We start from the raw sequence: 110,443 nt of genomic DNA on the forward strand, positions 1-110,443 counted from the left end.
ACGTAATCAACATGTTGTCGACAACGCCCTCTGATTCGTTGAAGAAGGTCCATTCCGGATGGAACAAGCCTTGGAAGATGCGCTTGACGATCGGCATCGAGTTCAGGGCTTTTTGCCAATCGAAGGACATTCCCGTCGTGGACCAGAGAACTAAGCCGATAACGATGATCCAAGAGATCGTGCTGCTGATCTTTTGGCCGGTGGTCTTTTTCGGTGCGGAAAAAGTCTTCTGTGCTTGGCTCATAGCAGTTTCTCCCGAATTGCCGCACTGATCGAGTCGATGATGATCACAATGATCAGCGTGAACAGAATAATAGAGGTGACGTGCGTGTAGTTGAACAGGTCAAGGTTGGTCTTCAGCACCATCCCGATCCCGCCTGCACCGACGAGACCCAAAATAGCAGAGGCGCGAACACAGACCTCAAATGTGTAAAGTACGTACGCAACAAACGCCGGCAGTGCTTGCGGAACGACGGCGAACCCGATGAACTGCATTTTGTTCGCACCGACGGCGGTCATCGATTCCAGCGGACCCGGGTCGATGGTTTCGACCGACTCGTAGGTCATCTTGGTGATGATCCCGAACGAGAAGAACACCAGAGCGCCGACACCCGCCAGCGGCCCCAAACCTGCGATGGCAACGAAGATCGAAGCCAGCAAAAGGTCCGGAATCGTACGGACGAAGTTCAGAATGACGCGGGTAATACCGGTCACCCAACGGTTGACGAAGACGTTGCGAGCTGCGAGCAGAGTGAACGGAATCGCAAGGACTGCCCCGAGGAAGGTCCCGAGAATTGCCATTTTAAGCGTTTCCATCATCGGCTTCATGATCGACTTGAAGTAGACGAAGTCCGGCGGCCAGAGCTGGGACAGCATGTCGCCGATGTTCGGCAAGCCGGTCCACAGATCGACGAAGTTCACTTTGATCCCGATGTAACTGAATACATAAAGCACGGCAAGGATCAGGAAAATGAACGTGTACTTGAGCTTGGACGGTGGTTTGATCGCTTTGGACTGGTTCATGCTTAGGCCTCCACGGTGCCGAGCAGCTCGTCCTTTTGAATCTTACGGCCGTAGATTTCGGCAAACACGTCGTCGGTCGCGTCTTCCACCGGACCGTCGAATACGACTTTGCCGGCGCGCAGGCCGATGATGCGGGTGCCGTACTTGCGAGCCAGGTCGAGGAAGTGAAGGTTGACGATGGTGGTGATGCCGAGTTCTTGGTTGATGCGCTTGAGGTCATCCATGACTTGGACGGTGGTCAGCGGGTCAAGAGAGGCGACCGGTTCGTCGGCGAGGATGATCTTCGCTTCTTGCGCCAGAGCGCGGGCGATGGAGACGCGTTGCTGTTGACCACCGGACAGTTGGTCGGCACGAACGTACGCCTTGTCCGGAATGTTGACGCGGCGCAGCGCGTCGTGCGCGAGTTCGATGTCGCGTTTCGGCCACAAGCCGAGGAGCGTGCGCATCGTGCCGTGGTAGCCGACGCGGCCGGACAGGACGTTGCGCAGAACGGTCACGCGCTTGACGAGGTTAAAGTTTTGGAAAATCATACCGATGTCACGGCGGATGCGACGAAGATCGGCACCCTTTGCCTTGGTGATCGATTTCCCGTCGATCAAGATCTCACCCTCAGAGATCTCGTGGAGTCGGTTCATCGCACGCAACAGCGTGGATTTCCCCGCACCAGAAAGGCCGACGATGATGACAAATTCCCCCGGATGAATAGTCAGATTGATATTATCCAGGCCGACGGTGCCATTGGGATACACCTTTTTCACTTTGTTGAATTGAATCATCATTCTCCCAACTTTCGTTTCGGTCTAGTTGAACATGTCGTTTTAGGATACAGACTAGTGTACCCAAAGCAAGGACAGCAAGTACCATTGTACTCAAAACACTACCTGATTGGAAGAGTTATGACGTAAAATTTTGACTAAACGTGTCGAGTGCTGGTCTCAATCTACATTTGCGTTATAATAGGTCTCACAGAAAGGATGGTACTACCTATGGATCTTTCCAAAGTCAGCCTGATCATCTACGACCTGGATGGTACGCTGTATGAAGACACGCATCACTTTGATTATTATGCAAAAGAACTCCGGAAGCGTCTGCCCGCAGAGGCGCAAGAGGCTTTCCAAACCGACTACGAAACGGCGCGCCGAGATGAACATCCCTTGCGCATCGGACGTACATACGACGCCAACCGCGATCTGATCCTCGTGCAGATCAAGGGCGACGTGAGCGAAGTCTATCGTTGGGACGGGACTCCCCTTTCCGAATCGGAAGTGCGCGAACTCTACCCGGACAAAGTCGAAGTCAACCTCGTGGACATGTTCTCCGTGGGCGACCTCTGGTGGATTCCGGGTTGCATCTCCCGCCATTACGGGTTGACGGATGCACAAACGACGGAAGCATTCTTGGCGACCCGCGAGTTTATGATGGGGCCGGACTTCCACATGAACAACATCGAAGGGTTGCGAGACGCGCTTGCACAATCCCGCGCCAACGGCGTCAAGCAAGTGCTCGTCACCAACTCGCCGCAGCCGGACTCGGAGAAAATTCTCGACAAGATCGGGCTCTTGGAGTCGTTTGACGAGAAAGTCTTCATGGCTCGCAAGCCGTCCGGCACCAAAGCTGTGTTCGAACGAATCAAAAACCAGTTCGACGTCCCGTACGAGAACATCCTCTCGGTGGGGGACAACTGGGTGAACGAAATTCTCCCGGCGATGGAGCTCGGTTCCCAAACCGTCTACATCGACCCGCACGACATCGGCGTCAACCTCGAAAGCACCAAACGCGTGCAGTCGATGACCGACGTCCTCCCCTTCATCGCAGGTGCAGGGAAGTAAGACCACGCACGAAAAAAGACTCGGGCCACAACGGCTCCGAGTCTTTTTTTGCAGAAGTCAGGGACGTGTTGGCTCCTCTGCAAAAAAAGACTTGGCACCCGAGCGGGGCCAAGTCTTTTTTTATTTCAGGCGGAACTTGCTGACGTCTTCGCGGAGGTCTTCCGCCAGTTCGGCGAGTTGGTTGGAATTCTCGGCGATGACTTGCATGGTTTGCAGAGATTCTTCGGAGGCGTTCGACGCAGCGTTGACGCTTGCGACCATCTCGGACGTCATCTCGCGAACATGGCGTACCGCCGCCACACCGGCCGCTGTGCTCGTCGCCTGCTGCCCCGCTTCGTCCCGCATATCCCGAATCTGCTCTTCCACACTGCCCACATGCTCCAGAATTTCGGCGAACGCCTGCGACGTCGCTTGCACGGCAACCACTCCGACTTCCAAGCGCTCGCGCAGATCGCCGGTCGTCTCGCAGACATCGACCACGCTGCTTTCAATCCGGCTCACCAGCGACTCGATTTCTTCGGTCGCCACCCGCGATTGATCGGAGAGCTTCCCGACTTCCTGTGCAACGATGGCAAACCCTCGTCCATGCTCCCCGGCCCGAGCTGCTTCAATCGACGCATTCAACGCCAGCATCCCGGTTTGCTTGGCAATCGCTTTGATGCGATCCACAATTTCATGAATGCTCTCGGCAACCGCTTGCAACGCCAAGACGCGCTGCTCGTTTGTGACAGAACTTTGCTTCACATCCTGCATCGTGGAGATCGAACGCGAGACTTGCGATTGTCCAATCCCTGCGGACTCCCGCATGAGTTCAACCGAATCGACAGCCATCTCCGAATGATGCGCAATATTCTGAGCGAGACCCTCCAGCGCATGCAACTGCTCGCCCGCTTGCTCCATCTGCTCAAACGTGCGGTCAACCATCGACGTGACATCAGAGGACGACGCCGCAATCAGGTGCAGCGTGCTCTTGGCTTCCTCGGTCGAAGCGGCAAACTCCCGACTGCGTTCACTCAAAGCGTTCGATTCTTCATGCAACACGGAAACGAGATGCTTCAAACCATCCGTCATCGCCAGGAACGAGCGCACGATGTCCCCCATCTCATCCCGAGACGAGGTGGCACTGAGTTTTTTCATCTCGGCGTTCTCCGTCAAGTCACCGCCGGCCACGCGAGCCATCTCGGTGCTCAACCGCGCCAACGGTCTCGACAAGCGGTTGTACAGGGCAAATGCGACGGCGCTGCCCAGCAGCAACACGACAATTCCGCCAAGTCCGGCCCGTTGCAACAAGTCATGGCGAATCAACGCCCCCGTTTGCGAAACGGTCTCCGTGCCGAGGAATCCGATCTTGCTTCCAAACACATCGGTCAGCGGCCCGAGCGTGATCGTTTCCTGCCCTTCGTCTACCACGTTGGAGAGCACCAACGGCTCTGTGCGGTTCTGAACCTGCTGGTAGAGTTCGGCAGATTTTTCAGCATCGAATCCACCGTAGGTGGACAAAGTGTTCTGACCATTGTACATGACAATTTGCGTATTGTTGACCGATTTCACATTGGCGAGAAATGCCGGGTCGACTTTTTCCAAGAGGAACAGCAGACCGTTCGGCTCTTCCTCGCCTTTCTCGTCGGTGATCTTGGAGAACCCGACGAGCATGAGACCTTGGTCTGTCTGGATGAGGCCCGTGCGACCCATTTCTTGTTGGAGCGACGAAGTCGCTTTTTTCAAAATGTCGTCGAACTCAATCGGTTCGACAACACGTTGTTGTGTGACATTTCCTTGCAGGTCGGTGACGTAGATGCCCACGATCGACTTGTTGGTGTCCATCAAGTTGAGGACATTGTCCTCGACCCACGTGGAGTCCCCGTCTGTCATCGCTTGGTGCAGGTCGCCCCAATAGGCGTTGGTCTTGACGTAACTCGACCAATTCTCTCCGATATAACTCAGCATCTCATGCGCCCCTTGCAGGTCGCCGGTGCCTCTCTCTTGTTCCATCTTGGCGTAGCTGTTTTCAATCCCCGAGTAGATCCACGTACCCAACGCAATCATCGGGACTAGCAAGAGCAAGAAAATGATCAGGATGATCTTCGTGGTGATTGACCCTTTCATGTTGCGACCCTCTCCCCTTTACCCCTGAAGAAACTGCCTCTATTCTAACATCTTTTCACGAATTAAATAAGCTACACCGTCTTCGTCGTTCGTTTTGGTTATCCAGTCAGCCCGTTCCTTTAAGGACGGATGTGCATTGCCCATCGCAACGCCAAGTCCGGCGAACTCGATCATCTCCCAATCGTTGGTGTTGTCCCCGACGGCGACGATCTGCTCAGGCGCGATGTTGAAAACTTCGGCGATATGCTGGATGCCGGACGCTTTGGTCGTGCCGTAATGGAAGCATTCGAGCAGCGAGAAGCCCGGCCAGTCGTGGTCGGAGATGACCATGTTGAAGTTCTGCGGGAGTTTTTTCAGATCGTCGTAGAGCGGCAGAATTTTCTCGGTCTTGTCGATCAGCAAGACTTTGATCGGCTGCAAGTGGGCTACGTCCTTCAAACTCTCCACTTGCTGCACCACTTCCGGGATGTGCGTGTGGATGAAAATGTACGCTTCCGCAAATCCGGGGTCTTGGTCGTAATACGTATCGACCCCTTCAAACGTGTGGACAAAAACGCTCGACCAGAGACCATGCGCTGCGATCACGTCGAGAATCGCATCGGTGGTCTCTACATCCAACGTTTGGTGCAACAAGGTCTTCTGCTCCAACGGATCGACGACGACCGCTCCGTTGCCGAGGATGACGGGCACCGAGATGCCGATTTGCTTCACGATGTCGACGACCCCGCGCAGTTGGCGGCCGGTGGCAAGCGTCACGATGATACCCTGGTCGTACGCTTCACGAATCGCTTCAATCGTCGCTTGGCTGAGTTCCATCTTGGAGTTCAGCAAAGTGCCGTCAATGTCCGAAATGAGCATCTTGTATGTCATGTGTGAACCTTCTTTCTACCTATTTATATACGCTAAATTTTTAACGCTTCCAACCACCCGCGAATCGGCTTGTAGGAACCTTCGCCGCGCAGGACTTCTTTGGGGCAGAAGATGCGGTGTTGGGTGAGCGGTTTGAGCGAGCGGACGAGAGCCGAGGCGTCGGCGATGTCCATTTTGTCCCCGTCGTCATCGACCAACGTGATGCCTTGGCGGTACATGTGGTACCCGGCTCCGGTGGCGTGTCCGAATGCGATGTAGTATTCAGGATTGAGACCTTGCGCGCGGAACATGTCGCGAACCGTTTGTTTTTCGACTTCTTTGAGTTCGCGGGTGAGAATTGAGCCGTACAGACGGCGGTTGATGAAGCGGTCGGCGAGGTCGCGCAGAATCGCATCGTCCGATTCGGTCCAGCGGTGGAACGTGTACATCATCACGCTCTCATCCAGACGCAAGTATTCTTCGACGGTGAGATCGTCCATGTTGTCTTTGCCAAGGAAAGGTTGCAGCTCTTCGGGGAGGAACAACTGTTGGCCGCGCTCGTGAAGTTTTTTGGCGCGCAGGAACGCGTGTTTGAGCAAAACGTCGGAGCTCAGGGTGACCGGGTGCAGGTAGACTTGCGAATACATGAAGTAGCGGGCGAGGATGTATTGCTCGACAGTTTGTTGACCGGACATTTTCACGAGGATGTCGTTGCCTTCGGGACGCATGACGCGAATCAGGCGTTCGAGTTCGAATCTCCCGTACGTGACGCCCGTGTTGACGGCGTCGCGAAGCAGGTAGTCCATGCGGTCCACGTCGAGTTGGGAGGAGATGAGTTTGACGACGAGGGGGTACTTGTCTTTTTTGGCGATGACGTCGGCGACGTCCTGCGGGAATTGATCGTCGACACGGCGGAGGATTTTGTTGACTTCCGGTTCTTCCAGCAAGATGCGTTGGGAGAATTCTTCGTGGTGGAATTTAAACACGGTCTCAATCGTATGGGAAAACGGCCCGTGGCCGATGTCATGCAAGAGTGCGGCGCAGAGGGCGAGCAAACGGGTGCGTTCGTCGCCCGGCCAGCCGAATTTGCGTTCAAAGTGCGACAGGACTTTGCGCATCGTTTCATAGACGCCAAGACTATGTGTGAAACGGGTGTGTTCCGCGCCGTGATACGTCAAATACGCGGTGCCAAGTTGGCGCACGCGACGAAGGCGCTGGAACGCGCGGGTGTTGATGAGATCCCAAATCAATTTATCGAACACGTAGATGTAATCGTGTACAGGGTCTTTGAAGACTTTTTCTTTGTCCACCCATTCGGTCATGGGAGTTCCTCCTTACTTTGCTGTCTACTTGTGAGGATATCACAAATTCGCTGTCTGCAAGCGAAGGAATGGTTTTTTTGTGCAAACTTCTCTATAATGGTGGGTGAATGGTACACATTTTGGATGTAAGGGGTTCGACGAGACCTATGAATAGACATGACCGTTTGCTGTATCTGTTTGATCGGCTCCCGGTGGAGAAGCAACATGATTTGATGAATTTGATGGAGACGTGGAACGCCATGCCTGCGCTTTCGGTAACGGACCCGAGCGGAGAGTTGAACCCGGCGTTGGAGGATTCCATCGGTCGCGAGTGGTACTGCCTGAACGCGCTCAAGAAAGTCGTCTCCACCCACTTCCCGCCGCGCCTCGAACTGGCGTACGTAGCGTTCCACCCCTACCTCGACTCGGTCTCCACCGCCAAAGCCCGCCGTGCAGCCGAGCAGATGTACACGCTGGAAGCCGCGTATGAGCTGAAGCGAATCTACGAGAACGACCCGGAATCGGACGTGTTCACCGAAGAAGTGACCGAGCAGTTGCACCGCATGCTCCACGACTGCGAAGTTCAAGAACAGCAGAGCAAGAAGTAAGCGAAAAAGCCCCGTGGCCGGGAACGGCACGGGGCTTTTTTTGCATGCATGTGTTTGCTTAGAGGCTCATCTTGAGGATGGCTTTGGCGTCTTCGCGGTCGAGGGTTTGGAAGCCGCCGAAGGGGCCGGCGTGCATGCATTTGTCGGCCATGAGGTCGAGGTTGGTGTCGTCGATGTCGTAGTCGGCGAGACGGGACGGAGCATCGATCGACGTCCAGAAGTCGCGCAGGCGGTCGATGCCTTCCAGGGCGACGTCACGGTCGGACTTGCCGGTCGGGTCTACGTGGAACACGCGAACGGCGAGTTGCACGAAGCGCGAGATGCCGACGCCTTTTTCGACGGCGTATTTCATTTTGTTCGGGAACAGGATCGCCAAGCCGCCGCCGTGCGGGATGTCATACACCGCAGAAACCGCATGCTCGATGTTGTGCGTCGCCCAGTCGCCTTGCATGCCCATGTAGGTCATGCCGTTGAGCGCCATCGTACCGCTGTAGAGAATCGTTTCGCGGTGTTCGTAGCTTTCCAGATTCTCCAGCAGTTTCGGTGCGGTTTCGATGACGGTGCGCAGGATCGATTCCAAGAAACGCTCTTGCAACGGCGTGTTGGTGCTGTGCGAGAAGTAGCTCTCGAACACGTGCGACATCATATCGACCATGCCGTAGATGGTGTGTTCACGCGGCACCGTGAAGGTGTTCACCGGATCGAGGATCGAGAATTTCGGGTAGGTCGCTTCCGAGCCCCAGCCGAGTTTCTCTTTGGTTTCCCAGTTGGTGATGACGGAGCCTGCGTTCATTTCGGAGCCGGTCGCCGCCAGCGTCAGGACGGTGCCAAACGGCAGGGCGTCGGTTGCTTCGACTTTGTGCGAGATGAAATCCCATGCGTCGCCGTCATACTTCGCACCGGCCGCAATCGCCTTCGTGCAGTCGATGACAGAGCCGCCGCCGACTGCGAGCAGGAAGTCGATGTTCTCGTTCTTGCAGATGTCAACGCCCTTGTGTACGGTCGACAGGCGCGGGTTCGGTTCCACGCCCGGCAGTTCGAAGACATTGACGTCGAGTTGTTTAAGCTGGTTCATGACGTTGTCGTAGAGCCCGCTTTTCTTCACGGAGCCGCCGCCGTAGACGACGAGGATGTTTTTGCCGTACTTCGGCAGTTCGGTTTGCAGCGCTTGCACTTGGTCGCGACCAAAGATCAGGCGTGTCGGGTTGTAAAATGTGAAGTTTTCCATATGTAGGTGCCTCCTGGGTTACGCGAGATTTTTGACGTCTTCCAAGACTTTGTCGACGTGTCCGGCGACTTTGACCTTGGGGTAGACTTGGGCGATGTTGCCGTCCTTGTCGATCAGGAACGTGGTGCGCTCGACACCCATGTACTTTTTGCCGTACATGTTCTTCTCTTTCCAGACGCCGTACGCTTCGAGAGCAGTATGCTCTTCATCGGCGAGGAGGATGAAAGGAAGTTCATACTTCGAGATGAACTTTTCGTGTTTCTTGACCGGGTCCGGAGAGACGCCGAGGATGACGGTGTTCAAGTCGCCAAACGCTGCGTGCAGGTCGCGGAAGCCGCAAGCCTGTGTCGTACATCCGGGAGTATCGTCCTTCGGATAAAAGTAGAGCACGACATTCTTGCCGCGCAGGTCGCTCAACGTCAAGTTCTCACCGGTGCTGGCCGGAAGCGTAAAGTCCGGCGCTTGCGTGCCGACGGTAATTTCTGCCATGGGTAAATCCCTCCAACATACGAGTTTGTCTCGATACTAGCATAGGAAGTTTTTGCATTCTGTAAACTCGCTTACGGTGTTAGCGATGCCGATACCACTCTCCCGCAAATTCTGGTATGATTTACCTACCAATTCCATCAAAAAAGGAGGTTCCCATGCTAGCCTTTGTCACGAAGCATTTCCTCTCCATCGTCAACCTCGCGCTGTGGTTGGCGTTTGGCTGGTTGATCTGGATCAGCGGCAAGTGGGTGCTGCCGTTCGTCGTGCCTTTGCTGTTCGGGATCTTGATCGCCGTTTTGATCGAGCCCGTCGTGAAACTGCTTTGCCGGTTGAAACTGCCCCGGTCGCTTGCGACTTTGACAACGCTGGTCGTATTCTTCGGCGGGAGTTTCACATTGGTCACCCTGCTCATCGCCAAACTGGTGATCGAGTTGGCTTCCTTCGGGAGACAAGTTCCCGAAATGTCCACCGGGCTCGTCGCTCGTGTGCAAGACTTCGTCCACGGAGCTGTGGACTTCTACGGTACGCTCTCTCCCGAGATGTCCGCCAAAGTGCAGGACACGATGAACGACATCGCCACAGCCCTGACCAAATTCGGCACCGGCCTGCTCAACTCGATGAAAGACACCGTGCTCTCCGTCCCGTCCACCGTCACCATTTTCGTCCTCTCACTCTTGATCGCGTTCTTCATCTCCAAAGACTTCCGCCTCTGGCAAGTCCGCTTCCTCCGCTTGCTGCACCCGGAAATTCGCAAGCGCGGCGACGTCGTGCTCGATGATCTCGGCAAAGCGACGTTCGGCTATCTGCGCGCTCAGTTGATTCTCATCTTCATCACATATGTACAAGCCCTCGCCGGCCTGCTGATCTTGCGCGTCGAGTATGCGTTCACCCTGTCTTTGCTCGCGGCGTTCCTCGACATCCTGCCGTTGCTCGGCACGGGCTCGCTGTTCGTCCCTTGGGCGCTGTACATGCTGGCAACCGGCAACACGAAACTTGGCATCGGGCTGTTGATCGTCTACGGGTTGATCGTCGCCGTCCGCCAAGTGCTGGAACCTAAAGTTCTCGCCGAATCGATCGGCCTCGATCCGCTGGTCACACTGGTCGTCATGTACGCCGCTTACCAAGCGATCGGATTCGTCGGCGTCATCCTCGCCCCGTTCCTGATCATCATGTTTACCTCGCTGTTAAAGGTTCGCGCTTTTGATTTCCTTATTGATCATGACGCGGGTATGGAATAATTTCCAACTTTTCGTTATACTGTCAATATGAGTGATCCTTAACCCAATCAAAAGCGAGGGATTTAGCAGTGTTCAAAAAACTCCTTAACAAAATCGGCATCGGCTCTGCGTCTGTCAATCTGGTTCTGGAATCTGACCGCGCACGAGTCGGCGAAGAACTCCGCGGCACGATCATGATCAAAGGCGGCAACGGCGAAACCAAAGTGGACGCCGTCAACGTCAACCTGATCATGAACGTCAAACACGGCGATGACGAGCAAACCCACGAAATCGCCAAGATCAACATCGTCCAAGGTCTGGTCGTCCGCGAAGGCGATGATCTGCAATTCCCGCTCCGATACACCCTGCCTTCCCTCCCGCAGTCCTCTCCTTACGTGAAATTTTCCGTGCACACGGAACTCGACATCCCGGGTGCTGTGGATAAGCATGACTTCGATGATTTCTACGTGCTGCCGGCAGAACCGGTCGGCCTGATCCAAGAAGCCATCCATCATCTCGGCTTTGCTCCCAAGGAAGATTCCGGCGAGATGGAAGGCCATTTCCAAAAATTTGAATACAAGCCGGTCGGCGGTGCCTTCCACGGTCGTCTGTCCGAACTTGAAGTGATCTTCCTGCTCGAAGAAGAAGGCGTGCGTCTGTACGTGGAACTCGACCACAAGGCCGGCGGCTTCGGCAAGGAAATCGAAACCACCCCGACCGTGTTCATCGGCTACGGCCACTTGACCTCCGTCGAGAACGCAACGGCGGTGTTGGTCGACTTCCTGGAGCAAGAAATTCACAGCGCAGGTCACGGCGCACATGGCCACGCGACGCATGCGTCCCACGGGCATCATGAATCTCACGTCCACTCGCACGAATCCCACGACTCCGAACTCGGCTCCGCGATCGTCGGTGGCTTGGTCGGCGGTCTGGTCGCAGCTGCCGTCGATGAAATTGTAGAAGAAATCGTAGAAGATGCGATCGAAGACGCACTCGGCCTCGACGACTTCCAAGACAGCATCGACGAATCGGTCGCCAACCTCGAAGCGATCTCCGCCGAAATGGACGCATCGGTTGCCAACCTCGAAGCTGCCATCGAAGACTACGACGACGCAGTCGAAGATCTCGAAGAAGCGGTCGAAGAATTCGAAGAAGAGTACGAAGACGAAGAAAACTAAGCCAAGACAAAAAAAGAGACCGGCCCCCGTGGCTCGGTCTCTTTTTTTGGAAATGAGGATATAGATAGAAGAGGGAGAAAGGAGTTGACCATGTTCCCCTACACCCGCATCTTCTGGTTCCTCATCCTCGCCGTTGCGGCGTACTTCATCTTGCCACACAGCGTGCCGATCCTGCTCGCGCTCATCACGGCCATCGTGTTGGAACCGCTCGTCCGCATGATCCAAAAAGGCCTGCGCTTCAAACGCATCTGGGCCGTGACGATCACGTTCACGGGGTTTCTCTTGATCGTCTTGAGTTTGCTCTACTTCTTGACCACGCGGATGGTGGTGGAAATCATCGACCTCTCGCAAACGCTGCCGGAGTATTTCGCCAAGATTGCAGGGCCGATCCAGAGCTGGATCACCACTCTGCAAGGCTATTACGAGCAACTCCCGGCTGCCACCGCCGCCAAACTTCAACAAGCAGCTTCCGGAGGTCTCGATTCGCTCAACGGTCTGACCACCACGGTGCTCTCCGGGATCGTCACCCTCGTTCGATCCTTGCCGAACTTGCTGATCGTCTCCACCGTCTACGTGATCTCGCTGTTTCTGTTCCTGCTCGACTTGCCCGGTCTCGTGCGCGGTTTCCTCGGGCTGTTTGAAGACAGCACCCAAGTCAAAGTGCGGATGATCTTGAACAACCTCAACCGTGCCATCATCGGCTTTTTGCAAGCGCAGGTCTTGATCTCGTTCCTCACCTACGACCTCGTGTTGGTCGGGTTGTGGATTCTCGGCGTCAAGTACGCGCTCGCCGTCTCGCTGATCATCGTGATCGTCGATTTTCTGCCGGTGCTGGGAACGGGCGCTGTGATCGTGCCGTGGGCGACGTACGCCTTTCTGTCGGACAACCGGTCGCTCGGCTTTGGTTTGCTGATTCTCTACGTGCTGATCATCATCTTCCGCCGCATCGTCGAGCCGAAGATTCTCGGCAATTCACTCGGCATCTCGGCGCTCGCCACCTTGATCTCGATGTATCTCGGGTTCATGGTGCTGGGTTTCATGGGGTTGATCGTCGGGCCGGCGCTCGTCATCCTCTACCAAGCCTTCCGAGAAGCTGGATTCTTCCGATTCCGCATCCGCTTGTAAATGCCTTCCTACTTGTGGTACTTTTGGACAAGGGAAGGAGCGAATGTCGATGAAAAAAGCCGCACTGGCGCTGCTGCTTACCTTCTTGTTCGCAGGTTGCACGTCTGACAAACAGGATACCGCCCAGCAGAATACGCCCAAACAACCAGATCAACAACAAACCCAACCGTCCACCCAAGAGCCCGCCGCCACGACGCCGGACTCGCAGACGCACGACGATGTTCGTGCCGCCTACGGTCTGTCCAGCGATTACATGGAATTGCCCGCAACGGCCATTCCGAGCCTCGGTCTCGGTCAAGTCGAGAAACTTGCGCTCGACCAGAAGCAAGGACTGGCTCTCGCAAAGGCCGTCACCACGGGGATTTCCAACTCCGGTTGGCAAACGCAAGACTCCACGCCCGGCATCTTCATCTCCACAGACGGCAGTGCATTTGCCATCGGGATGAAGAAAAAAGACGGCAGCTTCAGCCTGGAACGCTTCGAATTGCAAGCGGACGGCACGTACAAAAGCACGGGCAAGGAAACCAAACCAGCCAAGTAAGAATTTTCATAAAAAGGTTCTCGTCCTCCCAAGGGAAACGAGAGCCTTTTTTGCTATAATAGAAGTTGAAGATTGAGTACGTATTTCTTCGAGAAAGTAGAGGACTGCTTATGAATTTGGAAGCAGAGCGTTTTGCTGAGCATCTGTTGACAGCCGACCTTGAACTCGCTTGGACCGAGTTGGAGCGGTATACGAGAGCGGGCCAGAACTCCCTGTTTCTCTATCACCGCTTGCTGACTCCTGCACTGTACCACATCGGACGGCTGTGGGAACGCGATGCGATCTCGGTCGCAGATGAACACCTCGCCACCGGCGTGTGTGAAGTCTTGCTCTCCCGTTTCGAGTCAAGTCTGGCCGCCAAGCCAGTCGTTTACAAGGGCGCCTCCAAACGTGTGCTGCTGTTCGGAATGGAACAGGAACGTCACATCCTGGGGTTGCGCATGGTCGCCTCTCAGTTTCGCGAAGCCGGATGGCAAGTTCGCTTCCTTGGAGCAGACCTGCCGTTGGAATACGCGGTCAACGCGGCGTCGCGCTGGAAGCCCGACGCGATTGGCATCACCCTGTCGATCACTCGAAACTTGCCCTCGCTGGAATTGTACGTGAATACGCTGGAAGCGCTGGATCACTCCCCGACCGTTTTGGTCGGTGGACGACTGGTTTCTCTCTGCGATTTGACACCCTATGTGTCCGAACAGACCGTTCTCGTGAACGACCTGCTTCACTTGGCACAGTGGTTGTATGGAGGCGTGCAACGTGCCACATCCTGAGCGCGAACCGCTTCCGATGCCGTCGTTTGAAGTCGATGGCGAACTGAACATCTTGTACGCGTCCCAAGCAGCTCTCTCGTTGTTCGAACCCGCTTCTAACTTTCTGGAGATCGTTGATCATGACAGCCGTACCAAAGCCCGACGTCTGCTTCATCCGACGTCGCACTTGTCGCATCTGGAGTTGAACTTGGTGGACACGAGCGGCCACCTGCTTTTGTTTGATGTCAGCCAACATTGGCGGATGGAAAGCGGACACGCGCAGATCACCTGTTGGTCCAAGGATGACGAACTGCTGCAAGTCGTCGAGCAGTTACGCCGCCTGCAAGAACAGGTTCAATACGGGGGGACGCTCATAGAAGCGCCTCCCTCCCCCAAACCGACGGTGCGAGAAGACTCCCTGCGCACGGCGAGGATGCACGTTCGCACGATGCGCGACCTGCTGCACATCCTCCGCCCCACGCTTGTCGATGCGGGCAAGACCGCGTATGTCACGTTGCTGGAAGCCGAGTTGGATCAATTAGAAGATCTCTTTCGATAAAAAAGACCCGATCCGTTTGCGGATCGGGTCTCTTTTTTTGCTTACGGAAGGGTTGGCAAGATGATGTCGATCGTCGTGCCGACGCCCACAATGCTGGAAATCTGGAAACGACCGCCGTGGTCTTCGATGATCTTCTTGCTGACCATGATCCCGAGCCCGGTGCCTTTGTCCTTGGTGGTGTAGAACGGTTCCCCGATGCGACGCAGTTGTTCTTCGGGGATCCCGATGCCTTGGTCTTGGATGCGGATGAGAACATGGTTTTGATCGTGCCGGCGGACGGTGAACGTGATTTCGCCGCCGGACGGCATGGCTTCCATCGCGTTTTTGAGCATGTTGATCAAGACTTGCTTGATTTGGTTCTCCACACATTCGACAAATGGTAGCGGGTTCGCCAATTCGGAATTGATGTGAATCTGATTCATGATCGCTTGGGTTTCCAAGAGCATCAGCACGTCATTGAGGATCACGGCCAAGTTCGCCCGATGGAAGTTCAGCTCGTGCGGTTTGGAGAGCATCAGCAATTCATTGATGATCTGCTCAATCCGGACGAACTCCGACGACATGATCTTGACGTAGGTTTCGTTCTTGTCACCTTCGACGTGGAGCAGTTGGAGGAATCCCTTGAGCGCCGTAAGCGGGTTGCGAATCTCGTGTGCGATCCCGGCCGCCAGTTGACCGACTGCGGAGTGCATTTCCGATTTGCGCAGAAGTTCCTCGGTACGCTTGTGTTCGGTGATGTCTTGCGAGGTTTTGAGGAAGTGGATCGTTTCGCCCGTCTCGTTCTGCAAGGGCAGGAACGAAACTTGCTCCCAGCGTGACAGACCGTCTTTGCGGAGACTTTCCAACTCCCCGGACCAGCGACGCCCTTGGCGAATCGTTCTCCAAATCTCCTCAAACTCCACTCCGCCGGCTCCGCTCACTTCATGAAGGTCGCGCATGGAACGGCCGAGCACTTCGTTCAGTTCATATCCGGTCAAGCGAGAGTAGGTCGCGTTGACGTACTCGACCTTGCCTTCGACATCGGCAATCAGCATCGTGCTCGGGCTTTGCTGAATCGCATAGGAGAGTTTTTGCAACTCTTGGTTCGCACGCTTCAAGTCGGTGATGTCGACAAACGTGACGACAACACCCTTGATTTGATTCTCAACGGTGCGGTACGGCAAGATCCCCACACTGTACCAATCGCCCTCTACCGTCTGAATCTCTCGCTCCGTCGGAACGACATGGGTCAGTACTTCACGTGCGTCCTCCAGCAAGCGGTCGTACTTCAAACGATGCGACATATGGGAGAGCGGACGACCGATGTCGATCTCCAAGAGGTGAATCACTTTGGTGACCGCAGGCGTGAACCGGCGAATGCAGAGATCATGATCGAGGAAGATCGTGCCGATTTTGGTGGAGATCAAGAAGTTGTCCATGTCATTGTTCAGTTCTGTCAATTCCAAGATCTTGCGCTGATGCTCCGCATTGACCGTGAACAATTCCTCGTTGACCGACTGCAGTTCTTCGTTGGTACTTTGCATCTCTTCGTTGGCGGCGATCATTTCTTCGTTGGTCGCTTGCAGTTCTTCGTTGGACGTTTCCAACTCTTCGATGGTCGCTTGCAAACTCTCTCTGGCGTACGACAGTTCCCGTTCGAGCTCTTCGATGCGGAGCTTGACGTTGTCATCCGGATTGTACGGAGTGGGGATGAGCGTCGGGATGGTCTCGTTGTCCGATTCTTCAAAAAGCAACAGCAGCAAGTCGTTGTTGCGAGCCGCTTTGAATTTTTTGACGGTGATGTTGACGGTGATCTGCTGGCCCTCGACACCGGGAATGGCGACGTTAAGGTAGCGGACCGGCTGGTCGTTTTTTCGCACTTTGTGCAGAGCGGTTCCGATGAAGACCGAAAGCGGCGTGGAGACCATCTTGTGGATGTTAAAGGACAGTTTGCCGCGCGGGATGACGAGGTACTTGCTCAGATCTCCGAACGTGTGGACGACATCGTTGTTCCCGTCAAGCAAGATCGACGGCGGCATGTATTCTTCGATCAGCATCGAATAGACGTCATCGAGTTTGCGCAACGGCTGGGGAACCGGCGTATGAGTCAACTCGCGATTCCCCTGACGAACAGTTGTCCCGGCGCTACCGAGCATGTCGAGTGTGGTCTGTGTCTTGACCTGCATCGTGGGGGAGGTGATGGCATGGCGGAAGATGTTCCATCGCTTGTCGTAGTGTTCAAACAGATGGGTCAACTTGCCGACGCTCTCGGAGGGTCCGAGGAAGAGGTAGCCGTATTTGTTCAAGGAAAAATGGAACAGGCTCAGGACTTTTTTCTGCACATCCGCTTCGAAGTAGATCATCATGTTGCGGCACGTGACCAAATCCATGTTGAGGAACGGCGGGTCTTGGATGATGTTGTGCGGCGCAAACACGATCGGCTTGCGCAGTTCCTTGGTCACTTGGTAGGCATCGCCGTGTCGGATGAAGTAGCGCTCCACGTACTCCTTGGGCACATCTTCTTCCAACTGCAACGGATAGTTGCCAAGGCTCGCGTACTGCACCGATTCTTGATCGAGGTCGGTGGCGAAAATTCGCAAGTCCAAATCGTGGCCGTGCTCCCTCAAGTACTGCTGGAACAACATCGCCACCGTGTAGGCTTCCTCACCGGTTGAGCAGGCGGACACCCAGACGCGAATCTCTTTCTCGCCGCTTTTCAACTTGTGCTCGACGATGGACGGGATCACTTTTTCGTACAAGGCGGCGAACGCCTCCGGGTCGCGGAAAAAGTGCGTGACCCCGATCAGCAGATCTTTTTGCAACGCGCTGATTTCTTCGGGATGACTCTCGATATACTCACGATACCCGACCGGAGAGGAGATGCTTTTCAGCTTCATCCGTCGCTCGACCCGCCGAACGACCCCCGCTCGCTTGTAGCCGGAGTAGTCGATGCCGTGGCTGTCCTTGAGCAACTGGTAGAGGGCAGGCAGAATTTCTTCAACATCATTCGTATCTAAAGGCACGAGGACGCCCAGCAACTTGCGTGCCAATTCTTCCGGGGTCTGCACATGATGGACGAGCCCGGTGGAGATGGCGCTGCGGGGCATGCCTTCAAAAGCAGCCGATGCTTCGCTTTGCACCATGACGAGACCGCCCACATCATGGATCGCCCGAATGCCGCGTGTCCCATCTGTTCCGGTTCCGGAGAGAATGACCGCGATGGCGTTTGATCCTTGATCGCCAGCCAACGATTCGAAGAAATCGTCAATCGGCTGAAGCGAATCGCGTTTGGTTGCATAGTCGTTCAGTCTCAAGACCCCGTCCCGTACGGTCATAAATTTTCGTGGGGGAATCAAGTAGATTTGGTTCGGTTCAATCTTCAGTTCGTTCGTCACGACGGAGATGTGCATCGTGGTATGCCGTGCCAGCAGTTCCGCCATAAAGCTCTTGTGCTCGGGGGACAAGTGTTGCACGATCACATAGGAGGCCCCAGTGGCGGACGGAACGAAATCGAAAAACCGCTCCAACGCCTCCAAACCGCCAGCCGATGCACCGATCCCGACGATGCGCACGGGAGTTTCTTGCCGTGTGGGCGGTTCCTGCGCCTCAGGCAAGCTATGAGAAAAAGACATTGAGTTGTCTCCTTTCGATTCAAAAAAAAGAGCGATTGTCAATCGCCTAATGACTATTATAATTATTGCGGTTTCCGCAAAAAAAGTCTATAGATGAAGAAGTATCCTTGATTATTTTCGATGGCATATACAATATAAAAAACCCCCTCGATGCCGAGGGGGTTTTTTCGTCAACTACGCGCGACGGAATTGGTCGATCAGCGCTTGCATTTCGTCATTCGGAATTTCCAAAGGTACTTTCACCGTACCTTGCTCCGTTGCACCGAGCACGACTTCGTGGAAGGCCGGGCGTTGTTCTTGGTAGAGGATGCCCGTGCAAACCGAGTCGGTCTCTGCGATGCGCTGCAACGCCATCGCTTTGTTGGTCGGGTCGTAGCCTTCCTCTTCATCGAAGTTGACGATGTTCTCCTTGAACCATTCGTAGGTGTTGACACGGTTGAACGTCACGCACGGAGAGAACACGTTGATCAGCGAGAAGCCTTTGTGCTTCATCCCCTCTTCGATCAAGCGTTGCAGTTGCTTGAGGTCTCCGGAGAACGCTTGTGCGACGAACGAAGCTCCCGAGACAATCGCCAGCTCCAGCGGTTTGATCGGCTCTTCGGCAACGCCTTGCGGAGAGGTTTTGGTCTTGAAGCCTTTTTTTGACGTCGGGGACGATTGGCCGGTGGTCAGGCCGTAGATGTGGTTGTCCATGACGATGTAGGTGATGTCGACGTTGCGGCGGCAGGCGTGGACGAAGTGCCCCACCCCGATGCCGTAGCCGTCGCCGTCCCCGCCTGCCGCGATGACGGTCAGGTCTTGGTTGGCCATCTTGATCCCTTGCGCCGTCGGCAGAGAACGACCGTGCAGGGAGTGGAAACCGTAGGAGCCGAAGTGCTGCGAGATTTTCCCGGAGCAACCAATCCCCGAGACGCAGCAGACGTCCTCCGGTTCAAGGCCCATTCTTACACAGACTTGTTGCAGGGCGGCGAGGACGGAGAAGTCTCCGCATCCCGGACACCAAGTCGCTTTGTCATACCGAAAGTCAGCCATCGTTGCCATGTCTCAAATCACCCCTTCACCGCTGTGACGATATCGCGAATCGTAAACGGATTGCCATCGTACTTCAACACCGGAGTCAGCTTGTCGTGGAAGCCGATCTCGCGAGCGATCAGGCCGGTCAGTTGACCCGTGTAGTTGTTGTCGATGACGTAGACTTTTTTCGCTGCTTGGAAATATTTTTGCGTGTCTTTCGGGAACGGTGCCAAGCAGCGGAATTGCAGGTGACCCCACGAGAGGCCGTCCATTTGCCTCGTCGCTTCTTCGATCTGCGCTTGGGTCGAACCCATGCCGACGATCAGCACGTCCGGCGTCTCGGCGCCTTTGTACTCGAAGCCCCAGTCGTTGATGTTTTTCTCCAACACGTCCAGTTTGCGGAAGCGTTTTTCCATCTGCGCTTTGCGCATCGGCACGTCCTCGATCTCCAAGCCCGTCTCTTCGTGCTCGTTGGTCAGGGCGCAGTAGCGGCCGTTTTTCATACCGGGGATGGAGCGTGAGGAGACGCCCGATTCGGTGTCGAGGCTGTAGCGTTTGAACGCGCCCTTTTCCAAGGCATCGAGTTGCTCTTGGGTGACGATGTTTTTGCGCGCGATGTCGACGGTGGAGAGGTCGAGGTCTTGGAAGCCCATTTTGTTCATCCCAATCAGCAGGTCGGAGCAGACGATGACCGGCAGTTGGTACTCTTCTGCGAGGTTGAAGGCACGACCGATCTGGTAGAAGCAGTCCGGGATCGAAGTCGGGACGATCACGACGCGCGGCGTTTCGCCGTGGGAGCCGAACAGCGCACCGTTGACGTCCGATTGCTCCGTTTTCGTAGGCAGACCGGTCGACGGACCGCCGCGCATAACGTCTACGATAACCAGCGGCGTCTCGGAGATGCCGGCCATGCCGAGCGCTTCCATCATCAGAGACAGGCCCGGTCCGGACGTCGAAGTCATCGAGCGCACGCCTGCGTAGTTCGCCCCGATCGCCATGATACAAGCGGCGATTTCGTCTTCCGCTTGCAACACTTTCCCACCGTACTTCGGCAGATTGGCAAGCACCCAGTACAGAATCTCCGTCGCCGGCGTAATCGGGTACGCCGCGAGGATGCGGCACCCGTTCAGGACAGCGCCGAGACCGATCGCTTCGTTGCCATTCATGAGCAGATAGCCTTTGGACGGACGGGTTGCTTGGGGCGCCGGACGGCGAACGTCCGGGTAGTTTTCCTTGATGTAGTCGTAGCCTTTGTTAAACGCGGTCTTGTTGAGATCGACGAGCTCTTGGCCTTTTTTGCCGAATTGCTGTTCGATCTGTTCGTAGAAGTTGCTCGGGTCGATGTCCAGCACGTAGGCAGAAGCTCCGGCGGCAACCATGTTTTTGATGATCGGGTTGCCGAGCTCCTTCGCCATGTCGAGCAGCGGCACGGAGCAGACGCGCAGACCCTCACGTTTGGTTTGCGCTTGGAACTTCGCATCGTGTAAGATGATGCCGCCCTCGATCAGTTCGTCCTCGTTTTCTTGGATCGAGAGTTGGTCGAACGCGACCAGCATGTCGAGATCGTCGCCGTGGTAGTAGACATGGTCGGTGGTCGACGCACGAATTTTGTAGTTCGTGTGGCCGCCCTTGACGAGCGACATGAAATGGCGATAGGCAAATATGTAATAGCCCATCCGCGTGAGCACGGTCGCGAGGATCTCCCCGGTGGAGTCGATCCCCTCACCTTGGGCCCCGCCAACCTTCCAAGTGAATTCGTTGGTCATGTATGTCACCTCATACTTCATTCTTGTGGAGCCGTGTCATTAGCTAGTATGTCCCAATTGCGGAATTCCATCTCACGTCTTGGTTGTGCTTCCACCAGCGGCACGGTTGCATAGAGCAGAGCCAGCGCCGCCGCGACGACGCCGGAGTCGTTGAACAGAAACGCCGCAAGAGCTGCCGTCAGCACCATCCGCCCGTTGCGTCGGAGCACGGGGGTGGCGTTTTTGCGACGGTAGATGCGCAGGACCAGAAACGCGAGCAACAGCAGGAACAGCTTGCCCCACGCCGAGACGCGCAGGAGCAGGAAGTTCAATTGCACTTTGCGCATCGCGATCTGGTAGAGATCTGAGAATTTACCATCCATCAATCCCTGAGCGGCGCGTCCGATGTGCGTCTGCTCCGTGTTTGGAAGCATCACATTGAGCGTGAGCATCCCGAAGATGACGGCTGTGGAAGCTAGACTGAGCCACACCCAATTTTTGCGTGACATCCGCCAGTGACTGAACTGCATCAGCGCATACGTGCATCCCACGGCGGCTGCCAACGCTCCGCCGGCGTTCGTCCCGATGCGGGGAGCAGCAAACAGATAGATCACGCCTAGAAAAAGCGCCGTCGCCCACGCCTTCCCGCGCTGCGAAAGCTTGCTTCGTGTACGGTTCAGGGCATTAAGACTCAGCAAAAGCGACCCGAGCAGAACGCCCATGTACTCGTTGCCGATGCCATAGTAACGGGCTCCGGCGATGGGATCATAGGACAGTACGGCGAGTTCCAAAAGCGGTCCTCCGATCAGCATGTCCACCACGAGCGTCAGGACGGTCAGCCCGGCGATCGTTCCAAGCCGTACCAACGGATCGCGGAACCCGCGTGCCATCAGCCACAGCGAAACGCTGAGCCCGAGTGAAAACCAAACGGTCTGCTCCGTGTTCACCGGATGGAATAGCGGGACAAACAACCACGAGAGCGGAAATACCAGCATCCATTCCGAGATCGGCGCGAGGAATCGCAACCAATTTCTGCGGAACAACTCCGCAAGCAAAATCAACGCCGCCAGCCCAATCCACGTGTTGATCCAACCTTTGATCAACACCGAACGGGCGTTGCTTGGCACGAGCATTCGATCCACGATCCCGTTCAAGAGATTGAGATTGTCCACCTGCGTATTCATCACCGTCTGGGAAACGGCAGGCTGTCCCACCCATCCGTACCGATTTGCCACGAAGCCAAGCCCGCGCAGATAACTTGCAAACGTCGGCGCGAGGTCGTAGTTGGCGATGAGGCCCTTGCGCTTCGTTGTCGTGGACGTAAGCATCCCGCCTGCCATCACATCTCCCCCCGCCATCAATACCGGCGCCAGAGCGGGCGCGTCGGAAGCGGGGTTTTTCACAGGTGTTGTCACAGCGACCAACGTCGTCGGACTCGCATCTCCCAGCAGTTTGCCAAGCAATGCGTCCCCGTCACGAAGCGCCAGATCATAGGCCCGCTGGGATTGCTGGTCTTGCATGAGATCACGGGACTTCATCCAGCGTGTCAAATCTCCCGGCTCCAGCACGAGGAACTGGGCATGCTCTTTGATTTTTCGATAGCTTTCGAAAAAAGCGCTCACATCGGTCCGCACTCCGTACGGACGCGAAGGGTCCGCTACTCGACCGGCTTGAAAAGAACCGAAATCCACCTGTCCCTGGCTGTCCGTCGCAATCAACGCCGCCGAACGGTTAACTTCCCCGCCCCAGTCGGAATTGGCAATAACAGCCGTTTTGCCGCCCGGTTCGTGGATGATATCGCCGAGCAGACCCACCGTGGAGGGATTTCCTTTTTGCTTGTCCACGCTTTCGAGAAATTGCGGCCATTGCGGCAAAACAACGCCCGCCGTCGGTTCCTTGCCCATATGTCGGATATAGAGGTCGCGCCCCGTTACCGTCTGGCCGTCTTGCTGAACCGTCTCTCCCGCTTCATACGCTTCAACCGACGAGAGATTCGCCCCCGAACGACTGCCTGCCCCGATGGTGAGGGCGGCGTTGACGTCCGTTTTGCTTCCGAGCGTGTTCAAGTTCATGACGCCGATGGAGCCGACCTCTTGCATGTGCCAGAGGTTCGGCGTCCGCTCAGGCGTAATGTCCGAAAGGCGCAACCCGTCGAGCAACAGCAAGACCACTTGCCGCTGGGTCTTCACGGGATCGTTGGAATACGCAATATCATCTGCGGCACGTGCTGACGAGACGGGCAGCGCCAGAGAGAGCAGCATCAGCAACACCAACAGGCCACCGCCGAGCCTGAATTTTTTTCTCATACGATCACTCCTTGGCGACTCTCCATCACCGCGTCATATTCCTTGAGCACCGCCTGCATCATCCCGTGTCGGGAAAAATGCTCCTGTGCCCGTTGAGAGCCGAGACGTCCCATTCGCTCGCGCACATCCGGCCGTTCGATCAAATAGCACAGGGAACTCGCGAGCAAAACCGAGTCTTCCGGCGGGACGAGCAGACCTGTCTCGCCATGCACGACCACTTCCGGCAACCCGCCGACATCGCTTGCGACTACGGGACGACCCGCCAACATCGCTTCAATGGCGACGAGGCCCAGACCCTCCTGCCTCGACGGGCAGACGGCGATGTCCACGCCCGGCAACACCTGTGCGGCGTTCGGCACTTCGCCGAGAAAACGCACGCGGGCGAGACCGACTTTGCCTGCGAGATATTGATAGTCGGACAACATCGGCCCGTCGCCGATCAGAACCAGTTCGGCATCGAAGCCTCGCGACAATAAAATCGTGAACGCTTCGAGCAGCCTGTCGATTCCCTTCTCCGGCACCATCCGCCCGATGCACGCGATCACCACGCGATCGTCGTCTTCACAACCAAGCACAGCACGCGCATAGCGTCGAGTCAGCGGCGGCGGGCCTTGTATGCCGTTGCGAATCGTCACCGAACGGTACTCTTCCACGCCGTGTGACAAGCGAATTTCTTGTCGCAGCGAATCGGACACGGCGATGATGCGGTCGGTGTCGACGGCGAGGCGGCGCTCCAGCGCGTTCATCGCTTTTTTCAAAAGAGCTTGGCGGGGCAGGACGTGGTTGTGGACGGTGTAGAGCACAGCCGGGCGGGGTTCGATACCGCGCACGGCAAACCGTCCGACATAGCCCGCTTTGGCCCCGTGCAGGTGGACGATGTCAAACTTCTCCCGCCGCATGACTTTCTGCAGATGCCGCACAGCCAGCCAGTCGGAGATTGGATTCATCCCGTCATCGAGCGGAAACGGCACGGTCGAAACCAAACTCCTGAGTTCTTGAAAAAGCGCCGTTTTCTTCGGGCACGCCGCCGTAACACGGTGTCCGGCGTCTTGCAAGCCTTGAATCAAATCCAGCACATGACGACGCATGCCGCCCTGCATCGGGCGCAACACTTGAAGTACATGATAGGTACGCATAAGGTCACCTCTCTCATCTCTTCCAGTACTTCCCCGAAATGAGCATGAAAAAACCACCTGCTCTCCAAGAGAACAGGTGGTTTTTTTATTTCAAGATATAGAGTTGGATATTTTGCTTGCCGAACTGGATCAGTTGGGTGTGGTTCGCGTCGATGTAGATGTCGATGCGGTTGCCCTTGATCGCGCCGCCGGTGTCTTCGGCAGTTGCGAAGAAACCGCCCGCCGGAAGCAGCGGAGAATTGTAGCCGGTCACCCAGACTTTCGAGCCCAGCGGAATCACGTTCGGGTCGACCGAGATGACGCCTTCACGCACTTGGGTGCCCATCTTGGTCTTGCCGCCCCATTGCCACATGATGTTGCCCGGACCGTACGCGGTAGCCGCGACGTCAACGGTCTTGGAATATTCCTTGCCGGCAACGGTCGGAGCGGCCGGTTGCTTCACCGGCGCAAGAACCGGAGTGGTACGAACCGGAGTCGGAGCTTTTGCTTCTGCACGAGCCGGAGCCGGAGTCGCTGCGTGTTCTGCGCCCTTGGCCGGAGCTGGGGACGTTTCGATCGCTTTGACGACCGGAGTGATGTTGGTGTTCTTGCCGACCGGAATCGTGATCACTTCGCCGATGAAGAGGTTCTCACGGTCGAGGTGGTTCACACGTTTGATGTCGGCGATGGTGGTGTTGTAGCGTTTCGCGAGATAGCTCATGTAGTCACCGTTGCCCACTTTGTACGGGAACGGCATGTTGAGCGTTTGGCCTGCGAGAACGACGTCCGATTTCAAGTTGTTGGTGAATTTCACCGCTGCCACCGTGGTGCCGTTGACTTTCGCCAGCTCGGAAAGGGTTTGGCCCGGTTGGACGGTGATTGCGGCCGCTTCGGCCTTGGTGTTGATCAGGGTCAGTGCGCCTGCCATCATCAGAGTACCTACGAGGAGGTGCTTCCAATTTTTCTTCATGTTCATCATGTTGCACGTCCCTTCTAAAAGCCTGCGGAGTTAGCTGACGGATTCGGGAAGAAGGTTCCCGCCCGTTGACGAGTTGTCACGGGTTCACCCCAAGTTTGGTTCCTCCGCTCCTCTTCGAAAGTGAGGATTCGGCTTGTTAAGTTTTATTTGTCGTTCGCTGTCGAACATAGGCATAACTCTACCAGACAATCCCGAGTGCTTCACTAGGTGATAACTGGAAACCGACTGGGAAATCCTCCGCAGCCGATGAGACTGCGGGTTCCCACCGAATTGGAAAAAAGCTCCCGTCCACCTCGGCGGTGGACGGGAGCTCTTTTTCGGGTATTATTTGAGAACTTTGACGAATTCTATGTTGGGATCGTCCGGGCCTTGGACCGGCAGACCTTCTTTGACATGTTCGACGATGTAGTCGATGTTGTCGGTGGTGACGACTTCGCCCGGCATGACAATCGGGATACCCGGCGGGTAGACCATGATGAACTCGGCGATGATGCGGCCGGCCGCTTCTGCAAGCGGGATGATCTCCGTCTGCTTGTTGTAGAACGCGTCGCGCGGCGAAAGGGCCAGCAGCGGCGTGGACGGGTACTTGACCTGTTTGCGCTCCAGAACTTCGCGGCGGTACTTCGTCGCGATCACTTCAAGTGCGCTGACGAGCGCGTCAATCGTTTCTTGCGTGTCGCCGAACGTGATGATGCAGAGAATGTTGTAGAGGTCGGACATTTCGACTTCGATGTTGAAGTCGGTGCGCAGAATCTTCTCGACTTCCCAGCCCGTCAGACCTAAGTTGGAGACGGTGACGTTGATTTTCAACGGGTCGTGTGCGAAGGTTGCGGAGTTTTTCAGAATCTCGTCGCCGAAGCAGTAGAGACCGTCGATCGCATTGATGCGGTTGCGGCAAGCGCGGGCGAGTTCCAGTGTTTTGGTAATCAGGTCGTGGCCGTGGATGGCGAGGTTCTTCCGTGCGACGTCCAACGAGGCCAGCAGCAGGTACGACGTCGAAGTCGTATGCAACATGGAGAGCACCGATTGGACGTGGTCCGGCGAGACCAAGCCTTCGCGGACGTTGAGCACCGAACTCTGCGTCATGGAGCCGCCGAGTTTGTGAACGGACGTGGCCGCCATGTCGGCACCGGCTTGCATCGCCGAGAGCGGCAAGTCTTCGTGGAAGCCAAACAGCACGCCGTGCGCTTCGTCAACCAAAACCGGGATGCCGCGTTCATGCGACAGATCCACAATCGACTTGAGATCGGCGGACACACCGAAGTAGGTCGGGTTGATCAGAAGCAGCGCTTTGGCGTCTGCGTTTTCGTCAAGCGCCTTGCGAACCGTATCGAGCGATACGCCGTGGGCGATGCCGATCTCCGGATCGATCTCCGGATGCATAAATACTGGATGCGCTCCAGAGAAGATGATCGCCGAGAGGATCGACTTGTGGACGTTTCGCGGTACGAGAATTTTCTCACCGGGGCCGACGGCAGCCATGACCATCGTCATGATCGCACCGGACGTTCCGTGTACCGAGAAATAAGTATGGTCCGCGCCGTACGCGCGTGCGGCCAGCTCCTGCGCCTCCTTGATAATTCCCTTCGGCGAATGCAGGTCGTCCAACGGCGCGATGTTGATCAAATCTATGGACAATGCGTTCGGTCCGATGAACTCGGAGAATTCGTTCGGCATCCCGAAGCCTTTTTTATGCGCGGGAATGTGAAATTGAATCGGGTTCCGGCTCGCGTGTTCCACGAGCTTCGTGAACAGGGGGGTTTGGTTTTGCATTCTCACACCTTTCCTTTCGTCAGAAACATAACGAAAGCCATTATATCACCTTTGGTGCTAGATTAGAAATAATATTTTCTCATCTTTTAGTATGAACTTGCAGTCGCGATCGATGGCTGTTGCTAGTATCCCCGCAAATCGAAAAAACACCCTGTCGCCGACACGCGAAAACAGGGTGTTTTTTTGCGCAAAAGGGGTTAGGCAAGCTGTGCTTTGACGTCATCCGGCGTGTTGGCCCAGAGGTCTGCGCGGAACGTTTCCATGAAGGTGCGGAGCTTGGTTTTTTGGTCGGCATCGAGATGCGGGAGTTGGACTTTGCCTTTGATCGCGCCCTCCATCGCCATGACCAGCGGGCCGACGCTTTTGTAGCCGACCATGAGATCGCGGTTGACGACGATTTCGGCGGAGACGATGCCGTGGTAGCCGCGGCCGGACTCGAACGTTTTCAATTGAATCCAGACTTCTTGGATGCGGCGGCCGTTCGGGACGTCCTCCGGTTTGGTATAGGTGCGGAAATCGACGCCGCGTTCGAGGCGGGACTTGCCGTGGATGGCACCGTTGTCAACATAAATCTCGTCGCCGTCGATCATGACGACAGACAGCGTAGCGAAATCCTCCGGGGTGTCATGCCCCGTGCGTCCGGTAAGATTCAGTTCCATGAGGGAGTTCCTCCTATGTAGTGTTGTTGAGTTTATTGTAGCGCAGATGGAGGTTGCTGTCATGCCAAGAAGGTCAGAGGGTTTCGTGAGCAGAAGTAGTGGAGAAAAAAAGCCCAACGGAGTAAGTTGGGCTTCTTTTTCGCGAGTGTTTAGTTTTCGGGTCGGAGTTCCGGTTTCTTGGCGTTCTTGCTGAGGTACCAGACGAGGCCCCAGACGACGACGGTGGCGCAGATCATGAAGAAGAAAAAACCTCCCGCATGGATGCAGAGCACGACGAGCCATGCGTTGGTGAGCACGAAGTGCGTTTTGCGCATGTCTTTGTTCTTGACGCGTTGGAACAGCATGCCGTAGATCGCCAGGGCGAGCAGGAGCAAGAAGCCGGCGAGACCGGACTTGACTTTGGCGTCGCTGAATTTGGTGATCAGGTAGTATCCGCCGTGGATCGTGACCAGAATCAAGGCGATGTATCCGGTGTAGGTATGGACTTTGTAGAGGAGCTTGCCGGTTTTTTTGATCAAGTTGTTCGGGGTGCCGAGTTTTTTCTTGAACAGGAACCACCAGAAGCTCAGGCCCCCGAAGGCGATGGCGATGTTGCCGAGGAGAGTGAAAATTTCGTTGCCTTCTTCTTTGTGCATGCCAGGTGGACGCTGACCGTTGCCCATCCCTTCGCCCATCGGCGGGCGTTGGCCCGGTACGCGGGTCGGAATGCTATAATAATAGTAGGCAATGAGTGCTGCACTGACGAGGATCACGAGAATTGCAGGGACCCAGATGCGTAGACGACCTTTTTCCATAACTCCAACTCCTTGTATGGTGCTCTCTTTTCTTGGATGTTTGCATTATAGAAGACGAAGATTTGAAATTGATTTGAGACTTGATTTGACGAAAGGAAGTTTGCTGATGGAGCGGATGCCTTTGGATGGGACGATTGTATCTCGAAAATCGATGCTCGTCCATGAAGAGTATCGTGACCAAGTGACGGTCGAACGAATCCTCTATCTCGTGGACGGGTTGAAGGTGGTTGGATTTCTTGCAAAGCCGTTGGCGGCACGTGTGGGTCAGAAGTTTCCCGTGATGATCTACAACCGGGGCGGGTTTCGGTCGTTTAGCAAGATCAAGGACGAGGCCTTGCGTCGAATCGCCGGGTATGCGGCGCGCGGGTATGTCGTGCTGGCGACACAGTATCGCGGCAATGACGGCGGGCAGGGGCGCGATGAATATGGCGGAGTGGATTTGAAGGATGTAGTTGCGCTCTCGTGGCTGGCAGAGAGCCTGTCAGAGGCGGATGTGGAGCGGATGGTGATGTTTGGACATTCGCGGGGTGGGATGATGACGTATCTGTGCATTCGGCACGGGATGAAGCTGCTGGCGGCCGCTGTGACGAGCGCACCGACAGACTTGGCTCGCAGGCCGTTGCCTCATGCGTTGGAGCAGTTGTACGGAGATTTGTTCGGAGAGCCGGAGGAGAATCCCACTGCGTATGAGGAGAGGTCGGCGTTGCGATGGGTGGAGGAATTGCGGGTGCCGCTGTTGATCCAAGCGGGCGGCGTGGACAAGCGAGTTTTTCCGGAGGAGTCTATGGAGTTGGTGGAGCGATTGCAGGAACTGGGGTACGAGCACAAATTCATCCTCTATCCAGAAGGCGACCATCATTTAGAGACTGTGAAAGAAGCGCGAGATGAGGCGATTTTTGCTTGGTTTGAGAAGTATGTTTGAGAAAAAAATAGATCGCCCTTGAGTTGGTTCCTCGGCGATCTATTTCTGATTTTATGTGTGTAAGGTTCTAGCCCGAGTAAACTCCTCGGTAGACCCGTTCGGGCCTGCCGACATCGCCGTAGGACAGGTCGGCGGTGACTTGGTCTTTGGAGACGAGGAATTCGAGGTAGCGGCGGGCGGTGGAGCGTGAGACGCCGATCTGGCGGCCGACCGCTTCGGCGGTGAGGCCGACTCGTTCCGCGGCGATGACGCCGGTGATTTTTTCGAGCGTCAGGGTGTCGATGCCTTTGGGCAGGTAGGAGTCCTTTTTCTCCCCTTGGCTGTGGAGCAGGCGGTCGATCTCCTCTTGCTCGATCTGAACGCGCTCCGTTTTCAAACGATCCAACTTCCCGCGATACTCTTGGAAGCGCAGCAAGGTCTTCTGAAACCGCTCAAACACCAACGGCTTCACGATGAAGTCAAAAACTCCGCTGCGCAGCGCGTCTTCCACCGTGCCGACTTCCTTCGACGCCGTAATCATGATCACATCCGTCTCCCGATGGTGTTCCTTGATATACCGCAACAGATCCAACCCGTTCATATCCGGGAAAAAAATATCCAACATCACCAGATCAGGCCGCAAGATCTCAAGTTGCTCCTGCGCCTGCGCTTGGTCGGTGGCAATTCCGATCACTTTGTATCCCGGTACTTTTTCAACAAATCGTCTGTTGATCTCTGCGATGCGCAGGTCGTCCTCTACGATCAGTACGTTCATGCTCCGTCTCCTCTCCCTGCTTTCCGTTTTGGAATCGCAACTGTGAACAGACTTCCCCGCGGTTGCAACGCTGTATAGGTAATATACCCGCCGAGTTGTTCCACCGCCCGCTTGACCAGAGCAAGCCCGAATCCGCGATGCTGCTCGGCTTTGGTGGAAACTCCCACGTCAAACATGCTTGCGAGAACGGCTTCCGGCACCCCCGGCCCTGTATCTTCGACTTCCAAAATACAATCATCGCCGAGGTCGGTCAACAACACCCGCACTTGCTTCTCCGTACTCTCCTCCCCGAGCACCGCTTCCATCGCATTCTCCAACAAGTTGCCTAAGATCGTCACGAAATGACTGCGATCCAAACTCAAAGGCACATCCACAAACGAACTGTGCGGGTCGAGTTTCAGTTCGACTTTGAGCTCCTGGGCGCGGTTGAATTTGCCGATCAAAAGTCCTCCGATCATCGGGTCGGGCACTTGTTGCATGATAAACTGCACGAGATTCTGATGCACATCCGACTCGCGTGTGATCAACTCCAACGCTTCCTGATACGATTCCAACTGAATCAGCCCGGAGATCATATACAGCTTGTTGGAAAACTCATGCGTCTGCGCCCGCAACGATTCGGCGTAGCGCTTCACTTGCGACAATTCCTCCGTCACTTTGTAGAGCTCCGTCTTGCTTCGGAAACTCGCCACCGCTCCGATGACGTGCCCGCGATGGTCCACAACCGGCACTCGATTGACGATCAGCGCATCATCGACGCCGATCATTTCTTGGTCGTACTCCGACTGTCCCGACTGCACCACTTCCAGCAAACGCGAACCCGGCAGCACATCTAAAATGTACGACCCCACGACTTCCCCGCCCTCGGCAAAACCGAACATCCTCGCCGCCGTTTGGTTGACCATCGTGACGTTGCCCGCTTGGTTGACGGCGATGATGCCTTCGCGAATCGACTCCAACACCGCTTGTTTCTCCCGATACAACCGCCCGATCTCACGCGGCTCCAAGCCCAAGATCGCCCGTTTCACCCCCGTGGAGATCAGCAGGGCTCCGATGACGCCGATGCCAAACGACAGTTGAATCAGCCAGATGATTTTTTTCTGATACGGAGCTGTGCGTGCCGCGATGTCCTCTTGCATCATCCCCACGGACACGATGCCGATGACCTGCCCCTGTGCCCCGAAGATCGGCGCCTTGCCACGCAAGGACGGCCCCAAAGAACCGACCGCTTCTGAAATGATCGAATGCCCTTGCAGAACCGGCCCGTTGTCACCGCCGACCATCTCTTTGCCGATTCGATCCGGAACAGGATGGGAAAAACGGATGCCTTCGCGATTGCCGACCACGATGTACTCGGCGTCCGTCTTGACGCGAATTTCCTCGACAATCGGTTGAATCACAATCCACGGTTCGGGGTCGTCGAACGCGTTTTTGATCTCGGGAATTTGAGCGACCGTTTCAGCAACGGCGAGCGCCCGCGTCCCGATCTCGTTTTTCATAATTTGTGTTTCCATATGTTCGAGATAAATTCCAAAAATACTGATAATGACAAAGATCAGGGAACAGATCAGAAGTATCAGTTTGGTTTGCAAGCGCAGCAGAAACGCCCCCTTCTCCTCCTATCATATCGAAAAACCCATTCCCGTTAAAGGAATGGGTTTATTTGTAAAACTTAACCTTCTTCGTTGACCAATACTTTTTTGCCGCGCAACTTCAGCAAAAGCGGGACGGTGATCCACAAAACTGCGATGATCAGGAACACCAAGGAGACCGGTTTTTGCAAGAAGATCATGAAGTCGCCGTTGGAAGCGGTCAAGGCACGGCGCATGTTGTTTTCGATCATCGGGCCGAGGACGAGGCCCAAGACGAGCGGAGCGAGCGGGAAGTCGTTTTTCAAAAGGAAGTAGCCGGCGACCCCGAACCCCATCAACAGCATCAGGTCGAACGTGTTGGTTTGAACCGCATAGACCCCGAAGACAGAAATCGCGACGATCATCGGAATCAGGTACTTCGGCGGCATCTGAATGATCTTGGCGAATACTTTGACCAACGGCATGTTCAACGCAAGCAACATCAAGTTGCCGATGAACATCGACGCGATCAAGCCCCACGCCACTTGGGGATGCTCTTCGAACAGCAAGGGACCCGGCTGGACGTTGTACATGATCAACGCCCCCATGAGAATCGCCGTGGTGCCCGAGCCCGGAATCCCCATCGTCAAGAGCGGAATCATCGCCCCGCCAGACGCTGCGTTGTTTGCCGATTCAGGAGAAGCGACGCCTGCGATCGCGCCTTTGCCGAACTTCTCCGGGTTCTTGGAGAGTTTTTTCTCCATGATGTACGCGAAGAACGAAGCGAGCGTTGCGCCGGCACCCGGCAAGATGCCGATGAAGAAGCCAAGCAGAGAGCCGCGAGCGATCGGGCCCGCACTTTCCTTCATGTCTTGCTTGGTCGGGAGGATGCGGGTGATCTTCGCCATATCGCCGCCATTTTGCTCGCGTTCAAGGATCGTCTTGAAGACTTCGCCCAGTGCGAACAGACCGACCGCGATGGTCAAGAATTCCAGACCTTGATAGAGTTGCGGAATGTCATACGTGAAGCGACCGACGCCCGAGACGTTGTCGATCCCAATCGTGCCAAGCATGAGGCCGAAAACGGTCATCATCAGCGCTTTCGTCATCGACTTGCCCGCCAAACCTGAGACGGCACAGAGACCGAGGATCATCAGCGAGAAGTACTCAGCGGGGCCGAACTTGAGCGCGACTTCGGACAAAGGTTGCGCCAAGAGAACCAATGCGATCAGCGAGACGACGCCCGCTACGAACGAACCGATGGCGGCAATCGACAGCGCGGCACCGGCACGGCCTTGCTTGGCCATCTGGTAGCCGTCGAGTGCAGTTACCACAGAGGAAGACTCCCCCGGCGTATTCAGCAAAATCGAAGTGGTGGAGCCGCCGTACATCGCCCCGTAGTACACCCCTGCCAGCAAAATAATCGAGGAGGTCGCCGCCGCTTCTTGGCCAAGCCCGCTGGTCAGCGACGCCGTGACCGGAATCAAAAGCGCCACGCCGCTCATTGGGCCGATGCCCGGCAGCACGCCGACCGCAGTTCCGATCAAAACGCCGACGAACGCGAAGACGAGATTGTGCCATTCAAACGCCGTGGCAAAACCGTTCAGTAAATACTGCATCACATCCATTTTGCCACCCCCTTACAACCCCAGCCAGACGGGCCAGCCTGGCAGGGTACCTTGCAGAATTTGAACGAAGATGAAGTACACCCCGTAGGAAAACAGGGCCGAGATGAGCACCGACGAGAGCCACTTGCCTTTTTGCATCGTCTGGAACCCGATCAGGAGAAACACGAACGTGCCGATGATATATCCGATTTCTTCTAAGAAATAGGCGTAGAGTACGGCGGTGACAAAAATGATCCCGAAGCGTTTGTAGTCCAGCTTTTCCTTGGACTCCCCTTCTTGCTTGGGGTACTTGAAGGTTTCATAGAACAGGCGCAGGGAGAGCAAGCCGAAGACGATCCCCAGACCCAGCGGGAAAATGTCCGGGCCGACGTTGCTCCCGTACGCACTGTCCGCGATGCTCTGACTCCCGACGATGAACGCCACCGCGAGGATCAGAGAGACGAGACTTGCGTAGCGGTCGAATGTTTTGTTCATGTTCTCACCATTATTTCGCCATGCCGAGTGCGGTCAGCATGTCTTTGACTTCGACTTCTTGCTTAGCAAGGTAGGCTTTGAAGTCGTCTGCATTTTTGTAGTCGGATTCCCAGCCGTTGACTTGCAGTTCTTTTTTCCATTCCGGGGAGTCGGACAGGGCTTTCAGTTTGTCATTCCAGAATTTCTTGGCTGCGTCAGACATGTCTTGCGGGCCGAACACGCCGCGCCAGATCAGGAATTCTGCGTCCACGCCTTGTTCTTTCATCGTCGGGATGTCTTTCAGGTCACCGCCGAGGCGTTGCGGAGCTGCGACAGCCAGAACTTTGACTTTGCCTGCTTTGAGGTACTCGCCGACCGAGGAAGCATCGGTGCCGATTGCATCGGCATTGCCGCCAAGCAGAGCTGCGATCGCTTCACCGCCGCCGTCGTAGGACACATACTTGACTTTCTTGGGGTCAACGCCCGATTTGAAAGCAGGCAGGACCGCGACGAGGTGGTCCATCGAACCCGGAGCAGAGCCGCCGGCGATGGTGATCTTGGACGGGTCAGCTTTCAGCGCGTCTACCAGCGATTTCAAGTCGGTGTATTTCGAATCCGCTTTCACGACGATTGCACCGTAGTCACGGGTGAGTTGGGCAAGCGGGGTGGTGTTTTTGTAGCCGTACGGGGTGTAGCCTTCCTTCTTGAGGTTGTTGATCAAGATCGGCGGAGAGGAAACGAACAGTCGGTAGTCGTTTTTCTTCTCGGCCGTTGCATAGTCCGCCATGAACACGGTGCCGCCGCCGCCCGGTTTGTTTTCAACCGTCATCGTTTGGTCGACCAGTTTCGCTTCGCCGAGCACTTTGGTGACGGAGCGAGCCGTTTTGTCCCAGCCTCCGCCTGCGCCGGACGGTGCGACCATGACGATCGGCTTCTCCGGGTAGTTGCTTGCTTTGCTATCGCCGCCGTTCGAGGATGTTTTGTCTGCACAAGCGGTCAAGCTCAGCGCCATGACGCCGGTCAGCAGGGCAACCGCCCATTTTTGTTTGGTTTTCATTGTGTATGTCCCCCTTTATGATGAAAGAAGATGAGAGCGCTTTCAGTTCATGGTCAACATCATATCATCGTTCTTTCTGAATTTTGTGTTACGGAAACTAAGTTGCAAAAAGATCATTCTGCACATTTTGGTCATTTTGTTCATGAGGACTAAACGAACAATATGGAAAAAAGAAACTTAATGCAATTTTTGAGTGTAGCTGGTAGTCTTGTAGGAGAGCTGTGGTAAGATGTAAAGTGAATAGGAGGCGGATTGAATTTGGAAACTTTCATCCTCGATCTGTTAAAACTTATCCTCATCAACATCGTGTTGAGTGGAGATAACGCGGTCGTGATTGCGTTGGCTTGTCGCAATCTGCCGCAAGAATTGCAGAAAAAAGCGGTATTCTGGGGCAGTTTCGGTGCCATCGGTTTGCGGATCGTCCTGACGTTCTTGGCGGTCTGGTTGCTTGAAATTCCGTTTGTACAAATTGCAGGCGGCTTGATGCTTCTGTTCATTGCATACAAATTGCTCGCAGGTGACGAGGATGGAGACAACCTGAAATCGGGTAGCTCGATGCGTGAAGCGGTGAAAACCATCATCATCGCCGACCTGATCATGAGTCTCGACAACGTCGTCGCGGTCGCGGGCGCTGCGAACGGCAACTTCCTCATCATCCTCATCGGTTTGGCGATCTCCATCCCGCTGATTATCTGGGGCAGTCAACTTCTGATGACCCTCATGAACCGTTTCCCGATCATCGCACTGCTTGGCGCGGGCTTGCTCGGCTACACGGCGGGCGAGATGATCCTCGGCGACGACGCGATTGCAACCAAAATCGAAGCGTCGTTCCCGGTGGCGCACTATGTGCTCCCGATTGTCCTGGCTGTGCTGGTCATGGTCGTGGGCAAGATGGCCGGCAACCGTGCGGAAAAAGGACAAGTTGCAGCAGAGACAGCGGCAACCAAAGAAGAAGAATAGAAAAAAGAGAAGCCGAAAGTGGCTTCTCTTTTTTTTGTTTCGTGGCTTCTCTTTTTTCGGTTGATGGCAGGTCCTTTTTTCGATAACGCTGTCTGCTTCTGTTCGTCGCCCTGTGGTACTATATGGTTATCAGGACTGTTCCTTCCACCATGTGGAAGTGGGGTACTCCGCCGCACCGAGGTGGACGGTCTCCCCGATTCGCGGCGTGGAGATCGAGACGCCGTGCTCTCGTGCCGCTTGGGTGACGCGTTCAATCGGGTCGGTCCACGAATGGAACGCCAACGTGAACGCCGCCCAATGGATGGGAATCAACAGGTTCCCTTTTACATCCAAGTGCGCTTGCACCGTCTGTTCCGGCATCATGTGAATGGTCGACCAGCGCTCGTCGTATTGACCGCATTCCATAAACGTCAGATCAAACGGCCCCAACTTCTCACCGATCTCTTGAAAATGCGGACCGTACCCGCTGTCTCCACTGAAATAGATCTTGCTCTGCTCGCCGAGAATCACCCACGAAGCCCACAATGTCGTATTGCGGTCGGTCAAACTTCTGCCGGAAAAGTGCCGCGCCGGCGTGCAGACAAGTTTCAACCCGGCGAATTCCGTTTCGTCCCACCAGTCGTGTTCCTTGATTTTCGCTGGATCGACGCCCCAGCGGACCAGATGACTTCCCACACCGAGCGGGACGAAGAACTTCCGGACTTTGTCCTTGAGCTTTTTAATCGAGGGCGTATCGAGATGGTCATAATGGTCGTGGGAAAGCAGCACGGCATCAATCGGCGGGAGGTCTTCGATTTTGAGCGGGGCTTCCTTGCTGTACCGCTTGCCTCCAAATGGCGGCACGGGCGATGGCGTCGCCCCCAACATCGGGTCGAGCAACAGCGTTTTGCCGTCCACTTCCAGAAGCAACGCGGAGTGCCCGAGCCATGTGACTTTGGTCTGTTTCAAATCGCGGTTCGGAGCGAGACCCACCGACTCGACTGCAATCGGGGTTGTAGGCTTGCGATTGGGATGCGGCTTGAGAAAGTCCTTCAACATCGAAACGGTATCTTTGAACCCCGTGTTCATATCGGTCGGGATCAGGTTGACGAATTTGCCTTCGCGAAAGTTCGGGGATTGGTGAAAGTCCTTCATGACAACGATCTCCTTCTTCTTCACATACACTCATCATGACAAAACTCAAAGTGGAAGTCAAAACATTAACCCCTCCCAAGGAGTGATCGAGATGAAAATCGCCATCGCAGGTGGTAGTGGCTTCATTGGACAGCACTTGATCTCAAACTGGCTTCAAAATAAACACGAGGTGTTCCTCATCTCCCGCTCGCAACAACCGACCTCCGACCCCCTGCTGACTTCGGTCACCTGGAAAGACCTCGAACAAAACCCGCACCGTCTCGAAGGAGTCGAGGCCATCGTCAATTTGGCGGGCGAATCGATCAACCAGCGCTGGACGGAGGATGCGAAGCGGCGCATCTTGCAATCGCGTCTGGATACCACAGGACAGATTGCAGACTTCGTCGCCAAGTTGGAGAACAAGCCCGCTGTCGTCGTCAACGCATCCGGCATGTCGATCTACGGGTTGTCCGAAACGGCGACGTTCGATGAAAACTCCCCGCACATCCACGACCACTTCCTCTCCGATGTCGTCGAAGAATGGGAAAAAGCCGCCGATGAAATCTCGGCTTCCCGCATCGTGAAAGTGCGCGTCGGCATCGTCCTCGGGATGGACGGCGGTGCTTTTCCCAAAATGTTCATGCCTTATCGCCTATTCGTCGGCGGCAAAGTCGGCAACGGTCGTCAAGTGTTGTCGTGGATTCACATCGAGGACATGGTGCGCCTGATCGACTTTTGCATCGAGAACCCCGAGGTGGCAGGCGCGGTGAACGGTACAGCACCCAACCCCCTGACCAACGACCAATTCGGACGGATCGTGGGCCGTGTGGCAGGAAGACCGCATTGGATGCCGGTACCGTCCTTTATGATGAAGCTCCTGTTCGGGGAGCTGTCCGTTCTGTTGTTGGAAGGGCAACGCGTCTTGCCCAAAAAAGTCCTCGACCACGGTTTTCAATTCCGTTATCCAACTTTGGATGTCGCGATGAAACAATTGCTCGGGAAATGATGAATCGTAATAAAAAAAACCGCAGGTGCCATTGGGCGACTGCGGTTTTTTTTCGCACGTTTTGTTCGAGCGGTACGATTCTAGGATTCGTTCTGTTTGTCAGACAGTTGCTTTTTCATTTTCTCAATCAGGGCTTGCTTCTTGGAGTCCGCTTGGCCAAATCCGGATCCGGACGATCCGTTGGATTTGTTTTGGAATCCGCCTTGCTTCATGCCGCCACCCGATTGGTTCGTCGGCTTCTTGCGGTTCTCTGCTCTCGGCATCATGCTCACCTCCGTTTTTTGAAAAAAGTCTGTGATAGTACTCTACCTTGTCCTGAGAAAAAAAGCCAGCCTTTTTGAACTTATCTCCTGTCGTGAATGGCCTGCAACGCCCTGCCTTCGTCCTCTCGCTTCACGTAGATGTCATAGGAGATGAGTTCGGGCATGTTGAAATCGGAGAAGCCTCCTGAGGATTTCGTGCGGTACGGGATGCCGGAGCCTTGGAGTTTGCCGACGACTTTGAAGTACGTTGTATGGCCAACGCAGGAGTAGACGAGTTTTTTGTATTTGGTGAAGATCCGGAACATGTGGAATACACCTCCCAATACTTTACAGTATGCAAAAAAAGAGCCGATCCGCAAAGGGGTTCGGCTCTTTTCTTTTTCGTACTCCAGCTCTTACAGCATCTTCTCCAAAAACGTCCTGGCCCGTTCGCTTTTCGGTTGCGAGAAAAACGCTTCCGGGGTTGCGTCTTCTACAATCCGGCCCCCGTCGAGGAACAGGATTCGATCCGCCACTTCGCGGGCGAACCCCATCTCGTGGGTGACGATCGCCATCGTGATCCCCGTGTGCGCCAGAGATTTCATGACGGCGAGCACTTCCTTCACCATTTCGGGATCGAGTGCCGACGTCGGCTCGTCGAACAGCAGAATCTCCGGCTCCATCGCAAGACTGCGCGCAATCGCAACCCGTTGCTTCTGCCCACCCGACAGTCTCGACGGATACACGTCCGCTTTATCGGCAAGACCCACGCGGGTCAGCAACTCCAGCGCTTGTTTGCGCGCTTGCTCCTTCGGAACCTTTTTCACGTTGATCGGTGCGTAGGCGACGTTGTCCAGCACCGTCATGTTCGGGAACAGGTGGAAGTGCTGAAACACCATGCCGATCTCTTGGCGAATCTTCATCGTGTTTGCTTTGGGATCGGTGATTTCCTCGCCCTTGATGTAGACATGTCCCGCGCTCGGCACTTCCAACAGGTTCAAGCAGCGAAGCAACGTCGATTTCCCCGACCCGGACGGGCCGATGATCGCGACGACTTCTCCCTTGCCCACTTCGACGGAGATGTCGTGCAGGACTTCCAGTTTGCCAAACGACTTCGAGAGGTTTTCCACTTTAATCACTGCGACGCAATCTCCTTTCCAACACTTTCGCTCCGCCGGTCAAGATCATGACCATCGTGTAGTAGATCACCGCCACGAACAGCAGCGGTTCAAAGTAAATGTACTTTTCTGCCGCCACCAAGTTCCCGCGGCGCAAGAGGTCGAGTGCGCCGATGGTCGAGATCAGCGCGGTGTCTTTTAACAGCGCGATGCCTTCGTTGACCATCGCCGGGAGAATGTTCTTGATCGCTTGCGGGAGGATGATGTCCCACATCGCTTTGCGGTACGGAATTCCTAACGCCATCGCCGCTTCACGCTGGCCTTTGTCGACCGACATGATGCCGCCTCGGATCGTCTCCGAAATGTACGCCGCCGAGTTCAGGGCGAACGTGATGACGCCGGACTGAATCGCTTCAATTCGATACCCGGTCAACTGCGGTGTTGCATAATGAATCAGCGCCAACATGACGATCAACGGCGTACCGCGAAAAATCGACGTGTACACCATCGCGAATCCGTTCAACGCTTTGTTGTTTGAGATCTTAAACAGTGAGAGAATCACGCCCCAGATCAAGCCGAACAACGCGGACAGGAGCATGTATTCCATCGTGACCCCGATCCCGCTCAAGATAAACGGGATCGAGGGCACGATTTTGCTAAAGTCCAAATTCATGCCCTCGGTCACCCCTTGTTATTTGTTGGTGTCGAACCATTTTTTGATCAAGTTGTCGAGTTCGCCGCTGTCTTTGAGCTTTTTGAGTTCTTTGTTGAAATCGCCGACCAGTGCGGAGCCTTTCGGGAACGCAACGGCAGAGCCTGCCGGTTCGGTCGAGGTGATCGTGTTGAACTCGAGATCGGTGTTTGCAGCGGTGTAGCCTTTCGCGACGGTGTCTTCGATGATCGCGGCGTCGATGCGGCCGGACTTGAGTTCTTGGACGATGTCGCCGATTTTGTTCAGGGAGACGATGTTGAGGCCGTCCATTTTTTTGGCGTCGCCTTCTTGGATCGAACCGAGTTGGACGCCGACTTTCTTGCCTTTGAGATCGGCGGCCGTCTTCAGGTTCGCGCCTTTTTTCTCGACGATGGTGTTTTTCGCTTCATAATAGATGTCGGAGAAATCGGCGTTTTGCAGACGCTCCGGTTTCGGGGTCATGCCCGCCATGACGAGGTCGGCTTGCTTCGCTTGCAGTGCCGGGAGCAGGCCGTTGAAGTCCACGTCCTTGATCTCCAGGTCGTAGCCGAGGTTTTTGGTGATCGCCTTTGCGATGTCGATGTCAAAACCTACGATCTCGTCGGAGCCACCGTCCGTTTTGTGCGATTCATACGGCGGGTAGTCGGCCGAGGTCATGAGGACGAGTTTTTTCTGGCCGGAGGTGGAGCTGCCGGTGTTGTCAGAAGCAGAGTTGGAGCCGCAACCAACGGTCATGGCGAGTGCTGCGGTGACGGAGAGCAGGGTGAGAGCTTTCAATTTGGTATTTTTCATGGTGGTGTTCCCCCTTGGTGTCTGTGTGGTTTCGTGCTGTATGTGGAAGTCGTTCGAACTGTTTTTTTCGTGTATTGCCACGGATATTTATACATCTTATTGAATACGTTGTGCAAGGTTGAAATCCATCAATACTGTTGATTATCTGGAGTATTCTTCACGAAATGCAGGAAATCTCCCGCTTAGAGCCCCTTTGTTGCTCTTGGTTGTAGCCCTTGGGATCGAGGAGTATACTGGAGGCAATTCATGAAGATTCTGGGGGGAAACCATGTGGCAATGAAGTGGACGGACTATTTTCAAGACCGTTTGGAACAGGTGCTGGACGAGTTAAAAACCTACGTGGAGTTTGAGACGCCGACGCATGACAAAGCGGCGGTGGATCGTCTCGGGGCGTTGATTGCAGAGCGTTTTACAGCACTTGGCTGTACGCTGACCGTGCATGAGCAACCTATCTACGGCAACCAACTGCGACTGGAATACGGCGAGGGCGAAGAGCAAATTCTCGTGCTCGGGCACTTTGACACGGTGAAAAACGTCGGCACCCTCGCCGCTGAACCTTGGCGCATCGAAGACGGTCGGGCTTACGGGCCGGGGACGTATGATATGAAATCGGGCATCGTGTTCTCCTACTTCGCCCTGCAAGCGATCCTCGAAAACCACCTGCCGCTGAACAAAAAACTCGTGTTCCTCTGGAATACAGATGAGGAAATCGGCAGCGTCTCTTCCAAAGAAATCATCCAAGCAGAAGCTCGAAAAAGCGCTCTCGCCCTCGTCATCGAGCCTTCGTTCGGCGACGGCCTGCTCAAAACTTCGCGCAAGGGCGGCGGTGAATTCAGGTTGCGTGCGTATGGACGGGCGGCTCATGCGGGCAACGACCACCAGAAGGGCGTCAATGCGATTGAAGAACTCGCCCACCACATCCTCGCGATTCAATCGTGGACGAACTACGAACTTGGCACCACGCTGTCGGTCGGCACGATCTCAGGCGGGACGACTTCGAATGTTGTACCGGAGTTTGCCGAAGTCGAGATCGACGTGCGGGTTCAGCAAGCGTCCGAAGCGGAAGTGGTCACGCGCAAGATGTACGAGTTGAAACCGGTGCTCGACGGTGCCCGTCTCGAAGTCGAGGGCGGCGTCTCCAAGCACCCGATGGAGCGCACAGCCGGAACGGAGCGCCTCTACCGCGTGGCGCAGGAACAAGCGGAACTCGAAGGTTTCACCCTCGGCGAGATCGGCGTCGGCGGCACGTCGGACGGGAACATCGCCGCTTCGGCGGGATGTACGGTGCTCGATGGACTCGGCCCGGTCGGAGACGGGGCGCATGCGTCGCATGAGCATATCTTGGTCGAAGCCATCCCCCGCAACATCGCGCTGTTGGTGCGGATGTTCACGAGCTTGTAAGATGAGAGTCTTTGAAAAACTGGACGAGATGCAACGCCACGTAACATCCGGCGACTTGCAAGCTCTGGAACGCTTGATGAATCTCGACGAACGGACTCGCGAAGTTTCGTTGTCCCTCTACCAAGAGCAATTGGAAAAAGGGTTGAAAAAAGCCTTGCAACTCGCCAAGCGCACTTTCTCCCAAGCGGTCTATTTCGAATACGACCTCGACAACGGCTGGGACAGCTCCTTTTTTGTCTGCAAGAACTACAACCCGCCCGAGGCGGAGGACGAGGACTGGGCGTGCCCTGGACCGGGAACCCGCGACTTCGCAGGGCCTTCCCTACCGGAGTTTGCCGAACTCTACACAGAGTTTGAAACACCCACCACCGTCTCGCTGATCGCCGCGACGGTTCTCGCCTACATCCGAGCCTGTCGCAACGTCCAGAGCGACGACATCCACCTCTGCATCGCGTTTCACGACCAAGACCCGATCTTGCGGGTATGAAAAAAAAAGAGCTGCTGCCCACGAAGCATGGGCAGCAGCTCTTTTTTCACGCGCTTTGCGAAAGGGGTGGTGTCTCTGACTTCGGTTTCGCCGTTCCGAGCATGATCGCGAGGAACACCGCCGAGAACCCGACGATGTGAATCCAAGTGATCGATTCCCCGAGGAAAATCACGGAGAAGATCAGACTCAGCATCGGCATCCCGTTGATGTACATCGCCGTCCGACCTGCGCCGATGATGCGGATGCCGGAGTTCCACCAGATGGAGCCGAGTCCTGTCGCCACGAACGCCGAGAACAACAGCACCGCCCAGACGAACCAGTCGGTCGGAAGCGTGAAAAGTTCTCCCGAAGACATCTGCTCCCCTGTTGCCGTAATCGCCAGCAAGATCGTCGCCACGACGTGGCTGTAGGCGGTGACGACCATGACAGGGAGCGTTTGCGTCGCTTTTTTGATAAACATCCCGGAGATGACGTAGCCGAGCATCGCGATGACGACCAGCCATTCCCCCTTGCCGAATTGCAAGCTCGACGTCTGCTCCCACGAAGCGCCGAAGACGACGAGGAACACCCCGCAGAGACCGAGCAACACGCCGCCGATCTTGCGCGTCGTCAGCGGTTCGCGGAACAGGAAGTACGCCAGCACCATCGTCACCAGCGGGTTCAGACCGAGAATCAGCGATCCCGTTGAGGCGGTCGTCAGTTTCAAACCGGCCGACAGCGTAATTTGGTGCAGGAAAATTCCCGACACCGCAATTCCCGTGATCGTCAGCCACTCGCGCCCGCTGATCTTGCGAAACCCGTGCTGTTTCCCGACCATCGCAGACAACAGCAGAGCGGCCGCCCCGATGCGCCAGGCCGCCAGCATCGTCGGCGTGAAGAAATCGGACAGATACTTCACCATCACCACATTCAAGCCCCAGATGACGACGACGAACAGCAGCAACAGTCTGGCATTTCTCTCTTCTTTCACATTGCACACTCCTAAAAACCCCCTGTCCGTGACGGCAGGGGGCTGCATTTTTTACTTCGGTTGGTGCGGGCCGACGGTGACGCGGGTCATCTGCTTGTCGTTGAAGACTTCGTGGACGAGACGCATCGCCTCGTCCAGCGTGACCGCTTCCAAATCCGCGATGTCGCGCTCGTACGGACGCCACTCGCCCCAGAGCACTTCGTCGTCGATCAGCTTCTGGACTTTGTTGCCGAGTTGGTCGCTGCTCATGAGGAGCGACGCCCGAAGCATCGCTTTGGAACGCAAAAGTTCGTCGCCGGAAATGTCCGCTTTGAACTTCTCGATCTCGTTTGCGATCTCCGCCAAGACTCGGTCTGTCTCACTCGGCTGGCATCCGGCATAGATCATATAGATGCCGACGTGCGGCCAGCCCGAGTAGCCGCCGTCCACGTTGTACACGAGGCCCAACTCGTTGCGCAACCGCTGGAACAACCTCGACCAAGAATCCCCGCCGAAGATCGTCATCGCCGCATCGAACGCCGGCAAATCCGGACGTTGAATCGACGGCGCACGATAGCCTACGAAGACTTGCTCTTGCTCCGAGTCTTCCTCTTCGTGACGCGACTTGATCTGCGAAAGCGGCGGCAGTCGCAACGGCTGGCACTTGCGGTCGTTGTCGCCAAAATACTTCAGGAGCACTTCGACGACATCCTCATGCTCGAGATTTCCGACGACGCCGACCACCAAATTGTCCGGCGTGTAGTGCGCTTGCGAAAATTCCAAGACTTGACGGCGGGTCAAAGAGTCGATCGACTCCGGCGTCCCGATCGTCGGATGCGCAAAGTTCCCGAGCAACGAGTGGTACGCGATGTCTTCGCCCCAGGCGGAAGGGTCGTCGCGGTACATCTTCCACTCTTCTTGGATGACGTCTTTTTCCTTGTCAAACTCTTCGGGCGGCACATGGAACCCGGTGAGCAGGGCTGCAAAGAGATCAAGCCCTTGTAAAATCGTCTCCGCCGGTCCGTCGATCTCAAACGTGGTCGACTCAAAGCCGGTGGAAGCGTTCGTCGAGCAGCCCAAACGGGCGATCTCGTTGCCAAACACCACTTGGTCCATCACCGGCGTTCCCTTGAACACCATGTGTTCCAAAACGTGCGCCACGCCCCACAGGCGGAACGGTTCCAGCCCGGAGCCGACGCCGTAGCGCAAGTGCGCCACAGCCCCGCGCAGGTAGGGTGTTTTTTCCGTTACAATTCGCAAGCCGTTTGGCAATGTCGTTTTGCGTATCATCCTCTGCCATCACGCTCCTAACCGAGCACTTTCTGGAACTCCTCTTCCTTGAAACCGACCGTCGCTTTGTCTCCACGCACGAGAATCGGGCGTTTGATCAACATGCCGTCCGACGCGAGCAAGTTCAGTTGCTCCTCCACGCTCATGTCTTTCAACTTATCTTTCAGCCCGAGTTCTTTGTATTTGTTGCCGCTCGTGTTGAAGAACTTCTTGATCTCAAGGCCGCTTTTTTCCAGATAGTCTCGCAATTGTTCAATCGTCGGGGAGTTCTCTACGATGTGGATGTCCTCGTACTCGATCCCGTTTGCGTCTAAGTATTTCTTGGCATTGCGGCAGGTGCCGCACTTGGGATATTCATAGAAAAGGATCTCTGCCATACCTCGATGTTCCTCCTATATATATGAATAGATGTGGGTTCAATGTACCATGTTTGTCCTGTTTTTGAAACCCGCTCGTCCGTAGAGTCCCATTTTAATACATAAGTAGTATGTATTAATTCTAATTATTCAATAGATGTATACACTTGTAAAATAAGAGTAAATCACCTATATTAATAACACATCGTTACCCCACCAAACCATTGGAGGTGTCCTCCGCCATGACCTTCAACGAGAGACCGAGTTCGCGCGCGCAAATTACAGCGATGGGTACGTATGTACCCGAAAAAATCTTGGCCAACGCCGATTTCGAACGCATGATCGACACGGACGATGAATGGATCGTACAACGAACCGGCATCCGGGAACGGCGTGTTGTCGTCGACGGAGAGTATACGAGCGACCTGGCATTCAAAGCTGTGGAGGACATGCAGGCCCGCTACAACATTTCAGTAGAAGACATTGACATGATTCTCTGTGCCTCGACGACGTCCGATTATCCGTTTCCGACCCTCGCAGCCCAAGTGCAAGCGAAGTTTAACATCCCGCGCTCGGGGGCGTTGGATGTTCACGGAGCTTGTGCCGGATTCGTCTATGCTTTGCAAGTGGCAAACGCAATGATAACGGCGGGCGGTCATCGCAAAATCTTGGTGATCGGGGCGGAGACGCTCAGTCGAGTGACCGATTATTCGGACCGCTCCTCGTGTATTTTGTTCGGAGACGCCGCGGGCGCTTTTTTGCTGGAACGTGTGGAGGGGGAAGGCTCTCTGCTCGCTTCTCATAATGGAGCGGACGGGCACGGCTCTGTACATTTATATCGCACCGGTTTGCGAAAGGAGATGAACGGCAAAGCGATGCTTGGCGAAGGCAAGATGATTCAGAACGGTCCCGAAGTCTATCGTTTTGCCGTCACGACCCTCTCGCGTGTGATCCCGAACTGGCTGCGTGCGCAAGGCCTCTCTCTGAACGACATTCAATGGTTCGTTCCGCACAGCGCCAACTTGCGCATCCTCGAATCGGCGACCGCACGCTTGAATTTTCCGATGGAGCGCACGCTGTTCAGCGGCGAATTCCACGGCAACACGTCGGCGGCCTCCATCCCGCTCGCCGTCGACCTCGGGGTCAAGGACGGTCGGGTTCAAATCGGCGACAACCTCCTGCTCTACGGTTTCGGCGGCGGGTTGGTGCATGCCGGCGCTGTGATCAAATGGACGATCTAATGCCGGATTGTGTTGCAGGCGACAGATTTTTTTCCAATCAGTAGGGTATGCTGATGGCAAAAAGCAGAATAGGTGATGACATCCATGTACGAAGCGCCGAGCAACGAACAAGTAAAACAATGGTTGCAAGAAACCAAAACCATCGCAGTCGTCGGTCTGTCTGACAAACCGGACCGCACCTCGTACCAAATTGCCGAAACGATGCAACAACGCGGCTATCGCATCATCCCCGTCAACCCGATGCTGAAAAACGACGTGCTCGGTGAAAAACCGTACGCGTCGCTCGAGGACGTTCCGGAAACCATCGACCTCGTCAACGTCTTCCGCCGTTCCGAAGAGTTGGACAGCGTCGTGGAATCCTCCATCAAAGCGGGTGCCAAGCGCATCTGGGCACAGCAAGGCGTCTACGAGGAAGGAGCCGCCAAGCGTGCCAAGGACAACGGAGTCGAGATTCTCATGGATCAATGCATCGCCGTCGCCCACAGCGTGTTGCTGGCGGGAGGACGTCAAGCATGAGCCAACTTCGTTTCCATTTCGACTATGCCTGCCCGTGGTGCTACATCGGGGCACACACCGTCCGCGAACTCGCCCAAGAAGGTGTAGAGATTCTCTACAAAGTTTGGAAGATGCCGCCGAACGCCAACCCGCCGGCGAAACCGGAAGGCTACATGGAAGCGGCAGGCGTTCGTCTCAAAGAACTGCGCGAAGAAATGAACGTACGCGTCTCCTCTCCTGTGCAAAAAGAGACCGTTCCCGCTTTGATCGCCACCAAAGTGGCCGAAGAGATGGGGGCCGCCGCCGCGTATGTGGAAGCTGTCTACAAAGCGCACTGGGCGGACAAGCAAGACATCTCCGACCGCGAAACCCTCGTGTCGATCGCCGAGTCGGTCGGGCTCAACGCTTCCGAATTCCGTCAAGCGCTGGAGAGCGATGCCGGACGCGCGGCGTATGAACGCGATCTGCAGCAAGCGGCTGACGAAAACCTCGACACGATCCCGGACTATGTGAATGTCGATGATCCGTCGAAACGCTTGTTGATTCACCATTTCAACGACATGCCCAGTTTGGAGCAATTGCGCGCCTTGGTGCGCTAGGAACTAGGAACTGGGGCAGCCGCAGGGCTGTCCTTTTTTCGCGTTGGCTTGACAATGATCATTGGGACTGTTAACTTAAATGGATAGATAGAAATTTTTGAGTTTACATATCCTGCCACTAAAGGAGTCCACACTCTCTATGGATACGACATTGAGGTATGTACAGCAGTTTGGCCGCTCGAAGAAGGACAATTTGAAGCCGAGCCTGACTGGGAAATATCATGTTGGTCAAACCATTGAAGTATTTCCGTTTCGCATGATGGACTTTGGATGCTTTGCGTCCACGGCGGACGGGTTGAGCGGTCTGTTGCACAATAGTGAGATGGCTGTTGATCTCCAAGGCAAATTGCCGGAGATGATCGATCGCGAACAGTCGATTCAAGTCCGCATTACGAAATACGACCGCCGCAGCGGTGAAGTTGCGTTCACGATGGAAGGCAAAGAGAAAGACAAGGACAAAGGTCTGGAAGCCTCGACCCCGACGGTAGCCGATGCGCTCGTCGTCCCGTCTGTGATTGCGCCGACGACTTCGGCCGTTCCCACTCCGGCTGCCCCGAGTGCACCGACCGCACCGATTCCGGCTGCCGTCACGACGACTGCGAATGCAAGCACCGCTTTCGCATCGACGACTCCGGCTACAACTTCTGCTCCGGTTTCCACCCCGGCTGCTGTCACGACGACGACTTCGGCCGGCGAATTGGCTCCGCATCAATTTACCACGTCTGCTCCGGTTCCGACCGAGCCGACCCGCGATTCGCTGTCTGCTCGTCTGGACTCCGAGGGTGCGGATATTCAGAAATTTATTGAAGGTGTTTCCCAGACTCCGATGTCCTCGCAGGCGCAGAAGCTCTTGCGCGACCTCTTGGAGAAAAACAACACGTTCCGTTTCACCTATGCGATGCAGACCGTGGTCGACAACTTCGAACCGGATCTGAACTATCTGTTGCTTTCGCTCATTGAACGCGCATTGAAAAACCCGACTCCTTAGGAGCCGGGTTTTTTTACGAGCCGGGAATTAAGCATCTCGTCGATCATCTGCAACTTCGGGTTGTACGTGAAGTCGTGCTCGGTGCCGAAGTAGGTTTGGTAGAGTTCGGCGGCACGCTTGAAGTCTTTTTTGACATAGAGGGAGAAGATCTCCTCCAATTTGTCTTCGTTGGCGACGGTGTCATCGAGACGCATCTCTTGGGACGTGCGGATGTCGCGGCGGAACTGTGCCATCTGGAGGTCGAGTTCGTACGCGGCATCGGCGGCGCGGCGAAGTTGTTCCCTCATCTCGCCCGGCAGTTTCTCGTCGTACTTGTAGCGCAATTCATGCTCGTTGGTCGCCCAGAAGTTCATGGCGAGCGTGCGAAGTTGAATTTCGCAGAGCACGTCTTTTTTCTGAGAACCGTGGTAGGTCGGGTAGCGGACCACCATGTGCACGCTGCGGTAGCCCGATTCCTTGGGGGTGTCGATATAATCGGTGATCTCCTCGACGTGGAAGTCTTCTCGCTCGGAGAGAATGGCTTGCACTTCGCGGATGTCTTCTAAGTACCGTGTGACAACGCGCAAACCGGCGATGTCGTACACGTGGCTTTCGATTTCTTCGATCCAGTTGCCGACGCCGACTTGCACGCCTTTTTTCTCTGCTTTTTTTAACAGGGACTCGACGGTCTTGACTCGTCCGACGACGAATTCGATCGGGGAGTAGCAATCCTGTTCGAGACAGCCGTATTTGATCCCTTTTAACTTGACCTTGAGTTCGTCGATGGCTTGTTGGTACGGCGCGCGAAATTTCGAGAGCCGTTCAAGATCGCCTCTGCTGGGCTTGTAGGTGGTGCTCATGTCGGGTTCTCTTCTCCTTACGTATGCCTTGCGGGTTACACTTCATTTTATAGAATACCATTTCCAGACCTACTTTTCCTGCTTGAAAGATGGCATTTAATTACAAGCAGAATCTTTACAAACAAGTGTTGAAATTATCACAAATATCATTTATACTGAATTTGCAGACAAGGACAACCTTTCAAGGGGGATTCTCGGATCATGAAAAAACGTACACTTATCGGTTTGACCAGCTTGGCTATGGTCGGCGCACTCGCTGCTCCGGCGGTTTACCATGTTCAACCGGCTTCTGCTGCCATCGCGGCAGGTTCGGTCGTCGTCAACGAAATTATGTACAACTATGCATCGGGTACCACGCAAGAATGGGTAGAGCTGTACAACAACACGTCTTCCGCGATCAGCCTGGCTGGTTACAAATTGACCGATAACAACGTCGGTGCTTCTTCGCTGACCGAAGGCACGTACACCTTCCCGTCCGGCACCTCGATCCCGGCAGGCGGCTACCTGACCATCGGGAACTCGCTCTCCAGCGCACAACTGAAATGGTCGGGCAACTTCGCTCTGGGCAACTCGGGCGACGGCGTGGCTCTGTTCTCCGACAGCAACTCGGACAACATCGCACAATCCGGCGAAGTTATTGATTCCGTAGAATTCACCTCTGCTTGGGGCGGCAACGGCACGGGTTACTCCCTTGAGCGCAAAGACCCGGCAGGTGCTTCCTCGTCTTCTACGAACTGGGGCTCTTCGACCACTTCGGGCGGTACTCTCGGCGCGAAAAACACCCTCAACGGCGGTGGTGGTGGCGGCGGCGGTGGTGGTGGCACCGTAACCGGCACGAAAGTCCTCTGGGACCAAGGCCACGGCCAAACCGCAGGCAACGCAGACTGGACGATCGGCGGCGCGAACTCTTCCTTCGCAGATGCTCTGCGCGCGAAGGGCTACACGGTCGCTTCCACGACCTCCGCGATCTCGTCTACCGTTCTCTCCGGCTACAAAGTTCTCGTTCTGCCGGAACCGAACACCAACTACACCTCGACTGAGAAGTCTGCGATCAACACCTTCATCTCGAACGGTGGCGGCGTCTACTTCATCGCAGACCACATCGTTTCGGACCGCAACAACGACGGCTGGGACTCCGTACAGATCTTCGACGGTTCCCAAACCGAAGCATACCCGTCCACCGGCTCCTGGGTTGGCGCAACGTTCGGCTTCTACTTCAACCGCAACAACTTGGTTCAAGAGCCGATCACCGATATCCGTGCGAACTCCGTAACTTCCGGCGTCACCTCCGTTGGCGCATGGAACGGTTCCACGATCCACGTAACGGGCGCAAACTCCACGATCCTGTCCGACATCTTCCTGACCGGCCAAGCAGATCCGTTCCACATCCACGGCAAGTACGGTTCCGGCCGCTTCGCAGCGCTCGGCGACTCCTCGCTGTACGATGATGGCACCGGCGCTTCCGGCAAGAACCTGTACGATGGCTGGACCGACTACAGCGATGCAAAGCTCGCAGTCAACACCATCGACTACTTGGCTGGCGTGATCAACTAATTCGTTGCCCAAAAGAGAACCTGTCCGTTTCGACGGCAGGTTCTTTTTTTTGCAACAGAAAAGCCCCGGTACACCTCTCGGGTGTGGCTCGGGGCTTTTTTGTTGTGCCTGTTTAGTTGGCGGGCAGGATTTGCAGTTCTTTCGGGTAGGAAGTGAGAATTTCAACGCCGTTCTCCGTGACGAGCACGTCGTCTTCGATGCGGACGCCGCCGATGTTCGGGAGGTAGATGCCCGGCTCGATAGTGAAGACCATGCCCGGCACCAGCTCTTGTTCGTTGTTGCCGTGCATCGACGGGAATTCGTGGACTTCGATGCCCAGTCCGTGACCGACACGGTGTGTGAAGAACTCGCCGTAACCGAAGCCTTCAATCGTTTGGCGAGCCGCAGCGTCGACGACTTTGGCAGGCAGGCCCGCTTTGGTCGCGGCGATGCCGGCGAGGTTGGCTGCGAGTACCGCTTCGTAGATGATCAGTTGTTCATCGGACGGCTCGCCCACAACCACCGTGCGGGTGATGTCGGAGCAGTAGCCTTCGTAGACCGCGCCGAGGTCGAGCAATACGAAGTCGCCCGCTTGGATGGCGCGAGTGCCCGGCGTGCCGTGGGGCAGGGCACTTTTTTCCCCGGTGAGAACGAGCGTGGAGAACGAGGTGCCGGAAGCGCCGAGCGACTTCATCGTGGATTCGATGATCGTGACGAGTTCAGCCTCCGTCCGACCTACTTCGATGGCGCGAATCGCCGCTTCGACACCGCGGTCGGCGATCTCGGCCGCTTTTTTCATGATCGCGATTTCGGCTTCGTCCTTTTGCAGGCGCATGCCGAGCAGGAGGTCTTCGGCGGCAACGGTCGGCTCCGTGCCGAAGACGGTCTGCAATTGTTCAAGGCGTGCGACGGTCAGGTGTTGTTTCTCGATGGCGAGAGAGCCAAACGGGCCGTCCCCGACCACGTCGCGGACTTTGTCCATCGGGTTGTCCGTATCGGAGACGGTGACGATGCGCGAGAAACCGGACTTCTCGGCCGCTTCCTTCTCAAGCGTCGGCACGAACAGCGCTTCCGTGCCCGATGCGTACAAGCACAGCGCCATGAAGCGCTCGTGCGGGTGGCAATCAAAGCCGGTCAAGTAAAATACGTTCGGCGGTGAAGTGACCAGAACCACTTCCACATTTCGTTCCTTCATCCAGTCCCGAATTCGGGAGATACGCACGTCGTAGATCGACATCTAGGTTGCCTCCAATTTTTTCGTGTATAGAAGTAGAGTTTCCATATAAAGCGTGGATTTCCTCCCGACTGGGCAGACTAGGACGACCGAAACAGACCGAGGAGGGCTCGCGAGTGAGGAACCGTCTCTTGCCGATCACGTTCGCTGTCGTCGTCGCTCTGCTGTTTGTCTTCGTCCTGCGCCCGGCTCATTCTGCTGCTCCGGAGGAGAGTCCCGCTGTGGAGAAGCCTCTGTTGAAGTTCGGCGTGCTCTCAGACGTCCATGTCGTGTCTTGGTGGGAGCCCCCTCATGTGGACGGGGCGCTGAAGTTTGCCAATGCTCTGCGCGATTTGCGGCAGTTTCAGCCGGACTTTGATGTCGTCGATGGAGACTTGACCACCAACGGGAGTGCGCTTTCCCTGTCTCTTGCCCGCCAGATTGCGGACGATCACGCGGGGAGCCCGGTGTATCCGACGATGGGCAACCACGACTATTACGCGTCGTGGAACAACCCGAAGTGGAACGATGCGTTGGCGAAGGAGCAGTTCAAGCGCACGTTTGGGCTGCAAAACATCTACTACGACAAATGGGTCAAGGGCGTTCACCTGATCTTCTTATCCCCCGAACAGTACATGGAGAAACAAAAACAGATCGGCGAAGCAGCGTGGCTCTCCGACCGACAGCTCGCTTGGTTTGAAAAAACGCTCCGCTCCGCCCCCGATGCCCCGACGTTCGTGTTCCTCCACCAGCCGCTCGACGGCACGGTCGGCAAGTCGGACCCCGGTGTGAGCGCGGTGCAGACGGCCCGGTTGATGAAGATCGCCGCCACGCACAAACATCTCGTGTGGTTCTCGGGTCATTCGCACATCGACGCCGTGGAGCCCAGTGAAAGCGTCGTGAAAAACGGCGTGCATTTCCTTGGGTTAGGTTCCGTCTACGAACCGATCGAAGTCACACGAGAGCCCGTTCAAGGCTCGGAAAAACGCGGCGAGCAGTTGTACATGCACCCGCACGGCGAGCGGAGTGAGTCCCGCTTCGTCGAGGTGTACCGAGATCGTATCGTGATCAAGACCCGACTCCACCATGAAGAAAACTGGGATGAACATGTGGTGTCCATCCCGCTGTAACATCGAAAAAGCCACGGTCACAGGACCGAGGCTTTTTTTCAATTTATCATCATCGGCCCTTTGTGCATCGTCGAGAGCATCATAAAGACCATCCGGATCATGAAACAGATCGTAAAACTCAGAAGGTAATACCCTAGCACTTTTAACGGTTTTACAGGTTCGGGGCAGAGCCAGAGGGCAAACACGAGGCACACAACATTCTCGGGGAAGAACTCCCAGATATAACCCGGATTCGTCGGCACCCATTTTTTATAGAGATGCAAAAAGGAGTCTTGGATGACGGCGGAACCAAACAGCACTCCAAAGAGAACAGAAGACCCTATCAAGCGAAACATGTGACTCGTTTTTATTGGACTCACCACCTCAATCAAAATCTTTCGTTATGCTTGCAAATCCCTACTGTCACAATGTAATTCTTCACCAACTGAGATATCCTTCTGCGATCTGGGCTAAATCTTACGCCGTGAACTCAATCATCGTTAGGTAAGCCAACCTGCAAAATAAAATTAAAGTCTTCATTAAAACCGTACTATCACATCGTATCTGATAAACCGGAAAATTGGAAGATATTTACGCATAAAAAAATTCTGAAACGATGGTGTACGTACCCCAAGCGTTTCAGAATTCTGATCATTCAACTCTTTGCACTTACGGGAGAAAGCCCTGTTGGCTGACCAGCACCTTCTCTGCCGGGAGCACTTCACGCAGGCGTTCCACCACGCGCAAGTACGCATCCGGCTCATACCACTCTTGCAGCCCGTTCGCTTCATACAGCTCGGGAATCCCCAGACGTTCCGTTCGCTTGCCTCCGCTGCCGTCACCGAGGCGGTAGTCATCGACACAGACTCGATCCACCACGTCAGCCAACACGTCTGCAAACCCCTCCGTGCTCGGTAAAAACGGAGCCACCGTCGCTTGCGCCGGGACTCCGGCCTCCACGATCCGGCGCAAGGCGTTCAGCCGTGCGGGAATCGGAGGTGCTTTGGGCGCAAACAGGCGGCGGATGTCTTCACGGTCGGTCTCCACCGTCATCGAGATGCGAATGCGGTTCCCAAAGCGTTGGAACAACTCGACATCCCTTGCCACCAAAGGGCTCCTCGTCTGCACGAACAGAAAGTCGGGGAGATTCTCCGCCATCACTTCCAACAGCGACCTCGTCACTTCGGCTTGCTTTTCCACAGGCTGATACGGGTCGGTCGCGGAGGACATGAAGATCGTGACCGGGCCTTTTTTTCGAGCCTTCGCCAGTTCTTTTTTCAACAGCTCCGCCGCCCCCTGCTTCACGTCCACCCAACTCCCCCACTCCTGCTTGCGAAAAAGAGCGACAGGCATCCGGCGAACGTAGCAGTAGGAGCAGGCGTAGCTGCATCCTGTATAGGGATTCAGCGTGTGCGAATACCCTTCGAGAAATCCGGAGCCCGCATTGAGCAGGGACTTCGGCGTTTTTTCATGAATGTCAGGCTTCATCGACGGTCTTGCAAACGCGCAATCTGGAACACGACCACCCAGACCACGGCAAACCCGATGAACTGCCCGAGGGTGAAACCTTGCTTGAGGAACAGCCAGTTCAGCGTCAGACCGGCCGCCGGAAACGCAAGTTCAGCAAGCGTCGCGTAGGACGCCGGCGTCTTCGAGAGGCCGCGGTAGTACAGCAAGAGCGAGATCAGGCCCGGAAGCAGGGCTTGCAGCAAGATCATGCCGAACACCAGCAGCGTGCCGAAATTGCTCCACATGCTGATGTGGTTCACGCCTTCCGTACCGTTGAGTGCCACCAGCAATGCCAACAGCGGAAGAGCAAACAGGAAGCGTGCCCCCGTCACCGTTTCAAAACTCATCTTGTTCAAAAGCAGACGACCCATCACGGTCGAACCGCCCCAGAGCACGGCCGCCCCGATGGCAAAGACGGAAGCCAACATTTCATTTGCCCCTTGGTTTCCATACGGCATCGCGAAGCCGAACGTCAGCAGGTAGGTTCCCGCCAGCGCGATCAGCACATACCAGCCAAACCCGCGAGTCAATCGCTCCCCGAGCACGACCCGAGCGAGCAGGAACACGAACACGGGTTGCAGCTTCTGCAACAGCAGGACGACGCTGGCATTGCCCAGCCCGAACGCCGCTGTGAACAACACGGTCGCGAGCGCCGATCCGCCCCATGAGATGAAGAGGATCGCCCCCCACTCCTTCAAAGACAAGCCCCGCAATTGCTTGCGGTTGATCCAAAGCACCGGAATGGCGTAGACCGCCAGCAACAGATGCTCCAACAACACGATCTGCGTCGCGCTCAGATAGCTCAGCAACGGCTGGCGCAAAACGGAGTCGGTGCCCCAGAGGGCCGCTCCCAACGCGATCAGCCAGACGCCGTTCCACCCGGTTACGAGATTGACCCCGGTCATACGGGGCGCACTTGCATTCACCTTACTCAATTCAAAAACCTCCTTCGGAAATTTTCGAACTGAACCAAACACCCTCCGCCCAAAAAAGAGACCCTGAACGCCACATGGGCGGTCAGGGTCTTTTTTGGATAGCAAAAGAGACCTTCCGATGGTGCGCAAATTTCGCGCAGTGGCGGAAAGACTCAGTTACCTTCTTCCATCCGGACTGTACCGTCGGCCTTGGGATTGCACCAAGTCAGTCCCGCTTGACGAAGTTTGAACAACGTCAAGCGGGAGTCGCGGGCTGAGACCCACACGGGGGGTCATCACCGCCGGTCGGGAATTTCACCCTGCCCCGAAGGTATTTATTCAATTCAAAAATCATCGTACAACGATCGGGATTGTCTGTCAATCCGATTTTATCGTACACACTCTTCGGCAACCGAATACCGCCAGAGCCCGCCGTCATCTTCGACTTTCAACTTTCCGTCGTGCACCAGCCAATCGAGATGGCCGACCGTCTCGGAGATGATCAGCGGAAGTTGTTCGAGATGGCGCGGGAACATCGTGAGCGTGATCTCGATGCCGGTGTTGATTCCCGAGCGCACCACATCCAGAACCTTCTCCGCTCGGCGCTCCATGTTCAGCAGACGCTCGGCGATCAGTTCCTTGTGCCCTCTGACTTCTCCGCCGTGCCCGGCGTATCCGACCTCCCAATCCAGCGCTTGCACTTTGCGAAGCGCTTCTTGGTACAGCATCAGCATCCGCGGACGTTCCCCGCCCCGACGAATCGGCGGTTCCAGAAACGCATTCGACGAGATGTGCTTGATCAGATGGTCGCCGAGCACCATCACACCGCCCTGCTCGTCATACAGCGAGATGTGGTCCAACGCATGACCCGGCGTGTACAGCACTTCATACTCCTCGTGCCCCGGCACACGGTCGCCCTCTTGCAACTCGACGTCCACATGCCCGACTCCGACATAATCGAGGTAGTCGAACACCTGCCCCAACGCTTTGTCCTTTTGCTCCTCGTTCAACCCAAGCCCTCGGTACAGGCCCAGATAAAACTCCCGACGCGCGTCTTCGAACTCCGGATTGCGCGAAATCTGCGGCCCCGTGAACGGATGTGCCAGGACTTTCGCACGACTTCGTTTCACCAAGTTCTCCACCAGCCCGACATGGTCGCAGTGGTAGTGCGTCAACAAAATCTGGTCGAGGTCCTCCACCCGCACTCCGACGTTCTGCAGGCCCGCGTCGAGCGCTTCCTGCGCCTCTTGCGTCAACGGTCCGGTATCCACCAGCGTCAAGCAATCTCGGCCTTTCAGCAAATACACGTTGATGTTGCCCACCGGAAACGGCGTGGGAATTGGGATCTTATGCAGCAACTCGGCTCACACTCCTTGACTCCCATCGTTTATACCGAACAGTCGGTAGATATTTCGATTATAAAAAAAAGACCCCCGTTCGAAAAGGGGTCTTTTTTCCTGAACTCTCCTTAGGCGACTGCGCCCTTGCCTTTGCGAGCGAAGCCCATGATCCCCGCGATGAGGAACAGAATCGCCGGCACGGTGTAGAAGAACGAGATGCAGATGAAGCCGACGACCGCCGCGATGAGCATGAACAGCGAGCCGAGCTTCGTGCTTTTCTTGACGATCCCCGCCCCGACGATGCCCAGCACGGAGACCGCGATGGCGATCCAAGAAGCTGTGGAAACCGTTCCGCTTCCGTCCACCTGCAGCGACGCTGCCACACTGCCGAGCAAGACGCCGGAGAACCCGCACAAAATCCCGACAATACCACCGATAAGTCCCATAACAAATTCCGCCGTTCTCTTCATCGCCTATCACCCCTTCGTCTTTTGCGCCCCTGACGAGAAAGCGCATCCAACGCCATGATATGTGTGAAGAAACGGCGACATTCCACTTGACTTGGAGCTTATCGTTTGCCGGGAGAAGTGTTGGACGAGAGATTGGAAAACTGGAAAGCTCGGAAGATGGTGGCCATGATTCCTTTGTTCGCTGTGCCTGTGAGGAAGATGACGAACAGCAAGAGGAACGCGATCACATAAAAGAAGATTTTCATGAGCTACCCACCTCCGCTCGCTTAGGTTTCCCCAAAGCAGGGCACAGTAACACTCGAAGCACGCACGCGTGAGAGGTCTTTTGAGATTCGTGGGAGGTGTTGCCGTGAGCGATGTCAACCTGGATACCCTCGGAATCAAGGAGATTCAAGCGCTGGCCAAAGAACTTCGCATCCACCCTTCGTACAAAGTCGGCGGCTTGCGCGTCCGCAAGAACAAAGCGGAGCTCCTGCGCGACATCCGCAAATCGTACCAATCGGACGACGAAGGGTAAAAAAGAGACGGCACTCCTATCGAGGAGTTGCCGTCTTTTTTTGTGATCGCATCTATAGATTGACGTTATACGTTCCTGTCTCTCCGCTTTCCAAGAGGCGCTTGGTCTGAATCAGCGCTTTTCTCTGCTCCTCGGTAAGCCCCGAGTCGATCAGGTCTTGCTCCGTCAGTTGCGCCCCTTTGGCTCCGTGCAAGCGCACGAGGGTTCGCAATACGTGCGGGGTGATGATCTCGATCAATTCCGATCGCGAAAACCGCATGGGTCCTCACTCCTTTCGCTTTTTCCATCGTAACATAAAAACTTTTTTCGACAAATGAAGGAGTTTTCACACTATTTGACGAACTGGTCAGTATAAAAACGGACAATTTCGTCATGTGGACAAACACGCGACACGTACACTAGAAGCACCTGTACCTGTTCGCCTTTTTTTAGATTTCAGAACCTTACAGGAGGTGTCGCTATGTCGAACCTGCTCTCTCTCGTCCACCACTCGGTCGAGAAATACCCCGATCATACCGCCTTGATGTGGAAACAAAACGGAACGTACCAAACGCTGAACTATCGCGCCTTCTGGGATCGCATCCAAGGAGTTGCCCACGCCTTGCAAGAGCTCGGCGTCAAACCCGGCAGCAAAGTTGCGATCCTGTCGAACAACTGTCCGGCTTGGACGATCGCCGACATCGGGATCATGATGTGCGGAGGAGTCACCACTCCGATCTACCCGACCAGCACCGCAGCGCAAATTGAGTACATCTTGCAGAATGCCGACGTGGAAGCCGTCCTCGTGGAAACGGACGCCTTGGGAGAACGAGTTCGCTCGGTCGCAACGGAAGCTCTGCACTCGATCATCGTGTTCCATCCGACCGCCACGCCGGAACATCCGGGGATGCTGACATTTGACGCGGTGCTTCAACGCGGCCTGCAATTGCTGGGCAAAAAAGGCCCGCAGACCGAATGGAAGTCGATCTCCGACGAAGAGCTCGCGACGATCGTCCACACGTCCGGCACGACCGGCAATCCCAAGGGCGTGATGCTCACGCACGGCAACTTGTTCGCCAACGTCGACGGATGCCGCGAATATCTGCCGACGTTCCCGACCGACGTTGCGTTGTCCTACTTGCCGCTTTCGCATATCTTCGAGCGGACGTGCGGGCAGTTTACGATGCTGACCAACGGCGCAACGTTCGCGTATTGCGAAGGACTTCCGCACATCACCACCAACTTGATGGAAGTGAAGCCGACCGTCATGACCTCGGTGCCGCGCTTGTTTGAAAAAATCTACGACGGCGTCATGAACACCGTGCGCGAAGGGTCGAAGGGCAAGCAAAGAATTTTCCGCCTCGCGATGAAAGTCGGCAAGCAACAGATTACCGCTCCGACCTTCTCGTCGAAACTTTTGCATCCGTTGCTCGACAAACTGGTGTTCAAAACGATCCGTGATCGCATGGGCGGCAACATCCGCTTGCTCGTCTCGGGCGGTGCAGCTCTGTCTCCCACGGTCGGTGAATTCCTGAAAATCGCCGGACTCGACGTCTGCGAAGGCTACGGTCTGACGGAAACCTCGCCTGTCATCGCGACCAATCCGGTCACCGACTTGCGCATCGGAACTGTCGGCAAACCGCTGTCCAACCTCGATGTGAAGATCGGCTCCGACGGCGAAGTGCTCGCCAAAGGTCCGTCCGTGATGATCGGCTACTACAAAAACCCGGAAGCAACCCGAGAAGTGTTCACCGAGGACGGCTACTTCATGACGGGCGACATCGGCGAATTCGTGGACGGCTACCTGCGCATCGTCGAGCGCAAGAAAAACATCATCGTCCTCGCCACCGGCAAAAACGTCGCTCCGTTCCCGATTGAATCGGCGATCACGCGCTCGCCGTACATCTCGCAAGCGATTCTGATCGGCGACAAACGCAAGTACGTGTCCGCCCTGCTCGTGCCGGACTTTATCAATCTCGAAAAGTTTGCGGCGGAGAATTCTCTGAACCTACCAACCGTTCAGTTGATTGAACATCCCGCGGTGAAAGCGCTTTTTGAAAACGAACTCAAAACGCAACTGATCGACTTCGCCAACTTCGAACGCCCGAAAAAATTCTCGATCCTGCCCGCCGAACTCACCCTCGAATCGGGTGAACTCACGCCGTCGCTCAAAGTGCGCATGCACGTCCTCCAACAGCGCTACGCCCGGGAGATCGCAGCGATGTACGAGGAAACGCCGGAAGTCGCGGCGATTTAACTTCCGAATTTTTGAAAAAAACCGCTCAGCACCCTTACGGGGCCGAGCGGTTTTTTGCTAGAATGGATTCATCTGTTTTTGCACATCACAAGGAGGTCTCATGCTCTCTTATTTTCAATCCCTGTTGCGTCTGCCACGAGCTGTGCACTTTTATCTGATCTCGGAGATGGTCTTCGGGGTCGCAATCGGCATGGCGGTCATTTTCAATTTTCATTACTTAGCACTGGGCTTTAACGCGCAGGTGATCGGGATCGCGACGGCGTGCAACTCGATTGTGACGGCGTTGTGTTCCTACCCGGCGGGCATCTTCACCGACCGCTTCGGTGCGAAAAAAGCGATGGCGCTCGGCGTCGCCGTCGCCACCCTCGGCTATATCGCCATCCCGCTGGCTTCCACGCCCCTTCAATTGTATCTGGCGCAGGTGTTGCTCGCGGTGGGAACTGCGTTCATTATCTCCTGCGAGTTTCCGTACATCATGAGCCTGTGCGAGCGCAAGGAGGACGAGACGACCGCTTTCAACTTGCTGATCGCCGCGTTCACGTTGACGCTTGCCGTCGGCAACATTCTCGGTACGCATCTGCCGTCGATCATGCCGATGGGCAGCACGATGTACCAGTCCACGATGTTTCTCGTCGCCCTGCTGTTTGCCATCATGTTCGTCATGCGCTTGTTTCTCCCCGCGCAGTCGGATCGCATCGCCAAGGAGAAGCAAGCGGAGGAGAAACGGACTTCGTGGAAAGTCGTTCCCTCCCGCCAAGTTCTGCTCTACGTCATCTATGCGACGCTTGCCGGGATGACGTTCGCGCTGATTCAACCGTTGGAGAACGTCATCATGAAGGAGAGATTTCATCTCTCCGACGACATCATCGGCTATCTGGTTGCGTTCAACTCGTTCCTGAGTTTCCTCACGTCGCTGACATCGCCCTATCTCATGCAGACCGCCAAGCGCAGATGGTTCCTCTATCTCGGGTTCGGCGGGCACATGCTCGGTCAATTGCTGATGGGACTGACCGTTCCATTCTACGCGTATGCGCCGTTCCTGCTCGCGCGCGGGGTCGGTTCGCTCACGGTCAATGCCTTTGTAGATGCGTCGATGATGAAAGCTACGAAACTTGAGGAACGAGGTTTGCACTCCGGCCTGCGCAACCTCTTCCGTTCGTTCGCCGCATCGGGTGCCACCGCACTCTCCGGCTTCATCATCGCCGGCGGGGACTACCAGACGCCGTACTTCCTCGCGTTTTTGCTTGTGGCCGTGCAGATGGCGTTCTTCATGGTCTCGATTCGCCATCAATTGCGCGAAGATTTGCAAGAGAGTTTTTAGATGGACAAAAAAAGCTGACCTCCGACTTGGTGCGGAGGTCAGCTTTTTTTCAACAGGAGAGTTGGCTGTGCCAGTTCCACGCAGACGTGATCAACGTTTCGAGATCGCTGTGCTTGGCGGTGAAGCCGAGGTCTGCGGCGATCTTGTCCACTTGTGCGACCAGTACGTCCGGGTCGCCCTCACGGCGCGGTGCCAAAATCGTCGGAATTTCACGCCCTGTGATTCGGCGGGCCGCTTCTACGATTTCAAGCACGGAGTAGCCCTGTCCGGTTCCGACGTTGTAGGAGCCGCTCGGCTTGCCGTTCTCCAACGCTTGCAGGGCGCGGGCATGCGCGTCTGCCAAGTCTCGTACATGGATGTAATCGCGGACGCAGGTGCCGTCCGGCGTGTTGTAGTCGTTGCCAAAGATCGAAAGAGACTCACGCTGTCCGAGCGCCGTCTGCAAGACCAGCGGAATCAAGTGCGTCTCCGGATCGTGCGCTTCGCCGATTCGTGCGTCTTCGGAAGCACCGGCTGCATTGAAATACCGCAGGGCGACCCACTTGAGGCCGTGCAGCGTGTCCATCATCTGCAAATATTGTTCAATGAACAATTTCGAGAGACCGTACGGGTTGATCGGATGTGTCGGAGAGTCCTCCGGGATCGGAACTTGGGTCGGAAGTCCGTAGACGGCCGCCGTCGAGGAGAACACGAGTTGTTTCACACCGTTGTCAACCAGCGCATGCACGAAGAGCTGGGACTTGACGGTGTTGGCTTCGAGGTACTTTGTGGGAAACTTCATCGACTCGCCGACGAGCGACAGGGCGGCGAAATGCACCGCCGCCGTGATGCGGTGTTTTTTTACAATCTCGGTGATCAGAGCTGCGTCGGAGATGTCTCCTTCATAAAAATGCGGCGTAAGCACCGCGCCACGGTGCCCCGTCTGCAAATTGTCGAGCACGACAACTTCGTGCCCCTGTTCCATAAGATGGCGGACGGTGTGGCTTCCGATGTAGCCAGCACCGCCTGTCACGAGAATGGCCGTCATGCTCATCGTCCTCCTTCGCGGACCGTCAGGCTTTCTGCGAGACGCAAGATGTGCTCTTGCAGACGCGGACGGATGTCGTCTCGGCGCAGGGCGAATTCAAGAGACGCTTCGAGATAGCCCGCGTGGTCGCCGATGTCGTAGCGCTTGCCTTGGACGGTGAAGGCTTTCATTTTTTCCGTGGCGTTCAGGACGTTGAGCGCGTCGGTCAATTGAATTTCGCCGCCCTTGCCCGGTTCGGTGTGTTCGAGAATCGGGAAAATATCCGGCGTCAGCACGTAGCGACCGATGACCGCCAAGTTGGACGGCGCTTGTTCGCGCGCCGGTTTCTCGACGATTTGGTCGATGAGGCCTTCCGTGTGGGAGACGATTCCGTACTTGTGAACGTCGCTCCAATCGACTTCCTGTACGGCGACTACCGGGCGGGCATGTCGGTGGTAGAGATCGACCATCGATTGCAGGGCCGACGGTTCGGAATGGATGATGTCGTCCCCGAGCAAGACGGCGAACGGCTCGTCTCCGATGAAGTGGCGGGCGCAGAGAATCGCGTGACCGAGTCCGAGCGGTTCCTTTTGACGAATGTAATGAATGTCGGCGAGGTTGGCGGTCGACTTGACGATTTCGAGCAAGTCATGCTTGCCTTTCTCTTCCAAGAAGCTTTCCAGTTCGCCTGACTTGTCGAAATAGTCTTCGATGGCGCGTTTGTTGCGTCCGGTGACGATGAGAATGCTTTCAATGCCGGATGCAACTGCTTCTTCTACGATATATTGAATCGCCGGTTTGTCGACGATCGGCATCATTTCTTTGGGAAGTGCTTTGGTCGCCGGAAGAAAGCGGGTGCCAAGCCCGGCGGCCGGGATGATCGCTTTGCGGATTTTGGTCATGGGGCGTTCCTCCTCTTTGTATGGTGAGAATACCTCTTACCAGCGAGAAAATCAATAGAGAGTGGGTCAATTTGGAAAATCTGCTGGGTGCAAAAAAGCGTCCGGCCCTCGTCGGGACCAGACGCTTTTTGTTCACAAATCCTACTTCTCCAGCAAGTTCTCCAACTCTTCCAATCTCTCGCGGAACACGCTCAGCGCGTCGACGATCGGTTTCGGCGAAGACATGTCGACGCCGGCCCCTTTCAAGAGATCGATCGGGTCTTGCGAAGAACCGCCGCGCAAGAAGTTCAGGTAGCGCTCGACAGCCGGAGCACCCTCCGTGCGAATCTGCTTGGACAGCGCCATCGCCGCAGCGAAGCCCGTTGCGTACTTGTACACGTAGAACGCGTTGTAGAAGTGCGGGATGCGCGACCATTCGTTTTTCAACTCATCGTCGAGCACCAGTGCCGGGCCGTAGTAGTCGGCGTTCAACTGGCCGTAGTAGTCGCGCATGATGTCGGCGGTCAACGGCTCGCCTCCTTCGACTTTCTCGTGCGCAAACTTCTCGAACTCCGCAAACATCGTCTGACGGAACATCGTTTGACGGAACTGCTCCAAGGAGTGGTTCAGCAGGTACGCCCGTTCCTTTTTGTCGGTCGTTTCTTCGAGCAGTTTCTCAAGCAGCAGGTTCTCGTTGAGCGTCGACGCCACTTCTGCGACGAAGATCTTGTAGTTGCCGTACACGAACGGCTGGGTTTGGTGCGTGTAGTACGAATGCAGAGAGTGACCCAACTCATGCACCAGCGTGAACAGGTCATCCAGCGTATCGGTGTAGTTCAGCAGGATGTACGGGTTGGACGTATACGTCCCCCACGAGTACGCCCCGCTGCGCTTGCCAACGTTCGGGTAGATGTCGATCCACTTGTCGGAAAACGCTTTCTGCACGGTGTTCACATACTCTTCACCAAGCGGTTCCAACGCGTCGAGCGACATGCTCTTCGCTTTTTCGTACGGCATCTTCATGTCGACCGATTCCACCATCGGCAAGAACAGGTCGTAGTAGTGCAGTTCCGGGACGTTCAGCACTTTTTTGCGCAGTTCCATATAGCGATGCATCGCGTCGTGGTTGTCGCGAACCGCTTTGATCAAGTTGTTGTAGACATCGACGCTTACGTTGTCGGGTGCCAGTTCCTTCTCCAAGGCGGAGTTGTACTTGTGAGCCTTCGCGTAGAACACGTCTTTTTTCACCGCAGAGCTGTAGGAAGCGCTCAGCGTGTTGCGGAACTCGCCGTATGTACCGAACAGTCGCTTGAATACACGCTCACGAAGCACGCGGTCTTTGTTCTCCATCAACATGCGGTAGTTGCCTTCCGATACCTCATGCTTGTTGCCTTCGGAGTCCTCGACTTCGCCCCACTTCATGTCGGCGTTGGTCAGCATCGAGAAGATCGTGCTCGGAGCGTCCGTCACTTCCGAAGCGCGAGCCAGCAGATCCTCTTCCGCTTCGCTCAAGACATGCGCTTTGCCGCGCATGATGCGATCGAGTACGACTTTGTAGAGACGCAGACCTTCGTTTTGTTCGAGGAAGCTCTTGATCGTCTCTTCAGACAAGCTGAGGACTTCCGGCGTGATGAAAGACACTGCCGCAGACCCGTTCGCCTCCAGCGAGTTGGCGCGATCGGCGAGGCCTTGGTAGTGCGAGTTCGCCGTGTCTTCATGCGAACGCATATGCGCGTAGGTGTAGACGTTGCCGATGACGCCTTCAAGTTCGTCGCTGAGTTTCAGCGCTTGAAGCATCGTGTCAGCCGATTCGCCGAGGCGGCCTTTGTAGGCTTCCAGCTTCGGGAACAAGGCTTGTGCTTTTTTGAAATCGGCTTCCCATTGGTCATCCGATTGGTACATCGAACTGAGGTCCCATTGGCTCTCTGCATCGATGTCTGCTCGTCTCTTCATCGGTGTCGTACTCATGAAGTTCAGTTCCCCCTTGGCTTAACGTTCCAGAACGTAACCGCTGGCTTTCTCGGCTCGTTTTTTCTCAACAATCGCAATCTCGGTCACTTCGATGAAACCGAGTGCGCTTTTTTGCAACAGGTCGTCTGCCGCTGTGAACGCTTTCTCCTCGTCTTCGGCGAGAACGATCACGTGAGCATCCGGAAAGCCCTTGCCCTTGGCTTCCACCTTGTACAGATACATGCAACGATCCCTCCCTGTTTCCCTTATTATAGCATATCAAGAAAAAAAGCCCCATCACGCCATTGCGTGCGGGGCTTGGTTCTCGGTGCGTCAAATCCACGAAACTTTGCGCTCGGTGCCGTTCAAGATGCGCTCGATGTTCTGGCGATGCAAGTAGATAATGAACACGACCAGCAGGAACGTTGCGAACGTCAGCGGTTTGTCACCCCAGAGGATCGCGTATGTATGAACCCAGATCACGCCGACGATCGACGAGAGCGAGACATACTTCGTGAGGTACAAGGTGAGGACGAAAAGTACCAGCGCCGTCAACACGCACAGCGGGGAGACAAAAAGCAAAACTCCCGCAGATGTCGCCACTGCTTTGCCGCCGCGGAATCCTGCAAAAATCGGATAGCAATGCCCGATCACAGCCGGGATGCCGGCGACCAGTGCGTATTCAACCCCCACGCCCGAAAGCATCGGAAGTGCGGCAGCCAGAGCGCCTTTGAGAATGTCTGCAGACATAACGATGATGCCGGCCGTCTTGCCCAGTGAACGAAACGCATTGGTGCCACCGAGGTTGCCGCTGCCGTGTTCGCGAGGGTCGATGCCGAATCCGACCTTGCCCACGATCAACGCAGACGGAATGGAGCCGATGAGGTACCCCAAGAGTATCAAGATGATAATTGACATAAATTGATGTCCTCCTCATGCATGAAAGACGAAGATGTGTTCTCTCATTGTAACACAAAAGGCGTCCAAGCAGAGTGCCCGGACGCCAACTTCTGTCATCTGAGGAAGACTTATCGAACGCGCACGCCCGTTTGATACGCAGAAGCCCAGTAGGTGTTGGAAAGCTCCGCGATGTGAACGCCGTGAGTCTGATCGGCGTGAATGAAGCGACCATCGCCGAGATAGATCCCTGCGTGCGAAGTCGATTGCCCGCCGCAGGAGAAAAATACGAGGTCACCGGGCTGTAGATTGGCGCGCGAGACCTGAATTCCGGCGCCGATCTGTTCATAGGTCGTGCGCGGCAGGGAGATGCCGCACTCTTGGAAGACATATTGGATGAATCCGGAACAATCGAATCCGCCCGGTGTGGTGCCGCCGAAGGCGTACGGCGAACCTTGGTACTTCACCGCCACCGCCGCGAGTTTGCCCGTCTGTGTCGCCGTCGCGCCTGACTGCCCTTGGTTTAGGATCGTCGGTGCGGGGTTCGACTCAGGAGCCGAGCGATTTGTGCTTTGCGTTTGTTGAGGTTTGGGAGCTTGAAGCAAACCTCCCCGCGAACTGAGTTTCGGAGGAGGGGGCGGCGGCGGAGCCTGCAGCCGTTTTTCCTCCAACAACACACGGAGATTGGTCACGCTCTCCATGAGTTCCGGTTCCTTCGGCGGCTCCCAAATCGGGACGGGCGGCGCAGCACTCACCGTCTTGCCAACCTCCGGCGGGAACGGTCGCTGGGCAACGGGAGCCGCGAGACCAATTGAGGCCTGCACCGACTGCTGCTCCCACAACAGCGAGGAGAAGAGTCCGATGAACAGTCCTTTTTTCCACTTCTGCATGATCATCCTCCCTCTTCGTCAATTCCAGTTGCCATAGTACCTTCTACCACTCTATTCCCGCTCTGCGGGTGCCCAAGCCTACAAATTTCAATAAAAAAAAAAACGACCTCTCCCTCAGGAAAGGTCGTTTCTCAGCACTTTGGATTCCTTTGCAAAAAACAGCAACCTCGTGCTGCGATGCTCTCGCGCGACGTTCTCCGCCTCAGCCAACAGCTTGAGGCGTACCTCCTCGCCCGATTCCCCGGCGTCGAGAGCCAAATTCTCGACAGCGGCAAACGGCAGGGTGCCGAACATCGGATCAAGACAGAGCGTGACAAAAAGCGTGCCGTCCACGCGTCCCTCCGTCTCATGCAAAAGCAAGAAATGATGCGGACTCTCCAAGATCTCCTCCACACGCGATGCGATCACGTGGACGGGAGCTCCCGGATTTGCAACTTCATAGAGCCGTTGCAAAGCCGCACGGTCTTCGGGTCTTGCTTGTCGTATCAAAAAGCTCCACTCCCTAAACGTTAGGCGATCTCGATGATTTCAAACTCCAATTGCCCACCGGGGGTGTTCACGGTAATGCGATCGCCGACTTGGCGGCCGATCAGCGAAGAGCCGAGCGGAGATTCGTTGGAGATCTTGCCGTCCAGCGGATCGGACTCGGTGGTCCCGACGATTTGGTACGTTTCCACATCGCCGTCCGGAACTTCCTTCAGCTTCACGGTGACGCCGATGGAAACGGACGAACGGTCTTCGGAGCCCGGCTCGATGATGCGGATGTTGCGCATCATTTTTTCCAATTGCACGATGCGGGACTCGACGAACGCTTGCTCGTCTTTCGCTGCGTCGTACTCCGAGTTCTCGGACAGGTCGCCGTAGGAAACCGCGATCTTGATGCGCTCCGCTACCTCTTTGCGTTTCGAGCTTTTCAGGAAATCGAGCTCATCTTCTAATTTTGCCAGACCTTCACGGGTCAGAAAAGTCGGGTTGTCGCTCAAGTTCGTTCCTCCTCTGGAAAATGGTGCTCCCCATATGTTGTTACAGGAGACGAGTTCTAATACAGGATAATCCAAAAATCCGTGCAAGTCGAGTCCGTTTTGTGCATAACGTGAAGAAAAAGTGGAGGTGGTACCCAACATGATCACGCCCCGCAAAGTGTGGCATCCCTATGTAAGTCCCTTTGACCCCTGTCCGCCGATGCGTTGCAAAGTCTACGAGACCCCTCAAAACATCTACCTCCAAGTGCAACCGCCGAACCTGCAACAGTTCGATCCGATGACTGCGCTCAAAGCCGGAACGCTCTGGCCCGTCTACTATAATTCCTACGACGGACGACCGAAGATCGAGGAGGAGAGCAAGAAATGAGTGAGCACAACAAATTGCCCGAGTCCTACTACCGCCTGCTCCACGACCTTCAGGCGGTCGATTTCGTGCTCGTCGAACTCACCCTCTACCTGAACACCCACCCCGACGACGCAGCGGCCGTCGAGCAATTCAACGTCTACGCCGCCAAGAAACAGCACCTCAAAGCCCAGTTCGATGCGGAATTCGGACCTCTCCAACAGTTCGGCAACTCGCCGGTCGGCGTGCCGTTCACTTGGAAAGAAGCTCCGTGGCCGTGGCAAGTCTAGAACTCAGGAGGCGAATCTGACGTGTGGATCTACGAAAAAAAGCTCCAATACCCGGTGCGAGTCTCCAAGTGCGACCCTCGAATGGCGAAATTTCTGACAGAACAATACGGCGGCCCGGACGGCGAACTGTCTGCAGCCCTGCGATACTTAAACCAACGCTACACCGTGCCGAGTAAAGTCATCGGCGTCCTCAACGACATCGGCACGGAAGAATTCGCCCATCTGGAAATGATCGCGACGATGATCTACAAATTGACCAAGGACGCGACGCCGGAACAGATGGTGGAAGCTGGCCTTGGCGATCATTACGTCAACCATGACAAGGCGCTGTACTACCAAAACGCCTCCGGTGTACCCTGGACGGCTGCGTATATCCAAGCGAAGGGCGACCCGATCGCCGACCTCTACGAAGACATCGCCGCCGAGGAAAAAGCCCGCGCCACCTACCAATGGCTGATCGACATCACCGACGACGTGGACATCAAAGACTCGCTGAAATTCCTTCGTGAGCGTGAAATTATTCACTCCCTGCGCTTCCGGGAGTGCGTGGAAATTCTCAAGGAAGAGCAAGACCGCAAGAAAATCTTTTAGCCCTCGCAAAAAAGAGCACTCGTCCGCTATTGCGAACGAGTGCTTTTTTTCAAAGCATAGACGACCAGCGCCGCTCCCAACACGAGCAGCACGTCCTTGCCGACGTCGACGATCCCGACAGGCGTGGCTTCGGTCGGGCCGAAGCAGCCGCACCCATACGGCATAATTGTACCCCATTTCGAGATCATGACGCCTGTGAACAGCAACGAAAGCAAGCCGATGCCAAGCCCGGCCCAGAAAGCGGTCGGCTTGAACAGCATCGCCGCGCCGAGGACGAACTCCACGAGCGGCAATGTGACCGCCAACGGTTTGATCAGCCCTTCCGGCAGCAGGTCGTAGGACTTCAAAACCAAGCCAAACGAGTAGACATCCAAGATCTTCGTGACCGCGGAGTAGAGAAAAATCCCCCCGAGCACCACTTGAACGGCGAGGATGAACCAATACCAGAGCCCGCGAGACTTACTGGGCGCTGGCGAAAAATTCGCTGTAGACCGATGGGTCGCGTTGTCCGTCAATGCGAGAGACCTCCTTGCCGTCCTTGAAGTGAATCAGCGTCGGGGTGCCTTTGATCGCGTATTGCGTCCACGCGTCGTGCTGGCCCTCAATGTTGACCGGGAACATCGGTTTGCCCATTTTGTCCGCGAGCGGGACGAGGAACGGCGAGACGATTTTGCAATGTTCACAGCTCGGTTGGTAGTAATACGCGTAAAAATCGTCCTTGGCGCTGACTTTGGTCGCCAACTGCTGGAGCGTGACTTCCTTGCTGTACAAGTTCGTGGTGGCGACTTGCGTGTTGTCAAAATTGTCGGACAGGAAGGTCGCAGCCACGATGAGCGCAAGCACGACGACGATGGAACCGAAGATCCACGGCAGGCGGCTTTTGCGCTTTTGGTCCTGTGCATGTTTGAGTTGTTTTTGTACGCGTTTTTCGAGATTGCTCGGTTTTTTGCTCATAAGCGTCCTCCCAGTGGCGTTGTTTGTACGTGGAGTACATAACGCTCTTTCTCTGAACATATGTCTTATTTGTTCGACATTTCCTGCGGGACATCCTGCTTGTGAAACTCTTCACAAAGTTGTCACCCCAAGGGGCGATCCCCCGATTGTTTTGCGAGATCGTCAGGGAGTATCCTGAGGGCAGAACCACCGAATGAGAAGGGATGTGACCGGAATGGACCTGATTTTCAGCCGTATTCTGACCGGAACCACGCTTGGATTTCATATCTTTTTTGCCACGCTCGGCGTCGGCATTCCCGTGTTGATCAGCCTCGCCGAATTCATCGGCCTGCGCAAGCGCGACCCTGAGTACCTCCTGCTCGCCAAACGCTGGGCGAAGGGGTTTACGATCCTCGTCGCCGTCGGCGTTGTCACCGGAACTTGCATCGGGTTGCAGATCAATTTGCTCTGGCCGAACTTTATGAAACTGGCGGGCGAGGTCATCTCGCTGCCGTTTATGATGGAAGCGTTCGCGTTTTTCCTCGAAGCGATTTTCCTTGGCATTTATCTGTATACGTGGGGGCGATTCAAGAACCCTTGGATTCACTGGTCGTTTTCGTTGCCCGTTATCGTAGGGTCTTCGTTGTCGGCAGCCCTGATCTCGACGGTCAATGCGTTTATGAACGCGCCGGCCGGGTTCAAGTTGGTGGACGGCAAGTTGACGGAGATCGACCCGATGGCGGCCATTCTCAATCCGGCGACGCCGAGCAAACTGTTCCATGTGCTCTCCTCGGCGTACTTCATGACCGCCTGCGCGTTGGCGGCGCTGACCGCGTTCTACCTGCTGTTTCGCAACCGCCGTCTCACCTATTACAAAAAAGCGCTCGGCCTCACCCTGTCCGTCGCGCTTCTCGGCGGGATTCTGACGGCGGTGGCGGGAGACGTGTCCGCGAAGTTCATGGCGGCGTACAACCCCGAGAAATTGGCGGCGGCAGAGGCGCTTTTTGAAACGGAAAAAGGAGCCCCGTTGCTCGTCGGAGGCTTGGTGGATGCAGAGAAGCAGACCGTTTCGTACAAAATCGAACTGCCCAAAATGCTCTCGTTCCTCGCGTTTGGGAATTTCAATTCAGAAGTGCGCGGTCTGAACGCATTTCCCAAAGAATACCAACCGCCCGTGTTCATCCACTACATGTTTCAAATCATGGTGGCGTCCGGCGTGTACGGAATCGCGGTGTCGGCGCTGTACCTGTTCGCTTCTTGGCGTCGATGGAAGCTCGCGACGTCGAAGTTGTTGCTCTGGCCGATCTTCCTGCTGGGTCCGATTGCGATTGCGGGGATGGAGCTCGGGTGGATCTTTACGGAGATCGGTCGAAAGCCGTGGATCATCTACGGCGTGATGAAGTTGGAAGACGCGGTAACGACGATGACGGGGATTCGCGGGTACTTCCTCGCGTTCCTCGGATTGTATCTCTTCATTGGGATTGCGACGATTTGGGTCATGGTGCGCTTCTTCCGCAAGCGTCCGGTCGATCGTGATCCGTACTACCTCGAAATTCACAGCGACGGAGGTGTGCCGCGATGAGCAAGCCGGAGATGGCGATATCGATTCTGTGGATGTTTCTGTTCTGCTACATCATCCTCGCTTCCATTGAATTCGGGTCCGGCTTCCTGCTGTTCTGGGCACGAGTTCGCAAGTGGCCGCATGAAGCGGAGGAGATGATCGAGAGGTATCTGTCCCCGTTCTGGGAAGTGACCAACGTTTTTTTGATCGCGTTTATCGTCGGGTTGGTCGGGTTCTTCCCGTCGGCGGCGTACTATTATGGAACGGTCTTGCTGTTGCCGGGGTCGATTGCCCTGATTCTGTTGGTGTTGAAAGGGACGTTTTTCGCGTACTGTCACTACGCCAAAGTCCGGCATTGGGCGTACTACTTGCTGCAAGGGCTGGCAGGTCTGCTCTTGCCGATGGTGCTCGTCTCGTTGATTCCCGTGTCGGAGGGCGGCTTCGTGACGGAGGTGGACGGCAAGTTGGTGCTGCTGTTCGAGAAAGTCATGACGTCGCCGCTGCAATGGACGTTCGTCCTGTTCGCCCTGCTCTCCGTGCTGTTCGTCTCGGCGGTGTTCCTCAACTTCTACGCCACCAAAGCCGGCTCCCCCGTCGCCGCTGCGAAATTCCGCACCGTCGCCCTGAATTTGGGCCTCCCCGCTCTGGGGTCCGGGGCGTTCATCTTGCTCCCGTTGGCGAATGTGAGACCGGAGCACTTTCTGCGTATTGCGACCGATTATTCGTGGCTGTTGCTGATCTCCGGCGCGTTCTTCGTCACCGCGTACATGCTCCTGCAAAAAAACCGCCGCGCCGGCTGGTCGTTCCTCCTCGTGATTGCCCAATACGCCTTCGCCGTGATGGCGTACGGCTACTCCCACCTGCCCTATCTGCTCTACCCGCAATTGAACATCAACGACGCCATCGTCAACCCCGTCATGTACCACTACCTGATGTGGGCGATGGTCGGCGGGCTGTGCATCCTCATCCCCGGCCTGCTGTTTCTCGCCTGGCTGTTCCTGTTCAGCAAAGACTATGTGAAGAATGGATATTAATAGAAAAAAGTCGGTGCCCGCGAGTGGGGCACCGACTTTTTTTTATACTCTTACGGAACTTTCACGACGAACGGAACGACGAAGACTTCGCCCTTGCGTTGGAATTGTCCCCAGACTTTGTAGAGGCCGCTGCTCGGGAATTCGATGTGGAACATGGCGTCCGGGCCGTGGCCTTTTTCGTCCATCGGGTGGACGTGGAGGTATTGCTCGGCATCGGAACTTAACGCGACGACATGACCGACAGCTCCGAGGTAGGGTTCAAGGTCTGTGGTCGGTTGGTGCGTGGCGGCGTTTTCGAGATGGAAGGTCATCATCGCCGCTTGTCCTGCTTGCGGCGGGGAGTCGAAGGTGAGCGTAACTTGTTGGCCGGCGATCGTCTTCGTCATGTCCGTATCGAGTTCGATCGGTTTCTTCGCGACTTGGTTTCCTCCGACGTCGATCCATTGGCCGTAGGAGGCGGCGTTCTGTCCCGTGGGCGTGACATCGGCGATCAATTTGTATCGCCCGCCCTGCGGGAGGTTGAGCGTTTGGGTGAACAGACCGTCTGTCGAGGGCTCCGGGTGCAAGTGGTTGAAGTAGGACAGGTCTTGGCTTACCACGATCAAATGCAGTTTTTTCTCATGCACGGTGTCAAACGCGGTGATCGGCTTGGAATTCGCATCGAGCAGTTGAAAAGTTACCCGGTCGTCTTGCCCCGCTTGCGGAGTGGGGTTCGTAAGTTTCCAGACCGGTTGCGAGGCTGCCGTCTGCTCGGTCGCTTCGTGATGGTCGTGACCATTTGGTTGAGCGGTGTTCGAATCTGTCCCGCATCCAAGTACTGCCAGAGTCAAAATCAAGGCAACGGGAAGTCCTGCCCGTTTGAAAGTCTTCATGATCTTCGCTCCTTCGTGAGGGTTGCTACGTGTATCGTACCCCGCACTTTTGAAGAAATCATGTAGGCAGCAAAACCGTGGCTGTCGTCCCTCGCCCCGGTTCACTTTCCAACGACACCGTCCCGCCGTGCGCAACGACCAGCCTCTTCACAATCGTCAGACCCAATCCCCCGCCCCCCTGCGTACGGGCACGAGATTTGTCGGCACGGTAAAGCCGTTCGAAAACGAACGGCAAGTCGGACGGCGAGATGCCGATCCCCGTGTCCGAGACGGTCAGCACACAATGGTCTGCCGAATGTGCCAACGTCACACAGACCTTGCCCCCGCTTCCTGTAAACTTCAGCGCATTGGAAAGCAAATTCAAGAGAATCTGCGTCACCCGCTCGGGATCAATCTGCAAGAGAACCGGCGTGAGATCATCGACCTGCAACTCCACCCCTTTTTGCAAAAAAGCGGCGCGGGTGCTCTCCGCCGCATTTTTTACTACGTGGCCGAGGTCTTCCAAGCGCAAGTTCAAGGTGAAATCAGGTGCGTCCATGTGCATGAGCAATTCGAGGTCGCGCACGAGATGAATGAGACGCTCGATCTCTTCGGAGCAGGAGTGTATGCGGGTCGGAGTCGGCTCCCAGATGCCGTCTTCGAACGCTTCCATGTGACTTTTCAACGTCGAAAGCGGGGTTCGCAATTCATGCGCGATGTCGGCGGTCATCGTCTTGCGCAAGACTTCTTGACGCTGCAACCGCTCCGCCAGTTCGTTCAGCGTCCGTCCGAGATCGGCAAGTTCATCCTCGCCGACCACTTCGGCTCTCGCATCGAGCTGTCCGTTTATCATCCGTTCCGCCGTTTGACGCATCTCTTGCAACGGAGCGGTGACTTTCTTGGCGATCCACCAAGAAACGCCGATGACGAGCACCATCGCCCCCAGCGCCGTCCAGAGAATCGATTCCACCAAAGCCATCTCCACATGCGAGAACAGATGCGTCCAATCCTGTTTCGGCGTCGTCAGGGGCAATTGATTCTGAGCCATCAAAAAATGATAATGCGTCTCCGCCAGCACGACCAGCGTCCCCAAACCGAGAATGCCCACCGCAATGCCGATCAACGTCCACGTCACCCTCGCTCGCAAACGGGCCGGACGTTTCATCGAAAACCTCCGCCAGCGAACTTGTATCCGATGCCGTAGACGGTCAGCAGGTAGCGCGGGGCTTTGGGGTCTGCTTCTAGTTTGTGTCGGAGGTTTTTCATATGTTGGTCGATCGTGCGCGGGTCGCCGTCGAACTCATAGCCGAGCACTTTCCTCACCAACTCCTCGCGGGAGAACGTCCGCTGCGGGTGACGGGCGAGCGTGAGCAGGAGTTTGAACTCATTCGGTGTGAGCGAAATGAGTTCCGTCTGACGAAACACTTCGTACTTTACCGTGTCGATCACAAGCGCACCCTCGTCAAACTCTACACGGTCGGCGAGTAAATCGTTCTCCGAACTGCGTCGCAAGATCGCTTTCACCCTTGCGACCAATTCACGCGGGGAGAACGGTTTGGTCAGATAATCGTCCGCGCCAAGCGACAACCCTGCGATGCGATCCTCCTCCATCGCTTTGGCTGTCAGCATCAAAACGGGCAAGGGCATCGTGCGTCGAATCTGTCGACAAACCTCGACACCAGAGATGTCGGGCAGCATCAGATCGAGGATGCAGAGGTCGATGTTCGCGCTTTGTAACAAGTCCAATGCCTCGCGTCCCGTCGCGGATTCAAGGGTTCGATAATTTTCCTTTTGGAGATAGGAAGCGACAACGTCGCGGATTTTCGGCTCATCATCAACAATCAGGATTGTCTTCATAGTAGAATTACACTTCCTTGTTCATTGTCTGAACTTTCCCGACTCACGGTATGAATGACTTCACTATAAAACCATTCTCGAAACTGAGGTATCTTGACAAATTTCGCGCCCAATGGTTACATTAACACAGATGGCTTTTTAAATCTAACTAAGCTATCTGAAACTGTGTCATGAAGTATTGATCAAAAAAACTAGGAGGTGGAGTCGGGCATACTTCTGGATCAAGGTAGGGGGAGCCTTTTGGGGGTACAACACGACTCTACATTTTGAATGCAGGATGTTTTGCAGTAGTAAAATTATGGTTTACAATCGTACAGAAAAATATATAATAGAGTCATCAGACAAGAAAGGGTGATTTTACATGAATACCCAATCACTGGTAAATAAAAAAGTAAAAGGCCGAGAAGCACATGCGTTCGACACCTCCTATATCGATCCGGAGACGCTTCCGTGGGTGCCGTGGGTCAACGGCTGCTTCTTGAAAGTTCTCAAAGTCAACCCGATCTCCGGCCAGTTCATGGTCATGCTCAAAACCCCGCCGCAACTTGACCTCCCGGGTCACCACCACTATGGGATCGTACTCGTTCACACGATCCAAGGTCGTTGGAGATACGAAGGCAAGGAATGGCTCGCGAAGCCGGGCGACATCGTCTTCGAACCGGCAGGCTCCTTCCACAAGCCGATCACCGCTCCGGACAACACCGATGAGCTGATCCTCTTCAACTACCTCGAAGGTTCCCTGAACTTCGTAGATGACGACGGCAACGCTCTGTTCACCCTCGACTGGGTCGCTGCAGCAGATATGTACTACAACTACTGCAAGGAACACAACATCGAGCCGGTCGACCTCGGCGCATACTAATCCAAATACAAGAGGCGTTTGGGACAACCCCCAAACGCCTTTTTTTGATAATTCATGTAGTTATGAATTTTTACGAAGTAAAAGAACGACAGCCCCGATCACGAGCGGATACAACGCCGTCCAGCCGAGAAACGGGACGACCGCAATCGTCATCAGCAAGGAAATCCAGGCACAGCGCAACCCCCATTTGTGGTCGTGCAGCAAGCGAACCCCGGCGAGGCAACCGCCCAAGTAGGTGGCGATAAACGTCGCGTTCGGGAGTTGGATCAGAGCTTTGATCGAGATCAGACCGTTTGCATAGAGCACCAGCACCACCAGATAACAAGCCCCGAGGAACAGGAGCGCGCCCGACGGCGTGTTCCTTTTTTCATCCACGCGAGCGAAAAACTTCGGCGCCTGCCCTTGTCTTGCCAACGCCAATCCCACGCGGGCCGCCGCTCCTGTGTACGCGATGGCCGTCGCCGTGCAGATGAACACAGCGGTCACCGCCGCGAGAAGTCCCCCGACGGGACCGAGAATCTGCTGAATGACGCGGGACAATGCCGCCACGGTGTCTGTGCCGCCGTAACTGCCCGTCAAAACTGTGGCAAGCGCTGCCATGAGGTATAACACCCCGACGGCCCCGACCGCGTACAAAACGCCGCGAATCGCCGTCTTTTGCGGATCGACAAACTCCTCCGACATGTGCGAGACTGCTTCCCATCCGATGAAGCACCAAAATAAAATTGCCGCCACTTCCCCGACGCTCCACCAGCCGTGCGGCATGAACGGTTGCAGATGCACCGTCTCCCAATGCGGCACCGATCCGCCAAATGCACCGACCAGCACGACGATGATCGCCGCGACGACCGCAATTTGCACTTGCCCGGCGATTTTCATGCCCAGAGAGTTGGTGCCAAGCGCCACGAGTACGATGACGCCCGCAACCAAGGCTTGCTGGAGATCTGTCAGATGCAGAACCGCCGCGAGATACCCGGAGGCGGTCAGCGCATTAATCGGAACGCCAAGCGGAACGGACAGCAGGAAAAACCACCCGACCAGCGCCCCCCATCGTTCGCCGAACGCCCGTGTCACAAAGTGCGAAACCCCGCCGGCATTCGGATAGCGGGCAGAGAGCAGCCCCATCGTGAGACCCATCGGCAACACGAGCACCGTCATCAACCCCCATGCCAAAAGCGACGCAGGCCCGGCGATTTCTGCGGCAAGGCCGGGAACCAGCAGGACGCCGGAGCCGAGCACCGCACCGATATAGAGAGCGACCAACTGTGGCAGTCGGATCGTTTTTTGCAAAGCTTTGGTTTGACTCATTCGAACTCCCCCTTCGTACGCGATTGTAGCACGAGGGTTCGAGATAGGGGAAACTGATAAATTTGATCGGAAGCATCGGTAAAACCGATTCAGTATAAAAAAAAGGAGCTCCCGCCGTGTGCGGAGCTCCCTTTTTTCATGCGTCTATTCGGCAGACAAATCGACCGGCGCGCGGCCTGCATAGTGTCCGATGATCTTGCGCACTTTGCCGTACCAAGCCTGCAGCGGAACTTTGGTCCCGCCTGTCAGCACGGAGAGCGGCGACTCGTCAAGCCAGCCCAGTGCCTCCAAATTCGGCAAGTTGTAGACATGACCCAGTTGGTGCAACGGAGTTACCGCCAAGAGATGGACGGCATTCGCAACCGAACAGCGCATCTCCATGTCGGTGCGCGAGAACAAACTATGCTCGACCGGATTCAGCGGCCCGTTCGCTTCTGCACCTTCCTCGACGGCACACTGCTCCGCCCACAGCACCAAGCGGTGCCACTCCACGTCGCGGTCGCCCGCTTCTTGCAACGCCGTCGTCACGCGCGGCATCACCCGCTCGTTGTCATACTCACGCAACCGCTCCATCGCCCGTTGCGACATCGACGTGCGTTTCTCCCCGTCTCGGAGCAAGTGGACGATCGCATCTACCGCTCCCGCCACATCGACGACCGGGCATGGAGATTCCTCCGCCCAGACGACGTCGACGAGTCGGCCGTCCCCGTCCGTCTCCACCAACTCGCCAAATCCGTTCCAGCGCGAGCAGACAACCGGAAGTCCACAGGCTTTGGCTTGCAACAGATGGAAGCCCATCGTCTCCCCCGGATCGGTCGAGAAGTCCACCAAGAGGTCAGCTCCTGCAAAATACCCGTCCCGCGCTTCCTCTGTGGCCGGCACGGAGAACGTCACCGCCTCTTGCAAACCGCGTTCCTCGACCAATACCATCACGCGCAGGCGAGCCCGTTCCACTTCGGCCGCTTCGAGTGCGTCCAACGACTCTCCCGCAGAGGGAGCCGCAAACAATTTCGAGAACGAAAAAGCAACCGTTCGCGCCCACGATTCCATCAAAGAGCTCGGAGGCGCGGTGGAGACACCGTCTCGTCGGGCCGCTGTCGACAACGCCGTGGCCGCCGCCGCCGCCCGAACGCCGAATTCACCGAGCAAAGTCAATTGCGCCGAGGGTACAAGCTTGCGAACCGCAGCGAAACAGTCGAGCAGGGCCTCGACGTTTTTGCCCTCGTCCACGCCGACCGCCAACAAATGGGTGCCTGTAGCAGATCCCGACGCACGATGTTCCGAAACCGTGATGCCCGGCGGAACTTCGACAGCACTTTCAAATTGCGGCGAGACTTGCAGCAGCGCTTTTTTTACCGAGTGTGTGCCCGCGAGCAGAACATCGCGTTCCGTCAACCACGGAGCGACGCCCGTCCATTGTCGAAGCCACGCTTCCGACCCCGCCGAATGCGCGAGGAGCAGGAATCCGAGGTCCAATTGACCATAATCGCGCGCCATCATTAAGTAGGGAGCAAGCATCGGCACGTTCACGTACCAGACGTCCAGCCCATATTGACGGCTCAACCGTTCCAAGCCTTCGCTCAAAAACGGCAACGACTCCGGCAGACATTGAATCCAATGTTGGATCGAACCGCCAAACAACTTCATTAAGGCAAACGGCGGGATCTTCACCAATTCCACTTGGGAGCCTAAACTCGTGGCCCAATCTCCGATCACCCGTTCATACCGCCGCCGGGACTGCCCGCCGACGTAGCCAATGCGAACTGCCCCCGATGCACCCCGCATGCTCCACCCTCCTCTGCTCAACTGTTTCTCTCTCAGACTACTACTTTATGAAACCGCTTTCTCTTCATGGTATAGAAAATGCAAGCAGTTGCCATGCAACGCCTGCGGAACGTTCAGAAAATTTACAGAGTTCTATGTAACTTAACCCTACCATCATCCAGAACACGTGTCAACGTGGCGGTTGGCCTATTCTTAATAGGAAAGAACTCTACTGGTCCTCCTACGTTCACAAAGATTTTGCATTGTGCGCCATTCGCTTTTTCTAGGGCTCGACAGGGGCTTTTCGCACTGATATAATCTAAACCATATCAAATGTCGAACGATCATACACACTTCTCGATATAATGTTCGAGATTTTAGGAGGTTCAGAATTTCATGAGTACGCTGATGAAAGGCAAGGAACTTGCAGACATCATCCGTCAAGACATCCTCTCGCAAGTGGAAGCTATGAAAGCCCGTGGCATCGAACCGCGCATGGCGACGGTCTTGGTTGACGGCGACCCGGCCTCCCTCTACTACGCCGAAGCAAAGGGACGTGCGGCTGACAAACTCGGGATCGACTACGAACTGCACAAACTCCCCGCCAACGTCTCGGAGGAATTTCTGCTCTCTGTCCTCGACAAACTGAACCAAGCTCCGGACATCCACGGGATCATGCTCGAACTCCCGCTTCCGAAGCACTTGAACAAACAACGCATCATCTCCGCGATCAACCCGATCAAAGACGTGGACGGCCTGACGCAAACCAACTTGCTCGCGACCATCCTCGGCACGCCGGGCCTCTATCCGGCGACGCCGCTTGCGTGCCTGGGACTTGCCAAGCACTACGGCTATGACGTATTTGGCAAGCACGTCGTCCTCGTCGGCGTCGGAGAAACGGTCGGCAAACCGCTCCTCCACCTCCTGCTTCGGGAAAAAGCGACCGTGACGGTCTGTCATTCCAAGACCCCGGATCTCTCCGTCCATCTCAAACAAGCGGACTTCGCTTTCGTAGCAGCCGGTCGCGCCGATTTGATTCGCCCGGAGATGGTGCATGAGAACCTCGTCCTGATCGACGCCGGCATCAACGAAACGGCAGACGGCAACATCGTCGGCGATGCACAACCGGAAGTTGCCAACCATGTCGCCGCCATGACCCCGACTCCGGGCGGCGTCGGAACGGTCACCACCGCTCAACTGTTCGCCAACTTGATGACGGCGATGAATCTGCAAGCCAATCGCGAGGAGGTACGCTAACATGACCACGAGCACATTTGACCAACCGATTCGCACGTTCCTCACCGCCGCGGCTTCGAACTCGCACACTCCGGGTGGCGGCAGCGTCGCAGCTCTGGCCGCAGCGCTCGGCGCTTCGATGACGTCGATGGTCGCCAACCTCACCCAAGGCGCGAAGTTCGCCGAACTGGAAGCCGACATGCAGAAGATCGCAAGCGAAATGGCGGCGAACATTCGCGAATGCGACGAACTGCTCGAGTCTGACATGCAGTCGTTCGACGCCTACATGATCGCCCTCAAACTGCCCAAGGACACCGAGGAGCAAAAAGCGTCCCGCTCGCTCGCGCTTCAGTCCGCCGCCATCTCGGCGACCGCTGTGCCGCTTCGCCTCGCGGAACTCTGCCGCGACGCACTGGTCACTTCCCAGTCTATTGCCGAAATCGCAAACAAGAACGTCATTTCGGACCTCGGTGTAGCGGCTCTGTTGCTCGAAGCGGCCGCGCAATCGGCGCTGTTGACCGTGGACATCAACTTGCCGGGTCTCAAAGACCTTGAACGCAAATCTCAGTTCACCGCAACCCGCAACCAGATTGAGCAAGACGTGGTCTCCCTCCGTCAGTCCGTCGTCACCGCCGTGCGCGGGCGACTCGCGTAACGGGTCGCGCAATGGAACTGCGTCATCTCAACACGTTCAAGGTCGTAGCGGAAGTCAAAGGCTTCACACGTGCGGCCGAACTGCTCGGCTATGCGCAATCCAGCGTCACAGCCCAGATTCAAGCGTTGGAGGAAGAACTCGGGGTTCAACTGTTCAACCGGCTCGGCAAACGCATCGTCTTGACCGAAGCGGGCACGCAATTGTTGCCGTTCGTCGTCGAGATTCAGAAGCTCGTCGAAACGGCCAAAGCCGATCTGCTACAAGCCCAAGTTCCGCAAGGAACGCTGACGATCGGGGCTCCGGAATCGCTCTGCGCCTTCCGTCTCCCCCCGCTCTTGCAAGAATTTCGCCGTCAGTTTCCAAACGTCAAGATCGTACTTCGCCCCGGTCTGTGCTGGCAGTTGCGCCAACAAATTCGCAGCGGCGAACTGGATCTGGCGTTCTTGCTGGACGAGGAGAAATCGGAAGGCAACGACCTGCACGCCGAAGTGCTGGTGCCGGAGCCGATCAAACTGATCGCCCCGCCACAGCACCCGCTGACCGCTCGCAAAGCGGTGTACCCGACCGATCTCAAGGAAGAAACTCTCTTCCTCACCGAAGTCGGCTGCACGTACCGCACGATGTTTGAAACCCAGTTGAACGCGCACGGCATCTACCTCGACCAACAGTTGGAGTTCGGGTCGCTCGAAGCGATCAAGCAGTGCGTCATCACCGGCATCGGGCTTGCCCAACTGCCGGAAGTCGTCGTCCGCCAAGAGCTCGCCGACAACCGCCTCGTCGCTTTGCCGTGGGCGGGAACTCCCGTCCACGTCCACACGATCTTGCTCTACCACAAAAGCAAGTGGGTCTCCCCCGCCATGCGGGCGTTCCTCGAGATCACCCGAGACCATTTTGTCCCCACGACGAAAAAAACCGCCCGGTAAGCACCGTGGCGGTTTTCTTTTTGCCTCAAAACGTTGTAACGCCTTCGAAGTTGTTTGTCGCAAAGAGCAAGAGCAGGATGAAGAACACCACAACAACCAAGAAAATCAACACAAACGAGATCGCATACGGGATAAACGGACCCCAGAACGCTTTGGCTCCCGAGACGCCGTAAATTTTGCGGATGGCGAACACGCGCTGGACGATGCTGTACGCGATCGCCCCGAGCGACAGGATCGACGTAACGGAAGAGCCGAGCATCTGGACGATGACTTGTGTCGGGTCCACGCCTTCCGTGAACGGTTGCTTCTCCGGCAAGACCAGCAGGGACAACAGAGTTCCGAGGAAGCCCACAAGCAAACAGATCGAGTACGTATACGGCTGGATCAGTTGCACGAGGCGAGATTTCTCGCTTTTTTCCGAAGGGGTAAGCGTTGCATACGTCTCGCCTCCGACCATGCGCAGACCCATGCGTACATACCACGCAAACCAGAAGCGGGACAACACCGAGTCGATCAAGAGCCAGACGACCGTCAGGAACCAGACCACCAAGGAAATCGCAAGCGTTATACTTTTCGTTGAGTCGAACAACCCGAGCTGTTCGTTCATGAATTCATAGGGAGCAAACGCCTTGCTTCCACCCAGCAAGAACAACAGCAAGTAGAACACCGCTGAGACGCCCACGATCAACCATGTTGCCTGCCATGACTTCCTCATGCTGCGTTCCGTGAGCAACTTATCAAGCGTGGCGTTCGGTTTGAAGATTATTTTGAAAAAATCAGCCATATGCGAGATGAAACCTCCTGTCTACAAACCAAGATGAGAGCTAAAATCGGGTGTCGGGTCGGGAGCGTACGGCGCGACCCCGCCCAAGAGATTGTTGAGCAGAACGAGGAACACACAGATCGCCACCCCGGCCAAAAGGAGCAACCCATACAGGAGCAACGGCCCCCAAAACGCCTGACCTGCGCCAATCCCGTAAATTTTCTGAATCGCGATCGTGCGCGCGATGATCATATACACCCACATCCCCACTTGCAGGAAGATGAAGACGCACCACAAGCCGAGCGTCACCCAATACGTCGCGACCATCGCCGACGGTGCGAGGTGAATCGGTGCTTCGGGATCGAGCATCATCGCATATCCCGGCAGCAGCAACAACAGCGGAGCCAGCAAGATCGACAGCAACTTCGGCCAGAAGTTGATCCAAGTCGTATAGGGATGGATCAAGCGCAGCAGTCGGCCGTTTTCCTTGCGATGTTCAGGATCGGTCGGGTAGTGGTCGTGCGCGGAGATGCGCAACCCGATCCGCACGATCCACGAAAAAAACACCCGTCCAAGACCCAGCGTCACCAACGCATAGGTCAGACTGCCGATGAGGAGCCCGCCAAAGACCACCCACATCGCCAAATGAGCCAGCAGTTCTTCTTCAAAGTAAAACGCCGGTTCCCGGTTGCGATCGACAAATCGGAAGAAAAACACGGCGAACACGAACATCACCAGCACATTCAGCCCGATCAGCAACCACGTCGTGCCCCGAGAACGATCCAGCCTGCGCTCCGTCAACACACGCTCCAAAGTCTTCCTCGGACGGAACAGGATTGCAATCAAGTGCTTACCCAACGAGGACTCATCCTCCTCTTCCCATACCTGTCAAAAAGGGGTCATTCAGTTCTCGTCCAGTATACCACGAAATCTACGCCCAAACGCCCGAAAAAAGACCGCCAACCGTCGGGAATCGCTTCCACGACAGGGCGGTCTCCGCTCGCTTTTTTGAAATGAGTTTCGGCGCGGATTACATCCGTTGCGCCGCTTTTACGAACAGCGGTTCTCCGCCGTTCAGCCCGCAGAGTGCGCATTGGACGAGGCGATGCTCGCCGCGATAGGGCTGTGCCATCATGTCGCTTTCGTCGATATACCCCACCAGCTCGCCGGTTTGCGGATGAAGTTTGACAGAGACCGGCTGTTGGTCGAGGATGTGAAACCGCATTTTGTTGCGGCACGAGGGGCATGCGTAAGGTTCCATCGCTGTGACCTCCTAAGGAAGTATGGCGGAGGCCGCGAGACGGCCTCCTGACCTCGTGTTACGCGCGGACGAGAGGCACCACTTCTTGCAACGTGGCATCATCAAAGCGGGTAAGGATGCCGAGAGTCAGCTTCCTCGCCTGTTCGTCTGCGAGTTTGGCGTACATCGTCTTGGCGAGACCCATCTGGGCGAGCAGCGCGTTGAGCTTCATCCGAGGCATGTCGGACAGCGAGCCCCAGAGGTTGTCGAGAACTTGTTGTCTGTTTTCCATGACGACACCCCTTTCACACAAGGTACCTCCTTAGGATACCCGTGGAACTAAATCCAATTCCCGGTAATCGGGTAGTGATAGCGTTCTTCGTTGAGTGCGGCCAAGATTCCGCGAATCGTCCCCCAGATGCCCATCAGCCCGAAGACCACCAGCATCGGGAACCCGATGAGAATCCAGCACAACCACCCGGAGATCGTCATGAGAATCAACCACACGAAGTGGAACAGGAGTGCTTGCGTCGCGTGATGACGGACAAATTTCGAATTCGCCCGCAGAATCAAGATCACAATCGGTGCAATGAACGGCAGCAACAATATCGACAAGTGTGCCGCCATCGCCCAATATCGGTCGTACCGGCTTGCCACATACATGTTTCATCTCTCCTTGAGATTCGGATGAATAGTACTACGAATCACGGGGTCAAAGGTTTCAAGGAGTGTGGTAGAATAGGTTCCGAGGTGAACCATATGGCAGACTATAAAGCTACGATTCATATACACCCGGCCGGTCAGCGGGCGGTGCAGGTGGCGACGGCGAGAGTGCATTTTTTGAACCAGATCTTGCAGATTCACGACCTGACCACCCAAGACGGCATGTGCTGGGAAGGTCCGCTCGATCCGGATGAGATCGGACGGATGTTGCAAAGTTCGTATTTGATTATCTTAGAAGGCGGGCGCACCTACCGCGTGTCTTCCGTGGAGGCGACAGACAGATGGTACGTGAATCGAATCTCGAACTGAACCGCGACACGCGCGACTCCGACATCAAGATCGTTTTCTTCGACGTCGACGGCACTCTCATGCATCAGAAAAAAATCCCCGACTCCGCCAAGCGGGCCGTGGATCTCTTGAAAGCCCAAGGCATCCTCCCCGTGCTCGCCACCGGACGCAGTGAATTTGAAATCGCCTCGGTGCGCGTGGAACTCGGCATCGACTGGGCGGTCACCTGCAACGGCGCACACGTCGGCTACCGAGGCGAGACGATCTACGGAACGCCGTTCCCCCGCGAGATCGTCGTGGAATGGATGGAGCGCGCAGCCGTTCGAGGCCACTCGTTCCTGCTCTACGGCGCTGAGAAAATGCTCATCTCAAGCTCCGCCGAATGCCCCTACTTCCAACAAGCGGACGCCGAGATCGGCTTTCTCCAACCGCTGACCTACTCGTCGCTTGCCGAAGTGCCGGACATCTACCAGTTCATCGGCTTCGTGGACGAAGAACAACAGAAGCTCTACACCGACGGCTACGAGGACGAAGTGTTCCTCCACCGTTGGCGCACCTGGGCGGTCGACTTGAACCCGCGCGGTGTGAACAAGTCGGTCGGCATCTCCACGCTGCTCGACCATTTCGGCTTCACTCCCGCCCAAGCCGCCGCATTCGGGGACGGCCTCAACGACCGCGAGATGTTGCAATTCGTCGGACGCGGCATCGCGATGGGCAACGGTCATCCCGATCTGCTCGCCATCGCCCCCTACCGCACCAAACACGCCGGTGAGGACGGAATTCTCTACGGTGTCGAGAACCTCGTGCTTGTCTAAAAGAAGACCCACACGTCGCGGGACGTGTGGGTCTTTTTTTCCAGCTTACAAGCCTATCTGCCGACGGGGATCAGGATCGTGAACGTTGTCCCTGCTCCTGCCGCCGAACGGACTTTGAGTTTGCCGCCGTGACCTTCGATGATGCGGTGTGAGATCGGCAAGCCAAGGCCGGTGCCGTGTTCCTTGGTGGTGAAAAACGGGTCGAAGATTCGCGAGAGGTCGTCCGCTTGAATCCCCGGCCCCTCGTCGATGACGTCGAAGCGAATGTGATTGTCGGTGATGAGCTGTTTCGCCGTCAAGCGCAAACTGCCGCCGGGCGGGGTCACGTCGAAGGCGTTTTTGCAGAGGTTGAGGAAGACTTGCTTCATCTGCTGGACGTCGAGGTTCAATTCCGGCAATTCGTCCGCCTCTTCGATCTCCAAAACGACGCCGCGCAGATGAGCCTCCGACTCCACCAACCGCACCACTTCTTCGAAGAACCTCGCCGTATCCACGACGGTCCGCTGCGGGGCGGTGGGTTTGGAGACCATGAGGAAATCGGAGAGGATCGTGTTCGCCCGATCCAACTCCGGGATCAACAGCGTGCGGGTGAGATTCGCGAAATTCTCGTGCTTGACGGAACCGGCAGCCAACAATTGCAAGAAGCCAAACACCGTCGTCAGCGGGTTGCGAATCTCATGGGCTATCCCGGCGGCAAACTGGCCGATCAGCGCGAACTTCTCGTTGCGCATCATCGCCTCGCGCATCGCAAGCAACTCTGTCATGTCCTCGAAGATCAAGATGTACCCCACGGCAACGCCGCCGGTGCCGAGAATCGGGTTGCCGTCCAGACGGAGGGTCAACGTGCGGTCGCGCATCTTGATCGTCCGCTGGATGTCCCGGATGGGCAGGCCGCGGTCGACGAGCGAGTTGAGAAACTCGACGACTTCGCGGTCCTGTTGATCTATGTAGGTGGCGTAGAGTTCGTTCAAGGATGTGCCGATGACTTCCTCCGCGGAGAGGCCGAAGATCTCTTGGGCTTTTTCATTGAACCCGGCCACTCGGCTTTCGGAGTTCAAGATGAGCAAGCCGCTGTTCATCGAGTTCAAGACGAAACTGAACTGCCGTTGCAGGTTGTAGAGGCGTTCCTTCTCAGAGACAGATGAATACGTGACGGCGATGACGCCGGAGACGTCGCCGTTGGGCTCGACGAGCGGCACGAAGTCTTTCTCATTGAGCGATTGTCCCTCGTCCCCAAACGATTCGAGTCGCATATGGACACGATTCCCTGCGAGTACACGCGCCCACGTGTTTTCAGGGTCAGGGGTCTCGTTGTATTGGTCGGCAAGATCATTGCGATTCTTGCCCACGAGCTCTTCCAACGATACACGGTTGTTCTGCAGACAGCGCTCATTGGCGAATACACAATAGCCTTCGCTGTCATAGATGACAACGGAAAGCGGCAGAGAGTTCAGCACTTGGTTGCGCTGTTGCTCCGATTGCCGTGTGAACAATTCCTTCTTGCGAGCTTCGTACCCGTAGAGAAATTGGTTCGTATAGAGCGAGAAAGCGGAGGAAGCTTGGAGCATTCGGGACAAGGCCATATCTTCCGGCCATTGCCGCATATGTCGGTACAAGTCCTTGAGCAACCGATTCCGTACCGATTGGCCGAGTTGCAACATCTCCTGCATTTCCATACCTTCACAGGCCAACGCATACCCTTTTTCATACGCATGCCGGCCATAAGGAGCGACCAGAGCCTCCATGTCCACGTGGGACGTTTCGTCGAGAGCTCCGATCAAATCCCCCATCAATTCTTCCAAAACGAGGCAGGCGTGATCATTTGTTTCCTCGGTCATGGACTTCAAGCGTTTCGCCTCCGCTCTTCGGGTTTATTCTAATTAAATTTTTGACAGCGGATGCTCTCATTCCTCCTCATTTCGTAAAAAAGTGAGAATTCGAAAAAAAGCCCCAGCTGCGCTGGGACTTTTGGCTTATACCGGTTGCTCCGTCGGAGAGGACGCAGGTCCGTTCGCCGGCTTTTTTCGACGTCGGCGGCGGGGGCGTTTCTTTTTCGGTTTGTCCTCGGCAGTCGCAACTGCCTCATCGGACGTTTGCGCGACGGGAGCGGTTGCAGAGGGAGCGTCCGTTTTTTCAACGGATGTTTCCGCCGTTGCCACTGCTTCTCCCGCGCCTTGGCTTTTCGGCTTGCGACGGCGTTTGCGTTTGCGCTTCGGCTTGGTCTCCGCCGTTGCTTCCTCCGCAATCGCGGGGGCCATTTGCGTCAGAGCGACTTCTTCGACCTCGTTGTCTTCGTCCCGGTCCTCGTGCTCCAAGTCGGCATGCTTCGCGTAAAACGCTTTGCTTCCGTCCTTCTCCCACCAGTTCGAGACGAGATAGTCTTCCCAGCGCAGATAGAAGCGCATGTCGCAACGGATGCGGGCGAGTTCCAAGTTGGTCAGAACGTGCTGACGATGGCTGAGAATCAACGATTCCGTTTTGTTGCGCGCTTTGTCATTGTCGAGGAAGTCCGTCAGTTTCGGATACGTCTCCAAGACGCGCAGCGCATTGGGACGACGCAGGCCGGAGATGCCCTTGATGTTGTCTGTGCGGTCTCCGAGCAGCGCTTTAATCTCCGGAAGTTTCTTGGGATCGACTTGCACGATGTCCTTGACGTTCTTGTGCGTGACCCAAGTGCCGGTGAAAACGCCCGAGTTGATCTGGTAGAGCTGAGTCTTGGTCGTCACCAACTGCGCGAGGTCCATGTCGCCCGAGCAGAGGATGATGCGACGGAACGTGCGCGCTTGCTCCGCACGTAGCGAGATCGTCCCCAGCAGGTCGTCCCCTTCGTAATCCTGTGCGTACAGATACGGAATTTCGTCCTCTTGAAACTTTTTGTAGATCGCTTGCTTCAACGGGTAGACTTCCTTGGGCCGTTCCTTGCGGTTCGCCTTGTAGATCGGCGAGAGGCGGTGGCGGAAGTTTTGCCCGTCATTGTCAAAAATCACGATCATATGCGTAGGTTTGAACCGCCGCGCCAACTTGCGCATCGTCGCCGTAAACTGCTGGCAGGCTTTTTCAACGATGCGTTCGGTCGCTTCCTCATAGTCGCCGCGCTTTTTCGCTTTGGCGATATGACGGAACAGAACCGAATACATGATATGGTTTCCGTCGATCAGCAGGAGTTGCAATGATGTGGCCTCCGCTTCATTCTCGTCGTAATCAAAGCTCGTCATCCAAGTCTTCGAGCATCATCAACAGATCGCGGCGCAGGAGATGTCCTGCTTCCTCGATCGACACCGTCTGAAGCGGATTGACTTCTCCGTTCAACACGGTAATAAACTGCGCCTCACTCCCGCGCATCACGACTTGAAACAGCGCGTCATGCTGGAGATGGCGGTACTCGACGATCAAATATTCGCCCTCGTCCACCTGCAAAGGTTCTTGCGGGGTACGGGTGCGTTCAAAATTGCCCATCCGCTCCGGCAGCGGAGAATGCTGCAAAGCGGCGAGAATCTGGTTGGTATCCAATATGTAGCTCTCCCTTCATCGGCACTCTTAGTGTACCACGTTCTGCCAGCAGATAGACGGAAAAGGTACCGGATGATTCGCGCATTCGCGCCTCCGCTACCCTCTCCGCTGTGGATTAATCCTTTTCTCGACTTGCATGTTCTTCGGCCAATCCGTGACCTTCTTCGTCCGTTGTGGACGGTTCCAACCTCATCCAGTTGTTCAGGTCGTTGATGACACTGGCGATGAAGAACACGTCTTCGTACAACTCCACGACACGATCCCAATCGTCCTCGACGGCAATTTTCAGTTGGCGGTCTTCGATGATCTCCTCCAACTCCTTGATGCGGTCCGGGATTCGAGAGCGAATGCTCTCCCAGCGATGGATCAGGTCTTCCTGTTCCGCGCGGGTGTACTCGTGCCATTCGTGGTGCTGGACGGGGATCTGGATGCCCAATCGCTCGTTGAAAACAAATTCAAATCTGGCTGTCATCCCGCCGCACCTCCTTCTCTTAGAAGTGTGCCTTGGCGAGATCGGCGTACACGCTTCTGGAGAGGATGTTGAGGTCGCACACAACGCTTGCGATCTCCATCATCTCCGTATTCAGACGATGCATTTCGTCCGCGTCATTCGCTTCATACATCGCGTCCAGCTTCTCCATGATCTCAACTTCCAGTTCGGAGATGCGCATCGTCATCCCCGAACACATAATCGCCCAACGCGTCATGATCTTGCGGCGCTCCTCTTCGGAGTAGTTCGTCCAATCAAGATCGGGGCGCAATACATTCACACCGAGTCGTGTATCAAAAATAAAAGCCTCTTGCATCTGGCTCTCCCTACTTTCTAATCTCGAAAAAAGTCCATTTAACATCCATTGTAGATTGTGCGCGCCCGGTGGTCAACAAGTATAATGATAGAAAAAAGGGGAATTGCCACCATGACCACGATCTTCACAAACGCCCGTGTCTACACGATGGATTCAACCCAACCCCGTGCCGAAGCCATCGCGGTCCGCGAAGGACGCATCTTGGCAGTTGGCTCCAATGCGGACATTCGCTTGCAGTTCGCCTCCGCCGATGCGCAAGTCATCGACCTCGACGGCGCGACCGTGCTGCCGGGCCTGATCGACAACCATCTACACGTCTCCAACCACGGCCTCAAGCTCTCGCAACTCGACTTCTCGAACGTCACGTCCGCCGAGGACATGCTCCGACTCATCCGCGAATGGGCAGCTCGTGCGCAGCAGGACGAGTGGGTCGTCGGCATCGGGTGGAACGAAAACAACTTCGCCGACCGCCACATTCCAACGCTCGCCGAACTGGACGAAGCTGCACCGCACCATCCGATCTTCCTCACACGCATCTGCAACCATGCGTTCCTCACCAACACGAAAGGCTTCGGACGAGCAGGCGTTCACTCAAACTCCTCCGATCCGTCTGACGGTGCGTACGGTCGAGATGAAGCGGGCCATTTCACCGGCATGATCTTCGAAAACGCCTACCGTCCGTTCCGTGCCGCGATCCCGAAGATGAGCTATGACGAATTAAAAAGCGCGCTGCGCCTTGGTGTCCAAGACGCGTTGCGCCACGGCTTGACCTCCGTGCATACAGAAGACCTCCGCTATCTCGGCGGGTGGGCGAACACGTGGAACATGTACCGTGAACTGATCGTCGGAGAAGACCTCCGCCTGCGTGCCAACCATCTCGTCTACTATGAATTTCTCGACGAGTTTATCGAATCGGGCATGACCACGGGCGACGGAGACGAGTGGGTCAATGTAGGTGCCGTCAAAATGTTCGCAGACGGCGCGATGGGCGGTCGCACGGCCCTGATGTCGTTCCCGTACCCGGATGCCCCGCATACGCACGGCACCGCGATTCTCTCGCAAGACGAGATGAACGACATCGCCCGCCGAGCTGCGGCACACGGCATGCCGATTGCCGTTCACGCCATCGGAGACGGCGCGACCGACATCGTGCTCAACGCCATGGAGCAGAATCCGGTCGCCACTCACCGCCATCGTCTCATCCACGCGCAAGTTCTGCGCCCGGAACAAATTGAACGGATGAAAAAATTCGGCGACTCCCTCGCGCTCGACTTGCAACCTCGTTTCGTCCCGTCCGACTTCCCGTGGGTGAAGGAACGCATCGCCGAGCACTATTGGCCGACCTCCTATGCGTGGAAAACCCTGCTCGAAGCCGGGCTCCTCTGCGGCGGCGGCTCTGACGCACCGATTGAACCCATTGAACCGTTGCTTGGCATCCACGCCGCCGTCACCCGTCGCAAGCCAAACGAAACACACGAAGGCTACGGCCCCGAGCAAAAACTGAGCATCGAACAAGCCCTGCACCTCTTCACCATCGGCGGCACCTACGCCACACGCGAAGAGGACGTCAAAGGCACGATCACAGCCGGCAAATTCGCCGACCTCACGATCCTCGACGGCGACATCATGACCTCGGAGCCGGATGCCATCCTCGAAACCAACGTCATCCGCACCGTCATCGGTGGCAAAACCGTCTTCGAAAACTAACAGACCCCTCAACAAAATGAGACCTCGAAAAAAAAGACCAAAGCACGCGTGCGTGCCTTGGTCTCTTTTTCATAGCCTCAGGTTTTACACTTCCCAGGGTTTCGCGAGGTGGAATTTCTCCGCGAGTTCACGGGACGTGGCACGGCGTTCACGACGAATTTCGTTGCGGGCCGGGGCGGAATCGTGCAGGAACTTCTCCTCTTCGCTCTCCGGAAACACCGGCGGCACAACGATCGGACGGTTGTCCGGGTCAAGCGCAACGAAGGTCAGGAACGAAGTCGCACAGATCGCGCGATGCCCCGTCATCAAGTCTTCCGCCGTCACTTTCACGAACACTTCCATCGAGGTCTTGTGCGTCCACGTTACGAACGATTCGAGGCAAATCGAATCCCCCAATCGAATCGGGTGCAAAAAGTCCACCGAGTCGGTCGAAGCCGTAACCACGCGCTGGCGGCAATGACGCATCGCCGAGATCGCGGCAATGTCGTCGATGTAGGACATTACTTTGCCCCCGAACATCGTGTTGTGGTTATTGGTATCAGGTGGCAAGACGATGCTCGCCTTGACCGCTCTCGACTCCACCATGCGCTTGGGCGGCAGGCCTTGGGTCGTCTCTTGGCTCATCTGTCAAACTTCCCTTCCGTCTCAATCTCGTTTGTCTAGTGGTATTATATACGATGCCATCGTGTTTGTACGCCGTTCTGCTATATCCGAACTTTTCCGTCTCTTCCATAAAAAAACCTCTCCAATTGGAGAGGTTTTTTCTGCTATTCGCCCGCGATGGTTAAGCGGTTTTCAAAACGAATCGACACCGGTCCTTGGTAGCCCCCGCTGAAAACGCTCTCTTGCGCATACTTGGCATGAGTCAGCATGTGGAAGATGTTCCCGCTGACCGACCCGCCCTTGACCGGAGTTCGGTTGCCGTGCTCATCGATGTAGTACCCGAGCTTGATCTCCGCAGCAAAGTCACCCGTGAACGTATTGGGCATCATCGCCGAGAACGCCACGATGTAATAGACCGGGCCTTTGACCAGATCCTCTTCCGGCGTCGTGCCAGGTTGCAGGACGAGGTTGCCCGCTTCGCCAGTCGCTTCAATGCCGAGGTAATCGGCATAGCGCTTCGTGGAGATGTAGCGACGGAATTCGTTGTTCTCGACAACCGCCACTTCACGTCCCGCCAAACCTTCGCCGGTGAAGCGATACGAACGATTGCCATACGGCAGCACCGAAGAGAACGACGCGTTGAACGCCTCGCCCTCAACTTCTGCCTCGCCAAAGAAACTCTCACCCGGCACCAGATTGGAGAGCTTCATATATTTGTATTGCGCACCGGAACGGAAATGCAACGGCGAGAACAGGTCTTCAAATTGCGAATACGAGATGACGACCGGACCCAACCACGTCTTCGGCAGTTCGGCGACGATGCTGTCACGCGCGTATTGCGCGTTTTCCGCAATCAGTTCTGCAATGTTGAGGTCTTCGATGCGACGGCGCTTCTCCACAAACCAGTGCTCCATCTCTTCGCTTTCCCCGCTCTTGGCAAGCAGCACGACTTCCACGAGGAACGAAGTTTCACGCTGCTCGACTTGGACGCCCTCTTTGTTGAAGAGTCGAAGCGTGATCTCTTCGAAGAACATCTCAGCGGCCGACATGCGCACGCCGTCTTCCTTCTCCACCGCTTGGAACAGTTCGGCGGTGAACGCTTCGAGCGTGCCAAACGGATTTTGAAGCGTGGCTTCATCGACGAGCGGCACATCCGGGTAGTGCTCCGGTTGCGGAATCGTCCACGGTTCGTTGTTGGTGAGCGACGCCGAGAGCAAGCCCTCTTCAATCTTGGCGGGGATGTTCGGCAGATCGGAATCGGTCAACGTGATCGTAGAAACGCCCATCGACGTCCCCTCGCCCGACGGATGCGGATGCGTGTGGTAGAGCGTCACTTTGTAGACTTCCTGCGTGACTTCACGAGTCGCTTCCGGACGTGTTTGAATCAAATAGTGTTGCCACTCCCGCTTCTGCTCCTGCAGAACCGACCATTGCGCGACGTCCGGGTGTTGGTTCAAATGCTCGATCAGGTCAGAGATCAACTGTCCGGTTTGCAATGCCATTAGCCCAATCGCCCCTTTAATCGAAGATGCGGACCGCCGTCGGTGACCGGAACCCATTCCTTGTGGCCTTTGCCACAGGTGCCCGGGCCGAGATGGAAGTCTCCGCCGACCATCGAGATGCTCGACAGCAATTCCGGCACATAGCCGGTCAGACCGATCGACTTGTAGACTTTGCCCGTGAATTTGCCGCGTTTGATCTCACGGCCCAAGTGAATCGTGCATTGGATGCCCCAGCCTTTCGGGTCCTCCATGCCGTTTTCACCCGATTCAAGATAGATGCCGTCGTCGATGTCCGCCATCATTTCGTCGAGCGAATGCTGCCCTTGCCCGAAGTACGTGTTCGTCATGCGCGAATACGCTTTTCGCATGTACGATTCGCGACGGCCGTTCGAAGTGCGCGGCAATTCTAACAATGAAGTCGAGTAAAGGTCGCCGATGCCTTGTTTGAGAATGCCGTTCTCGATGATCGTCGTGCGCGATGCAAGTTGCCCTTGGTCGTCGATAAAGTGCGAGCCAAACGCACCCTCCACCGTCGGGTCGTCATACATCGAGACGCACTCGGCCGCCACTTGGCGGTTCAAATACTCCCGGCCCTTGGCGCGGTCCTTGAGGAACATATCAATCTCTGTACCGTGCCCGAACGCTTCATGCGCAATCAATCCGCTGACGAACGGCGCGGTGATGCAATCGTAGAGACCCGGCTGAATGCGTTCTGCCGTCAACAATTGGAGAGCGTTGTCCTTGGCAATCACCAAGCTCTCATCCGGCAGCACGATGCGCTCAAACCCGCCGGAGCCCGAAGTGGCCGCCACGTCCCAATCTTGCGTGGTGCCGTCGGAAGCAAATACCAACGCGTTCAACGCCATGCGGGTCAAATCTTGCGAGACCAGCGTATGACGGTCGACGAACAATTTCTGTTCCCGCATCTCCGTGTAGCCAACCAAGACGTTGGACAAGCGAGAATCAAGACCTTTGGCGAACGCGAGGCGCTCTTTGCAAAGTTCCAACTTCTCACGAAGCGATACGTTTTCAGGCAAACGAGCCGCTTTGGCGATATAGTGGCCCTCACGTTTTTCACCCAGTTGCAAATTCGGACCGTTTTTGACCGGCAACGCTTGTTCAACCAAAGCCATCGCGCGGCGGTAGAGATTGTCGCGCGTCAAGTCGTGCGTGGCATGTTCCCACAAGCGTTCCCCGTCGTACACGGTGATGACCGCGCCGACGTTCGGTGTGAACGGATCGACCGATTCCTTGGTATAGTCGACAGCAATCCGGGTTCCCGTCGTCGAGAGCACAACGACCGATGCATACGGCACGCGGCGCTCCATCTCTTCAATTAAACTCGGTAAAAACGAACGCAAAGTTGCGGTTGTCTCTTGAAAATAGGCAGTTGTCACGAAGACGCCCCCTCCCTGTACTTCACACTTCTACAACCATATTCGAAATTAATTCTGCAATTCCTCTTCGTGCCGTTGCAATTTGTTATTTTTTCCCTTGTATTCATTTGCAATCAAAGTTATATATCTACTACTTTATTTATAGACAAAAGAACAAAACTAAGATATTCTGAATTCATAAAAAGTTCGCTTATACAATAGAGGAGGCACTTCCAATATGAAAAAATGGGTTTCGGTCCTCGCGACCACTGCACTTACCCTTGCTGTCAGCGGAACGGCAGTTCCGACGTTTGCGGCACAATCGGACAGCAAAACTCTGGCAACCGCTCCGACGCTTGAGAATGCATTCGCAGCGGCTGCCAAGGAATTTAACGTTCCGAAGGAATTGCTGATGGCAGTTTCCTACACCGAGTCTCGCTGGCAGATGGACACCGAGTTGGATGCGTCTGAACACGGCAACGGCAAAGGGCTTATGCACCTGAGCGACAACTCCTTCAAAAAAGCGCTGAGCGATGCGGCCAAGCAACTGGGCGTCAAAGCCAAAGACCTCGAGTCCGACCCGACCTTGAACATCCGCGGCGGTGCTTTCGTACTCGCGAAAGCTCAGAAAGACCTCGGCAAGTCATTGACTTCCAACCTCAACGACTGGTATGAAGCGGTCGCTTCGTTTGAAGGCGCGTCTCAAAAGCAAGAGGGAGTTCTGTTTGCAGATGAAGTCTTCCGCGTCTTGAAGGAAGGCACATCGCTTACCATCGAAGGCGGCACTCTCTCCGTCGCAGGCGACAAAACCCTTGCTCCGAACAAAGGCGCGTACACCAACGTCGAGTACGGCCTCACTTCGGTGACAACGTTAACTCCGGACTACTCGGGCGCGATCTGGAACCCGGCGTCCACCTCCAACTACCAAGTGGCGACCCGTCCGACTTCGAATCCGATCAACTATGTCATCATCCATGACACCGAAGGCTCCTACTCCGGCTCCATCAACTGGTTCAAAGACCCGGCGGCGCAAGTTTCGGCGCACTATGTCGTCCGTTCCTCCGACGGTCAGATCACCCAGATGGTTCAGGAAAAAGACATCGCATGGCACGCGCGCTCCTTCAATACCAACGGAATCGGCGTCGAGCATGAAGGCTACGAAGCGCAAACCGGCTGGTACACCGATGCGATGTACACGACTTCGGCCGCTTTGGTGAAATCGATCTGCCAACGCTACGGCATCCCGATGGACCGCGAACACATCCTCTCCCACTCGGAACTGTGGGGCAACGACCACACCGATCCGGGCAAGAACTGGGATTGGAACAAATACATGACCAAAATCACGGGCGTCTCCAAGAACTGGACCGTCGTCAACGTCGATGACCAAGACACCGCATCCGGTGCCTTCACGTTCAGCGGCCCGTCTCAATACTGGCACCCGATCACCGGCTACGGCCTCCACAACGAAATCAACTACACCAACGGCAACGGCACCGTCATCTCCAACTACGCGACCTGGAAGCCGACCATCCCGGTGGCGGGCAACTACGAAGTCAAAGTCTTCATCCCGTCCAACTACGCTGCGACGACCGGAGCGAAGTACGAAATTCACTACAACGGCGGCGTCGTGACCAAAACGGTCAACCAAAGCCTGTACTCCAACCAATGGGTTTCGCTTGGCACCTACAACTTCGCAACCGGCACCGCCGGCTACGTGAAGCTCGGCGACAACACGGGCGACAAAGTCTCGATCGGCTTTGACACGATCCGTTTCATCGGCCAATAAGACCCTTTTTCCAAAAAAAGCCGTTCCCGACGAAGGGGAACGGCTTTTTTTCGCGTAGTAGCGAAGGAAAAAGGAGTGTGACCGCCATGCGGGATCACCGCCGTCGAATGGGTCAAGATCGAAGACAACGTCGTCTACGTGCGCGGACACCGGAATGGGTCGACTCCCTCATGAAATCGTATTTCTAAAAAACGCTATGCCTTGCTCTGCACCGTGACCGCCTGCGAGCCCATGTCTTCCCAAACTTGACGGAATCGCTCGCGGTCATAGTGGACAATCTGCCCGCTGTACGGATCGTGGACGGTGACGGAGTGTTCCTCATAGCCTGTCAACAACACGCAATGCTCGGGCACTTTCCATTGAATCTCTTCGCCGTCTTCCGTTTTCCAGACATACGCCGTGGAGACATCGGCGAGGTCCATCGCCATCCACGCCACCACCGGATGATCGTCCGCCAACGCCGCCAGCACCTCGTCAAACGACTTGCCGCTCAAATCTCGCGCTCGACCCGGCAGATACTCCGCCAGTACGTCGGCAATCGGTTCGTGAAACACCCCATACCCCTCGTCGGTAAAAGGGTCTCCCACGAACCCCCGGTTCGGGTCGCCGCCCACCATTTCGTCGCCGTCACTGCCTTCATAATTTGGCACCGCGACCGTTGGAAGCTTCGAAACCACTTGAGTTTTGTCCACGTTCAGCCCCTCGTACTGCAACAACATCGTAAGCGACGTCGCTTCACATCCCGTCGGCAACTCCGGCCCTTGCTTCAAGATCGGCACGTTCGCGATCTCGTGAGCCGTCACAGCTGTTGGACTTGCCGCCACCGACAGCGGCGCGATCTCCGTCACGGACGGCAACCCCGCCGTGGGCTCCTTTGAAACACCACATCCACTCAACAAAAGGCACCCGGTCAGCACCCATGCCGTTTTTCCCAGACTCTGCACTCCATCACCTCCTCTGTCCTTTTCAAACAGTGTACTCCAGATCTCGCACATTAGCACCCTTTGAACCATAAGATATGGTACAAAGGTGGCGATTCTGATGAACGGAGAACGAATTCTCAAAGTCGGTATCTTCGCGTACCTGCTCATCTGGTTCATCGGCGGCTTCTGGGGGATGGCGGCGGTTCACAGCGGGTTGCTCGATGCTCGTTACCTCGGCATCGACTTCCTCAAGCTCAAAGAATACGTCTACTACGGTCTCTCCGGAGCCATCGGCGGCGTGCTGTATGAATTGCGCATCTTCCACGAGTTCTACCACCGCTTCAACCGACGATGGGCGTACTGGTACGTCATGCGGCCGTTTCTGTGCGGCGGCACGGCGATCATGATCATTCTGCTGTTCAAAAGCGGCATTATGCTGATGCAAGTTCCCGACTCTCTGGCTGCCAAAGTCGGCCTGTCGTTTTTGGTCGGATACGGTTTTGGCAAAGTGATCGATAAAATCAAAGCTCTCACCGAAACCCTTTTCAACGGCAAGAAGCAGGCCGACCCCAACATCAACGACCCCGTAGACAAAACCGAGCGGATCGAAAAGCTCTGACCTCCCGAAAAAAAAAGACCTCACCCGCTCAAGTGGCGGGAGAGGTCTTTTTTGACGACAAACAACTTGCGTCCGGCGAGCACACCGACGAAGCACAGCAAAAGCAGGACGCCGCAGATCACAAACGACATCGCCGACCCCGTGTAGGCGATCGTGCGGGTGAAGATCGCGAGCAACAAAACCCGCGTCCCCATGCCAAACGCATTGAAAAACGAATTGACCCGCCCCATCAACGGATTGGGCACCAACTCCATCATGACCGTATTGCGCGCCACCCGCGTTCCGGCATTGCCCCAGCCGAGCACGAGTTTCAACGCCATGTACAGCCAAGTCAGCGGATAAAAACCAATCAGCAGAATCGCAACCGTATACGAAGTGAACGTCAACACAATCGAACGAAACGGTCCCAGACGACCCACGAGGACCGGAATCGAGATCCCGGCGAGGATCGCGCCGATCGCGTAACACATATCGGCCAGCCCGAGCACATCCGCGCCCGCATGCAACTCCTGCGTGACATAGATCGGAAATAGATAATTGCCTGCCATCAGCACGAGGAACGTCATCAGCGAACAGATCAGAAACACGGTGAGCACCGGCTTCTCCCGGAGATACTGGAACCCTTCGGCGATGTTGCGCCAAACGGACACCCTCGCGATTCCGGCACGCACCGCCGGTACATACGGGATGCCCAAGAACAGCAGAAACCCGATGGCATACGTCGAAGCATCGAACAGCAAGATCGTCGAGAGGTCGATTCGGTCGAGCAACACCGAAGACAGCGCCCCCGCGATCATCGAAGCGGTCTGGTTCTGCACTTCCATGACGCCGTTGAGCATCTGGTACTGCTCACGAGAGAAGATCTCCTGCGTGAACGCAAACTGGGTGGTGAAATGCAGCGAATAGTAGAGCGAGCCGCCGAAGTAGGTCGTGATCAACTGCCAAGTGGCAAACTCTCCCGTCCACAGCCCCCAGAGCGCCATCGCCAGCACGATGCTGCCCCCGATGACTTCGGACGTCAGCAAGATTTTTTTGCGGGAAAAACGGTCGATCAGCACGCCGATGTACGGCGAGACGACGAAGAGAATCAGCGTCGTGAACAGCGTCATGTACCCGAAGATCTCATCTCCACCCGCTCGATTCACCAACAACCACGGCACGCCGAGCATCGTAATGCCCGAGCCGATGGAAGAAAGAATGTTCGCCAAGATGAGATAGAGCATCCGTCGGTCGCGTAAAATGGTTAACATACGTCACCTCGACTCTCTACTTCCACGAAGTAGCCGAGGAGTCCTGTCTGTGCTATGCTGTTGGTGAAACTTCCCGAAAGGTCGGAATCTTCTATGAAAAGATACGTACGCGAGTTTTTCAGCCATTGGAGTATCGTGGCAATCGTGCTGTTTATTTTGGTCACCGCCGCATTGCTTGGCTCCCATTGGGCCACGTGGCAGACATGGTTGAGCGTGTTGGTCGGGGCTTTGGTGTTTTTCTCCACCGAGTACACCACCCACCGCTATCTGTTCCATATGAAGCCGCCTCAAAACGCGACGCTTCGCAAGCTCTTGTATCGGTTGCACTACGACCACCACGAAGTTCCCAACGAATTGCACCTGTTGCTGTTGCCGCTCTGGTACAGCATCCCGAATTTTTCGGTGCTGTGGTTGCTGTCCTACCTGATTACGGGAAGCGCTGTCCTCACATGGGCCGTCGTGCTCGGCGGGGTACTGGGGATGTTTTACTACGAGTGGGTTCACTATGTGGCGCATCGCCCGATCAAACCGCGCACCCCGTGGGGCCGTTGGATGAAAAAAGTCCATCTCTGGCACCATTACAAAAGCGAGCATTTCTGGTACGGCGTCTCCAACCCGCTGATGGACTATCTCCTCGGCACCTTCCAAGATGAAAAAACGGTCGAGATGTCCCCGACCGCCCGTAAATTAAATTTGTAGTTTCGATACGACAACACAGGAAATCCCCTCCGCAAACCGCGGAGGGGTTTCTCGTGGTTCCTCAGGACATTACAGAACGTCGAGTTTCACGACGAGCGCGAGCAGCACTTGGAGAAGCAGTTGGATGTTAACCGCTGCGTCGGTGTCGGTCGTGGTGACGTGAACGTCGGAGGAGTTTTCAATCAGCAGTTTCTGACGCGTGAGCTGCGTGGTTTCGGTGCGTTGGGTGAGCTCTTGGAGAATGGAGTCGCTGGTCGGGGAATCACCGATGGTGATCGAGAGCACGACCGCAATCGCCAGTTGCAGAGCTGCTTGCAGGTTGACCGCCGCATGCGTGTTCGTGGTGTGAACGAAGACGTCTTCGGAGTCGCGGATGATGATGCACTCGTGGGAGTCTTGGAACGTTTCTTCCACTTGACGCGCCTCTTGCTCAACGGCGGTGTCGTCAAACACAGCTTCCGCTTCGACCGCATCGATCATTTTTTGTACGCGGGACTCTTCTTGAACCGGCGCGCGATGCGATTTGACCGGGCGGCTGTAGCTCGGGCGGACCATTTTGGACCCAGAGCGTTTTTTGGCAGGTTTTTTCATGGTTTAGTTCCCTCCTGGGTTTAGTTGTCGCGGCGCCAGGTTAGACGGGGGCGTCGCTTGGTGCCGTCTTGCTTCTTCCCGCTCTGCTCTTTGGCACCGTCGGATGTGCCTTGGTTCATGGCGTTCAGATGCGCTTGAATCTCATCCGCCACCGTGCGAAGTCGTTGTTTTTCGTCCTCGGTCAGGCGGCGGCGCTTGACGTTTTTGAAAATCGACTTGGCAAGCAAGTCAAGAAATTGATCGTCCATCTCGTCCTCTCCTTTCCGACCGGTTCTTCGGCAAGCTCGTCGGGCTTAGAGAATATCCAGCTTGGCGACGAGTGCAACCAGAAGTTGGAGCAGAACTTGGATGTTGACGGCGACGTCGGTGTCGGTGGTGGTGACGCGGACGTTGCGGGAGTTTTCGATCAAGGTGCGTTGGTTGCTTACCTGCTTGACCGAGACTTTTTGCAGCAGTTCTTGTGCGACGTGATCCGCATCGTCGCTGTCTGCGATGGTGATGGACAGAACGAGCGCGACTGCGAGTTGCAACGCGACTTGTAGGTTGACCGCCGCTTTGGTGTCGGTGGTATGAACGTGAACTTCGCAGGAATCGCGGATGATGATGTGTTCTTCGGAAGATTGCAAAGTTTTCGATACTTGCGCAGCTTCCTGCTCAACCGTTGCTTCTTCGTGATGACACTTGCTCGGATGATGCGAGCCTGACAGGGCAGACCATTTGCTCATGTGGGAATCCCTCCTTGGTGTTTGCTATATGGTATTAGGGACGAGGCGGACATGTCAGGGACAGATGACTGAGGAGATTCGCACATTTTCAAAGGGGAAAAAAAATCGTGAAAGGCCTCGGCCTCTCACGATTTTTTTGAGTGTCGATTTAGTTGCTGTCGCTCTCGTCGCCCTGTGATTCGGTGTTGCGTTTCAATGTGAGACGACGGCGCGGACGGGAGGATTCGGACTTTTTCTCCGGGGTCGGGGTGGCGGAGGCGTTCGGGCCGGGGGTGACGACCGGCGGCGTTTGGGCGGTTTTTTGCAAGTATTGTTCGACTTGGTTCTGGAGGTCTTGCACGAGTGACTTGATCTGCGCTTTTTGATCCGGGGTGAGGTTGCGTTTCTTCTGCTCGACTCCGTGTTTGATGAACACATCGGTAATCAACAGGTCGCTGAGGCCCTTGGCGACGTTTTTTTCCTTTTCGTTCATGGTCGATTCCTCCTTGGATGCACAGTTCTCCTTTCAAGTTATGTGAAGTCTGCCTATTGCGATTGGGACACCCGCCCGTATCATGCAAAAAAACCTCTCCGCACAGGGCGGGGAGGTTTTCTTTTTCAGGAACGATACAGCCGCAACAAGTTGTGACCCGGCATGAGTTCGTAGGTGGAGGGAAGTTGTTCATGACTCCAGCCTTCCGCTTCCGCCAACCGCAACACATCCGCCAAGAACGGCGATTCCTGTTCTTCCGGCGTGACCAACGGGTACAGGCGAATCTCGTGGCGTGTGACGCGCATCAATTCGCGCACGGCGTTCAGGTGGAAGTCGAGGCCCAACTGTTGCGAATAGATGAACAGCAAGTTGCCGGACAGCGTGAGGTCAAACTCACGGTCGGCAAACGGGAGCTCGGGCAACCGGCCCGGCACATAGCGAGTCCCGTAACCTTGCTGGCGGATGTCGGCGATCGTCTCGTGGAGAGTTTGCGTCATATCGGACAGGAGGCTGGCAAAACGTTTGTTCTGCTCCGCGTGCTTGAGGACTTCGGGATTTTTTTGCATGAGCTGTTGCAGCGTTTCCAGATCGGATAAGCCCTTGCCGAGCAGTTCGTCCGGCGTGAAATGGTAGGCGATGTCTGTCGCCGTCACATCCACTCCCCGCTCTCCTGCCGTGCGGGCAAACGAGGCGGCCCCGCCCGGGCAGTCGAGAATCTTGCGCCCCGGCAAGTCCGCTTCTTGCAGGCTGAACATCTGGACGTAGTCCTCCCAGGTGCGGCCGACAAAGACGACATGTTTCAATTCCAGGTTGTTTGATTCGCTCATACTTGCACTCCTCACGTAGTGTACTCCGATCTGCTTAGTCGGTTACGATTGAATTATTGTATGCAGAGGGGGATGTGGATGAGACGTAAGATCGGAGTCGAAGCGGTGCCCGTTCTTGCCGTTTTTCTTCACGGCGTACATGGCGTGGTCAGCGGTTTCCATGAGGAATTCATAGTCGCTGTCCAAGCGCGCACACGCGGCGCCAATCGACGCTGTGATCGAGACGATCTTGCCTTCGACCGTGGCAAAGCGCAGCGAGGCGATGCGGGCGCGCAATCTCTCCGCCAGTTGACGGGCGCCCGTTTCGTCGAGATGACAGCGAAACAGCACCATCTCTTCGCCCCCGAAACGTCCGGCGACGCCGTGGGCATGTCCTTGGGTCTGAGAATTGCTGTCGGCCGCTTCCTCCAAGAGAACGGAAGCCACGCCCTGCAACACGAGGTCGCCAAACGGATGACCGTATGTGTCGTTGACGCGCTTAAAATCGTCCACGTCAAAAAAGAACAGATACCCACTATCCGCTCCCGACAAACCTTGGATGCGGTCTTCCACTTCTTGGCGGAAGATGTCTTTTTGCAAAAGTCCGGTCAGGGAGTCGATCAGCGAGCGTTTGCGGAGCAATTCGTTTGCTGATTGCAGCTGACGGACGAGGTTGGCCATCTCGCGGTCTTTTTTCCCCAGATAGGAACCGATGCCGCAGTTGATGAGCAGGGCGAGCGAGTCGAAAAACAGCCAATACCAGATGTATCCGGCCTCGTGGGGAGCCACGATGATCTTCAGATACAAGTAAGCCAGCACCACCATCGTGGCTCCGTAGAATTCGCGCCGCCAAATGCTGGCCACATAGCTGTACGTGATGATGGAGATATGAAGAAACACGATGCCGAGGTGGACGAGCGTGGCTTGGTAAACCAAGCCGGTCATGCAAATGTTGGCCATGGTGTAGAGCAAGAGTCTGGGCAGGGAGAAGGTAGAGACCCTCGTCACACGAATGCCCAAGACGCAGATCCCCAAAACTCCGATGCCAAACAGGATTCGACGAATTGGAGACTCGACCAGAAGTTGCGGAACCAGCACACAGAGCAGCAGCACCACGGCTCCGTATGCGATGGAACTGTATCGCAACGTCTTTAACATGGACGATCACGCCTTTCAACCAACTTCATTACATACAGAATACACAATTTATATTAAAATAGGAAGATATTATATTCATTTTTATTAAAAAAGAGGACTTCCTTTGTAATCAAAGCCCTCTTTTCGGTGCTTACATCCTTCTCCCCTACTCCTCACCGCGATCTTGCAGTACACTTAATAAAAAATACAATTTGAAAAAGAGATGAGGTCAACCCCCACCGATGAACGTTTCCCTCACACTCAAGACTTCCTTTGAAGAACCGGAAATTCGCGAGATCGCCCGGCTCGAACACCTCTGCAACACCGCCGACCAAATTGAAATCAAAGCCGGCACCGATTCGCTCGCCTCTCGCCCAACAGACGGCATCTGGGACCTCGTCTGCCACCATGAGGAGCAACTCGTAGGCTACTTGTGCTTTTACACCTTCGACGGCCACACCGCCGAAGTGATCTCGATGGTCCACCCGGACTTCCGCCGCCAAGGCATCTTTCGCGCCCTGCTTTCCCGCGCAGAAGACGAGATGAAGCAACGAGGAATCCAAGAGATCCTCTTCGTCGTCCCCGCCCGCTCTCCATCCGGACTTCAATTGATGCAACACCTCGGCAGCACCTTCCACGAAGCTGAATACGGGATGCAATGGACGCGCGACCCGCAATCGTTCCACCGCAACGACCTCCTGCATCTGCATGTTGCTTCGACTCCCGAAGACCTCAACTTCCTCGCCGCCTGCCTCGCGCAATCGTTTGGCGATTCGGAAGAGAGCACACGCAACGTTCTTCAACGCACCTCAACACCCGACCGTACCTCCTACATCGCAACGCTCCAAGGCAAACCATTTGGGATGATTCGAGTCCAACGGGAACGAGACGGCCATGCCGCGATCTTCGGCTTTGCGGTGCTCCCTGAATTCCAAGGACACGGCTACGGCCGTCAGATTCTCACCGACATCGTGAATCTGTTGCGAAGCGAAGACCGAGCGCACATCGAACTCGATGTCGTCACCGAAAACGAACGCGGCTTGCACCTCTACCAAAGCTGCGGCTTCGACATCGCCACCGAATACCGCTACTACCGCGCCTAGTAAAAAAAAGCCCTCCTGCACGTCGGCAGGCAGGGCTTTTTTTGGGTCACGGCTCTACAGCGATTCCCCTCGCACAAACCGATCGATATATCCCGCGACTTCCTGCGGATGCGATACCATCAGCGGATGCGGCGAATCGGGAATCTTCACCGCCTGTGCCGTCGGGAATTTCGCAAGGTAGCGACCCAACGCCTCTTCATAAAACTCCGGTTGTCGTGTCGCTTTTAGCACCAGCACCGGGAGCGACATTTTTTCCGCGAGTTCATCCAACGAGAACGTCGCATACTCCTGCGCATACCCCATGAACGCCTCACGAGGCAATCGGAAGTACCAACGCCCGTCTGCCCGTTGCTCAAACTCGCGCATCGTCTGCTCGTCCACAAAATCATTCACATGCTCGGCATACCCGGAACGCGCCATCTCGATCACTTCTTCCTTCGATGCCCACGAGAACTCGGGACGCGCCTTGATCGCTTCGATGTCATACCCCGGCATTTCCACATTGCGTGCAAATCCGCCGTCCAACATCACCACGTTCTCCACCCGCTCCGGGTAGCGCACCGCAAACTGCTGAATCGGCGCATTGGAGAACGACCCGCCCACCAGGGTGGCTTTTTCAATCCCTTCGTGGTCGAACACCGCACGAATGTCTTCTATTAACTGGTCAAACACATACGGCCCTTGCTGCGTCGATTCTCCGTGCCCGCGCAAATCGAGGCTCAAGATGTGGTAGGTTTCTTCCAGATACGGAATCGTCAGGTTGTACGACTCTTTCGTCGAGGTCAGCCCGTGAACCATGACCAGCACGGGAGCCCCCGCGTTTTCATATACATTGTAAGCCAAGGTGATGCCGTTCGCTTCCAGTCGTTTCGTTGTCGGTTGCATCTGCATAAGCCTCCAAATTTTAGAAATGTTCTCCTAGTTGCAGTATACACGTCGGCCCGTCTCTGCGGAAATCTAATTTGCTCATGGAGTCTATCACTTGAAATCATGGCATTCTGTTTGGTACGATTGTGAGAAATATCCGACGGAGAGTACACCATGAAGCCACAATCTATGTTGTTCACGATATACGGAGAATACCTTCGACATACTAGCAACGAAATCTGGATCGGCTCCCTGACCCGCTTGCTCGGCGAATTCGGCATGACCGAACAAGCCGTGCGCGCCGCCATCTCGCGGATGCAGCGCCAAGGGTGGCTGACCTCCCGCAAAGTCGGCAACCGCAGTTTCTATTCAATGTCACCCCGTGGGCAAAAACGCCTCGACGAAGCCGCCGAGCGCATCTACCCCCGCCACGAAGGCAAAGGCTGGCAGGGAAAGTGGTGCATGATCTCCTACAACATTCCCGAAGATCGCCGCCACCTGCGCGACCAGTTCCGCAAAGAACTCACCTACCTCGGCTTCGGCCTGCTCACCAACTCCACTTGGTTCTCTCCCAATGACTTAACCGACAAAGTCAGAGAGATCACCGAAACGTACGAGATCACCGGACACGTCGAGATCTTCACCGCCGAGCACTTCGGATGGAGTGAACCTCGGCAGTTGGTGGAGAAATGCTGGGACTTGGAAAGCATCAACGCCTCCTACCGTTCGTTTATCGACACGTACCGCCCGCACTTTGAAGCTCTGCGCGCCCAAGGCGATCTGCCGGACAACCGCTGCTTTGTGGAGAAGACCCAACTCGTTCACCAATACCGCAAATTCCTGTTCATCGACCCGGACTTGCCGCAGGAACTTTTACCCGACCTCTGGCTGGGCCAAGAAGCGGACGAACTGTTCAGCGAGTTCTATGGATGGCTCCACCCCGGCGCAACGCGCTTTTTTGAAGAACTGTACGAGGCGGCTCCCTAAATCAGTAAGCGCTTTCTTGCCGAACTGTATGACGAAATGTTATGATAACGTTAGAAAACCGTAGTACGTTTCGAAGGGGGACTTGGAGATGATCGCACAAACGCACGAGGAAAAGCTCAACGCGTTTCTTGAGAAGATCGAAAACGGAGGCAAAATCGAAGCGGACGACTGGATGCCGGACGATTACCGCCTGCAATTGATCAAATTGATTTCCATGCACGGCATGTCGGAGATCATGGGCGCCCTGCCGGAGAAGGAATGGGTTCCGAAAGCTCCGACCCTGCGTCGCAAACTTGCGATTATGGCGAAAGTGCAAGACGAGATGGGCCACGGCCAACTCCTGTTGCGCGTTGCCGAAGACTTGATGGCTCCGCTTGGAAAGGGCCGTGAAGATATGCTGAACGACCTGTTCACCGGCCGTTTGAAATTCCACAACGTCTTCCATATGGAAGCACCGACTTGGGCAGACGCAGGCGTCATCGGCTGGTTGGTCGACGGCGCAGCCATCATCACCCAAACGATGTCGCTCGACACGTCCTACGCGCCGTACTCCCGCGCGTTGCACCGCATCTGCGCCGAGGAGAAATTCCATGCCCAACACGGCGAGAGCATCGTCTTGGCACTGGCGGAAGGCACCGAAGAGCAACGCCAGATGTTGCAAGACGCCGTCACCCGCTGGTGGCCGGCTCTGTTGATGTTCTTTGGCCCGCCGGAGGGTGGCAAGATCACCTCCAACCAACAGCAGAACATGCGCTACAAGATCCGTTCGCAAACCAACGAAGAGCTGAGACAAATCTTCTTTGACAAATACGTTTCGAGAATTTTCCACCTCGGCCTCACCCTGCCGGACCCGACGATCCACTATGACGAAGCACAAGGCCAGTGGGTTTACCAACAACCGGACTGGGATGAGTTCAAACAGATCGTCTCCGGCCACGGCCCGCGTTCTGTACAGCGTCTCGACCTGCGCAAACTTTCCTATCAACAAGCCCAGTGGGTGCGCGATGCCCTGCTGAACAACACGCAACAAGCGATCTAGTCGAGGAGGGACTGTGACCATGAGCGAACAAGCAAAGCAAAACGGCTTTGACATCTACGAGGTGTTCTCCCAACGCACCCACAACTCGAGTTTCGTCCATCAGTTCTCTCTGCTGGCTCCGAACCACGAAGTGGCGATGTCGATGGCGCGCGAGAATTTCCTGCGCCGCGATGCGGTCGTGAACATCTGGGTGGTCAAGCGCGAGAACGTCTACGTCTGCCCGCCGGAGGAGCGCGAATTCCTGCAACGTCTCGACAACAAGGAATACCGCGAAACCAAGGGCTACGGCGACCTGCAAGCGAAGTGGCGCGCCCACCGCGATCGCTACGAACAACAACAACAATCGAACAAACAGTAGGGAGGCAGAACCGTGAACACCGATCAAAAAGCGCTCCAAGAGCTGCTCTTTCAACTGGCGGACGACGACTTCATCCTCGCCTACCGCGGTTCCGAATGGCTGGGACTCGCTCCGCACATCGAAGAAGACGTCGCGTTCTCCTCGATGTCCCAAGACACGATGGGCCATGCCGTGATGTTCTATGAAATGCTCGAATCTCTGGGCGTCGGCTCGGCTGACGACCTCGCACAACTCCGCAAACCGGAGGACTTCCGCAACGCGGTCCTCGTCGAGCGCGTCAACGGCACCGGCCACTACATCGAACAGCCGAACTACGATTGGGCGTATGCAGTCGCCCGCACGTATCTGTACGAACTGTTCAAATGGGTGCGCCTGCAATCGCTGATGAACTCGTCCTTCGAGCCGCTTGTGCAAATTTCGCGCAAGATGATGAGCGAATTGCGCTACCACCTCATGCACTGGCAAACCTGGACCAAGCATCTGGCAAACGGCGGCGAAGACGCACGCAACCGCCTGCAAGCGGCGATCGTGCAAGTGTGCGCCGACATCGACGGCCTGTTCTCGCTCGGTCCGAACGCCGAAGCAATCGTCGGCGCCGGTCTGATCGCAGACGAAGCCACTCTGAAACAGCTCTGGTTGGAAAAAGCGACCGAAGCCCTCTCCAAAAACGGCCTCTCGCTCCCCGACACCTTCCCGACCCCGTCGCACGACGGTCGTGCAGGTGAGCATACCGAAGCGTTGACCGACGCTCTGAACACGCTGTCCTCCGTGTACCGTCTCGATCCTTCCGCAGCTTGGTAAGGGGGTCCAGACAATGACAGAGGAACGCGTGTGGGAGCTCCTCCAAGAAGTGAAAGACCCGGAGATTCCGGTGATCTCGCTCGTGGAGATGGGCATGGTCAACAAAGTTCAAGTTCAGGACGGCATCGTCCAGATCGAAGTTTTGCCGACGTTCGTGGGATGCCCGGCGCTTGAGATCATGAAGCGCAACATCGCCGAGATCGTTGGCGTTGCCGAGGGT

General features: G+C 55.8%; 119 protein-coding genes and 2 riboswitches (2 of these 121 only partly in view). Of the genes, 43 read left to right on the top strand and 76 right to left on the bottom strand.

The genetic code is table 11. From position 1 onward, the window contains the following. The 3 genes in view from phnE (JJB07_RS07160) to phnC are tightly spaced (at most 2 nt apart) and all read right to left on the bottom strand, a layout consistent with a single transcriptional unit that may run on beyond the window. Positions 1 to 244, bottom strand: partial view of a phosphonate ABC transporter, permease protein PhnE gene (gene phnE / locus JJB07_RS07160; RefSeq protein WP_201632912.1) — the 5' end (the start) only. The gene continues 569 nt to the left of window position 1, outside the view; the window shows 244 of its 813 coding nt (coding positions 1-244); it begins with the start codon at positions 242 to 244; its stop codon lies beyond the left edge, outside the window. Next, the gene (gene phnE, locus JJB07_RS07165; RefSeq protein WP_201632915.1) at positions 241 to 1,023 is read right to left on the bottom strand and encodes a phosphonate ABC transporter, permease protein PhnE; all 783 of its coding nucleotides are present in this window, start codon (positions 1,021 to 1,023) and stop codon (positions 241 to 243) included. The genes phnE (JJB07_RS07160) and phnE (JJB07_RS07165) overlap by 4 nt, the downstream gene beginning before the upstream one ends. Positions 1,024 to 1,025: 2 nt before the next feature. Beyond that, positions 1,026 to 1,799, bottom strand: coding sequence for a phosphonate ABC transporter ATP-binding protein (gene phnC / locus JJB07_RS07170; protein ID WP_201634455.1), 774 nt, complete (start codon positions 1,797 to 1,799; stop codon positions 1,026 to 1,028). 210 nt (positions 1,800 to 2,009) lie between these two features. Here phnC and JJB07_RS07175 point away from each other — a divergent pair, with 210 nt between their 5' ends. Continuing rightward, positions 2,010 to 2,852 carry an HAD family hydrolase gene (locus tag JJB07_RS07175; RefSeq protein ID WP_201632917.1) on the top strand — a complete coding sequence of 281 codons (843 nt, stop codon included), beginning with the start codon at positions 2,010 to 2,012 and terminating at the stop codon, positions 2,850 to 2,852. Between the two features lie 120 nt (positions 2,853 to 2,972). On the opposite strand, the gene JJB07_RS07180 is transcribed toward JJB07_RS07175, so the two are convergent. The 3 genes from JJB07_RS07180 to JJB07_RS07190 are packed head-to-tail and all read right to left on the bottom strand — an operon-like array spanning position 2,973 to position 7,129. Continuing rightward, positions 2,973 to 4,958 (bottom strand): methyl-accepting chemotaxis protein, encoded by a 1,986-nt coding sequence (locus JJB07_RS07180; RefSeq protein WP_201632920.1) that lies wholly within the window; start codon positions 4,956 to 4,958, stop codon positions 2,973 to 2,975. A 39-nt stretch (positions 4,959 to 4,997) separates the two neighbouring features. Continuing rightward, entirely contained in the window at positions 4,998 to 5,828 is an 831-nt protein-coding gene (locus tag JJB07_RS07185) for a Cof-type HAD-IIB family hydrolase (protein ID WP_201632923.1), read from the bottom strand. 32 nt (positions 5,829 to 5,860) lie between these two features. Beyond that, a complete protein-coding gene (locus tag JJB07_RS07190; RefSeq protein WP_201632926.1) occupies positions 5,861 to 7,129 on the bottom strand; it encodes an HD domain-containing protein in 1,269 nt (422 codons plus the stop codon). A gap of 146 nt (positions 7,130 to 7,275) precedes the next feature. On the opposite strand from JJB07_RS07190, the gene JJB07_RS07195 reads away from it, so the two are divergent. Beyond that, positions 7,276 to 7,716 carry a hypothetical protein gene (locus JJB07_RS07195; protein WP_201632929.1) on the top strand — a complete coding sequence of 147 codons (441 nt, stop codon included), beginning with the start codon at positions 7,276 to 7,278 and terminating at the stop codon, positions 7,714 to 7,716. Positions 7,717 to 7,774: 58 nt separating this feature from the next. Here the strand turns inward: JJB07_RS07195 and JJB07_RS07200 are convergent, their stop codons facing one another. Continuing rightward, positions 7,775 to 8,944, bottom strand: coding sequence for an iron-containing alcohol dehydrogenase (locus JJB07_RS07200; RefSeq protein ID WP_201632932.1), 1,170 nt, complete (start codon positions 8,942 to 8,944; stop codon positions 7,775 to 7,777). A gap of 18 nt (positions 8,945 to 8,962) precedes the next feature. After that, a complete protein-coding gene (gene bcp, locus JJB07_RS07205; protein WP_201632935.1) occupies positions 8,963 to 9,433 on the bottom strand; it encodes a thioredoxin-dependent thiol peroxidase in 471 nt (156 codons plus the stop codon). Between the two features lie 155 nt (positions 9,434 to 9,588). On the opposite strand from bcp, the gene ytvI (JJB07_RS07210) reads away from it, so the two are divergent. The 6 genes from ytvI (JJB07_RS07210) to JJB07_RS07235 all read left to right on the top strand — a co-directional run bounded on the left by ytvI (JJB07_RS07210) (position 9,589) and on the right by JJB07_RS07235 (position 14,799). Beyond that, the gene (gene ytvI / locus JJB07_RS07210) at positions 9,589 to 10,671 is read left to right on the top strand and encodes a sporulation integral membrane protein YtvI (RefSeq protein WP_201632938.1); all 1,083 of its coding nucleotides are present in this window, start codon (positions 9,589 to 9,591) and stop codon (positions 10,669 to 10,671) included. A gap of 68 nt (positions 10,672 to 10,739) precedes the next feature. After that, the gene (locus JJB07_RS07215; protein ID WP_201632941.1) at positions 10,740 to 11,828 is read left to right on the top strand and encodes a sporulation protein; all 1,089 of its coding nucleotides are present in this window, start codon (positions 10,740 to 10,742) and stop codon (positions 11,826 to 11,828) included. Between the two features lie 90 nt (positions 11,829 to 11,918). Next, positions 11,919 to 12,953, top strand: a complete 1,035-nt coding sequence (gene ytvI / locus JJB07_RS07220) for a sporulation integral membrane protein YtvI (RefSeq protein WP_236587929.1) — start codon at positions 11,919 to 11,921, stop codon at positions 12,951 to 12,953. A gap of 49 nt (positions 12,954 to 13,002) precedes the next feature. Further along, on the top strand, positions 13,003 to 13,494 hold the full coding sequence (locus JJB07_RS07225) for a hypothetical protein (protein WP_201632947.1): 492 nt from the start codon (positions 13,003 to 13,005) through the stop codon (positions 13,492 to 13,494). Between the two features lie 110 nt (positions 13,495 to 13,604). After that, positions 13,605 to 14,261 (top strand): cobalamin B12-binding domain-containing protein, encoded by a 657-nt coding sequence (locus tag JJB07_RS07230; RefSeq protein ID WP_201632950.1) that lies wholly within the window; start codon positions 13,605 to 13,607, stop codon positions 14,259 to 14,261. Next, positions 14,248 to 14,799 (top strand): hypothetical protein, encoded by a 552-nt coding sequence (locus JJB07_RS07235; RefSeq protein WP_201632952.1) that lies wholly within the window; start codon positions 14,248 to 14,250, stop codon positions 14,797 to 14,799. Before JJB07_RS07230 ends, JJB07_RS07235 begins: the two co-directional genes overlap by 14 nt. Positions 14,800 to 14,840: 41 nt before the next feature. Here the strand turns inward: JJB07_RS07235 and JJB07_RS07240 are convergent, their stop codons facing one another. The 9 genes from JJB07_RS07240 to JJB07_RS07280 all read right to left on the bottom strand — a co-directional run bounded on the left by JJB07_RS07240 (position 14,841) and on the right by JJB07_RS07280 (position 28,795). Further along, complete coding sequence (locus JJB07_RS07240; RefSeq protein WP_201632955.1) at positions 14,841 to 18,410, bottom strand: chemotaxis protein CheB; 3,570 nt, start codon at positions 18,408 to 18,410, stop codon at positions 14,841 to 14,843. A gap of 174 nt (positions 18,411 to 18,584) precedes the next feature. After that, positions 18,585 to 19,451: a thiamine pyrophosphate-dependent enzyme gene (locus tag JJB07_RS07245; RefSeq protein WP_201632957.1), complete on the bottom strand. Its 867-nt coding sequence runs from the start codon at positions 19,449 to 19,451 to the stop codon at positions 18,585 to 18,587. Between the two features lie 8 nt (positions 19,452 to 19,459). Then, positions 19,460 to 21,190, bottom strand: a complete 1,731-nt coding sequence (locus tag JJB07_RS07250) for a 2-oxoacid:acceptor oxidoreductase subunit alpha (protein ID WP_201632960.1) — start codon at positions 21,188 to 21,190, stop codon at positions 19,460 to 19,462. Positions 21,191 to 21,207: 17 nt separating this feature from the next. After that, positions 21,208 to 23,475, bottom strand: coding sequence for a hypothetical protein (locus JJB07_RS07255; RefSeq protein WP_201632963.1), 2,268 nt, complete (start codon positions 23,473 to 23,475; stop codon positions 21,208 to 21,210). Beyond that, on the bottom strand, positions 23,472 to 24,611 hold the full coding sequence (locus tag JJB07_RS07260) for a glycosyltransferase family 4 protein (RefSeq protein ID WP_201632966.1): 1,140 nt from the start codon (positions 24,609 to 24,611) through the stop codon (positions 23,472 to 23,474). The genes JJB07_RS07255 and JJB07_RS07260 overlap by 4 nt, the downstream gene beginning before the upstream one ends. An 85-nt stretch (positions 24,612 to 24,696) precedes the next feature. Next, a complete protein-coding gene (locus tag JJB07_RS07265) occupies positions 24,697 to 25,569 on the bottom strand; it encodes a LysM peptidoglycan-binding domain-containing protein (RefSeq protein WP_201632969.1) in 873 nt (290 codons plus the stop codon). 4 nt (positions 25,570 to 25,573) lie between these two features. Next, positions 25,574 to 25,713, bottom strand: a riboswitch (cyclic di-AMP (ydaO/yuaA leader). A gap of 180 nt (positions 25,714 to 25,893) precedes the next feature. Further along, positions 25,894 to 27,342: an aminotransferase class I/II-fold pyridoxal phosphate-dependent enzyme gene (locus JJB07_RS07270; protein ID WP_201632970.1), complete on the bottom strand. Its 1,449-nt coding sequence runs from the start codon at positions 27,340 to 27,342 to the stop codon at positions 25,894 to 25,896. Between the two features lie 197 nt (positions 27,343 to 27,539). Beyond that, complete coding sequence (locus JJB07_RS07275; RefSeq protein WP_201632972.1) at positions 27,540 to 28,001, bottom strand: YwhD family protein; 462 nt, start codon at positions 27,999 to 28,001, stop codon at positions 27,540 to 27,542. A 149-nt stretch (positions 28,002 to 28,150) separates the two neighbouring features. Next, positions 28,151 to 28,795, bottom strand: coding sequence for a hypothetical protein (locus tag JJB07_RS07280; RefSeq protein ID WP_201632974.1), 645 nt, complete (start codon positions 28,793 to 28,795; stop codon positions 28,151 to 28,153). A gap of 106 nt (positions 28,796 to 28,901) precedes the next feature. On the opposite strand from JJB07_RS07280, the gene JJB07_RS07285 reads away from it, so the two are divergent. Next, positions 28,902 to 29,717, top strand: coding sequence for an alpha/beta hydrolase family protein (locus JJB07_RS07285; RefSeq protein WP_201632975.1), 816 nt, complete (start codon positions 28,902 to 28,904; stop codon positions 29,715 to 29,717). Between the two features lie 67 nt (positions 29,718 to 29,784). Here the strand turns inward: JJB07_RS07285 and JJB07_RS07290 are convergent, their stop codons facing one another. The 5 genes from JJB07_RS07290 to JJB07_RS07310 form a co-directional block, all read right to left on the bottom strand. After that, on the bottom strand, positions 29,785 to 30,471 hold the full coding sequence (locus JJB07_RS07290) for a response regulator (RefSeq protein ID WP_201632976.1): 687 nt from the start codon (positions 30,469 to 30,471) through the stop codon (positions 29,785 to 29,787). Continuing rightward, on the bottom strand, positions 30,468 to 32,069 hold the full coding sequence (locus tag JJB07_RS07295; protein WP_201634458.1) for an ATP-binding protein: 1,602 nt from the start codon (positions 32,067 to 32,069) through the stop codon (positions 30,468 to 30,470). Before JJB07_RS07295 ends, JJB07_RS07290 begins: the two co-directional genes overlap by 4 nt. Positions 32,070 to 32,143: 74 nt before the next feature. Further along, a complete protein-coding gene (locus JJB07_RS07300; protein ID WP_201632977.1) occupies positions 32,144 to 33,670 on the bottom strand; it encodes a tripartite tricarboxylate transporter permease in 1,527 nt (508 codons plus the stop codon). 12 nt (positions 33,671 to 33,682) lie between these two features. Next, entirely contained in the window at positions 33,683 to 34,144 is a 462-nt protein-coding gene (locus JJB07_RS07305; protein WP_201632978.1) for a tripartite tricarboxylate transporter TctB family protein, read from the bottom strand. 10 nt (positions 34,145 to 34,154) lie between these two features. Further along, on the bottom strand, positions 34,155 to 35,180 hold the full coding sequence (locus JJB07_RS07310; protein ID WP_201632979.1) for a Bug family tripartite tricarboxylate transporter substrate binding protein: 1,026 nt from the start codon (positions 35,178 to 35,180) through the stop codon (positions 34,155 to 34,157). A gap of 258 nt (positions 35,181 to 35,438) precedes the next feature. Between JJB07_RS07310 and JJB07_RS07315 the strand changes: the two genes are divergently transcribed. Further along, positions 35,439 to 36,140 (top strand): TerC family protein, encoded by a 702-nt coding sequence (locus tag JJB07_RS07315; RefSeq protein ID WP_201632980.1) that lies wholly within the window; start codon positions 35,439 to 35,441, stop codon positions 36,138 to 36,140. A 129-nt stretch (positions 36,141 to 36,269) separates the two neighbouring features. Here JJB07_RS07315 and JJB07_RS07320 read toward each other — a convergent pair whose 3' ends face one another. Further along, the gene (locus JJB07_RS07320; RefSeq protein WP_201632981.1) at positions 36,270 to 37,274 is read right to left on the bottom strand and encodes an MBL fold metallo-hydrolase; all 1,005 of its coding nucleotides are present in this window, start codon (positions 37,272 to 37,274) and stop codon (positions 36,270 to 36,272) included. A gap of 91 nt (positions 37,275 to 37,365) precedes the next feature. Here JJB07_RS07320 and JJB07_RS07325 point away from each other — a divergent pair, with 91 nt between their 5' ends. After that, on the top strand, positions 37,366 to 38,259 hold the full coding sequence (locus JJB07_RS07325; RefSeq protein ID WP_201632982.1) for a TIGR01777 family oxidoreductase: 894 nt from the start codon (positions 37,366 to 37,368) through the stop codon (positions 38,257 to 38,259). An 80-nt stretch (positions 38,260 to 38,339) separates the two neighbouring features. Here the strand turns inward: JJB07_RS07325 and JJB07_RS07330 are convergent, their stop codons facing one another. The 5 genes from JJB07_RS07330 to JJB07_RS07350 form a co-directional block, all read right to left on the bottom strand. Further along, the gene (locus tag JJB07_RS07330) at positions 38,340 to 38,525 is read right to left on the bottom strand and encodes a hypothetical protein (RefSeq protein WP_201632985.1); all 186 of its coding nucleotides are present in this window, start codon (positions 38,523 to 38,525) and stop codon (positions 38,340 to 38,342) included. Between the two features lie 77 nt (positions 38,526 to 38,602). Then, positions 38,603 to 38,827 (bottom strand): hypothetical protein, encoded by a 225-nt coding sequence (locus tag JJB07_RS07335; protein WP_201632987.1) that lies wholly within the window; start codon positions 38,825 to 38,827, stop codon positions 38,603 to 38,605. A gap of 90 nt (positions 38,828 to 38,917) precedes the next feature. Beyond that, on the bottom strand, positions 38,918 to 39,640 hold the full coding sequence (locus JJB07_RS07340; protein WP_201632990.1) for an ATP-binding cassette domain-containing protein: 723 nt from the start codon (positions 39,638 to 39,640) through the stop codon (positions 38,918 to 38,920). Next, positions 39,633 to 40,292 carry an amino acid ABC transporter permease gene (locus JJB07_RS07345; protein ID WP_201632993.1) on the bottom strand — a complete coding sequence of 220 codons (660 nt, stop codon included), beginning with the start codon at positions 40,290 to 40,292 and terminating at the stop codon, positions 39,633 to 39,635. Before JJB07_RS07345 ends, JJB07_RS07340 begins: the two co-directional genes overlap by 8 nt. Before the next feature lie 18 nt (positions 40,293 to 40,310). After that, positions 40,311 to 41,102, bottom strand: a complete 792-nt coding sequence (locus JJB07_RS07350; RefSeq protein WP_201632996.1) for a transporter substrate-binding domain-containing protein — start codon at positions 41,100 to 41,102, stop codon at positions 40,311 to 40,313. Positions 41,103 to 41,348: 246 nt separating this feature from the next. On the opposite strand from JJB07_RS07350, the gene JJB07_RS07355 reads away from it, so the two are divergent. Then, a complete protein-coding gene (locus JJB07_RS07355) occupies positions 41,349 to 42,503 on the top strand; it encodes a M20 family metallopeptidase (protein WP_236587878.1) in 1,155 nt (384 codons plus the stop codon). A 1-nt stretch (position 42,504) separates the two neighbouring features. Next, positions 42,505 to 42,990 carry a hypothetical protein gene (locus tag JJB07_RS07360; RefSeq protein ID WP_201632999.1) on the top strand — a complete coding sequence of 162 codons (486 nt, stop codon included), beginning with the start codon at positions 42,505 to 42,507 and terminating at the stop codon, positions 42,988 to 42,990. A gap of 46 nt (positions 42,991 to 43,036) precedes the next feature. Here JJB07_RS07360 and JJB07_RS07365 read toward each other — a convergent pair whose 3' ends face one another. From JJB07_RS07365 to JJB07_RS07375, 3 genes are read right to left on the bottom strand one after another with little or no spacing between them, the layout of a single operon-like run. Further along, on the bottom strand, positions 43,037 to 43,960 hold the full coding sequence (locus tag JJB07_RS07365; protein ID WP_201633001.1) for an EamA family transporter: 924 nt from the start codon (positions 43,958 to 43,960) through the stop codon (positions 43,037 to 43,039). 51 nt (positions 43,961 to 44,011) lie between these two features. Next, positions 44,012 to 45,229: a M16 family metallopeptidase gene (locus JJB07_RS07370; RefSeq protein ID WP_201633003.1), complete on the bottom strand. Its 1,218-nt coding sequence runs from the start codon at positions 45,227 to 45,229 to the stop codon at positions 44,012 to 44,014. Positions 45,230 to 45,246: 17 nt separating this feature from the next. Next, positions 45,247 to 45,606 (bottom strand): arsenate reductase family protein, encoded by a 360-nt coding sequence (locus JJB07_RS07375; RefSeq protein WP_201633005.1) that lies wholly within the window; start codon positions 45,604 to 45,606, stop codon positions 45,247 to 45,249. A gap of 221 nt (positions 45,607 to 45,827) precedes the next feature. Here JJB07_RS07375 and JJB07_RS07380 point away from each other — a divergent pair, with 221 nt between their 5' ends. From JJB07_RS07380 to JJB07_RS07395, 4 genes are all read left to right on the top strand, one after another. Next, a complete protein-coding gene (locus JJB07_RS07380; protein ID WP_201633006.1) occupies positions 45,828 to 46,826 on the top strand; it encodes a ketoacyl-ACP synthase III in 999 nt (332 codons plus the stop codon). Positions 46,827 to 46,901: 75 nt separating this feature from the next. Further along, a complete protein-coding gene (locus JJB07_RS07385) occupies positions 46,902 to 47,342 on the top strand; it encodes a CoA-binding protein (protein ID WP_236587880.1) in 441 nt (146 codons plus the stop codon). After that, positions 47,339 to 47,920, top strand: coding sequence for a DsbA family oxidoreductase (locus JJB07_RS07390; protein ID WP_201633018.1), 582 nt, complete (start codon positions 47,339 to 47,341; stop codon positions 47,918 to 47,920). Before JJB07_RS07385 ends, JJB07_RS07390 begins: the two co-directional genes overlap by 4 nt. 139 nt (positions 47,921 to 48,059) lie before the next feature. Beyond that, on the top strand, positions 48,060 to 48,908 hold the full coding sequence (locus tag JJB07_RS07395; protein WP_201633021.1) for a S1 domain-containing protein: 849 nt from the start codon (positions 48,060 to 48,062) through the stop codon (positions 48,906 to 48,908). Here JJB07_RS07395 and JJB07_RS07400 read toward each other — a convergent pair. Continuing rightward, complete coding sequence (locus tag JJB07_RS07400) at positions 48,905 to 49,747, bottom strand: GTP pyrophosphokinase (protein WP_201633024.1); 843 nt, start codon at positions 49,745 to 49,747, stop codon at positions 48,905 to 48,907. The genes JJB07_RS07395 and JJB07_RS07400 overlap by 4 nt on opposite strands. A gap of 201 nt (positions 49,748 to 49,948) precedes the next feature. Here JJB07_RS07400 and JJB07_RS07405 point away from each other — a divergent pair, with 201 nt between their 5' ends. Further along, the gene (locus JJB07_RS07405; protein WP_201633027.1) at positions 49,949 to 51,301 is read left to right on the top strand and encodes a lamin tail domain-containing protein; all 1,353 of its coding nucleotides are present in this window, start codon (positions 49,949 to 49,951) and stop codon (positions 51,299 to 51,301) included. A gap of 112 nt (positions 51,302 to 51,413) precedes the next feature. On the opposite strand, the gene JJB07_RS07410 is transcribed toward JJB07_RS07405, so the two are convergent. Next, positions 51,414 to 52,517, bottom strand: a complete 1,104-nt coding sequence (locus JJB07_RS07410; RefSeq protein WP_201633029.1) for a M24 family metallopeptidase — start codon at positions 52,515 to 52,517, stop codon at positions 51,414 to 51,416. 113 nt (positions 52,518 to 52,630) lie between these two features. Here JJB07_RS07410 and JJB07_RS07415 point away from each other — a divergent pair, with 113 nt between their 5' ends. Beyond that, a complete protein-coding gene (locus tag JJB07_RS07415; RefSeq protein WP_201633032.1) occupies positions 52,631 to 53,623 on the top strand; it encodes a metallophosphoesterase in 993 nt (330 codons plus the stop codon). Positions 53,624 to 54,271: 648 nt separating this feature from the next. Here JJB07_RS07415 and JJB07_RS07420 read toward each other — a convergent pair. From JJB07_RS07420 to JJB07_RS07440, 5 genes are all read right to left on the bottom strand, one after another. Next, positions 54,272 to 55,090: an SPL family radical SAM protein gene (locus tag JJB07_RS07420; protein WP_201633035.1), complete on the bottom strand. Its 819-nt coding sequence runs from the start codon at positions 55,088 to 55,090 to the stop codon at positions 54,272 to 54,274. Further along, positions 55,087 to 56,037, bottom strand: a complete 951-nt coding sequence (locus JJB07_RS07425; RefSeq protein WP_347338333.1) for a DMT family transporter — start codon at positions 56,035 to 56,037, stop codon at positions 55,087 to 55,089. The genes JJB07_RS07420 and JJB07_RS07425 overlap by 4 nt, the downstream gene beginning before the upstream one ends. A gap of 163 nt (positions 56,038 to 56,200) precedes the next feature. Continuing rightward, positions 56,201 to 56,362: riboswitch (FMN riboswitch) on the bottom strand. 52 nt (positions 56,363 to 56,414) lie between these two features. Further along, the gene (locus JJB07_RS07430) at positions 56,415 to 57,383 is read right to left on the bottom strand and encodes an MBL fold metallo-hydrolase (protein ID WP_201633038.1); all 969 of its coding nucleotides are present in this window, start codon (positions 57,381 to 57,383) and stop codon (positions 56,415 to 56,417) included. A 110-nt stretch (positions 57,384 to 57,493) separates the two neighbouring features. Continuing rightward, positions 57,494 to 57,835 (bottom strand): DUF4064 domain-containing protein, encoded by a 342-nt coding sequence (locus JJB07_RS07435; protein WP_201633041.1) that lies wholly within the window; start codon positions 57,833 to 57,835, stop codon positions 57,494 to 57,496. Positions 57,836 to 57,933: 98 nt separating this feature from the next. Then, complete coding sequence (locus tag JJB07_RS07440; RefSeq protein ID WP_201633043.1) at positions 57,934 to 58,080, bottom strand: hypothetical protein; 147 nt, start codon at positions 58,078 to 58,080, stop codon at positions 57,934 to 57,936. 104 nt (positions 58,081 to 58,184) lie between these two features. Here JJB07_RS07440 and JJB07_RS07445 point away from each other — a divergent pair, with 104 nt between their 5' ends. Continuing rightward, a complete protein-coding gene (locus tag JJB07_RS07445) occupies positions 58,185 to 58,352 on the top strand; it encodes a hypothetical protein (protein ID WP_201633046.1) in 168 nt (55 codons plus the stop codon). Between the two features lie 52 nt (positions 58,353 to 58,404). On the opposite strand, the gene JJB07_RS07450 is transcribed toward JJB07_RS07445, so the two are convergent. Next, positions 58,405 to 58,611 carry a hypothetical protein gene (locus JJB07_RS07450; RefSeq protein ID WP_201633049.1) on the bottom strand — a complete coding sequence of 69 codons (207 nt, stop codon included), beginning with the start codon at positions 58,609 to 58,611 and terminating at the stop codon, positions 58,405 to 58,407. Between the two features lie 201 nt (positions 58,612 to 58,812). Here JJB07_RS07450 and JJB07_RS07455 point away from each other — a divergent pair, with 201 nt between their 5' ends. Both JJB07_RS07455 and JJB07_RS07460 read left to right on the top strand, forming a co-directional pair. After that, the gene (locus JJB07_RS07455) at positions 58,813 to 60,588 is read left to right on the top strand and encodes an AMP-dependent synthetase/ligase (protein ID WP_201633053.1); all 1,776 of its coding nucleotides are present in this window, start codon (positions 58,813 to 58,815) and stop codon (positions 60,586 to 60,588) included. Positions 60,589 to 60,688: 100 nt separating this feature from the next. Beyond that, positions 60,689 to 61,909, top strand: a complete 1,221-nt coding sequence (locus JJB07_RS07460; RefSeq protein WP_201633056.1) for an MFS transporter — start codon at positions 60,689 to 60,691, stop codon at positions 61,907 to 61,909. A 49-nt stretch (positions 61,910 to 61,958) separates the two neighbouring features. On the opposite strand, the gene galE is transcribed toward JJB07_RS07460, so the two are convergent. The 8 genes from galE to greA all read right to left on the bottom strand — a co-directional run bounded on the left by galE (position 61,959) and on the right by greA (position 68,516). After that, entirely contained in the window at positions 61,959 to 62,936 is a 978-nt protein-coding gene (gene galE, locus JJB07_RS07465; RefSeq protein WP_201633059.1) for a UDP-glucose 4-epimerase GalE, read from the bottom strand. Positions 62,937 to 62,938: 2 nt separating this feature from the next. Then, a complete protein-coding gene (gene galU, locus JJB07_RS07470) occupies positions 62,939 to 63,817 on the bottom strand; it encodes a UTP--glucose-1-phosphate uridylyltransferase GalU (protein WP_201633062.1) in 879 nt (292 codons plus the stop codon). 141 nt (positions 63,818 to 63,958) lie between these two features. Next, positions 63,959 to 65,764, bottom strand: a complete 1,806-nt coding sequence (gene pepF / locus JJB07_RS07475; protein ID WP_201633064.1) for an oligoendopeptidase F — start codon at positions 65,762 to 65,764, stop codon at positions 63,959 to 63,961. Positions 65,765 to 65,785: 21 nt separating this feature from the next. Next, the gene (locus JJB07_RS07480; protein WP_201633067.1) at positions 65,786 to 65,989 is read right to left on the bottom strand and encodes a DUF3906 family protein; all 204 of its coding nucleotides are present in this window, start codon (positions 65,987 to 65,989) and stop codon (positions 65,786 to 65,788) included. 90 nt (positions 65,990 to 66,079) lie between these two features. Beyond that, entirely contained in the window at positions 66,080 to 66,664 is a 585-nt protein-coding gene (gene plsY / locus JJB07_RS07485; protein WP_201633069.1) for a glycerol-3-phosphate 1-O-acyltransferase PlsY, read from the bottom strand. 110 nt (positions 66,665 to 66,774) lie between these two features. Continuing rightward, the gene (locus tag JJB07_RS07490) at positions 66,775 to 67,533 is read right to left on the bottom strand and encodes a C40 family peptidase (protein WP_236587883.1); all 759 of its coding nucleotides are present in this window, start codon (positions 67,531 to 67,533) and stop codon (positions 66,775 to 66,777) included. A gap of 114 nt (positions 67,534 to 67,647) precedes the next feature. Next, positions 67,648 to 68,022, bottom strand: coding sequence for a hypothetical protein (locus tag JJB07_RS07495; protein ID WP_201633072.1), 375 nt, complete (start codon positions 68,020 to 68,022; stop codon positions 67,648 to 67,650). A gap of 20 nt (positions 68,023 to 68,042) precedes the next feature. Then, positions 68,043 to 68,516, bottom strand: a complete 474-nt coding sequence (gene greA, locus JJB07_RS07500; protein WP_236587885.1) for a transcription elongation factor GreA — start codon at positions 68,514 to 68,516, stop codon at positions 68,043 to 68,045. A gap of 139 nt (positions 68,517 to 68,655) precedes the next feature. Between greA and JJB07_RS07505 the strand changes: the two genes are divergently transcribed. The 3 genes from JJB07_RS07505 to JJB07_RS07515 are packed head-to-tail and all read left to right on the top strand — an operon-like array spanning position 68,656 to position 69,740. After that, positions 68,656 to 68,883: a spore coat associated protein CotJA gene (locus JJB07_RS07505; RefSeq protein ID WP_201633078.1), complete on the top strand. Its 228-nt coding sequence runs from the start codon at positions 68,656 to 68,658 to the stop codon at positions 68,881 to 68,883. Beyond that, positions 68,880 to 69,149 (top strand): spore coat protein CotJB, encoded by a 270-nt coding sequence (locus JJB07_RS07510; protein ID WP_201633081.1) that lies wholly within the window; start codon positions 68,880 to 68,882, stop codon positions 69,147 to 69,149. Before JJB07_RS07505 ends, JJB07_RS07510 begins: the two co-directional genes overlap by 4 nt. 21 nt (positions 69,150 to 69,170) lie before the next feature. Then, positions 69,171 to 69,740: a manganese catalase family protein gene (locus JJB07_RS07515; protein ID WP_201633084.1), complete on the top strand. Its 570-nt coding sequence runs from the start codon at positions 69,171 to 69,173 to the stop codon at positions 69,738 to 69,740. Between the two features lie 26 nt (positions 69,741 to 69,766). On the opposite strand, the gene JJB07_RS07520 is transcribed toward JJB07_RS07515, so the two are convergent. Together JJB07_RS07520 and JJB07_RS07525 are read right to left on the bottom strand one after the other, a co-directional pair. Then, complete coding sequence (locus JJB07_RS07520; protein ID WP_201633086.1) at positions 69,767 to 70,255, bottom strand: MauE/DoxX family redox-associated membrane protein; 489 nt, start codon at positions 70,253 to 70,255, stop codon at positions 69,767 to 69,769. Then, positions 70,200 to 70,694, bottom strand: coding sequence for a thioredoxin family protein (locus JJB07_RS07525; protein ID WP_201633089.1), 495 nt, complete (start codon positions 70,692 to 70,694; stop codon positions 70,200 to 70,202). Before JJB07_RS07525 ends, JJB07_RS07520 begins: the two co-directional genes overlap by 56 nt. 214 nt (positions 70,695 to 70,908) lie before the next feature. Between JJB07_RS07525 and JJB07_RS07530 the strand changes: the two genes are divergently transcribed. Together JJB07_RS07530 and JJB07_RS07535 are read left to right on the top strand one after the other, a co-directional pair. Continuing rightward, the gene (locus tag JJB07_RS07530) at positions 70,909 to 72,255 is read left to right on the top strand and encodes a cytochrome ubiquinol oxidase subunit I (RefSeq protein WP_201633102.1); all 1,347 of its coding nucleotides are present in this window, start codon (positions 70,909 to 70,911) and stop codon (positions 72,253 to 72,255) included. Then, on the top strand, positions 72,252 to 73,268 hold the full coding sequence (locus tag JJB07_RS07535; RefSeq protein ID WP_201633105.1) for a cytochrome d ubiquinol oxidase subunit II: 1,017 nt from the start codon (positions 72,252 to 72,254) through the stop codon (positions 73,266 to 73,268). The genes JJB07_RS07530 and JJB07_RS07535 overlap by 4 nt, the downstream gene beginning before the upstream one ends. Before the next feature lie 50 nt (positions 73,269 to 73,318). On the opposite strand, the gene JJB07_RS07540 is transcribed toward JJB07_RS07535, so the two are convergent. From JJB07_RS07540 to JJB07_RS07550, 3 genes are read right to left on the bottom strand one after another with little or no spacing between them, the layout of a single operon-like run. Next, entirely contained in the window at positions 73,319 to 74,140 is an 822-nt protein-coding gene (locus JJB07_RS07540; protein ID WP_201633108.1) for a hypothetical protein, read from the bottom strand. A gap of 58 nt (positions 74,141 to 74,198) precedes the next feature. Beyond that, positions 74,199 to 75,284, bottom strand: coding sequence for a sensor histidine kinase (locus JJB07_RS07545; RefSeq protein WP_201633110.1), 1,086 nt, complete (start codon positions 75,282 to 75,284; stop codon positions 74,199 to 74,201). After that, positions 75,281 to 75,976, bottom strand: coding sequence for a response regulator transcription factor (locus tag JJB07_RS07550; RefSeq protein WP_201633113.1), 696 nt, complete (start codon positions 75,974 to 75,976; stop codon positions 75,281 to 75,283). The genes JJB07_RS07545 and JJB07_RS07550 overlap by 4 nt, the downstream gene beginning before the upstream one ends. Before the next feature lie 361 nt (positions 75,977 to 76,337). Here JJB07_RS07550 and JJB07_RS07555 point away from each other — a divergent pair, with 361 nt between their 5' ends. Continuing rightward, a complete protein-coding gene (locus JJB07_RS07555) occupies positions 76,338 to 76,838 on the top strand; it encodes a 2,4'-dihydroxyacetophenone dioxygenase family protein (RefSeq protein WP_201633116.1) in 501 nt (166 codons plus the stop codon). 60 nt (positions 76,839 to 76,898) lie between these two features. Here JJB07_RS07555 and JJB07_RS07560 read toward each other — a convergent pair whose 3' ends face one another. Continuing rightward, positions 76,899 to 78,146, bottom strand: coding sequence for an APC family permease (locus JJB07_RS07560; RefSeq protein WP_201633118.1), 1,248 nt, complete (start codon positions 78,144 to 78,146; stop codon positions 76,899 to 76,901). Between the two features lie 144 nt (positions 78,147 to 78,290). Continuing rightward, positions 78,291 to 79,931 (bottom strand): glycosyltransferase family 4 protein, encoded by a 1,641-nt coding sequence (locus JJB07_RS07565; RefSeq protein ID WP_201633121.1) that lies wholly within the window; start codon positions 79,929 to 79,931, stop codon positions 78,291 to 78,293. Between the two features lie 375 nt (positions 79,932 to 80,306). Between JJB07_RS07565 and JJB07_RS07570 the strand changes: the two genes are divergently transcribed. From JJB07_RS07570 to JJB07_RS07580, 3 genes are read left to right on the top strand one after another with little or no spacing between them, the layout of a single operon-like run. Continuing rightward, a complete protein-coding gene (locus JJB07_RS07570; RefSeq protein WP_201633124.1) occupies positions 80,307 to 81,167 on the top strand; it encodes a bifunctional 5,10-methylenetetrahydrofolate dehydrogenase/5,10-methenyltetrahydrofolate cyclohydrolase in 861 nt (286 codons plus the stop codon). Position 81,168: 1 nt separating this feature from the next. Beyond that, complete coding sequence (locus tag JJB07_RS07575) at positions 81,169 to 81,801, top strand: cyclodeaminase/cyclohydrolase family protein (protein WP_201633127.1); 633 nt, start codon at positions 81,169 to 81,171, stop codon at positions 81,799 to 81,801. Between the two features lie 11 nt (positions 81,802 to 81,812). Next, the gene (locus JJB07_RS07580) at positions 81,813 to 82,724 is read left to right on the top strand and encodes a LysR family transcriptional regulator (RefSeq protein ID WP_201633130.1); all 912 of its coding nucleotides are present in this window, start codon (positions 81,813 to 81,815) and stop codon (positions 82,722 to 82,724) included. A 25-nt stretch (positions 82,725 to 82,749) separates the two neighbouring features. Here JJB07_RS07580 and JJB07_RS07585 read toward each other — a convergent pair whose 3' ends face one another. The 5 genes from JJB07_RS07585 to JJB07_RS07605 all read right to left on the bottom strand — a co-directional run bounded on the left by JJB07_RS07585 (position 82,750) and on the right by JJB07_RS07605 (position 85,390). Next, complete coding sequence (locus JJB07_RS07585) at positions 82,750 to 83,508, bottom strand: hypothetical protein (protein ID WP_201633133.1); 759 nt, start codon at positions 83,506 to 83,508, stop codon at positions 82,750 to 82,752. A 21-nt stretch (positions 83,509 to 83,529) separates the two neighbouring features. Beyond that, on the bottom strand, positions 83,530 to 84,345 hold the full coding sequence (locus JJB07_RS07590) for a hypothetical protein (protein ID WP_201633135.1): 816 nt from the start codon (positions 84,343 to 84,345) through the stop codon (positions 83,530 to 83,532). 172 nt (positions 84,346 to 84,517) lie between these two features. Beyond that, positions 84,518 to 84,748, bottom strand: coding sequence for a CBS domain-containing protein (locus tag JJB07_RS07595; RefSeq protein WP_201633138.1), 231 nt, complete (start codon positions 84,746 to 84,748; stop codon positions 84,518 to 84,520). A gap of 58 nt (positions 84,749 to 84,806) precedes the next feature. Next, the gene (locus JJB07_RS07600; RefSeq protein ID WP_201633141.1) at positions 84,807 to 85,019 is read right to left on the bottom strand and encodes a hypothetical protein; all 213 of its coding nucleotides are present in this window, start codon (positions 85,017 to 85,019) and stop codon (positions 84,807 to 84,809) included. A gap of 47 nt (positions 85,020 to 85,066) precedes the next feature. Next, a complete protein-coding gene (locus tag JJB07_RS07605; RefSeq protein ID WP_201633143.1) occupies positions 85,067 to 85,390 on the bottom strand; it encodes a DUF4870 domain-containing protein in 324 nt (107 codons plus the stop codon). Between the two features lie 96 nt (positions 85,391 to 85,486). Between JJB07_RS07605 and JJB07_RS07610 the strand changes: the two genes are divergently transcribed. Further along, positions 85,487 to 85,759 carry a hypothetical protein gene (locus JJB07_RS07610; protein ID WP_201633145.1) on the top strand — a complete coding sequence of 91 codons (273 nt, stop codon included), beginning with the start codon at positions 85,487 to 85,489 and terminating at the stop codon, positions 85,757 to 85,759. After that, a complete protein-coding gene (locus JJB07_RS07615) occupies positions 85,732 to 86,553 on the top strand; it encodes a Cof-type HAD-IIB family hydrolase (protein ID WP_201633148.1) in 822 nt (273 codons plus the stop codon). The genes JJB07_RS07610 and JJB07_RS07615 overlap by 28 nt, the downstream gene beginning before the upstream one ends. Before the next feature lie 53 nt (positions 86,554 to 86,606). Here the strand turns inward: JJB07_RS07615 and JJB07_RS07620 are convergent, their stop codons facing one another. From JJB07_RS07620 to JJB07_RS07640, 5 genes are all read right to left on the bottom strand, one after another. After that, complete coding sequence (locus JJB07_RS07620; protein ID WP_236587940.1) at positions 86,607 to 88,391, bottom strand: ATP-binding protein; 1,785 nt, start codon at positions 88,389 to 88,391, stop codon at positions 86,607 to 86,609. A gap of 135 nt (positions 88,392 to 88,526) precedes the next feature. Further along, complete coding sequence (locus JJB07_RS07625; protein WP_201633154.1) at positions 88,527 to 89,723, bottom strand: 5'-3' exonuclease H3TH domain-containing protein; 1,197 nt, start codon at positions 89,721 to 89,723, stop codon at positions 88,527 to 88,529. Positions 89,724 to 89,754: 31 nt separating this feature from the next. Then, positions 89,755 to 90,063 (bottom strand): hypothetical protein, encoded by a 309-nt coding sequence (locus tag JJB07_RS07630; protein ID WP_201633156.1) that lies wholly within the window; start codon positions 90,061 to 90,063, stop codon positions 89,755 to 89,757. Positions 90,064 to 90,178: 115 nt separating this feature from the next. Beyond that, entirely contained in the window at positions 90,179 to 90,535 is a 357-nt protein-coding gene (locus JJB07_RS07635) for a hypothetical protein (RefSeq protein ID WP_201633159.1), read from the bottom strand. Positions 90,536 to 90,554: 19 nt separating this feature from the next. After that, entirely contained in the window at positions 90,555 to 90,869 is a 315-nt protein-coding gene (locus tag JJB07_RS07640) for a hypothetical protein (protein ID WP_201633162.1), read from the bottom strand. A 111-nt stretch (positions 90,870 to 90,980) separates the two neighbouring features. Here JJB07_RS07640 and JJB07_RS07645 point away from each other — a divergent pair, with 111 nt between their 5' ends. Next, positions 90,981 to 92,576, top strand: coding sequence for an amidohydrolase (locus JJB07_RS07645; RefSeq protein WP_201633165.1), 1,596 nt, complete (start codon positions 90,981 to 90,983; stop codon positions 92,574 to 92,576). An 84-nt stretch (positions 92,577 to 92,660) separates the two neighbouring features. On the opposite strand, the gene JJB07_RS07650 is transcribed toward JJB07_RS07645, so the two are convergent. From JJB07_RS07650 to JJB07_RS24380, 3 genes are all read right to left on the bottom strand, one after another. After that, positions 92,661 to 93,200: an acyl-CoA thioesterase gene (locus tag JJB07_RS07650; protein ID WP_201633168.1), complete on the bottom strand. Its 540-nt coding sequence runs from the start codon at positions 93,198 to 93,200 to the stop codon at positions 92,661 to 92,663. Positions 93,201 to 93,343: 143 nt separating this feature from the next. Next, positions 93,344 to 94,681: a metallopeptidase TldD-related protein gene (locus JJB07_RS07655; protein WP_201633170.1), complete on the bottom strand. Its 1,338-nt coding sequence runs from the start codon at positions 94,679 to 94,681 to the stop codon at positions 93,344 to 93,346. After that, entirely contained in the window at positions 94,681 to 96,078 is a 1,398-nt protein-coding gene (locus JJB07_RS24380) for a metallopeptidase TldD-related protein (RefSeq protein ID WP_201633173.1), read from the bottom strand. The genes JJB07_RS07655 and JJB07_RS24380 overlap by 1 nt, the downstream gene beginning before the upstream one ends. 217 nt (positions 96,079 to 96,295) lie before the next feature. On the opposite strand from JJB07_RS24380, the gene JJB07_RS07665 reads away from it, so the two are divergent. Further along, positions 96,296 to 97,846, top strand: a complete 1,551-nt coding sequence (locus JJB07_RS07665) for an N-acetylmuramoyl-L-alanine amidase (protein ID WP_201633176.1) — start codon at positions 96,296 to 96,298, stop codon at positions 97,844 to 97,846. 194 nt (positions 97,847 to 98,040) lie between these two features. Here JJB07_RS07665 and JJB07_RS07670 read toward each other — a convergent pair whose 3' ends face one another. Further along, positions 98,041 to 98,790, bottom strand: coding sequence for a C39 family peptidase (locus tag JJB07_RS07670; protein WP_201633179.1), 750 nt, complete (start codon positions 98,788 to 98,790; stop codon positions 98,041 to 98,043). A 97-nt stretch (positions 98,791 to 98,887) separates the two neighbouring features. On the opposite strand from JJB07_RS07670, the gene JJB07_RS07675 reads away from it, so the two are divergent. Beyond that, positions 98,888 to 99,388: a hypothetical protein gene (locus JJB07_RS07675; RefSeq protein WP_201633182.1), complete on the top strand. Its 501-nt coding sequence runs from the start codon at positions 98,888 to 98,890 to the stop codon at positions 99,386 to 99,388. A gap of 20 nt (positions 99,389 to 99,408) precedes the next feature. On the opposite strand, the gene JJB07_RS07680 is transcribed toward JJB07_RS07675, so the two are convergent. Beyond that, a complete protein-coding gene (locus JJB07_RS07680) occupies positions 99,409 to 100,638 on the bottom strand; it encodes an MFS transporter (RefSeq protein ID WP_201633185.1) in 1,230 nt (409 codons plus the stop codon). Positions 100,639 to 100,731: 93 nt separating this feature from the next. Between JJB07_RS07680 and JJB07_RS07685 the strand changes: the two genes are divergently transcribed. Next, positions 100,732 to 101,337 carry a sterol desaturase family protein gene (locus JJB07_RS07685; protein ID WP_201633188.1) on the top strand — a complete coding sequence of 202 codons (606 nt, stop codon included), beginning with the start codon at positions 100,732 to 100,734 and terminating at the stop codon, positions 101,335 to 101,337. Positions 101,338 to 101,406: 69 nt separating this feature from the next. Here the strand turns inward: JJB07_RS07685 and JJB07_RS07690 are convergent, their stop codons facing one another. The 6 genes from JJB07_RS07690 to JJB07_RS07715 all read right to left on the bottom strand — a co-directional run bounded on the left by JJB07_RS07690 (position 101,407) and on the right by JJB07_RS07715 (position 105,089). Beyond that, complete coding sequence (locus JJB07_RS07690; protein ID WP_236587888.1) at positions 101,407 to 101,928, bottom strand: spore coat protein; 522 nt, start codon at positions 101,926 to 101,928, stop codon at positions 101,407 to 101,409. Between the two features lie 20 nt (positions 101,929 to 101,948). Continuing rightward, positions 101,949 to 102,176 carry a hypothetical protein gene (locus JJB07_RS07695; RefSeq protein WP_201633191.1) on the bottom strand — a complete coding sequence of 76 codons (228 nt, stop codon included), beginning with the start codon at positions 102,174 to 102,176 and terminating at the stop codon, positions 101,949 to 101,951. A gap of 45 nt (positions 102,177 to 102,221) precedes the next feature. Further along, entirely contained in the window at positions 102,222 to 102,653 is a 432-nt protein-coding gene (locus tag JJB07_RS07700) for a spore coat protein (RefSeq protein WP_201633194.1), read from the bottom strand. Positions 102,654 to 102,801: 148 nt separating this feature from the next. Then, complete coding sequence (locus JJB07_RS07705; RefSeq protein WP_201633197.1) at positions 102,802 to 103,125, bottom strand: hypothetical protein; 324 nt, start codon at positions 103,123 to 103,125, stop codon at positions 102,802 to 102,804. A gap of 125 nt (positions 103,126 to 103,250) precedes the next feature. Then, positions 103,251 to 103,952, bottom strand: coding sequence for a class I SAM-dependent methyltransferase (locus JJB07_RS07710; protein WP_201633200.1), 702 nt, complete (start codon positions 103,950 to 103,952; stop codon positions 103,251 to 103,253). Positions 103,953 to 103,994: 42 nt separating this feature from the next. Further along, a complete protein-coding gene (locus JJB07_RS07715; protein WP_201633203.1) occupies positions 103,995 to 105,089 on the bottom strand; it encodes a GGDEF domain-containing protein in 1,095 nt (364 codons plus the stop codon). Positions 105,090 to 105,310: 221 nt separating this feature from the next. Here JJB07_RS07715 and JJB07_RS07720 point away from each other — a divergent pair, with 221 nt between their 5' ends. Continuing rightward, positions 105,311 to 106,171, top strand: coding sequence for a GNAT family N-acetyltransferase (locus JJB07_RS07720; protein ID WP_201633205.1), 861 nt, complete (start codon positions 105,311 to 105,313; stop codon positions 106,169 to 106,171). Between the two features lie 54 nt (positions 106,172 to 106,225). Here JJB07_RS07720 and JJB07_RS07725 read toward each other — a convergent pair whose 3' ends face one another. Further along, positions 106,226 to 107,056: an alpha/beta fold hydrolase gene (locus JJB07_RS07725; protein WP_201633208.1), complete on the bottom strand. Its 831-nt coding sequence runs from the start codon at positions 107,054 to 107,056 to the stop codon at positions 106,226 to 106,228. A 156-nt stretch (positions 107,057 to 107,212) separates the two neighbouring features. On the opposite strand from JJB07_RS07725, the gene paaX reads away from it, so the two are divergent. The 5 genes from paaX to paaD form a co-directional block, all read left to right on the top strand. Further along, positions 107,213 to 108,025: a phenylacetic acid degradation operon negative regulatory protein PaaX gene (gene paaX, locus JJB07_RS07730; RefSeq protein WP_201633211.1), complete on the top strand. Its 813-nt coding sequence runs from the start codon at positions 107,213 to 107,215 to the stop codon at positions 108,023 to 108,025. A gap of 88 nt (positions 108,026 to 108,113) precedes the next feature. Beyond that, entirely contained in the window at positions 108,114 to 109,064 is a 951-nt protein-coding gene (paaA, locus tag JJB07_RS07735; RefSeq protein ID WP_201633214.1) for a 1,2-phenylacetyl-CoA epoxidase subunit PaaA, read from the top strand. 19 nt (positions 109,065 to 109,083) lie between these two features. Further along, complete coding sequence (gene paaB / locus JJB07_RS07740) at positions 109,084 to 109,422, top strand: 1,2-phenylacetyl-CoA epoxidase subunit PaaB (RefSeq protein ID WP_201633216.1); 339 nt, start codon at positions 109,084 to 109,086, stop codon at positions 109,420 to 109,422. 12 nt (positions 109,423 to 109,434) lie between these two features. Continuing rightward, positions 109,435 to 110,223: a 1,2-phenylacetyl-CoA epoxidase subunit PaaC gene (gene paaC / locus JJB07_RS07745; protein ID WP_201633218.1), complete on the top strand. Its 789-nt coding sequence runs from the start codon at positions 109,435 to 109,437 to the stop codon at positions 110,221 to 110,223. Between the two features lie 13 nt (positions 110,224 to 110,236). Next, positions 110,237 to 110,443: the start of a 1,2-phenylacetyl-CoA epoxidase subunit PaaD gene (paaD, locus tag JJB07_RS07750; RefSeq protein WP_201633221.1), read on the top strand. 264 nt of this gene lie beyond the right edge of the window; only the first 207 of its 471 coding nucleotides appear in the window; its start codon is at positions 110,237 to 110,239; its stop codon lies off the right edge, out of view.

This window comes from Tumebacillus amylolyticus, assembly GCF_016722965.1.
Lineage (GTDB): Bacteria > Bacillota > Bacilli > Tumebacillales > Tumebacillaceae > Tumebacillus > Tumebacillus amylolyticus.

What these genes read in the sequence shown, in the direction of transcription:
- phnE (WP_201632915.1), bottom strand. Translation starts at nt 1,023, where the DNA reads ATGAACCAGTCCAAAGCGATCAAACCACCGTCCAAGCTCAAGTACACG.
- phnC (WP_201634455.1), bottom strand. Translation starts at nt 1,799, where the DNA reads ATGATTCAATTCAACAAAGTGAAAAAGGTGTATCCCAATGGCACCGTC.
- JJB07_RS07175 (WP_201632917.1), top strand. Translation starts at nt 2,010, where the DNA reads ATGGATCTTTCCAAAGTCAGCCTGATCATCTACGACCTGGATGGTACG.
- JJB07_RS07180 (WP_201632920.1), bottom strand. Translation starts at nt 4,958, where the DNA reads ATGAAAGGGTCAATCACCACGAAGATCATCCTGATCATTTTCTTGCTC.
- JJB07_RS07185 (WP_201632923.1), bottom strand. Translation starts at nt 5,828, where the DNA reads ATGACATACAAGATGCTCATTTCGGACATTGACGGCACTTTGCTGAAC.
- JJB07_RS07190 (WP_201632926.1), bottom strand. Translation starts at nt 7,129, where the DNA reads ATGACCGAATGGGTGGACAAAGAAAAAGTCTTCAAAGACCCTGTACAC.
- JJB07_RS07195 (WP_201632929.1), top strand. Translation starts at nt 7,276, where the DNA reads ATGAATAGACATGACCGTTTGCTGTATCTGTTTGATCGGCTCCCGGTG.
- JJB07_RS07200 (WP_201632932.1), bottom strand. Translation starts at nt 8,944, where the DNA reads ATGGAAAACTTCACATTTTACAACCCGACACGCCTGATCTTTGGTCGC.
- bcp (WP_201632935.1), bottom strand. Translation starts at nt 9,433, where the DNA reads ATGGCAGAAATTACCGTCGGCACGCAAGCGCCGGACTTTACGCTTCCG.
- ytvI (WP_201632938.1), top strand. Translation starts at nt 9,589, where the DNA reads ATGCTAGCCTTTGTCACGAAGCATTTCCTCTCCATCGTCAACCTCGCG.
- ytvI (WP_236587929.1), top strand. Translation starts at nt 11,919, where the DNA reads ATGTTCCCCTACACCCGCATCTTCTGGTTCCTCATCCTCGCCGTTGCG.
- JJB07_RS07225 (WP_201632947.1), top strand. Translation starts at nt 13,003, where the DNA reads ATGAAAAAAGCCGCACTGGCGCTGCTGCTTACCTTCTTGTTCGCAGGT.
- JJB07_RS07230 (WP_201632950.1), top strand. Translation starts at nt 13,605, where the DNA reads ATGAATTTGGAAGCAGAGCGTTTTGCTGAGCATCTGTTGACAGCCGAC.
- JJB07_RS07240 (WP_201632955.1), bottom strand. Translation starts at nt 18,410, where the DNA reads ATGTCTTTTTCTCATAGCTTGCCTGAGGCGCAGGAACCGCCCACACGG.
- JJB07_RS07245 (WP_201632957.1), bottom strand. Translation starts at nt 19,451, where the DNA reads ATGGCAACGATGGCTGACTTTCGGTATGACAAAGCGACTTGGTGTCCG.
- JJB07_RS07250 (WP_201632960.1), bottom strand. Translation starts at nt 21,190, where the DNA reads ATGACCAACGAATTCACTTGGAAGGTTGGCGGGGCCCAAGGTGAGGGG.
- JJB07_RS07255 (WP_201632963.1), bottom strand. Translation starts at nt 23,475, where the DNA reads ATGAGAAAAAAATTCAGGCTCGGCGGTGGCCTGTTGGTGTTGCTGATG.
- JJB07_RS07260 (WP_201632966.1), bottom strand. Translation starts at nt 24,611, where the DNA reads ATGCGTACCTATCATGTACTTCAAGTGTTGCGCCCGATGCAGGGCGGC.
- JJB07_RS07265 (WP_201632969.1), bottom strand. Translation starts at nt 25,569, where the DNA reads ATGATGAACATGAAGAAAAATTGGAAGCACCTCCTCGTAGGTACTCTG.
- JJB07_RS07270 (WP_201632970.1), bottom strand. Translation starts at nt 27,342, where the DNA reads ATGCAAAACCAAACCCCCCTGTTCACGAAGCTCGTGGAACACGCGAGC.
- JJB07_RS07275 (WP_201632972.1), bottom strand. Translation starts at nt 28,001, where the DNA reads ATGGAACTGAATCTTACCGGACGCACGGGGCATGACACCCCGGAGGAT.
- JJB07_RS07280 (WP_201632974.1), bottom strand. Translation starts at nt 28,795, where the DNA reads ATGGAAAAAGGTCGTCTACGCATCTGGGTCCCTGCAATTCTCGTGATC.
- JJB07_RS07285 (WP_201632975.1), top strand. Translation starts at nt 28,902, where the DNA reads ATGGAGCGGATGCCTTTGGATGGGACGATTGTATCTCGAAAATCGATG.
- JJB07_RS07290 (WP_201632976.1), bottom strand. Translation starts at nt 30,471, where the DNA reads ATGAACGTACTGATCGTAGAGGACGACCTGCGCATCGCAGAGATCAAC.
- JJB07_RS07300 (WP_201632977.1), bottom strand. Translation starts at nt 33,670, where the DNA reads ATGGATGTGATGCAGTATTTACTGAACGGTTTTGCCACGGCGTTTGAA.
- JJB07_RS07305 (WP_201632978.1), bottom strand. Translation starts at nt 34,144, where the DNA reads ATGAACAAAACATTCGACCGCTACGCAAGTCTCGTCTCTCTGATCCTC.
- JJB07_RS07310 (WP_201632979.1), bottom strand. Translation starts at nt 35,180, where the DNA reads ATGAAAACCAAACAAAAATGGGCGGTTGCCCTGCTGACCGGCGTCATG.
- JJB07_RS07320 (WP_201632981.1), bottom strand. Translation starts at nt 37,274, where the DNA reads ATGAAGGACTTTCACCAATCCCCGAACTTTCGCGAAGGCAAATTCGTC.
- JJB07_RS07325 (WP_201632982.1), top strand. Translation starts at nt 37,366, where the DNA reads ATGAAAATCGCCATCGCAGGTGGTAGTGGCTTCATTGGACAGCACTTG.
- JJB07_RS07330 (WP_201632985.1), bottom strand. Translation starts at nt 38,525, where the DNA reads ATGATGCCGAGAGCAGAGAACCGCAAGAAGCCGACGAACCAATCGGGT.
- JJB07_RS07335 (WP_201632987.1), bottom strand. Translation starts at nt 38,827, where the DNA reads ATGTTCCGGATCTTCACCAAATACAAAAAACTCGTCTACTCCTGCGTT.
- JJB07_RS07345 (WP_201632993.1), bottom strand. Translation starts at nt 40,292, where the DNA reads ATGAATTTGGACTTTAGCAAAATCGTGCCCTCGATCCCGTTTATCTTG.
- JJB07_RS07350 (WP_201632996.1), bottom strand. Translation starts at nt 41,102, where the DNA reads ATGAAAAATACCAAATTGAAAGCTCTCACCCTGCTCTCCGTCACCGCA.
- JJB07_RS07355 (WP_236587878.1), top strand. Translation starts at nt 41,349, where the DNA reads ATGAAGATTCTGGGGGGAAACCATGTGGCAATGAAGTGGACGGACTAT.
- JJB07_RS07360 (WP_201632999.1), top strand. Translation starts at nt 42,505, where the DNA reads ATGAGAGTCTTTGAAAAACTGGACGAGATGCAACGCCACGTAACATCC.
- JJB07_RS07370 (WP_201633003.1), bottom strand. Translation starts at nt 45,229, where the DNA reads ATGATACGCAAAACGACATTGCCAAACGGCTTGCGAATTGTAACGGAA.
- JJB07_RS07375 (WP_201633005.1), bottom strand. Translation starts at nt 45,606, where the DNA reads ATGGCAGAGATCCTTTTCTATGAATATCCCAAGTGCGGCACCTGCCGC.
- JJB07_RS07380 (WP_201633006.1), top strand. Translation starts at nt 45,828, where the DNA reads ATGACCTTCAACGAGAGACCGAGTTCGCGCGCGCAAATTACAGCGATG.
- JJB07_RS07385 (WP_236587880.1), top strand. Translation starts at nt 46,902, where the DNA reads ATGACATCCATGTACGAAGCGCCGAGCAACGAACAAGTAAAACAATGG.
- JJB07_RS07390 (WP_201633018.1), top strand. Translation starts at nt 47,339, where the DNA reads ATGAGCCAACTTCGTTTCCATTTCGACTATGCCTGCCCGTGGTGCTAC.
- JJB07_RS07395 (WP_201633021.1), top strand. Translation starts at nt 48,060, where the DNA reads ATGGATACGACATTGAGGTATGTACAGCAGTTTGGCCGCTCGAAGAAG.
- JJB07_RS07400 (WP_201633024.1), bottom strand. Translation starts at nt 49,747, where the DNA reads ATGAGCACCACCTACAAGCCCAGCAGAGGCGATCTTGAACGGCTCTCG.
- JJB07_RS07405 (WP_201633027.1), top strand. Translation starts at nt 49,949, where the DNA reads ATGAAAAAACGTACACTTATCGGTTTGACCAGCTTGGCTATGGTCGGC.
- JJB07_RS07410 (WP_201633029.1), bottom strand. Translation starts at nt 52,517, where the DNA reads ATGTCGATCTACGACGTGCGTATCTCCCGAATTCGGGACTGGATGAAG.
- JJB07_RS07420 (WP_201633035.1), bottom strand. Translation starts at nt 55,090, where the DNA reads ATGAAGCCTGACATTCATGAAAAAACGCCGAAGTCCCTGCTCAATGCG.
- JJB07_RS07435 (WP_201633041.1), bottom strand. Translation starts at nt 57,835, where the DNA reads ATGAAGAGAACGGCGGAATTTGTTATGGGACTTATCGGTGGTATTGTC.
- JJB07_RS07440 (WP_201633043.1), bottom strand. Translation starts at nt 58,080, where the DNA reads ATGAAAATCTTCTTTTATGTGATCGCGTTCCTCTTGCTGTTCGTCATC.
- JJB07_RS07450 (WP_201633049.1), bottom strand. Translation starts at nt 58,611, where the DNA reads ATGCGGTTTTCGCGATCGGAATTGATCGAGATCATCACCCCGCACGTA.
- JJB07_RS07455 (WP_201633053.1), top strand. Translation starts at nt 58,813, where the DNA reads ATGTCGAACCTGCTCTCTCTCGTCCACCACTCGGTCGAGAAATACCCC.
- JJB07_RS07460 (WP_201633056.1), top strand. Translation starts at nt 60,689, where the DNA reads ATGCTCTCTTATTTTCAATCCCTGTTGCGTCTGCCACGAGCTGTGCAC.
- galE (WP_201633059.1), bottom strand. Translation starts at nt 62,936, where the DNA reads ATGACGGCCATTCTCGTGACAGGCGGTGCTGGCTACATCGGAAGCCAC.
- galU (WP_201633062.1), bottom strand. Translation starts at nt 63,817, where the DNA reads ATGACCAAAATCCGCAAAGCGATCATCCCGGCCGCCGGGCTTGGCACC.
- pepF (WP_201633064.1), bottom strand. Translation starts at nt 65,764, where the DNA reads ATGAGTACGACACCGATGAAGAGACGAGCAGACATCGATGCAGAGAGC.
- JJB07_RS07480 (WP_201633067.1), bottom strand. Translation starts at nt 65,989, where the DNA reads ATGTATCTGTACAAGGTGGAAGCCAAGGGCAAGGGCTTTCCGGATGCT.
- plsY (WP_201633069.1), bottom strand. Translation starts at nt 66,664, where the DNA reads ATGTCAATTATCATCTTGATACTCTTGGGGTACCTCATCGGCTCCATT.
- JJB07_RS07490 (WP_236587883.1), bottom strand. Translation starts at nt 67,533, where the DNA reads ATGCAGAAGTGGAAAAAAGGACTGTTCATCGGACTCTTCTCCTCGCTG.
- JJB07_RS07505 (WP_201633078.1), top strand. Translation starts at nt 68,656, where the DNA reads ATGATCACGCCCCGCAAAGTGTGGCATCCCTATGTAAGTCCCTTTGAC.
- JJB07_RS07510 (WP_201633081.1), top strand. Translation starts at nt 68,880, where the DNA reads ATGAGTGAGCACAACAAATTGCCCGAGTCCTACTACCGCCTGCTCCAC.
- JJB07_RS07525 (WP_201633089.1), bottom strand. Translation starts at nt 70,694, where the DNA reads ATGAGCAAAAAACCGAGCAATCTCGAAAAACGCGTACAAAAACAACTC.
- JJB07_RS07530 (WP_201633102.1), top strand. Translation starts at nt 70,909, where the DNA reads ATGGACCTGATTTTCAGCCGTATTCTGACCGGAACCACGCTTGGATTT.
- JJB07_RS07535 (WP_201633105.1), top strand. Translation starts at nt 72,252, where the DNA reads ATGAGCAAGCCGGAGATGGCGATATCGATTCTGTGGATGTTTCTGTTC.
- JJB07_RS07540 (WP_201633108.1), bottom strand. Translation starts at nt 74,140, where the DNA reads ATGAAGACTTTCAAACGGGCAGGACTTCCCGTTGCCTTGATTTTGACT.
- JJB07_RS07545 (WP_201633110.1), bottom strand. Translation starts at nt 75,284, where the DNA reads ATGAAACGTCCGGCCCGTTTGCGAGCGAGGGTGACGTGGACGTTGATC.
- JJB07_RS07550 (WP_201633113.1), bottom strand. Translation starts at nt 75,976, where the DNA reads ATGAAGACAATCCTGATTGTTGATGATGAGCCGAAAATCCGCGACGTT.
- JJB07_RS07555 (WP_201633116.1), top strand. Translation starts at nt 76,338, where the DNA reads ATGAATACCCAATCACTGGTAAATAAAAAAGTAAAAGGCCGAGAAGCA.
- JJB07_RS07560 (WP_201633118.1), bottom strand. Translation starts at nt 78,146, where the DNA reads ATGAGTCAAACCAAAGCTTTGCAAAAAACGATCCGACTGCCACAGTTG.
- JJB07_RS07565 (WP_201633121.1), bottom strand. Translation starts at nt 79,931, where the DNA reads ATGCGGGGTGCATCGGGGGCAGTTCGCATTGGCTACGTCGGCGGGCAG.
- JJB07_RS07570 (WP_201633124.1), top strand. Translation starts at nt 80,307, where the DNA reads ATGAGTACGCTGATGAAAGGCAAGGAACTTGCAGACATCATCCGTCAA.
- JJB07_RS07575 (WP_201633127.1), top strand. Translation starts at nt 81,169, where the DNA reads ATGACCACGAGCACATTTGACCAACCGATTCGCACGTTCCTCACCGCC.
- JJB07_RS07580 (WP_201633130.1), top strand. Translation starts at nt 81,813, where the DNA reads ATGGAACTGCGTCATCTCAACACGTTCAAGGTCGTAGCGGAAGTCAAA.
- JJB07_RS07585 (WP_201633133.1), bottom strand. Translation starts at nt 83,508, where the DNA reads ATGGCTGATTTTTTCAAAATAATCTTCAAACCGAACGCCACGCTTGAT.
- JJB07_RS07595 (WP_201633138.1), bottom strand. Translation starts at nt 84,748, where the DNA reads ATGGAACCTTACGCATGCCCCTCGTGCCGCAACAAAATGCGGTTTCAC.
- JJB07_RS07600 (WP_201633141.1), bottom strand. Translation starts at nt 85,019, where the DNA reads ATGGAAAACAGACAACAAGTTCTCGACAACCTCTGGGGCTCGCTGTCC.
- JJB07_RS07605 (WP_201633143.1), bottom strand. Translation starts at nt 85,390, where the DNA reads ATGTATGTGGCAAGCCGGTACGACCGATATTGGGCGATGGCGGCACAC.
- JJB07_RS07610 (WP_201633145.1), top strand. Translation starts at nt 85,487, where the DNA reads ATGGCAGACTATAAAGCTACGATTCATATACACCCGGCCGGTCAGCGG.
- JJB07_RS07615 (WP_201633148.1), top strand. Translation starts at nt 85,732, where the DNA reads ATGGTACGTGAATCGAATCTCGAACTGAACCGCGACACGCGCGACTCC.
- JJB07_RS07620 (WP_236587940.1), bottom strand. Translation starts at nt 88,391, where the DNA reads ATGACCGAGGAAACAAATGATCACGCCTGCCTCGTTTTGGAAGAATTG.
- JJB07_RS07635 (WP_201633159.1), bottom strand. Translation starts at nt 90,535, where the DNA reads ATGACAGCCAGATTTGAATTTGTTTTCAACGAGCGATTGGGCATCCAG.
- JJB07_RS07640 (WP_201633162.1), bottom strand. Translation starts at nt 90,869, where the DNA reads ATGCAAGAGGCTTTTATTTTTGATACACGACTCGGTGTGAATGTATTG.
- JJB07_RS07645 (WP_201633165.1), top strand. Translation starts at nt 90,981, where the DNA reads ATGACCACGATCTTCACAAACGCCCGTGTCTACACGATGGATTCAACC.
- JJB07_RS07650 (WP_201633168.1), bottom strand. Translation starts at nt 93,200, where the DNA reads ATGAGCCAAGAGACGACCCAAGGCCTGCCGCCCAAGCGCATGGTGGAG.
- JJB07_RS07655 (WP_201633170.1), bottom strand. Translation starts at nt 94,681, where the DNA reads ATGGCATTGCAAACCGGACAGTTGATCTCTGACCTGATCGAGCATTTG.
- JJB07_RS07665 (WP_201633176.1), top strand. Translation starts at nt 96,296, where the DNA reads ATGAAAAAATGGGTTTCGGTCCTCGCGACCACTGCACTTACCCTTGCT.
- JJB07_RS07675 (WP_201633182.1), top strand. Translation starts at nt 98,888, where the DNA reads ATGAACGGAGAACGAATTCTCAAAGTCGGTATCTTCGCGTACCTGCTC.
- JJB07_RS07680 (WP_201633185.1), bottom strand. Translation starts at nt 100,638, where the DNA reads ATGTTAACCATTTTACGCGACCGACGGATGCTCTATCTCATCTTGGCG.
- JJB07_RS07685 (WP_201633188.1), top strand. Translation starts at nt 100,732, where the DNA reads ATGAAAAGATACGTACGCGAGTTTTTCAGCCATTGGAGTATCGTGGCA.
- JJB07_RS07690 (WP_236587888.1), bottom strand. Translation starts at nt 101,928, where the DNA reads ATGAAAAAACCTGCCAAAAAACGCTCTGGGTCCAAAATGGTCCGCCCG.
- JJB07_RS07695 (WP_201633191.1), bottom strand. Translation starts at nt 102,176, where the DNA reads ATGGACGATCAATTTCTTGACTTGCTTGCCAAGTCGATTTTCAAAAAC.
- JJB07_RS07700 (WP_201633194.1), bottom strand. Translation starts at nt 102,653, where the DNA reads ATGAGCAAATGGTCTGCCCTGTCAGGCTCGCATCATCCGAGCAAGTGT.
- JJB07_RS07705 (WP_201633197.1), bottom strand. Translation starts at nt 103,125, where the DNA reads ATGAACGAAAAGGAAAAAAACGTCGCCAAGGGCCTCAGCGACCTGTTG.
- JJB07_RS07710 (WP_201633200.1), bottom strand. Translation starts at nt 103,952, where the DNA reads ATGAGCGAATCAAACAACCTGGAATTGAAACATGTCGTCTTTGTCGGC.
- JJB07_RS07715 (WP_201633203.1), bottom strand. Translation starts at nt 105,089, where the DNA reads ATGTTAAAGACGTTGCGATACAGTTCCATCGCATACGGAGCCGTGGTG.
- JJB07_RS07720 (WP_201633205.1), top strand. Translation starts at nt 105,311, where the DNA reads ATGAACGTTTCCCTCACACTCAAGACTTCCTTTGAAGAACCGGAAATT.
- JJB07_RS07725 (WP_201633208.1), bottom strand. Translation starts at nt 107,056, where the DNA reads ATGCAACCGACAACGAAACGACTGGAAGCGAACGGCATCACCTTGGCT.
- paaX (WP_201633211.1), top strand. Translation starts at nt 107,213, where the DNA reads ATGAAGCCACAATCTATGTTGTTCACGATATACGGAGAATACCTTCGA.
- paaA (WP_201633214.1), top strand. Translation starts at nt 108,114, where the DNA reads ATGATCGCACAAACGCACGAGGAAAAGCTCAACGCGTTTCTTGAGAAG.
- paaB (WP_201633216.1), top strand. Translation starts at nt 109,084, where the DNA reads ATGAGCGAACAAGCAAAGCAAAACGGCTTTGACATCTACGAGGTGTTC.